Origin of the sequence: Gemella sanguinis ATCC 700632 (assembly GCF_000701685.1) — a bacterium.
GTDB classification, from domain to species: Bacteria; Bacillota; Bacilli; order Staphylococcales; family Gemellaceae; genus Gemella; species Gemella sanguinis.
In genome coordinates, this window is the sequence record NZ_JNJO01000003.1 from 1 (window position 1) to 115,343 (window position 115,343).

Sequence of the window (115,343 nt, forward strand, 5' to 3'; positions counted from 1 at the left end):
CAGGACCAGCTACTCTGAAGAGATTAACCCAGTTACAAATAAGTGATGGATTATTTATACCTTCTTGTAAAGCAATGTCATTGTACGAGAGTTCACTTGTTAAGTATAATTCTACAACAAATATCTTTTTTTCGAAAGAATATTCTTTATTTTTTCTTGAGCGAAGTAAGGCTTCATCTCCATATTTCTTATATTTAGATACCCAAACTTTAATATTAGCCTCTGATTTAATACCATACTTTTTCGCTAATGGTATGTATCCAATACCTCCATTTAGGTACTCTAATACTACTTTCTTTTTTAATTCAAATGTATATTTTGACATAAAAATACCGACCTCCAAAAAGTTAGATTTTTGGTCTAACTTTTTGGGGTCGGTACATTTTTTGGGTTGGTTATTTTCCTATTATTTAGTATAAACTGAAACTCGTTCTTTAATATTAGAGTTTGCTTCGATAATGTCTAATAGTGCACTAGCATAATCTGCATAACTAACATAACTAACGCCTTCTTCGTTAGTAGTGAAGATTTCACCAGCTATACCATAGTTATTAGTTTTAGGGCCATCTTCAACAAAGTCAGCTGCTGGACTGACAAATGTCCAATTAATATTTTCTTTTGTACGAAGTAAATCAAGTTCATCTGCTTGAGCTTTTGCTAAAGGTTTAAATACCTCAGGAAATTCTGGTGATTCAAATAGTTTAGTAGCTTTTGAACTATCTAAGTATAAACTACCAGCCCCACCAACGATAAGTAAGTGAGTGTTTGTTCCATCTAATATTTCTGAGAAGTGCTCGACTGTTTTAGAATGTAAAGATAATGTATCTGGATTAAATGTCCCAAATGCACTAACTACTACGTCAAAACCTGTTAAATCTGCTTTAGTTAACTCAAATAGATCTTTGTTAATTACTTTAGATGCTTCTGATTTATTTTCTGAACGTACTACTGCTGTTACATCATGATTTCTTTCAATTGCTTCTTTAACTATTAATTTACCTGCTTTTCCATTTGCTCCAATTACTGCTATTTTCATTTTTAATTCCTCCAAAATTGTTTGTTGTTATACTAATATAATAGCATGTATAAAAAATAAGAAAAGTACGCACTTTTTTGTATCATAGTTACTTTAAAGTAACATTTGTATCATATAGCGTAATTTTTAAAGAAAAAAATAAAAGAAATGTATAACTTGAAAATAAGATACATTTCTTTAATGATTAATATTTAACTATCTCTGTTTAGTACTTTTTTTATTTTTACGAAGTTGTCTTACTAGAAAACCAATACCTTGCCCACACAAACTAAAGAAAATATATAATAAACCATAAATTAGAATATCAAAATTTAATATAATTAGACAAGATAATAGATAAAAGGCTCCTACGAGAATAGAAAATAAGTAGCTAAAATCCTCTTTATTATATGCATATAGAAAAGATATAATGAAATTGACAATTGGATATAAGAAAAGAAGTAACCATATTATCATTCCTGATCTATTTGATATAAAATAAGAACACAGAGGAAGTATTATAAATAAAAAGAAAGAAAAAATTAAATAGGGTACTTTTTCTAAAAACTTCTTCATTGTCTGCCTCCTAATATAGTGTTATTCTATCATATATCTTTTTAAAAAACAAATTGTGTGCCGCTTTAAAATAGGTTTCTAGATTTCTAAAAATAGGTAAAGGATATCTTGAAAAATAGTGAAGTTATATGAGCTAGTTAATTGACTAAAATGAACTTGTAGTATAAAGTGTTATTATTAAAAAATGGAGGTATGACTATGTCATTTGAAGATAAAATTAATCAAGCTAAAGATTCAATAAAAGAAGGTTTAGAAAAAATTACTGGAGATGAGAATATCGAATTAGAAAATGTAGTATCAAAAGTAAAAGAAGTAGCTGAAGATTCAAAAGGTAATGTTGAAGGTGCTATTGATACCGTAAAAAACTTATTTAAAAAAGATTAATTTTTAAAATTATAAAAAAGCTCTATATTTTTTGTGGTTGTTAAATAACTATAAAGATTATAGAGCTTTTTATTGTTGAATGTATAAGAAATAAATAGTTATATATGATAAGTGAAATCAATTAACGTTGAAAGTTTTAGAAAAAAAAATTTAAGTTTATTATTAAATTTAATATATTCTATAAATTAGATGTATTTTTTATTATTTGAATATACAAATATATATTTATTTTATAAAGGTTTATTAATTAGCAAGAAGAAGCTATAAGTAAATTAAAAAATAATAATATTTAATTGAAATTATTTCTATAACTATTTTAGGAAATTTCAAGGATTATAAGATAATATAAGGATATAGAATATTATCACATCAATATTGCGAGCGTTTTCGTTGATTAATACCGTTTATTCATATATAGTAATAATTAGATAGATATTTGTATGATATTTAAAAATTGGGACAAACAAAGTAAATATCTAAATAATTATAGGGAGGTGTTATTATGACATTAGAAGGTGGAGTTAGTGTACCGGCAGAAGAAAAGATAAATGTATCTAAAGCTGTAGAAGAAGTTGAAGATAAAAAAACAAATGAAGAGATTAATAAAATCGCCGATGAGACTAAGGAAGTATTAAAAGAGATTGGTGAAAATAAAGAAAATAATTTATTACAATAACCAAGAATAATTTAATTAAATTAGGAGGTAAAATTATGTCATTAGAAGAAAAATTAGAACAAGTAAAAGGTTCAGTTAAAGAAGGTCTTGGAAAATTAACTGGAGATGAAAAAACAGAAAAAGAAGGAGCTGCAGAAAAAGTAGTTTCTAAAGTAAAAGAAGTAGCAAAAGATGCGAAAGATGCTGTAGAAGGTGCAGTTGATGGTGTAAAAAAAGCTATAAAAAAAGATGAAGAGTAAAATTACTAAAATAAATAATTGATTTTCCTTTCATTTAATTAAGCTCTATCAATCTTTTAACAAGTAAAGCTGTTATAAAGATTATAGGGCTTTTTTATTGTTTTGAATTAGTTTGCAATGAGAATAAGTTCACAAAATACGTAAATTTCTAATGTGTGGGTAAATATGGGACAAAGCGCAAAATAAAAAGCCTTAAACGTAGATACTTTAAGGCTTTTCTAACTTTATTATTAATTATCTTGCACATATCAAAGGGATTAAGGTAATTTATTAATTAAGATATTAATAAGATAGAGTTATATACTAGTTTTTTTACGTTTTTTAAAAATTCTGTATTATATATGCTGTTATATTGACGATTTTTTTATCTATAGAAAGTAAAAAAGTTTCTTGAAGTATTCTTTTAAGTTAAATGTATTTACTATAAATTAGTGAGTAACTAGGATTAAATTCATTTTTTTCTAAATCTTCATCTTTTTTCTTTTGTTCAATTAAATATAGAATGCAGTTGAGGTCGTGTCTTATAAAAATTGGAAATGGAATTTTATTAGGTACTGTATATTCAAAGTCGTTAAACTCATTCTTTTCCACCTTCACATTGACATTTAATATAACCTTCTCATTGACATTTAATTTATCATTATTATTTAACTGTTTGGTCGCCTCCAAGTTTATTTTAACATATTTTTTTGATAGTTTTATTACTTTTAAAGTATAGACTATCTTTGCTTTCCAACGTTGATCTGTATAAGTAAATATTTCATCAGGATAACTTCTTAGTAATTCTTCTTTAGTTATACACACTAAACATACATCTCCTTTTTTTAGTAGTTATTGTTTATATTTTTTACTGACTAACAACACAATGCACTTCATATAGTTATGATGAAGGGTTATTGTATTTTCATTATCAGTACATTTAATTCATTGTCACCACGATAATTTTCTATTAAATTAAATCCAAACTCTTTATAAAAATCCAAAAGTTTTTCACTATCTTCACACTCTACCCATACATATTTCACATTTACAACCTTAACAATATCTACTAGCATTTTATATGCTATTGCTAATAATTTATTTCCTGTTACTTCTTGTTTTATGCTATCATCTAAATTATAATTTTTTCCAAGCTGTCCAATTAGATAACTATTAATCTCTACGAAATTTTCCTCTCTCCTACCATATTTCAATAATTTTTTCTTTTGAGTATTTGATAATTTCTCAAAATTCTTTTTAGTCATCTTTAATGGTCTATTTGCAAAAGAAAAATAACCAACAAGTACTGGTTTTTCTAACTCTACAAATGCCAAGTGCGTGGTTGCCCAAGCCATATTTTCAAAGTTAATAGCTTTATTATGTAAAAAGCACTCCACATCATTTTGTTCGTTTGTTTCATGATTTGGAATGCTTTTAAATTCTTTTAATATATTTTGTACATCCTCTTCAGAGAATGTATTTAATAAATCTTGAAGTCCGACTACATTAATCTCCATTAATTTTCCTTTCTAGTAGCTGGTTTTTTAAAAAGATTCACTATATCTTGACTACTTCTTACTATTTTAATATTAGAAATATCCTCTAAGTTTGGTTTTTTAATATTTTCAAGAGCATTCAAAAGGCTATCAGTAGATTTTCTATTGAATTTTAGAGTAGTATCAAAACTTTTTGTTGCCATCAGAACGCACCTCCTCTTTCTCTTTTTCTTTCTATTATTATTATACCTGTTTATCTTGTTATGAGTCAATATAAAAATATGTCCCAAGGCAAATTCATTTCCCGGAAATAACCCGATAAAAGGAGTGTTTTTTTATGAAATATAAAGTTGTTATTGTAATCACTTTGTATATGATATTATTCCTACATTTTCCAACATTTATATGGAGAATTTGACAAGTGCTGACAAATTGTTAAAGCTATTTTAAGCTTTGAATTTTACTCATAAGGTAATTAGCCTAACACTATATAGAATGCGCTCAGAATTGAAAATACAAGCTAATTCTGGTATAATAGATATAGCTTTCTTATAAGAAAAACAAGCCGTGTTTTGTGGTACATGGCTTGTTTTTAATTTTATTAATTATATTTACAGAATGTTCTAACTAATTCCTGACATGCTGTTTCTAGTTGCTTCTGAGCATAAGTAAAAGCATAAGGAGAGTAGGGGGCGCATTCACTTTCTATTAGTGGGATACTTTCAATTTCTCCAAGGTAAGAATTTACTTTCGCTTTAAGTGGCTCGATAGTCTGAGTTTTTTCTTTACCATCTTTCTGAAGTTCAGTTAGCTTCTTGTTTGCATACTTAACTGCATGATTAATAACTTCATCCAGGAGTGAAGATTTTCTAGAGAGAAACTCATTTTCTTCTTTTGTAAAGAACTCTCTTAATTTAGACAATTCCATTATTAATTTTTTCTTTTGATCATTAAATTCTTTTTGGATATCCTCCTTTGTTGCTCTTAAGGTATTAATCTTAGTTATAGCTTCGGTCTCTTTAGTCTTTAGATCGACCTTATCACTAATTGAAAGAGTAGCGCTATTTTTACTTTGAATAGTTTCTAATTCTTTAGCGGCATTATCTATTCTGTTATCTATCTCCTTAATCAATTCATCATTGTTAGCTTCTAGCTGTTCTAGTTCTGTAATTTTATTTTGAATTCTTTCCATAATATAAACCTCCTATTTATTTCTAATGTTGTAACTATTTGCTATGTCAGTAATACTTTCAGACTTGTTGCTTTGATGTAATGAAGCAATATCATTTCTTAACTCTCTGATTTCTTCTAGAGCAATATCTTTGCTTTTAGAAGAAAAGTCCTCGTCTTTAAATTCAGAAAGTGTAGCTATTATCTTATCATCTTCAATTCCAACGTCTAGCATCCTTCTTATTAATTTATCTAATATACATTATTTTTATTTAGTTATTATATTAATATGATTTTCTTCAACAGTTTTAATTTATTATTATATGCTATGTGTACAGTTAAATTAGTTTATAAAAAATACTTAATACTATTTCAAAATTAATTTAATAAATATTGTTTTATAATATGGTTTGTGATATCATTTATTATATAAGGAGAGGAGATTTCATGAGTAATATAAATAATTTCGGAAGAAATTTATACAAATAAAGAAAACTAAAAAACTTAAGTAAGATGGATCTAGGTATAGAGTTAGGTTTATATGGTTCTGATATAATCATGTATGAAACAAACCAGCGATAACCTAAAAAAGATTGTATAGAAGAGATTGCTCTTTTTCAATGTATCAACAGATGTTTTGTTAAAAATAGAAATTTTGAATAATTGTAAAATTAGAGAATTAAATAATTCTAATAATAATATATTAGAGGAAGAGTTCGCTCTTAATAATAAAGGGGATCATGGAATATTAGATGGTAATATTGGTAATTTATTAGATGATGATAAGCATACTGCATTTAAAATAGTTGTAAGTTTACTTGGGAAGCCTTACGCTAATATCACGAAATATAGATGAATTACAAGAAAAAATTACATTTTATCAAAATAAAGAAAAATTAATACAAAAAATTGATAAAATATAAGAAAAGTATAGTTTATCTAATATCGATTCAGATGAATTAAAATATGATTTAGATAGATTACAAACATTAATATTAAATAATAACTACATTATTAAAAAATATTTACTAGAGAATTGGGAAATGTAAGTTAATATACAAACCACATAATATAGCCCCTGTAACAAAGTACGGTAATGTTTATTTTGAATTTAATGAGGGGAGTGGATTATATAGTCACAAAAAAATAATAAATATTTGGAAGTTAATCCAAATACGAGATTTCCAGATTATTTAAAAAATAAAAATCCAATTAATTTTATTACAGAATAGGGAATTTTATATTGAGAGGAAAAATGAAATGGAGAATTTAACGGGGAATGATGTACTAATACTTCATTATATAGCAAAACGTAGTAAAGCTTCAGAATTATATCAAACATTTTGGAAAAATGACTACTTTAATGATAATGAAAAATCACTTAATAATTTATTAGATAATGGCTATATAGAAATGAGGTATGATGAAAGAATATCATTAAATAAACTTAAAGTTGAAGAATTAAAGGAAATATTAGTTAAAGGTGAATTAAAAGTAACAGGTAAAAAGAATGATTTGATAGAGAGAATTATTGAGGAATGTGATAAGAAATATTATCAAAGGTATCTCGAATTAGAAAGATATATAACTGATAAAGGAGAAAGTCTTCTATCTAGAACAAAATTTGTTTTAGTTGCTCACAGCAACAATATTGCTTATCCTGTGGATATTTACAACTTTTATCTTAGTAATCAAAACTCAGATGAATTAGATCTTATATGTGACTTTATTGAATGTAAAGTGAGGTTTGATAAAGAGACTAAAGAAATAAGTGATAATTCTTATTTGTATCACCAATTAAGTCAAGTATCTAATATTTATAATAATCAAGATAAGCAACTGTATTATTTATTAAAATCATGTTATGAGTTCTTATCCACGGATACTCCATATCTTCGTTTAATAAACATAAAGGAATTTAAAAACTATGTAAATAGATTAAGTTTCCACACAAAAGATATAAGTCTTTTATTACAATCAAATCAAGACTTAAAAGAAAATATGGAATCATATATAAACAGTTTAGAAAAAACTTATTATAATAATTACTTTAATAATGATGAAATAAAAAACCTGATTATTGCGTTTTGCTTAAAAAATTCCTATGAAGTTGATAGAATTATAGTGAATATTTATAAAAGAAATCAAGCTGAAGGTAAATTTAATGGTAGTATAAGTGAGGAAATACAACAAGAGAATGTTAGAATTGAGTTTGAAGAAGATAAAAAAGAAAAAATAGGTTTTATGGATAAGATAAAATCATGGTTTAATGGCTAATAAAATTATACAATAAAGGAGTGATTAAATGGAAAGATTATATAATGTGATTTTAGAAATTATATCTGATCTAATGATGGTTATATTTGTTTTGGTTAGTATGCTTGTAGTATTACTAGTCGTTAAAAATTTTGTTATAAGAGTATTCGAAAAAATTAAACAATTTAAAAATAAAAATGTGATTATTATATTTGTGATAGCTAATATAGTTTTACTTATGCTTTTGTATAGTAAAAAAATATTGAAATTTCTAGGAATGGAAACAGAAAGTTCTATGAAGGAGATTGCAGAATTTTTGAATTTTCCGTACTTAGAGCAAGTATCATATTTAATTTTTTATTTTATTGAAATAATTTGTATTATTATATATTTTATATTTTGTAAAGTAATTGCAGAAATAATATTTAAGAGAATAAATCTTAAATATAAAATATCTGAAAGCAAATCTAGACACTATGTTTTAATCTTTTTTATAGTCTTTTTTATAATCTTTTTTATAATCTTGGTTAAAATCTTAGGTATGCTACTAACCAATTACGTTTATAAAAAACTTGCATGGTTATGGTTAATTTTTCTATTTAGGTTTTTATTTATTGTTTTATTTAATTTTATATTTTTGTTAATATGTTTATTAGTTACTACTGCAAAAAAAACAAAAAATTATAAAAAAGATGACAAATCATTGTCTGAAATCAAGAATAAATTTTCAAAAATAATAACTGATGGAGCTAATGGGGCAAGTATCGATAAATTGTGTATTGATCTTGAAAGTATTTCTGATAAAGATATATATAAAGTTTTAAAAAGTTTTAATACTCCGTCATTATTAGGTTTAAAATATATTTTGCAACAAGATAAAGAAAGAATAAAATTTAAGATATGGGAAAAAATGAAATCTATAGTTAAAGTTACAGCAATTGCTCCAGTTCTTAAACTTTTAAAAGATTCAAAGATATTTAATTCTAATGAGTTTATTAATTTTATTGAATCCCAAAAAAATAATATTAAAATAATGGTTGCTGTGACAATTATATTAATATGTATGTTGTTAATAGATAATTATATAAGTAAAAATAAAGTACGAAGAATTATATCGCCTAATTATTTATTATTGTTGATAGACGACATTCTCGAGTTGAAAAAAAGAGAGAAAAAATTGAAGAAATATATTTAATAAAAATTATTGAAAAAATAGGTAAGAGAGAAAAATGACAAGTAAGGGATAGGTGGAAAATAAAAAAGCACCAGTAAAAAATACTAGTACTGAAAAATGATAAACAAGTTTGATATTATAGTAACTCTATTATATCATATAAATGGTGTAATAACAAGGTTTGTAAGCTTACTTAAAATCGATACCCATTTAAACGGTGTATAAGCACGCTGTTTATCTTGGGGTAATTATATTAAAAATTATTTTAGACGTCTTCACGTTTGAAATACGAGGTGTTTTATAGAATAAATTTATTAATTTCTTTGATATGCGCTAGATAGAAAGGAAATGATAAAAATGATAAAAATGATAAAACAATATACTAAAAAATCTAATGGAAAAAACTATTATATGGTATATATTTATCTTGGAAAAGATGAGGTTACTAGAAAAGATAGGTATACTACTAGACGTGGCTTTAAAACTAGAAAAGAAGCTTTACTATGTGAAGCAAAAATTAAAACTGAAATAGCTAATAATGGCTTACTGAATACTGATGTTACAACATTTAAAGAAATATATGAGTTATGGTATGAAGGATATCAACATACTATAAAAGAAAGTACATTACTTGTTAATCAACATATATTTAATTTATTACTTGATAAAATGGGAAATATGCAATTGAAAAAGATAACTCTACCTTATTGCCAAAAAGTGATAAATGTGTACAGTAAAACTTTTTCTCTGGCTGTTCTCAAAAAAATAAAGATCTATGGAAGCATGATTTTAGACTATGCTGTAAAAATGAAGGTTATTTATACTAACCCTATGAAAGATGTCTTATTACCTAAGAAAAATGATGATATAACTTCAGATGATAAGGATACATACTATTCTAAAGAAGAATTAAGAGAATTCCTTACATTAGTTGAGAATGAGCAGGATATAAAGCTAACTGCAATGTTTAGGGTGTTGGCTTATACTGGTATTCGTAAGGGTGAATTACAGGCTCTAGAATGGTCTGATATTGATTTTACCAACAATATAATTACTGTTAACAAGACTTTAGCATTGAATACAGATAAAAAAGTAGTAGTGCAAACTCCTAAGAGTAAAAGCAGTATTAGAAATATTAGTATAGATGAACAAACTGCTAATATTCTGAAACGTTGGAAAATTAAGCAAAAAGAGAAATTCATAATGGTAGGCACACGGGTAAAGAAGTATCAACCTTGTTTTACTGAAGAGGTATCAAATTCATATTTATATCTTAACTTCATGAATACCAATTCGAAGCGCATATGTAAGAAGAATGATTTTAAACAAATTAAAGTTCATGGTTTCAGACACACACATTGTAGCTTACTGTTTGAAAGTGGGTTTACCATTCAAGAAGTTCAAGATAGGTTAGGTCATTCTGACTTAAAAACAACAATGAGTATTTATGCTCACGCAACTGAAAAACAAAGAGATAATATGGCTGATAAGTTTGCTAAATTTATGGCTTTGTAACAGTTACATTGTCAAAACATTGTCAAACGGCAAAACAAAAAGCCTTAAACGTAGATACTTTAAGGCTTTTCTAATTTTATTATTTAGTTTCTCTGTGTAAAGTCACTTTTTTTAATCTTGGACAGTATTTTTTAAGTTCAATACGGTCTGGATTATTTCTTTTGTTCTTTTTAGTAATGTAGTTTCTATCACCACATTCAGTACAAGCTAATGTTACATTTACGCGCATTAATATAACCTCCTATAAAATTTAATCTTAACAACTTTTTCATACAACAAAATATATTATACCACTAGTCAATAGATATTTCCAGTGAAAAGTTAAAGTTTTTTTACTTTTTTTAATGGTTATTAATAATAGTTTATTTTATAATCAGCAACAATATTTGTAATATATAAGTTAGTAAATAACATAATAACAGTTATATAGTTATTTTTAATGTTATGATATGATGTAACTATAGAAGAATATAATAGATATGAAGTAATGTTGCCTATAGAGAAGAAGATAGTAAAAAAATAATATAGTTAAAAATATGATAAATGAAAACTTTAATTAAATTATGAGAAATTAGATTGATGTGATATAATGAAGATAGGTGATTATAATGAAGAATCAAAATAAAAAAATAATAAAAGAAAGAGAGTTAGATAAATTATTTAGAAAAATTTTTGATAATAAAATAATGAAAAATATAAAAGATGATATAACATTTATATTATTATCTTTGGGAGTAGGTAGTATAAGTTATTTTTATTTAATAAATTATCTACAAAAAAATATAGTTAATAAGGTTAAAGATTTTATGGATAATATTGATACTGTTAGTGCTGTATCCTATAATAATACTGGCTATTTAATAGCAGGATTTATGATTATAATATTATCGATATTATTTTTAAATAAATCAAGAAGAACAAGATATTTAATTTTATTTTTTATAGCTTCCATATTTTTTGGGGGGATAAGTATATTTGCTATATTAATATTAGGAGAAAAATTATTTTTTTCAATACTTTGTTTATTATCAATTAGTTTATTAATATATGTATTAATAAACGCTTTAAAAAACATATATGGGTGGTTGAAGATTGATAAAAGTAAAGATAATCAAATAGATGTAGCCAAACTTACTTTCATATGGGGAGTTATAATTTTTCTTTATAATTTATTAAAATAAGAAAATGATAAGAAAAGGATATCAAATAGTAGAAATAATATTAGTGATAATATCCCTAGTGTTTCTATTTAAATTATATAATTACAAACAATATTTAACTGAAAAAATAATAGAGAAAAAATTTGGATTAATAAAAGAGGCGATTTTAATCGTAAAAGAGCCATATTATTTTCATTATTTAATATGTGGAATAGGAATATTAATAATGCTGATGGGTTTTATTTATTATTGTATAAGATATGAACAAGATAGTGGATTAAGTCTAGTCATTATAGTTATATTTAATATAATATTAACAATAATAGTGTTGTGGGTTTTTTGGAGTCCTATATTGACTACATTGTGTATAATTGGTGTAATAGGGTTACTGGCAATAAAAGGTATATGATAATTCTTGAGAATATGATAAAAATAAATATAACTATATTATAAATAGATTAGTAATGTTTTTAATGGCGAATTCCCAGTGATATTAGCTAATATATTGTTTTGTGTTAGATTAATAAGATAATCCAATGAAAATAAAAAATTTATAGTGCTATGAATAAAATATTAAATGAGAAAATTAAGAGTTAATAATAATTAGGGTATGAGTATTATATAGTTAACACTATTGTATATCTATATTCAAATGATGTAGCAGAATCAACAATAAAAATTATTTGTAGTGCTGTAATGATGCTTAAAATCTTAGAATAAGTGTATTTATTATAAGTAGTTTTAGTGAAGAGATAATGAAAAGAGACAAGAGGCTATTAGAGTATGGCGACAGAGTAATTAAAATAAAATATTAAATTAAACCTGTTAATATAGTAAAGATAAAAAAATTTCTATATTGATAGGTTTTATTTATCATTAGGGATTGAAAAAAACAAAAACAAGAAAAAACTCATAAAAAATTGATTTAGGCTAATAAAATCAATAATTTATGAGTAAAAATATTTTAATTATTACATAAATATTTGTTTATGGAGAATTAATATAAATAAAAGATTATTCTCCGAAAACTTTATAGTAGTCTTGTTTAAATTTTTCAATACCAATATCAGTAAGTGGATGTTTAATCATTTGTTTAATAACGCTGTAAGGAACTGTAGCTATGTCACATCCCATTTTAGCACATTCAACAACATGAATTGGATTTCTAACACTAGCTGCGATGATTTCTGTATCAAAATCGTTGTTAGCAAAAATTTCCACGATTTCTTCAATAAGGATTAATCCGTTATGAGAAATATCATCTAGTCTACCTAAGAATGGAGATACATAAGTAGCTCCTGCACGAGCAGCCAGTAAAGCTTGGTTAGGGCTGAAAATTAATGTAACATTTGTTTTTATGCCTTCTTTTTTAAGGACTTTAACAGCACGTAATCCATCTTCTGTCATAGGAATTTTTACAACCATATTAGGGTGGATTTTAGCAATTTCACGAGCTTCAGAAACCATATCTTCCCAATTAGTAGTAGTAGCTTTAACCTCTCCACTAATAGGTCCATCAACTATTTCTGTGATTTCTTTAATTACCTCTTTAAAGTCTCTCCCTTCTTTTGCGATTAGTGAAGGATTTGTAGTAACCCCACAAATAACTCCTAAATCATTAGCAAGGCGAATGTCATCAACATTTGCAGTATCTATAAAAAATTTCATTTTTTAACTCCTTTCATTTCTCTCTATAATAGATAATAGCATATAATGAAAACAATTTCAATTATGTATATATCCTAATAAATATGAGTAAGTAATAATTGTATTTTAAATAGAATTTTTATCAAATATTGTACTAAAAAGGTAAAATTAGAATAAAATCTTTAATCTATTAGAACTTGTAAAAAATAAGGATTTATTACAACAAAAATAAATATTATAGGATGGAAAAATTTTCTTAAATATGATAAAATAAAGTATTAAGAAATCAACGAATAAAATTTCTCATGAAAGAGATTGAAGGAGATTGTATGATAAATAAACTAGGATGGAAAATAGGTGGAGAACAAGGTGAAGGACTTGAAAGTACAGCTGAGATTTTCTCTACAGTTATTAATAAATTAGGATACCATATGTATTCTACTCGTGATTTTGCAAGTAGAATTAAGGGTGGGCATAGTAATAGTAAAATATGTATATCTGAAGAAAAAATTAATGTTATTGATTATAAAACAGATATACTTATCGCATTTGATCAATCAACACTAGATAATTATATTAATGAACTAGATGAAAATAGTATAATTATTGCAGATGAAAAAATTAAACCGGTAATATCTGAAGAAATAAAAGGACTTGTTGCAGTTTTTCCAATAACTGAGTTAGCTAAAGAAATCTCAACACCTATTATTAAGAACATAATTACATTAGGTATATGTTCTGCTTTACTAGATATAGATGGAAAGATTTTCTATGAAATGATTGAATCTAAGTTTTCTAGTAAAGGTGAAGAAATAGTAAATATGAATATTCAGGCATTTGATAAAGGTCATGAAATAATGACTGATTTTATGAATGAACATAATATTGGTAACAAATATTACTTGAAAAAATTAGAACCAAAAGAAAAATCGAATATGTGGTTGGTAGGTAACCATGCTGCAGGTCTAGGTGCACTAGTTGCAGGATGTAGACTATATGCAGGGTACCCAATAACACCAGCCACTGAGATTATGGAATATTTATTTGATAAATTACCAACAGTAAAAGGTGCGTATATACAAACTGAAGATGAGATTGCTGCATTAGGTGTAGCTATAGGAGCGAACTTTGCTGGAGTTAGAGCGATGACTGCTACTTCAGGGCCTGGTATTTCACTTATGACTGAATTTTTAGGTATGGGTGTTATGGCGGAGCAACCAGTTGTTATAGTTGATGTTCAACGTGGTGGACCATCATCAGGACTTCCTACAAAAACAGAACAATCTGATATTTTCCATGCAGTTTATGGAGGAACAGGGGATGCTACGCGTGTAGTGCTAGCACCTATATCTGTAGAAGATTGTTTCTACACTATGATTGATGCATTTAATATGGCAGAAAAATATCAGACACCTGTAATTGTATTAATGGATTTACAATTAGGGATGAATAAGGAAACTGTTCCTAACTTTGATTTCAGTAAAGTGCAAATAGATCGTGGTCGTTTATTAAAACAAGAAGAAATAACAGAAAGTGATATTATTTATTTCAAACGTTATACGACTGGTGTATTAGTTTCTGAAAGAACGATACCTGGACAAAAAGGTGGAATTCATAATGCGAACAGTTATGAGCACTCTGTAGTTGGATTACCATCAGAGGTTAGACGAAATACAGCACGCCAAAAAGAAAAACGTGCTAATAAGATTGAGAGTGCTTTAGTTGATAGACCGTTTGTATTACATGAATATAATGACGAGAAAGATATATTACTTGTTGGTGTTAATTCAACATATGGAGTACTAAATAAAGCAGCTAAACAATTAAAAGAGCAAGGTATGAAAATTGATACAATGCAAATACGTCAAATATACCCAGTAGCTCAAGAAATTCGTGATACATTTGACAAGTATAGAAAAGTATATATTGTTGAGCACAATCACAATAAACAATTACGTACGGTTATTGCGAGTAAGTACCATAATTCAGATAAATTAGGAAGCTTACTGAAATATGATGGTGATATTTATTATACTCATCAACTTGTAGCTCAATTATTAGAGGAGGAGAAGTAATTTGAAAGTCACATTAAAAGATTATAGAAATGATGTAAAACCTGATTGGTGTGCTGGTTGCGGAGACTTCTCTGTATTGGCAGGAATAAATAGAGCAGTAGTAAATTTAGGACTTAAGCCGGAAAACGTAGTAATTTCTGCAGGGATTGGATGTTCTGGTAAAATTAGTGGTTATACTAAAGCGTATGGTGTACAAGGATTACACGGTCGTTCATTACCTGTAGCTCAAGGAATTAAACTTGCAAATCAAGATTTAACAGTTTTTGCAATGGGTGGAGATGGTGATGGATATGCCATTGGTATAGGTCATGCAGTTCACGCTATGAAACGTAATGTAAATATGACTTATGTAGTAATGGATAACCAACTTTATGCCTTAACAAAAGGTCAAATGTCTCCTAAATCAGATGAAGGTTTAGTAACTACTACAACTTTAGATGGAGTAATGGAACAACCTTTATCAGCTATGAAAATTGCACTATCTTGTGAAGTAACATTTTTAGCTCAAGTATTCACAGGTGATATGAAAGAAATGATGCAAGTTTTTGAAGAAGCTGTTCAACATGATGGCTTTGCACTTGTTAATGTATTTAGTCCATGTAAAACATATAACTACAAAAATACACCGGCATGGTACAAAGAAAACTTAACTAAATTATCAGATATTGAAGGTTATGATAATACAAATAAACTTGAAGCATACCGTATTTTAGAAGAGTACAATGATTTAGTTACAGGAGTAATTTATAAAAATACTAATAAAAAGCATTATGAAGACACGTTAAAAAATTATAAACGTGATGAACCTATTGCTCACCAAGACCTAACTTTTGATGAGGAAATGTTTAATTCATTATGTGATGAATTCAGATAAGAGGTGAACATATGAAAATCAAAAAAATAGTAGCGCCTTTGGCTGCGGCGGGAATTGGATATTATCTTTTTAAAAAATCGGAAGAACAAGAATTAGATAATGATCACATCGATAGATGTCGTAATAAAATTATTGCTGAAGGATATAACGTAAAGGATAGTTACACACTAAACCTAATAGAAAATCCATATTTAATGTTCTATTTCGAAGATGAAGGCGTTGAGTATGAAGTTAAATATATAAAAGAAACTGAAACAATACAATATATAAAAGAGGTATAAGAATATGAGCAAATCAGTAGAAAGATTTAAAGAATTAACTATGTTAGATGGTACATCAGGATTTGAAGGAGAAATTTCTAGCTATTTAGAAAAAAATCTATCTCCATATGCTGATGAGATTAAGTATGATAATCTTGGTGGGATTTATGCAATAAAAAAATCTAAAAATCCAAATGCTAAAACAGTAATGATAGCGGCACATATGGATGAAGTAGGTTTTGTAGTAACTAAAATTTTACCAAATGGATTTTTAAAATTTGAAACATTAGGTGGATTCAGAGAAGATGTTCTATTGGCTCAAACTTACACTATTACATCTTATGAAGGTAAAAAATTTACTGGAGTAATTGGTTCAATACCAAAACACTTTACTGCAGGAGTAGCTCAAAATGTAAAAATTAGTGATATGACTATAGATTTAGGTGCGTCTTCTAGAGAAGAAGTTCTAGCTATGGGAATTCGTGAAGGTGCATTTGTAACACCTAAAACATCATTTGAACAACTTACTGAACATAGATTTATGACTAAGGCTGTGGATAACAGATATGGTTGTGTTATTATTACAGAAATCTTTGAACAATTTGCAAATGTAGATTTAGATATTAACTTAGTAGTTTGTGCTACAGTTCAAGAAGAAGTGGGACTAAGAGGAGCAAGTGCAGCAGCAAATATGATTAAACCAGATGTATGCTTTGTTGTAGACTGCAGTCCTGCAAATGATATGGATGGATCAAAAACAAGTAACGGACGTTTAGGAGAAGGGTTCTTAGTAAGACTAGTTGATAGAACTATGGTATTACGTCCAAATATGAGAGAAAAACTTGTTAACCTTGCTGAAGAAAATGAAATAAAATATCAATATTATACTTCACCAGGAGGAACTGATGCAGGTAATATTCACCAAGCGGTAAATGGTGTACCAACAGCTGTTATAGGTATTAGTGGTCGTTATATCCACACTCATAATGCTATTTTTGATATTCGCGATTATTATGCAGCTAAAGCTATTTTAGGAAAATTAATTGAAACTATTGATGAAAAATTCATAGAAGACGTTAGAAAATAATAAAGATAAGCGAGGACAGATAGTCTGATCCTCGCTCTTAATTAATTATTGAATTTTTTTATCGATAATTGTTTTTACGTTTACTGCGGCGATATCTATTTGGATTATCGTCGTAATTATCATTATAATCATAATTTTCACTATAATCGTTAAATTGATTATCATAATTATTATAGTCGTTATTATCGTATTCATAATATTCATCTTCAAGGTATTCTTCATGGATAGTAGCATTTATTTTTATAATAATACCTAGTAATATACTGTTAGCCATAAGTGAGCTACCACCGTAACTTATAAATGGCATACTAATACCGATTACTGGGATTATGCTAAGAGTAGAAAAAATATTGATGAAGAAAGAGAAACAAAAACTACAAATAGCAAGTAGTATAAAGTAATAACTATAATTACCTTGTTCACATTTTTTAACAATATTAAATAATCTTAGTATAAAAATAAAGAATAGTATCAAGAAGAAAAATGCTCCGATAAATCCAAAGTTTTTAGCAACTATTGAGAAGATGAAGTCATTAAACTGCTCATCGATATAAGTTTTATTTTTAACAAATGTTCCAGTTAAACCACCAGTTTTTATTTCGCTTAAAACTTGAGTAATTTGATAAGAATAATCTAACGAATAAGCTTCGGGATTTAACCAAGATAAGATACGTTTTAATTGATATCCCTTTAATCCGACTAGTGAAAGTAGACTAGGGAAATATAATGCTCCTAAAATGATAGTAGCTAGTACGACTAGTACTACGGAATAAATATTAAGTAAAGTTTTTTTATGAGTACTAACAAGAAATACTAAACCTAAGAATAAATATATAAAGAATAATCCATTTCCTAAGTCATTTTCTTTTAATACTAAAATGAACGGAATTGAAACTATAAGTAATATTTTTAAAAGTTTTACAGGATCACTATTATCTCTAAAGCTTTGTTCTTTAATTAATAAACTAATCATAGCAATTGTTGCTACTTTAGCAAACTCTGATGGTTGGATTGTGAATAATCCAAAGTTATACCAACTGCGTGCTCCATTAACAATAGGAGCCATGCTATTAGGAACTAAAAATATTCCAACTAGTAAAACTAGAGAAAATAAATATATACCTATGGTGAATCTTTCTATAAGATCAACCGGTATTTTTTGTAGTATATATATTATTCCCAAACCAATTAGGTAAAAAATAAATTGCTTTAAGAATAAAGTTGGCGTAATACCATTGTTATATTCTGCTAATGCAATAAGAACAAGGCTTGAAAAAGCAAACATAAAATAAAAAATTAGTATTGATAAATTAACTTTGTTTTTTATAAAATTTAACATAATTCAACTCCTTTGCTGTAATTATACAATAACAAATAAAGTTTAGCAAATCTAAATATTGTTAAAGATAATTTTATATAATATTTAAATTTCTAATAAAATATTAATACTTAAAGATAAAATTTAATTAAAATAAGAAAGGTTAAAAGATATGAAATATACTCCAATGATAGAACAGTATTTGAAAATTAAAAAAGAATATCAAGATATGTTTTTATTTTATCGTTTAGGCGATTTTTATGAAATGTTTTTCGAAGATGCTGTTCGAGCATCAAAAATTTTAGAAATTACATTAACTGCTCGTGATGGTGGGGCAGAAAAGATTCCAATGTGTGGAGTACCATTTCATTCATCAGCAGGTTATATAGATACATTAGTTAATAATGGATATAAAGTTGCAATATGTGAACAAGTATCTGAACCGGGACAAGGAAAGATTGTTGAACGAAAAGTAGTTCAAGTTATAACGCCTGGAACATATATGAACTATAAAAACTATGATGAAAATAACTTTCTAGGTAGTGCATATTTAAAAGATAATAATATCTACTTTGCTTTTTGTGATATTATGACAGGAGATAGCCGTTGTACAATTTTAAAAACAATGGAAGATCTTCAAGATGAAGTATTAAAAAATAATATAAAAGAAGTTATTAGTATAGAAGGTCAGAAGTTAGATATAAGTGCATATATAACTGAAGTACAAGAAAGTGATAATCTTTCAAAAGATAAAACTAATAACTTAAAAGATAAAAATTTAAAATTATGTGCAGATATACTACTAGATTATATTGAGAAAACACAAAACAAAGATATCTCTAGCTTAAAAGATTTTGAGGTATACTTTAAAGATAAATTTGTGTATATGACTAACTATTCTATTCGTAATCTTGAAGTGACGCAAAATATGGCTAATGGTAGCAAAAAGGGTTCTTTACTAAGCATAGTGGATAAAACTTCTACAGCAGCGGGTTCTAGAAAATTAAAAAATTGGTTAGAAAATCCATTACTTGATATTAATGAAATAAAAAAACGTCAAGAAATAGTAGGAGATTTTGTTAAACATTATTTTGAAAAATCAGATGTTAAAACTAGTTTAAAAGAAGTGTATGACCTAGAAAGAATTTCAACTAAGGTGTCATATAATATTGTAAGTCCTAAAGAACTTCTTAATTTAAAGAAAACATTGAAGCAAATACCGCAAATTAAGAATATTCTAAAAGGCTTTGATTCAGAAAAATTAGTAGATATCGCTAATAATATTGATGAATTAGAAGATCTTCATGATTTCCTTGAAAAAACTATTCATGAAGAAGCTGGTCAAACAGTAAAAGATGGAAATGTTATAAAATTAGGATTCAACGAGGAATTAGATAGTTATAAGAATGCTAGTAAAAATGGAAATAAGGTACTATTAGAAATAGAAGAACGTGAAAAAAATAGAACTGGTATTAAAAACTTAAAAGTAGGTTACAATAAGATTTTCGGTTACTTTATCGAGATTTCTAAAGTTGGACTTAAGAGTGTAGACCCAACTGAACTAGGGTATCACCGAAAACAAACACTTTCTAATTGTGAGAGATTTATATCTGAAGAATTAAAACAGGTTGAAGAACATATAGTTAACTCAAAAACAAAGATAGAAGAATTAGAGTTACAACTTTTCCAAGAGGTTAAAATTAAAATTCATGAATATATACCACGTCTGCAAAGAGTTGCAAATACTTTAAGTGATATTGATGTTTTTGTTTCATTATCTGATGTGGCAGAAGAATACGGTTATGTTAAACCTGAATTTAACGATAATAATGTAATAGATATTGTGGATGGTAGACATCCAATAGTAGAACGTAATGTAAGCGCAGATAGCTATATTAGTAATGATTGTAAGGTTGAAAAAGATGAGAATATTCTTTTAATAACAGGACCAAATATGTCTGGGAAGTCTACATATATGAGACAGCTTGCACTAATAGTTATTCTGGCTCAAATAGGATCGTTTGTTCCTGCTTCGTCAGCTAATCTACCAATCTTTGATAAGATTTTCACACGTATTGGTGCTAGTGATGATTTAGCTGGTGGAAAATCAACCTTTATGGTTGAAATGATTGAAGCAAAAAATGCCTTAGTAGAATCAACAGCTAATTCATTATTAATATTTGATGAAATAGGTCGAGGAACATCTACATATGATGGTATTGCCTTAGCACAATCAATATTAGAATATATAAACAATACTATTAAATGTAAAACATTATTCTCTACTCACTATCATGAACTTACAAAACTTGAAAATATTACCGAGGGAATAAAGAATATTCATGTATCAGCTAAAGAAGATCACGGTAAACTAATATTCTTATACAAGATAAATGAAGGCCCAATAGAGAAAAGTTATGGTATTCATGTAGCACAGTTAGCTCACTTACCAAATGATGTAATAAATGGAGCTAATAAAATTCTTAAAGAGTTAGAAAATGGTAATAAAGGTAGTGAAGATTTAGTAAATAGTGAAAGCTATAATAATGTTCTTACAAATACAAAAGAACTAGAAGAGAAAATACGAAGAGAAGTACAAGTAGAATTAGAAGAAAAGCTTAAAAAACAAAAGAAAAAAGAAGTAAAAGAAGAAAAAGCAAAACATTATGCAAAACAACAATTGGACTTTGATGGTAACAATGAGAAGTTTGATTATATCAAAGAACAAATAGGTAGTGTTAACTTCCTTGAAACGACACCTATGCAGGCATTTAATCTTCTTTATGAGATTCAGCAAAAACTAAACGAGGATGTGAAATAAATTAAATGGGAAAAATAAATATATTATCTGCAGAATTATCTAATAAAATTGCAGCTGGAGAAGTAGTAGAGAGACCTTCATCTGTTGTAAAAGAGTTAGTTGAGAATTCAATCGATGCAGGTAGTACAAATATCAAGATAATAATTCAAGAATTTGGAATTAAACAAATAAGAATAATAGATAATGGTAGTGGTATTTCAAATGATGATTTAGAAAGAGCATTTCTTAGACATGCTACTAGTAAAATAAGTGCAGATTATGATTTATTCCATATAGAAACACTAGGGTTTAGAGGAGAGGCTCTAGCAAGTATTTCATCAGTGAGTAAAGTTACAATCAAAAGTTGTTCAGGCGAAGCCCAAGGGAAAATGTTAATTTTAGAAGGTGGCAAGGTAGTACAATCAGAATTTTATGCTCCTATTAAAGGAACAGATCTTAGTGTAGAGAACTTATTCTATAATACTCCTGCAAGATTAAAATATTTACGAAATCCACATACAGAACAAGCAAATATAACGAATGTAATTCATAAGTTTGCCTTATCTTATCCAAATATCTCATTTGAACTGCATGTTGATGGTAAAATAACCTTTAAAACATATGGAGATGGGGATGTTCATAAAATATTATCAAAAATCTATAATATGGGTGTAGCAAAGAATATGATAGATTTTAGTGGTAGTAATGATGACTATAAAGTTTATGGATTTATTTCTGTTCCTGAGGAAACTAGAGCAAGTAAAAATTACATTCATATATTTATTAATGGACGTTATATAAAGAACTATGTTATACAAAACTCTATTATAGATGCTTATGGAACACTGCTTATGAAAAATAGATATCCACTATGTGTTATAAACATAGAAATGGATCCAATCTTACTGGATGTCAATGTTCATCCAACAAAACAAGAAGTAAGATTATCAAAAGAAGCTGAACTAATAAGGCTTATTAAAGAAATAATAGCTGAAAGACTTAGTAATTATACATATATTCCACAAGGTATGAATAATGTTCTTACTAAAAAAGAAAAATCGCGTATAGAAAAACTAGACTTCTTATCTGAATTAGATACTAAATTTGGTATAGAAGAGGATGTGGACATTTCTAAAAAACAATTAGAAGATAAAATAATAAATGAAGAAAATTTTATTTTCGGTGAAGACAATTTATCTTCAGAAAAAAATATTTCTGTTAATGATAAAAATGAAAATAATGATAATAGTTATTCTCGTAAGACAAATCGAGTTAAAAGTGACTTACCCAATTTAAGTTATAGTCCACATCCAAAGGATAATCGAAATAGATTTGGAGAGAAACCAACTAAAAAAGAAATAGAGAATTTTATGAATTTCTCTAAACGAGATGAAATTGAATATACTGAGGACAAAGTAATTTTAGGCTCTGATTCTGAATTAGCTAATAGTCATTTCGATGAAATAAAAAATGCTAAAATAGTTCAAGATGATGAAACTAAGGTAAGAACATTACCAGACTTAAAAGTTCTTGCTCAAATATTTAAAACATACATCCTCTCAGAAGCGGATAATAAACTATATCTTATTGATCAACATGCTGCAGCTGAACGTTATAACTATGAAAAGTTACAACGTGAATTTAGCGAAAGGAAAAATTACAAAAAACAAATGTTAATTCCACTTATGTTTGATTTTTCTGTAGAAGAAGCGGCAGAAGTTCGAAATAATTTAGAAAAATTTAAAGAGCTAGGTATAGTTTTTGAAGAGTTTGGAGATAATTCTTACGTTGTTCGTGAATTTCCTGGTTGGATAGAAGAAGACGAAGAAGAGATGATAAAAATCATTGTAGAAAAAGTTTTGAAAAACAATAATATTACATTTAATGAATTAAGAAATGATGCAATAGCTATGGCTAGTTGTAAAATGTCTATAAAAGCAAATCAAATACTCAATGAAGTTGAAATGAACAAAGTAATAAGTGATCTTTATGAGTGTAAGAATCCATTTACGTGTCCACATGGAAGACCTATTATTACAAAAATGGAGAAAAAAGACTTAGAAAAAATGTTTAAGCGAATAGTTTAGGAGACAATATGGAAAAAATACCTTTAATTGCAATAGTAGGTCCTACGGCTGTTGGTAAGACAGCCTTAAGTATTGAACTAGCTAAAAAATTCAATTGTGAGATTATTTCTATAGATAGTGTTCAAATATATAAAAGATTTGATATAGGTTCTGCAAAAGTAACAACTGAAGAAATGAATGGGGTAGTTCATCATTTAATAGATGAACTTGAACCAAATGCTACGTGTTCCGTTTATGATTTTCAAAAATTAGCTCGTGATAAAATTGATGATATTCATAGTAGAGGGAAAATGCCGTTGTTAATTGGTGGAACAGGTTTTTATATGAATGCAGTATTAAATAATTATGAGTTCACAAATCTAGAAGAAAAAACTTATGATATAAATGTTGAGAAAGCTAAACAATATTTAAAAGATAACTATGTTGATACATATAATAATATTGACTTAGATAATCATCGACGTGTAATTAATGCTTATAATTATGTAATGAACGAACAGAAATCTGTAACGACAAATAATAATGGAGATACTATTTTAGAAAAATACAATCCTTATTTAATTGTTTTAAATACTGAAAGAGAAGTACTTTATAATCGAATTAATAAGCGAGTTGAACTTATGTTTGAGCAAGGGCTTGAAGATGAAGTAAAGGGTATTATTAATGATTATGGAACTGAATTACAAGCTTTGGGAGCGATAGGTTATAAAGAAATGTTACCTTATTTAAAGGGTGATGTATCAAAAGAAGAAACTATTTCAGCAATTTCTCAAAATTCACGTCGTTATGCTAAACGTCAATTAACATGGTTTAGAAATAAAATGAATGGGGTTTGGTATGATACTAGAAGTGAGTCATTATTAAATGATGTAATAGAAGATATTAAAAATAAATTTAAGTAAAGTTTAGTTATAATTTTAATTTTATGTAAAGTAAAAGGTATATAATAATAACTATAAAACTTAATAATATTTTTTTTCATAATATATGGCTCATCACTTGATGAGTCTTTCTCCTTTTAAAAGAGAATAAAAATGTTACTAAATAATAATAAAAAAGTAAAAATTTAAGTAAATATTAAGTAAAATTTTAACTTCATATAAAGTAAGAAGTGTATAATTACTAATATAATATTTAATAATATTTTTTTCATAATATACGGCTCATCACTTGATGAGCTTTTCTCCTTTTTTTAAAATACAAATAGATACTTAATAATATAACAGAATTTAAAGAGTACATACTATGTGCTCTTTTTTTGTATTTTTAAATTTATTTATATATAGTTTTTATTATAACTAGAGTTTTTATTATATATATGCTAAAATATTAATACTGTTATATAAGAGAAATTTAGGAGGAAGAGATGAGCTCGTTTAAATATATTAAACCAAAGTTTTTTAGTGTAATGAAAAATTATACGAGTGCACAATTTATGAAAGACATTGTTGCTGGATTAATTGTAGCTATAATAGCATTACCACTATCAATAGCTTTAGCGATTGCGTCAGGGGTTAATCCAGAGCAAGGACTTTATACTGCGATTATTGCAGGTTTTTTTATTTCATTTTTAGGAGGGAGTAGGGTACAAATTGGAGGCCCTACGGCCGCTTTTGTTGTCATTATTTATGGAATTATTGCTGAACATGGATTAGCAGGTCTAATTATTGCTACTTTGATGGCTGGTGTAATGTTAATTGTAATGGGATTATTACACTTTGGAGATTTAATTAAATTTATTCCTAAAACTATTACTATAGGTTTTACATTGGGTATTGCTATTGGAATAATAGTAGGACAGATAAAAGATTTTCTAGGCCTTAATATGGGACCTGTACCTGCTGAATTTTTAGAAAAAATGATTGCCTATGGTCATAATATAGGCAGTATAAGTTATATAACTTTAGGGATAGGAGCACTAGCGATACTTATTCAAATTTTTTGGCAAAAAATCTCAAAAAAAATACCTGGATCATTGGTTGCAATTTTAGTTACAACACTTTTAGTGGCTTACTGTAAATTACCAGTAAAAACAATTGGAGATTTATATACTATTAAATCTGGACTTCCAAGTTTTTCAATGCCATCATTATCATTTTCTTTAGTTCGTGAGATGATGTTACCAGCTTTTACAATTGCTATACTAGCAGCTATTGAATCTCTACTTTCTGCAGTAGTTTCTGATGGTATGATAGGAAGTAAACACAAATCAAATGCTGAATTAATTGGGCAAGGTATTGGAAATATTATGTCTGCTCTTTTTGGTGGAATACCTGCAACAGGAGCAATAGCACGAACTGCTGCCAATGTAAAAAATGGAGGTAGAACACCAGTAGCTGGAATGGTACATGCATTAACACTATTATTAATTTTATTATTTCTAATGCCATATGCCTCTTATATTCCAATGAGTTGTCTAGCAGGTATTTTAATAATTGTAGGGTATAATATGAGTGGTTGGAGAACCTTTGTTCGAATGGTTAAAACGGCACCTAAAAGTGATATAGTTGTTTTAATTATTACATTCTTACTAACATTGTTCTTTGATTTAGTTATAGCTATAGAGTTTGGTATGGTATTAGCAGCATTTCTATTCTTGAAACGAATGTCTGATATTGCAGAAGTACGTCAATGGACATATAGAGATCCAATGGAAGAAGAAAAATTATCAGAAGAAGTCGATTTGAAATTTGTTCCTAAAAATACTATAGTCTATGAAATTTTTGGAGCACTTTTCTTTGGGGCAGCAAATGTCTTTACTAAAATAGACCATGGAGAAGGAAAAAATGTTTTAATAATAAGAATGCGTAATGTTCCAGTAATGGATATTTCAGGTTTAGAAGCATTAGAGGAAATATTAGAAACTTGTAAAAAACGTGATTTAACATTAATTTTATCTCATGTTAACGAGCAACCATATCATGTTATGGAAAAAGCAGGATTTATTGAAAAAATCGGGGTTGAAAATATTTGTGAAAATATAGATGCTTCACTAGCCAGAGCAGAGAAGTTGGCCCCATATGATAAATAAAAAATAATATTAAAGATTCTCAAACGAAAGATTTGAGAATCTTTTTTAAATAAGTTTATTTTTCTACCATTATTTGATAAAATTATAGGGATGATTTTGTTTAATAGAAATGTTTGAAAAGAGGAGAGAACATGCAAGTTACTAATATTACAAAATTAAAAGTAAAGTACAAAATAGAACTAGATAATGGTAAACATTTTTATGTATCAGAAGATACTATTATTAAATATGGTTTAATTAAAAAAATAGAACTAACAAAAGAACAACTTAAAGAAATTATAGCTCATGAAAGTGTAGAAAGTGCCTATAGTAAAGCAGTTCACTATCTTCAATATGGATTAAGAACTAAACAAGAAATAAAGGATTATTTAACTAAAAAGGAAATAGCACCAAAAGTTATTGACGAAGTAATAGAAAAGTTATTAGAAATAGGCTATTTAAATGATGAACACTATGTAGAAGCTGCGGTTACAGATTATTTCAACTTAAACCTAAAAGGGCCCTATTGGATTAAGAGAAAATTACAAGAAAAAGACCTAGATAAAGATGCTATAGATAAGTATATAGCAAAAATTTGTACTGAAGAAGCAATGATAGAAATGTTGTATAAAATTATTGAACGAGAGTTTAAAGTAAGACGAGAAGCAAAAAATAAAAAAATTCAAAAAATTACGCAAAAACTTTATACAAATGGCTTCACATCTGATATAATAAGAAAGGTGTTTGACATATTTTTCGAGGATTACGAAGAAGAAAATGAAGAGGATATACTAGAAGAACATTTTAGACGAGCGTATAGTACATATAGTCGCCGTTATGAAGGATATAACTTAAAACAAAAACTTATTGAAAAGCTGGTAAGAGATGGATTTTCTTATTACACAGCAAAAGATTATATAGAAAAACAAGATTTGTAAAGGAAGAACAAGATGGATAAAAGAAATGAAAGGCAAAAGAAAATAAGAAACTTTTCTATTATTGCGCATATTGACCACGGGAAATCGACTCTTGCGGATAGAATTTTAGAGAAAACTCGTGCGTTAGAACAACGTGAGATGAAAGCACAACTTCTTGACTCTATGGATATTGAAAGAGAAAGAGGTATAACAATTAAACTTAATGCTGTGCAACTACAATATACAGCCAAAAATGGTGAAGAGTATATTTTTCACTTAATAGACACACCGGGACACGTAGACTTTACTTATGAGGTATCTCGTTCATTAGCTGCGTGTGAAGGAGCAATCTTAGTAGTAGATGCTGCTCAAGGTATAGAAGCTCAAACATTAGCTAACGTATATTTAGCATTAGATAATAATTTAGAAATTATTCCAATAATAAATAAAATAGACTTACCCGCTGCAGATCCTGAGAAGGTAAAAACTGAGATTGAAGATGTAATTGGTCTTCCTACTGATGATATCGTTCTTGCTTCAGCAAAAGCTGGTATCGGTATTGATGAAATACTAGAACAAATAGTTGAATATATTCCAGCACCATCAGGAGATGCGGGAGAACCGCTACAAGCATTAATCTTTGACTCTTTATATGATGCTTATCGTGGAGTTATCGTTTCTGTTCGTATTAAAAATGGTACAGTTAAAGCTGGTGATAAAATTAAGATGATGGCAACTGGAGGAGTATTTGAAGTTACTGAAGTAGGTATTCATACTCCAAAAGAAAAGATTGTTGATGAACTTACTGCAGGTGATGTAGGATTTATTTGTGCATCTATTAAAAACGTAAGTGAAACACGAGTTGGGGATACTATTACTCTAGCAAATAACCCAGCAAAAGAAGCATTACCTGGATATAGAAAATTAAATCCAATGGTATTCTGTGGATTATATCCAATCGATTCATCAAAATATAATGATTTACGTGAAGCGTTAGAAAAACTAGAACTTAACGACTCAGCACTTCAATATGAAGCTGAAACTTCTCAAGCTCTTGGATTTGGATTTAGATGTGGATTCTTAGGAATGTTACACATGGAAATAATTCAAGAACGTATCGAACGTGAATTTAATATCGATATTATTGCTACTGCACCATCGGTTATTTATAAAGTTGAAAAAACTGATGGAACTATGGTAGATGTATCTAATCCATCAGAAATGCCAGATCCACAAAAAATAAACAGAATTACAGAACCATTCGTTAAAGCTAGTATTATGGTACCAAATGATTACGTAGGAGCTGTTATGGATCTTTGTCAGAAGAAACGAGGTATTTTCTTAAATATGGAATATATCGATGATACAAGGGTAAATATCACTTATGATATACCTTTATCAGAAATCGTATTTGACTTCTTTGACCAATTGAAATCAAATACAAAAGGTTATGCGTCATTTGACTATGAGCTTACTGGATATAAAGATAGTAACCTAGTTAAGATGGACATACTTCTTAATGGAGAACAAGTCGATGCACTTAGCTTTATCGTTCACCGAGAATTCGCATATCAACGTGGTAAAGTTATTGTTGAAAAACTTAAAAAGCTTATTCCTAAACAACAATTTGAAATTCCTATCCAAGCGGCAATTGGAAACAAAATTATCTCTCGTGAAACTATTAAAGCAATGCGTAAAAACGTACTTGCAAAATGTTACGGTGGGGATATTAGTAGGAAACGTAAACTATTAGAGAAACAGAAAAAAGGTAAAGAGAGAATGAAAGCTGTTGGTAGCGTAGAAGTTCCTCAGGATGCCTTTATGGCTGTTTTAAAAATGGATGAAGAATAATGAAGAATACACCACGCGGAGTATATATTCATATTCCATTTTGTAAGTATATCTGTTCATATTGTGACTTTAATAAATTTTTTATACAAAGACAACCAGTAGATAAATATATAGATTGTTTAATTAAAGAAATAGAAACAATAGAACAAGTATCAGATATAGAAACTATTTATATTGGTGGTGGAACACCTAGTGCCTTAAATGATGAGCAACTACATCGTCTTTTAACTGCACTTAGAAAAAAAATTCCAGGACAACTTCGTGAATTTACATTTGAAGCCAACCCTGAGGATCTTGTTGATTCTAGGGTTGCTTTAGTGAAAGAGTATGGGGTTGATAGAATTAGCATGGGAGTGCAAACTTTCAACAATGAATTATTAAAAATTCTAGGACGAGGACATGTTGCAAATGATGTTGATATGGCAATCAATAATTGTAAAAAACATGGAATTGAAAATATTAATGTAGACCTTATGTTCTCACTTCCAAAGCAAACGATGGAAGATTTATACGATAGTATGAAAAGAGTGGTCTCTTATGATATTAGCCATGTTTCATGTTATTCACTAATATTAGAACAAAAAACTAAGTTATATAACCAAGTTCGAGATAAAAAGGTAGTATTACCATCAAATGAAACTGAAGAACAGATGTATAATGAAGTTATTAATTTTCTAACTGAAAATGGTTATGAACAATATGAAATAAGTAATTTTGCCTGTCCAGGACACGAGAGTATCCATAATAGTAGCTATTGGAGAAATATTGAGTATTATGGACTTGGAGCAGGTGCTCATGGTTATATAGATGGGATACGTTATGCGAACCAAGGAGCGTTGAAGTTTTATATAGATAGCATGGAAGAAAAAGGTCATGCTAGACGTGGAGAAAATAAAGTAACGTTGAATGAACAAATAGAAGAAGAAATGTTTTTAGGACTACGCTTATTAGAAGGAGTAGACTTAGTGGCTTTCGAAGAAAAATATGGTAAGAAAGTTCAGGAAATATTTAAAGATGTTGTTGAAAGAAATATTAGCGATGGTTATCTAGAAATTGTAGGTAATAAATTACGTTTAACTCGTAAAGGGTTATTTTACGGTAATGATGTATTTTCGGAATTCCTACTGAATTAAAAATTAGGGTGCTCGGAGTAACTAATGCTCCGGGCTTTCCTAGCAAATATATAAGAAAGGAGAATAGATTATGGAGAAAAGATATATTGAAGATTTACTTAATAAACTAAATAAAGATTATAATTTTAACCTAAAATATAGTAATAATTTCAGAATGGCATTTTCTCATTCATCATATACTAATGAAAAACGAATTGCTAAACATTTGAATTATGAGCGTTTAGAGTTTTTAGGTGATGCTGTTGTTGAATTAACAACAAGTGAATTTTTATTTAAAAAGTTTCCTAACTTAGCGGAAGGTGAACTAACAAAATTAAGAGCATCGATTGTATGTGAAAAAACATTAGTAAAATATGCATTACAATTAAATCTTGATAAGTGTATTTTCTTAGGTAAAGGTGAGGAAAAAATGGGTGGTAGAAGTAGAGCCGCTCTTCTTGCAGATATTTTTGAATCATTCACTGGAGCAATGTATTTAGAAGCAGGACTAGAGACTGTAAAAACATTTTTGAGTAATACTTTATTTACTGAAGTTGATAGTTTTGAGTACTTAAGTTTTGTAGATTATAAAACTATATTACAAGAGTATGTTTCAAAAATAAAATTAGGTGTAATAGAATATAAAGTTCTTGATTCTAGTGGGCCGTCACACCTTAAAACTTTTACTAGTGCTGTGATTATTGATGGAAAACAATATGGTAGTGGAACTGCTAAAACGAAAAAAGAATCAGAACAACTTTCGGCTAAAGCTGCTTTAGAAAAGTTAGATTATAAAGAAATATAGAAAAGGAATTTGTTATAGAATTAAGAAAGGAGAGCATGATGAAATTATCAAAAGTAGAAATAACAGGCTTTAAGTCTTTTCAGAAAAAAACAACTTTTGAATTTAAAAATAATTTAATCGGTGTTGTAGGGCCAAATGGTTCAGGAAAAAGTAATATAATTGATGCTATTCGCTGGGTTCTAGGTGAACAATCAGCCAAAAACCTTCGTGGTAGTAGCATGAAAGATGTTATCTTTTCGGGTACTGAAGATGTAAAGAGAAAAAACTTTGCAGAAGTAGCCGTTACTTTTAGTAATGCCGAAAAATCGTGTGAAATAAAAAGGCGTCTTTATAGAAATGGAGATAGTGAATATTTCTTAGATGATAAGCGTGCAAAATTAAAAGATATAACTAATGTTTATCTTGATTTAGGTATTAACAAGGAAAGTTATAGTATTATTACTCAAGGTAAAGTCGAAGACATTATATCTTCAAAGCCTGTTGATCGTCGTGCTATTATTGAAGAAGCATCTGGTGTTTTAAAATATAAAAACAAAAAGAAAGAAACAAATGCTAAGTTAGAAAAAACTAATGATAATTTAATGAGACTTAATGATATTTTCTCTGAAATTAGTTCTCGTTATGAAATATTAGAAGAGCAAAAAAATAAAACTCAAAAATATTTAGATTATTCTCGAGAATTAGAAGAAAAAGATATACTAATAAATATCTATAATATATCAGAATATCAAAATAAACTAGCTCTATTATTAGATGAGAAGAAAGTAATACAAGCTGAGAAGGAAGCTTTAGAAGCTAAACAAGAAGAATTAATTAAAGATCTTGAAAATGTTAAAAATAGCTTAGTGTCACTAGATAAAACATATATTAAATACCATGATGAAGAGTTAGAACTTGTTCAGAAAAAAGAGAGTCTTCAATCTGAACTTAATGTTATAGAAGAGAGAAAAAATAATAGAAATCTTCGTAGTGAAAAACTTGATGAGGACATATCATATCAACTTGAAAGATTAGGGAATCTTCAAGATAGATTAAAACAACGAGAACAAATAAAAGATGAAAATAAAAAGAAAATTAAAGAGCTAAATAAAGAAATAATAGATTTAGAAAATGGTGGAGAGTATAATCTTGAAACTATAGAAAATATAATTGAAGAGCTGAAAGATACATATTATAACCTGATTAATGAAGAAACAAGACTGGAAAATAGTATTGAATATGCACGTAAAAATCTAGAAAGTGCTGACGAAAATTACAAGGAATTGTATCAAAATATAGAAAGACAAAAAGAAGAATATAGTAGTAAGGTAAGTGAGTTAGAAACAGCAACTAATAAACAGAGTTCTTTAAAAGAAGAATTATCAAAAGTTGAATCAGACTTAGCAAAACTAACAGAAAAAAATATATTAATTTCTTCAACACAAAAAAATATAGATGAACAGTTAAATAAAGGATATAATTTTAAAAATAATCTTGAAAATCGTAAGAAGTTTTTAGAAGATCAAATTAATAATTTAAGCTTTTATAATATCGGTGTAAAAGAAGTATTGTCAAATAAAGATAATATTGGTGGAGTACATAATAGTGTTGCTAATATTATTAGTTTTGATAATGAGTATGCTACAGCACTAGATATAGCGTTAGGTCAAGCTCAACAAAATATAGTAGTTGAAAATGAAAATACGGCTAAAAAGTGCATAGAGCATTTAAAAAAATCAAATAAAGGTCGAGTTACATTTTTACCACTAAATAATATTAAAGCTAAAGTAATTTCGTCAGATGTATATAGCACATTACTGAAAGAAGAAGGCTTTATTAATATAGCGGAAAACTTGGTTAGTGTTGAATCAAACTATAAAAACATAGTATCACACCTATTGGGATTAGTAATTATTGTTAATAATATGGATAATGCTAACCGCATAGCTAGAAAGATTAACTTTAGAAATAGAATAATAACACTAGATGGACAAGTAATTAATAGCGGTGGTTCTATCACAGGTGGAGCTATAAATAAAAATAATAATTCATCAATTAAACATAAGGCGGAATTAGATGAATTAAGTAGTAATTTGGAAAAAATTGATAATAAAATAGCTATGTTAAATGATGAAAAGAACCAAGTTACTTCTCAGCAAAAAGAGTTAATTGAGATTATCACAAAAAATAAAGATATAAAAGAAGAATTAACTTTTAAAGTTAAAGAATTAGAGTTAGAAATAAACCATAAAAATTCAGAAATAAGAACTCTAACTACTAATATAAAACTAAATGAAAATAAATTATCAGACTATAAAAAAGATGATAATAGTTTTGAAAGTATTGAAAAATTAACTAAAGATCTAGAGGGAATTAGAAAAGAACTAGTAGTTTTAGATAAAAAAATTAAAGAAGAAAATAATAAAAAACAAAATGCCCAAAGTGCAGAAGAACTATATTTAGAAAAAATAGCAGAACTAAAAATAGAGAAGTCTAAGCTAGAAGAAAATAATAAACATATCCAAGAAACTATAGAGAATTTAACTATAGATATAAAAGATACACAAGAGCAATTAAATAGACTAGAAGCATCTAAAAATGCCGATTCACTAAGTGAAGAGGATGAAAAAGCAATATTAGAAAATAATTCTAAGTTGATAAGTAAATATAGTGAAAGACTAATAACTCTAAAAACATTGTTATCTGACTTAGATATGGAAAAAACAGGATTGTTTAAACGTGAAAAAGAGATAACATCATCTCAACAACGTAATAATGAATCTTTACGTGAGAAAATCGCAGAATTTGAAAAACTGACAGTTGCTCAAACAAAAATAGAAGTGAAAACAGATGAGTATTTAGAAAATCTAATTGAAAACTATAGTGTGACATATGAAAGTGTAGCGCATAGGTTAACCGAAGAAAATATATCTGAAATACCTTCTTATAAATCAAGAGTAATGAGTTTGCGTCGTGAAATTGCTGATCTAGGAAATGTAAACTTGAATGCTATTGAAGAGTTTGAGGAAACTAAAGAGCGCTATGACTTCTATAATGAACAAATTACCGACTTGGTAGAGGCTAAAGAAAAATTAGAAGAAACAATAGCAGAGATTGATAAAGAAGTTAAAGAACGTTTCTTAGAAACATTTGTTCAAGTAGCTGAGAACTTTAATACTATCTTTAAAGAATTATTCAAGGGCGGTTATGCTGATATAACATTAGAAACACCGAATGATATTTTGAATACAGGTATAGTTATTGAAGCATCACCACCAGGGAAGAAACTTCAAAACTTGTCACTTCTTTCAGGTGGGGAAAAATCACTAACAGCGATAAGCCTACTATTCGCAATATTAAAAGTGAAGAATCCTCCTTTTGTAGTACTTGACGAGGTGGAAGCGGCACTTGATGAAGAGAATGTAAATAGATTTGCTAAATTCCTTAAGGTATATTCTGTAGATAACCAATTCTTAGTAATAACTCACCGTCGAGGAACTATGGAAGCAATGGATACATTATATGGTGTAACAATGCAAGAAAAAGGTATTAGTTATATTTTAGAATTAGAGTTAAAAGATGTAATAGAAAACTTTGAGGAGAATATAAAGTAATTTAAAGTAAATAATTTAATATAAAAAGAACTAGATATTGAGTAAATCTGAGTATCTAGTTCTTTTATACTTAATTTGTTTCAATTGAATCTTTGATAAAACCATACCAAACATATACTACGATAATAACAGCTAATAATTCACTAAGATAAATAAGTATAGTTAAAAATGACAGGGTTCCTAATTGATAGTATAATCCAGTCTTTTGAAAAGCTATTGCGCATATAACCAATGGGAAAGTAAATGCAGAAAAGCTAGGATAAAATTTTCTATTTAATAAAAATGGTAGTTGAAGAAGTACAAAAATAAAAAATAATATAGTAAGTGGAATAAGAACACTTAAAATAAATGTACTTTTATTTGTGATACCAATCATATAACTAGCTAATAACAGTCCACCAGGAGCTGAAAAAACCGTGATAGTAGGGAAATCCCCTTCACTATAATGTTTATAAATATATACTCTATATAATACAAATGGTATTAGTATAAGGTAATTTATAAAAGAGAAGTAAAAGAAAATCTTCCCTAAAAATTCAACATTATAATTAATCGCTGTAACTGTTACTACTGCGGGTCCAACAAAAGTTATAAACCAAGTTGGATAAATATTTTTAATATGTCTTTCTTTAATAATAAAATTGTAAATAGCATAACAAACAACACAAACATCGAGACAAATTCCAATAATCCAAGTAGGTAAACTATATAATCCTATATATTTTTTAAAAAATGAACTTAAAAGCATTATACTCATTGGATATGTTGCTAAAACTGTGGCTATAACAGGCTTTTTGATTTCTTCGGTTAAACTCTTAAAATTATCAATAAATTTAATCGTTAAAAGTACAATTATTATTAAAGATAAAATACTAAAAATAAGTTGAAGAGTAGGGCTGTAAGCTTGTAATAGATTGCCAAGAGCAACTGAACCAAGAGCAAGTCCTGCGATAGGTGTAGGTAAATTTCTAATTATATTCATAAATAACTCCTAAATTTTATTTCACTTTATATTGTATACGATTTCACATAATAATTCAATAATTTTCCTGTTGACATTATATATATAATAATTTATAATAAGAAACAAGTGTTACCTATTGATGGAGGTTTTAATATGGCACCAAAATTTAAATTTACAAAAGAAGAGGTCCTGGCTGTAACTATAGACTTTATAAGAGAAAATGGAATAGAAGCATTAACTGCAAGAGAGTTGGCAAAAAAATTGGACTCATCTACTAAAGTAATATTTAGTTTGTTTTCTAATATGAAAAATTTAGAAGATGAAGCAAAGTTTGCTGCAGAAAATATTTTTTCAGAAAAAGTTAATTTAGCATTAAAAGATGATAGTCCATTTAAACGATTAGGAGTAGAGTATATATTATTCTCAAAAAATGAACCTAAATTATTTCAATGGCTATTTATGAAAAAAGGTATAGAAGTAGAAAGTTTTAAAGATTTTCTTCCAATGCGAGACTACGAATATAAATCAGTAATTGAGTCTATAGATGAAGAGTATAAAATTTCAATAGAAAATGCAAAAAAACTTTACGAGCACTTATTTATATATAGTCATGGTATTGCAACATTAACAGTTACGGGAATACATAATTTTACAGCAACTGAAATTATTGAATATATGACTGAAGTAACTAAAAGTTTAATAATACAATATTTAAAGGAGATTGATTAAATGATTATAGCAAAGGATATTAAGAAAAAATATAATGATCAAGAAGTTTTAAGGGGAATAGATTTAAAAATTGATAAAAATGAATTTGTTGTTATACTTGGAGCTTCAGGTTCAGGGAAATCTACACTATTAAACATTTTATCTGGTTTAGAAAAGTCTGACTCAGGAGAAGTTGTATATGATAATGAGTCTATAAGTGATTACTCAGAAAAACAATTAACAAAGTTTCGTAAAGACAAAATAGGATTTGTTTTCCAACAATATTATTTATTAAATAATTTAACAGTAGAGCAAAATGTTAAAGTAGGAGCTAATTTAGCAAATAATAAAGAGTATGTTGATATTATAAAGGAATTAGGTTTAGAAGATAGATTAAGTAAATATCCTAATGAGTTATCTGGAGGAGAGCAACAGCGTGTTTCAATTGCGAGAGCATTAGCTAAGAAGCCAACTGTACTATTTTTAGATGAACCAACAGGAGCTTTAGATGAGGAAACTGGAAGAAAAATATTAGAGTACTTATTAAAACTAAAAGTTAAATCATACTTTACAATGATAATGGTAACTCATAATGAGAATATTGCTGAACTTGCAAATAAGATAATTCATGTAGGTAGTGGTAGAGTAACTTCGATTGAAGAAAACCGCACACCTAAATCTGTAGAAGAGATAGGGTGGTAATTATATGATAGTTCAGTTAAAAGATTTAAGAAAAGCAATTGCAGTAGTGATAGTAAGTTTTTGTGCGGTATTTATAACTACACTTTTTTCTAACTTATATTTGGATTTGAAAGGCCTAGATATTACGGGATTTAATATAATGCAGAAGAAGTTTTATGATGCTCAGCTTATTGTTTCTAAATTTGTAGTAATTATAACAGGGACAGTCTTATCAATAAGTGCAGCGGTAATGTTAATATTCTATATAAAACAATTTATTGATGATTCTAAACATAAAATTGGAATATTAAAAGCTCAAGGTTATAGCAATAACTTTATAGCATCTAAGTTTTCTATTTTTGGATTCTTAGTATTTTTAGGTTCATTATTAGGTTATGGTAGTTCGCATTTGTTTATGACGAAATTTTATGAGAGTAGAAATATAGATAATATATTATCTGAACTTACAATGAACTTTCATCCCCAACTTTTATTAATAATGGTCATATTACCATCACTATTGTTTTTAGTAATATCAATTGTTTATGTACTGTTTAATTTAAATGTACCAACGATTAACTTACTTAAACAAATAAATTCAACAAATAAAAAAATTAGAAAAAGAAGATTTAGACAATATAAAAACTTCCTTAAAGAATTAAGAGCAACAGTATTATTTAGTAATAAAACCCTATTATTCTTTGTTATTTTTGCTGCATTATCATTTTCTTCAATGATTCAAATGGCATTTGGTATGAGAGATTTTGTCGATGGAACAATAAGAATTATGATGATGGTAATAGGTGTGATATTATCGCTATCTATATTATTAATTTCATTAGAAGTAATTGCTAACAGTAATATAAAAAATATATCTATTTTAAATATTATGGGATTTTCGAAAAGTGAATGTTCAAAAATAGTATTATCAGGTTATAGAGTAGTAGCATACATAGGTTTTGTTTTAGGAACAGTTTATCAGTATTTTTTAATAAGAACATTACTAAAAGTTTTATCTGAAAAATTAGATAGCGAAACAACATATAACTTTGATTTAATCTCAGTAATTGGTAGTCTTATAGCATTTGTATTAATATATGAAATTTTTATTTTATACTATAGTAATAAGATAAAAGATTTAAATGTTAAAAAAATTATGTTGGAATAAAAATAACAACTCCTTGTATACATTTATACAGGGAGTTGTTTGTAGGAGTAATTATTTAGCTAATCCTTCAGCAATTTTATCTAAATTCCATTTCATCATATTGTAATAGCTATCGCCATTTTGACCTGGTTCTGAAATAGAGTCAGTAAAGATTTTAGCGAAGATAGGGATACCAGTATCTTTTGATACAGTTTGCATTGGACGTTCATCAACACTACTTTCTACAAATAGAGAAGGTGTTTTTGTTTTACGAAGTTTTTCAACTAATGTTTTGATTTGATCAGGTGTTCCTTCTTCTTCAGTATTGATTTCCCAAATATAAGCTGATGGTACATTGTAAGCTTTAGAGAAGTACTTGAAGCAACCTTCACTTGTTACAATCATTTTTTTATCTGTAGGTATATTGTTAAATTTTTCTTTAGCTTCTTTATCTAGTTGAGATAATTTTTCTAAATATGATTTAAGATTTGCCTCATAAAATTCTTTATTTTTTGGATCTTTTTCACTAAGTTGTTTAGCTATATTTTTAGCATAAATCATACCATTTTCAAGATTTAACCATGCATGAGGATCTTCTTTACCTTTTTCATTCTCTCCTTCAAGATAAATCACATCAACACCTTTGCTAACTGCATAGTAGTCTTTATTTTCTTCTTTTTTAGCATTTTGAACTAACTTAGTAAACCATGCATTACCTCCAGTTTCAAGGTTAATACCATTGTAGAAGATAAGATCAGCTTCTGAAGTTTTCTTAACATCATCTGGTAGTGGTTCATATTCATGTGGATCTTGACCAACTGGAACAATACTATGTAATTCTATTTTATCTCCAGCAATATTTTTTGTAATATCGGCAATAATAGAGTTAGTAGTAACAACTTTAAGTTTGCTATTTTCGCTTGAATTTGAGTTTTGTTTAGCATTAGAACAAGCGAATAATCCTATAGCTAACATAAATATTAAAGATATAAAACCTAATTTTTTCATATTGAAGGTCTCCTTTATTTATTTTTTTAATTTTTTCATATAAAATACTAAATAAATATAGTTAGATAATAGTAATTATTATCAATTAATATTTTAATATAAAATCTTTAAGAAAAGATTTTCGGGAGTAAATATGAGCAACTTCTTAAAGAGATTATATAATATTTATATTTATTTAGTATTTTATGTTTATGAAACATAAGTTATTTTTGTTTGTGCCTAATAAAGCGTTGTTTAGGTGCAATGAAAAAGCTAATCACAAAAACAGCAGCTAAAGTTAAGACAATACTAGATCCCGCGGCTATATTGAATGAATAACCGATAAATAATCCTAATACAGAACATACAGCTCCGATTGTAGAAGATAAGAATATCATAGTTTTTAGACTATTTGCATAAAGATATGCAGTAGCAGCAGGAGTAATAAGCATAGCAACTATAAGGATAGTTCCGACACTTTGCATTGCTGTAACTGAGACTAGAGTTAATAATATCATTAGTAAATAATGATAGAAGTTAACTTTCATGCCCATTGCTTTTGCTAAAAGTTCATCAAATGATGTTAGAAGCAACTCTTTGAAGAATAATCTTATAACTAAAAGAACAAATATTCCAACACCTATAGTAATGTACATATCTATATCTTGAACTGCAAGAATATTACCAAAAAGAATATGGAATAGGTCAGTAGAACTTTTTGCAACACCTATAAGAATAACTCCAAGAGCTAAGAATGAGCTAAATGTAATACCAATAGCGGTATCACTTTTTATAATGGAATTACCTTTAATAAATGTAATAATAACCGATGCAAGAATACCAAATGCAATAGCTCCAATAAAGAAATCAATACCTAGAATATATGAAATTGCAACTCCTGGAAGGACTGCATGAGAAATAGCATCTCCCATTAGGCTCATTCCTCTAAGAACTATAAAACAACCTACAGCACCCGCAACAATACCAATAACTATCGCTGTGATAAGTGCATTTTGTAAAAAGTGAAAACTATAAAGTCCATCAATAAATTCCTTAATCATTAGAACCACCTCCCATAAAGAATAAATCTGTACCATAGGCATGAGTTAGATTTTCTCTAGTAAATGTTTCTTTTGTATTGCCATAAGAAATAAGCTTTTTATTAAGTAATAAGACTTCATCGAAGTAAGCATGAACTTTTCTTAAGTCATGATGAACTATCAATATAGTATGACCATTATCTCTTAATTTTCTAAGTGTATTCATTATGATTTCTTCGCTGACAGAGTCGATTCCTACAAATGGTTCATCTAAGAAAATGTATTTTGCTTCTTGCACTAAACATCTAGCGATCAAAACTCTTTGGAACTGACCACCTGAAAGCTCACTTATTTGGCGATTAGAAAATTCTTCTAATCCAACTAATTTTAGTGCCTCGTCAACTTTTTGCCAGTCAGATTTATTTAAATTTTTAAATAAACCAATTTTGGGATAAATCCCCAAAGAAACACATTCTCTAACTTTAATAGGGAAGTTATAGTCTATATTAATTTTTTGTTCTACATAAGCAACTCTATCTAATTGATCTTTAGAAAGTTTATTATCAATTTTTATAATCCCTTTAGAGGGTATTATATTTAAAACTGCTTTAATTAGAGTGGATTTTCCTGCTCCGTTCGGGCCTACTATCCCAATAATTTTAGATTTTGATAAAGTAACATTAATATTATCAAGAGCAGGTGTGTCTTTATATGTAACTGTTAAATTTTTTATCTCTATCATATTGTACACCCTTTCGTTCTCTCACTACACAAAAGTTTACCTTAGGAAACAAGAAATGTCAAGTGAAAAGTTGGAAAAGGTGAAGAAAATGAGTGAAATCGAAATTATGTAAACATAAATTAATATCTTATAAGAAAGTTAGAATGTGGTGAAAAAATTAATTATTCTATAAATTTTGTAGATTTAGATATAAAAAAACCTACCTTACAAAAAATATTGTAAGGTAGAAATAAGGGAGTAAATATGAAAAGTCTTTATTATAAGCTAGGGAGACTTATAATAAAAGAACATATGAAGTAATATATAATTACTTCACTTATGATTATATCAGAAGTATATACAAAAAACAAGAGAAAAATAAAAAAAAACTAAAAAAAAATTAATTATTTTTTTGAAAAATATTAATATGGTAATAAATTACATAAAAAGGCAAATATTTTGTGAATAACTCATCTTTTATTTGTAGTATAAATGTAAAATAAGGCTTTATTTCAGTAAGTTATAAAAAAGTGATTATTACAATAAATATATAAAGAAATTTCTTATTATCAATTTTTTATGAAAAAAGTAAGAAGTAATTAAAAAAATATTAAGAAAATATTAAGGTTAATAATATATAAAATAATGTATAGAATATATAAAGATTTTGGTTGAAATATTATAGTAATAAATACAGTAAAAAATACACTTTTTAGAGTATTATATTATTAGTGTTGCAGGAGATAAAATATAGAAAAAATAAAAAAACTAAAGTTATATAAAATCACAATATTATTTATAATGTTGATTATTATAGTCTTTAGTCTTTTTATATTTTTTAATATTTTTTATTATAGTAAAGTATAATTATTTTACTTCATATTTTTCACGAACAATTTTTGCAACTTGTTCGCAGTATTTATCTGTTAATTCATTGCTACTTGCTTCTACCATAACTCGAATTAAGTTTTCTGTTCCTGATGCACGAAGTAAGATACGTCCGTTTCCTTCAAGTTCTTTTTCAACTTTTTCACATTCTTCAAGAATTTCTTTATCTTCCATAGCGATTTTTTTATCAGTAACTTTGATGTTTACTAATTTTTGAGGATAAATACTAACTTCATCTGCTAATTCTTTAAGTGATTTTCCAGTTGTTTTGATAATATCAGCTAGTTTTACTGCTGTTAAAATTCCATCACCGGTAGTTGCATAGTTCATAAGTATTATATGACCTGATTGTTCACCACCAAGAGAGTAGTTATTATTTCTCATCTCTTCAACTACATATCTATCACCAACAGAAGTTTTAACTGATTGCATACCATGTTCTTCAACTGCTTTATAGAACCCTATATTACTCATTACAGTAGAAACGACCATGTTATCTTTTAGTTCACCTTGTTCTTTAAGGTGTTTAGCAAGAATAAACATAATTTTATCTCCGTCAACAACATTACCTTCTGAATCCACTGCAAGAACTCTATCACCATCACCATCAAATGCAAATCCTAAATCTACATTGTGAACTTTAACAAATTCTGCGATAGTATTGATTTTTGTTGATCCTACATTATCGTTAATATTAGTTCCACTTGGAGCACATCCAATAGTTTCTATATCTGCTTCTAAGTCTCCAAATAAGAATGGGGCAACGCCAGTTGTAGCACCATGTGCACAGTCAAGTGCAATTTTAATACCTGATAAATCATCAGAAATAGATTGTTTTATATGTTGAATATATTTTTGAGAAAGCTCGCTACCACTATATAAATTTCCAATATGTTCATAGCTAGCTGCTTTAATTTGTTCAACGTTATCTATTAAGTGTTCAATTTCTAATTCTTGTTCATCTGTTAATTTAAATCCATCTGGACCGAAAATTTTAATTCCGTTATCTTGATATGGATTGTGTGAAGCAGAAATCATGATTCCACTATCAGTTTCTATTGTTTTTGTTAGATAGGCAATTGCTGGAGTAGGAATAACGCCCACAGTCATAACATCGACACCAACACTAGTTAAACCAGCAGTAAGTGAATATTCAATCATATCACATGAAATTCTAGTGTCTCTTCCTATTATTACTTTAGGACGATCTTTTTTATCAGTAAGTAATTTACCTAATGCTTTACCTACTTTAAAACTTAAATCAGCGGTAAGTGTTTCGCCAGCGACTCCACGTATACCATCTGTTCCAAAATATTTTCTCATGAAAATAACTCCTTAAATTAATTTAAATTATTTTATAATCTAATATGAATATTACTATATAAAGTGAAATAAGTCAAGGTTTAGAGAGGTTTTGTATCGAATTTGTTAAGAAGTTGAGTAAGAAAAGTCAATAATTATTAAAACTAACAAAAAAATGTGTTATAAGCTATATTGGAAAATATAATTTATAACACATTAGTATATATTAATTTAATTTTTCGATGTCATCTAACACCTTTTTAGCTTCATCTTTATTGTTTTTTGAATATACTTTTTTATTATATATAATTGCACTTATTGAAATCATATGGGCAGATACTGGTGCAACTAAAAACAAGAATACGATAGCTAAAAGAAGCTTGAATTCAAAAACGTGTAAGTATCTATAAAAATAGATAAAACCAGTTATTAGAATTAATTCTACTGCAAATGAACCTGTAACCCCTGCTGCATGAATTTTTGTTAATTCATCAGGTAGTCTTACAAATCCAATTACGGTTGCTGCCATAGCAACGATAGAGATAAGAATAAGAAGTATTATTATTATATCTAAAATATTATTTAGAATCATCGCTGAATACCTCCTTCTTAGCTAAGAATCTTGCTGTAACAACTGTACCAACTAGACATATAATTGCGATTATTAGAATAAGTGAAATATATGAAAAAGTTTTATAGTACATACTTACTAAAACTATTAAGCATATAAGTGGCATAGCAAGTAAATCACTCGCTATTAATTTATCGAAAATACTAGGTTTTTTAACGATATAAACTAGTAAGTAGAGTATCATTAATATACTAGCAAAAATTCCTAAAACTATTGTGAAGTTCATAATTTTATCCATCTAAATCAACCTCCAATATCGCTTTTTCAAAACTATTTTTAATTCCTTCAATTTCTCCTTCGATATCATCAGTATCAAGGCAATGAATAAATAGAGTTGTATTATCATGACCTACATTAACTGTAAGTGTTCCTGGAGTTAGTGTAATCATATTAGCTAATAATGTGATTTGCCAGTTTTTCTTTACTTGTAAAGGATATTCGAAAATAACTGGATTAACATCAAGGTCTTTTCTAAACATCATTTTAAGAACATTGATATCTGCCTTTAATAATTCAATTAAGAACATAATTACAAGTTTTATCCATTTATAGATATAAACGTAGTAAAGTTGATCGCCTAAAAAACTTTTGGCGAAAGTTTTTCTTAAGATAAATAGGATAATCATTCCCCAGAAAAATCCTACGGCAAAGTATTCAGAATTAAAAGTTCCAGAATAGAACATCCATATAACTCCGACAAAAATATTAATTAAAAATTGTAATGCCATATGTTATGCCCCCTTTCCAAGAACTATCTCAATATATTTTTTCGGATCTAATATCATTTGGACACCGTTATTAAATAATCCGTCCAATTGATTAGAAAATATACCAATTAAAAATGCAACTGCAACAATAGAAACAAGGGGTACTAAGATTCCTTTTGGAAGTGGTCTTAGTTGTAAAGTTTTATTAATATTATCATAGAAAATATTAAGGAATATTCTTACTAGAGAGTAGAATACAATTAATCCAGAAGCTGCAACAAGTGTAGCTATATATATGTGATTATCTAATACAAGACCTCTAATAATAAGTGCTTTACCATAAAAACCACTGAAAGGAGGTACACCAGCAAGTGATAATACAATTATGAAGTAAGTCCAAGCTAGTAATGGATACTTATTAATTAACCCACATTTTTGAAGGAACTTAACTCCACTTGTGTAAATAACTAATCCAACTACAATAAATAATGCAGCTTTTAGAAGGATATCATTTACAGCATAGAATAATGCACCTTTGACACCATATGTATTAAGAGTAGCAGTTCCACATACCATTACACCAAGTGAAATTACAATATTAAAGATTACAATTTGTTTTAAATTACTTTGATATATTGCTCCAATACATCCAGCAATAATAGAAATTGCACCTAGAACTAGTAGGTATGATTTAATAAAACTAGATTCATAGTAGAATAACCCATATGTTCTAATAATTGAGTATAAACCTACTTTTGTTAATAAAGCACCAAAGATAATTGATACTGATATAGGAGGTGCGGCATATGATCTATTCATCCAAGTGAATAGTGGGAATAGAGCCCCTTTCATACAGAAGACGAATATCATAACTGCTCCAACTAAGTAAACTCCACGTCTATCTGACATGTTAGAAATAGTTTGTGAGATATATGCCATATTTAAACTACCAACAATAGTATATAAATATCCAACACTTATAACAAATAAACTACCTGCAAAAACATTCATTAATACATAACTGATAGATGATTTTAATTGTTCTTTGTTGATACCTACTAAAAGAAGTAAGTAAGATGCCATTAATAATATTTCATAGAATACAAACAGGTTAAAAATATCGCCTGTTGTGAACGCTCCATTTATTCCAACCATTATTAATAAGAAACCAGGGTAGAAAAAGCTCAATTCACGAATTTTATCAATAGTTTTATATGAATAGAATAGGGTAGCTAAGAATACTATTCCTGAAGTTGTTACAAGTATACTATTTAAGCCATCTAATGTAAGGGTAATACCAAATGGTGAAGCCCAATTCCCCATTTCTAAAATTAAAACTTTATGTTTCGCTACTTTAAATAAATTGTAGATTGAAAATCCTAATGTAAGAGTAGTAGCAAGGAAAGTTAATAATCTTTGCATACCAACTCTTCGTCTAAATAATATTGTTATTGCAGCGAATAAAAGAGGTATAAAGATCGGTATAACCGGTAAATTACTATGCATTTATCTTTTCCTCCTTCATATGTTCTACATCCTCAAGTTCAATTACATTGTCACTACGTTTAAGTTTATAGTTAGCAATATAAATTGAAATTAATAGACAAGTTACTGCAAATCCAATTACGATTGCAGTAAGTATTAATGCAGCAGGTATAGGATCAATGTAATTTTTTCCAAGTTCTGAGATTATCGGAATATCTCCATCATATAATCCACCTGCAATAAGGATAATTAAGTTAGCGGCGTGACTAAATAGTCCAACACCAATAATTATACGCATCATACTTTTAGAAAGCATAAGGTAAACTCCGAATCCAACGAGTATACCTGATAATATAATCATATAAAATTCCATTATTTACCATCCTTTCCAAAAGCTAAAATTACGGTCATTAAAACGCCGACAACAATTAGGTAAACACCTAAGTCAAAAATGGCTGCTGTGTGTAGTTCCATTTCACCCATTATAGGAACATGAACATGAGTGAAGTGGTGTTTAAAGAAGTTTTTACCAGCAACAACACCACTGAAGGCTGTACCGATAGAAAATAATAGTCCAATAGCAGTCACGTAAACATAGTTTATAGGAATTAATTTCATAACTCTATCAATTCCATATGTAAACATTGCTAAAGCTAAAGCCATTGTACATAATAGGCCACCAACGAAGCCACCACCAGGAAGGAAGTGACCTCCAAAATACAAACTAAGAGAGAGTAAGAATATGCAACCTGAAATAATTGCAGACAGTGATTTTAAAATAACATCATTAGTCTTCATCTTTAGATCCTCCTCTTTTTAAAATTCTAAACATAGCATAAATAATTAATGCTACCATTGTCATTACAGTTACTTCGAATAGGGTATCAAATCCCCTGAAATCAACGATAATAACATTTACTATGTTACCGCCACCAGAAGCAACTACGTTATCAAAGTAGAATTGGCTGATTTCTGATGGGTTTTTATATGCATAAGTTACTAAACCGATAAGTGTAAAACTTATACCAGTAATAGTAGCAATAATTGCATTTGTAAGTTTGAATGGTTGTTTTTCAATATGTTTTGTTCTATTTGTTAAAAGAATGAATGCAACTAAGAAAATAATAGTTGATATTGATTCAATAACAAATTGTGTCATAGCAAGGTCTGGTGCTCTAAATGTAACATATAGAGCAGTCATCATAAATCCTATTCCAGAAGATAGAATAATAAGTACAAGTCTATTGTAAGTATATGCTAGAGCAACACAGCAAATTACTATACAAATTCCAAGTAGTACGTTCATATAATGTACTGTAGAGAACTTATTAATAACAACTGGTCTACCAATAGCAAAGTATCCACCAATAATTGTTAGTGATAAAGTACAGAAAATGTAGCTCATATTTCTTCTAAGTTCATTTGTAATAAATGTATTGTGTAATATTCCACTACCTTTATGTAATTGTTCCCCTAAACTATTGTATAAACCGTGAACTGAAATAATGCTTGGATTATATTTGTAAATAACATTTCTACTTGCATAAAGTTTATAGATAACAGCTGAAATAATTATTACGATAATTGATGTAATTAATTCGCTTGAAATAAAGCTGTGTTCTACATGGGTAATAGCTTCATTTTTAGTTATATTACTTGCTAAAGCTGCTTGTTGGGCAGGTACTACGATGTAATCTTTAATAAAAGTATTTATTATAACAAAAAATACTAAAATAGCAGGTGAAATAAAAATTCCAATACTAGGCAGACGTAATTTTCTATTTCCAAGGATATTCTTATCAAATTTTCCTAAGAAAGGTTTAAATGAAAGAATTAATGAGTAAACTGCAGTACCAATTGCTCCTATTACAACTAATAGAGCTATTAAAATATAGAATAAGCTTGAGCTTGTTAAACTATATACAGATGTTAGGAAATACTCTTTTGAATAAAATCCACTAAGTGGTGGAATTCCTGCCATTGAGAATCCTGCAATAATACTAAGAATATAACTTATAGGCATAATATTTTTAATACCACGAAGTTTATCTATATCTCGAGTATGGAATGTGTGATCGATAATACCAGTAATCATAAATAAACTTGCTTTAAACGCAGCATGGTTAATTATGTGGAAACAAACTGCATAAAATGCAAATGTATAAATGTAATGATTGTTATTATTTAATCCTAAATTAGCAATACCTATCATAAGAGTCATCATACCAAGTTGACTTATAGTAGAATATGCTAATATTCCTTTTAAGTCTTTTAAGAATACTGCTGAAATAGAACCAATAAGCATAGTTATTGTTCCGAAAATAATAAGCGTATTACCGAAAATTGGTGTGAATGAAAATACAATACCAATTCTAAGTAGTAAATATATACCAGCTTTAACCATAGTTGCTGAGTGAAGATAACTACTTATAGGAGTAGGGGCAGCCATTGCATCAGGTAACCAAATATGGAATGGGAACTGTGCAGATTTAGTAAATGCTCCGAAAAGTATAAGAACCATAGCAATGGAATATTTTGAATTATATCCGCTGTTACGGCTAAAGTTAATTATTTCACTAATGTTAAAACTTCCAGTAATATTGTTAAGAACGAAAATACCTCCAAGCATAAGGACACCACCAAATACAGTAATAATTAGTGATTTAAGTGCGCCTCTTCTTGAAGCATCATTTTCATGCCAATAACTAATAAGTAAGAATGAAGAAACAGAAGTTAACTCCCAAAACATATACATACTTAGTAAATTATCGGAAAGAACAATCCCTAACATGGCAGACATAAAAATAAGTAAAAATATGTAAAACTTATGTAGTTTTTCATCATTGATACTCATATAATAACATGAATATAAAATAACTAATGTTCCAATTCCAGTAATTAGAAGAGCAAACAGAAGTGATAAGCCATCTAGTTTTAGGTTTATATCAAGTCCGATATTAGATGCAAATGCTAGAGTTTTATAAATTATTCCACCAGAATAAATATATTTTAAATTAGATAAAAAATATAGAAATAAAATTAATGGAACAATTATAACAAATTTACCAGTATGTATTTTTTTGAAACTTTTTCTCAAGAAAGGTACAAAAAACATGGCAATTACTGGTAAAAATACAGCTAATTGTAACATAAAAAAACCTCTTTCTTAAATTTTATTATAACTTCCATTATATAATAAAATGGCTTGAAATACCATAATAATATTGATTTAGTGTAAAAAAAAGTCGATGAAATAGAGAGTTTAAGAGTATTTATAAATCAAAATAGTAAAGTATTTGAATTATAAATATTGTAATAAAAAATATATTAACAAACTATATATATGTGAATTAACTAACAGCAAATAGACAATATAAAAAGCGAATTCAATAATATCTACACATAATTAAAATATAGATAATTATTTTTTTAGATATCCCTTGTTTAAGGATAAAAAAAAAGGTATAATAGTGTTATCAAAAATAATTACAGGGGGACTAACTGATGTCACAAAAACAAACACCACATATTAAACCGAATGGGGTAGAAATAGCTGAAACAATTTTACTTCCAGGAGATCCACTTAGAGCTAAATTTATAGCTGAAACATTTTTAGAGGATGCGGTTTGTTTTAATGAAGTGCGTGGAATGCTTGGGTATACAGGAACTTATAAAGGTAAAAAGATATCTGTAATGGGAACTGGTATGGGGCCAGCTAGTATCGGTATTTATTCTTATGAATTAATTCACACTTTTGGAGTTAAAAATTTAATTAGAATTGGAACTTGTGGAGCACTACAACCTCAAGTTAAATTATATGATGTAATTTTAGGATTAGGTTCTTCAACTAACTCAAATTACATGCACCAATATAACATTCCAGGTAACTTCAGTTTAACAGCTTCATTTGATTTACTTTTAAAAGCTTACAACAAAGCTAAAGAAATGGGGCAACCAGTGCACGTTGGGAACATTTTATGTAGTGAAATTTTCTATAATGCAGATGAAAAAGCTATGGAAAACTGGATTAAAATGGGTGTATTAGCTGTTGAAATGGAAAGTACAGCACTTTACGCTAACGCAGCAGCAGCTGGAGTAAATGCTTTAACAATTTTAACAGTAAGTGATTCACTAGTTACTGGTGAAGAAACTACTCCAGAAGAAAGACAAACAGCATTTACAAAAATGATGGAAATAGCTTTAGACTTAGCATAAAATAAAAAATAAAATATAAAGAGGTGTAAGATATGAGCAATTATAAAGAATTGTATAATAAATGGCTTAATAGCCCTGCATTAACAGAAGAGGAAAAACTTCAATTAAAAAGCGTAGAAAATGATGAAGTAGAGAAAGAAGATAGATTTTATAAAGAATTAGAATTTGGAACTGCTGGTTTACGTGGAAAAGTAGGGATGGGTTCTAACAGAATGAACCGTTTCATTATTGCGCGTGCAACTAAAGCATTAGCTCAAACAATAATTGATAATGGATTACAAGAAAAAGGTATTGCTATTGCGCATGACCCACGTCTATTCTCTAAAGAATTTGCAAAATTAGCTGCCTTAGTAATGGCAAGTAATGGAGTAAAAGCATACTTATTTGAAGATTTAAGACCAACTCCAGAATTATCATTTGCAGTGCGTTACTTAGGAACTGCTAGTGGTATTAATATTACAGCTAGTCATAATCCAAAAGAGTACAACGGATACAAAGTATATTGGCAAGAAGGATCACAAATCAAATCGGATATAAGTGATAAAGTTCTTGAATATATTAATTCAATGGATATCTTCGATGACTATGTAACATTAACAGAAGAAGAAGCATTAGAAAAAGGTCTATTAGAATACATCGGTGAAGAAGTAGATGAGAAATTCTATGCAGAATCATTAAACTGTGCAATCAATGATGAAAATATTGATAAAGATATTTCAGTAGTTTATACACCTCTTAACGGAGCTGGATACAAAGCTGTAACTACAGTATTAGCACGTCGTGGATTTAACAATGTTCATGTTGTAGAGGAACAAAAAGATCCAGATGGAACTTTCCCAACAATTGAATATCCAAACCCAGAAGATACAGCAGCTTTCGAATATGGAGAAAGATTAGCTAAAGAAGTTAATGCTGATGTAATTATAGCAACTGATCCTGACTGTGACCGTCTAGCAGTTGAAGTTATTCATAATGGAGAAGTTGTATCTCTAAATGGTAACCAAGCTGGTGCAGTATTAGTTCAATATGTTATTGAAAATCTTGCTAAACAAAATAAATTACCTGAAAATCCAGTTTTAGTTAAATCTATCGTTACTTCTAAAATGGTAGAGCCACTATGTAAAGAATACGGAGTAGAAGTAATTGACGTACTTACAGGATTTAAAAACATCTGTGCATTACCTAATGAGTGGGATAATACGGGTGAGAAAAACTATGTTATGGGATATGAAGAAAGTATTGGATATAATGTAGGAACATTCTTACGTGATAAAGATGGTGTAACTATTGCTATGTTATTAGTAGAAGCAGCAGCATTCTATAAAAAACAAGGTAAAACATTAGTAGATGTATTAGATGCATTCTATGAAAAATATGGATATTACTTAGATAAAACTATTTCAATCGTACTAGAAGGAGCAGCAGGAGCTCAAAGAATTAAACGTATGATGGAGAAATATCGTGAAATCTTTGCTCGTGAAATAGCAGGTAGTGAAGTAGTAGCTATCACTGATTATCTAGTACAAAAAGAAAAAAATGTAGCTACTGGTGAAGAAAAAGCAATTGATATCGAAAAAACGGATGCGGTTAAATTCAGTTATTCTGATGAATCATGGTATACATTACGTCCAAGTGGAACAGAACCAAAAGTAAAACTTTATATCTATGTTAAAGATGCTGATAAAAAAGTTGCAGAAGAAAAATTAGTTAAATTCGAAGAAAAAGTATTAGAATTACTTTATTCAATCGACTAATAAATATTAAAAGGAGTGAGTTATCGACTCACTCCTTTTTTATAATAAAATTATTTATTATAGTATTTTAAATACTCTTTACAAAATTCTCTAGCTGTTAACTTACCGCTTTGTCTATCGGCATAGCTACTACTTACAAATTTTGAAATTTCATCAGTATATTCTACTTTTGGTAGAGGTTTTTCTAATATAGTCTCTCTATTGATGGCAAAAGTTGAGAAACAAATACCTACTAATCTAGTTTGTCTAGTTTCATGATTAAATGCACTTAATTCAGCAAAGATTTCAACGCTTCGTGTACCAACTCTTGAAATGTAACTATCAATTATAAGAGCTTCGTGACGATGAACTACATCTAAAAATTGGTAAGTATCAATACTTGCAGTAAAGAATGGTAGGTGAGTGTATCTACGGATAACTAGTCCTTGTACATCATCAAGCCAATACAATGTTTGGCCACCAAATAGTGTATCGTGTCTGTTCATGTGGTTAGGGTAAATAGTGTGATAGTTTTCAACCCTAGTATCTTTATAATTCATAACTTCTTGCATTAAATATTTTCTCCTTAATGGTTTTGTTTACTAATATCTAAAAATTTAGAGTACATAGCCCATTGTAACATAAATTAATAGAAAATAATATATTTAAACTAAATATTATTAAAATAGGCTTCAATAATAAATTAAGGATTTAACTTTTTTCTATCTTAAAGTTAAATTCTTTATAAAAATTACATTATTAAATGTAATAATGATTACTATATATTAGTCATTATTTGAATTTGCTGCTTTTTGAGCATTTTAGCAGTCTCTTCAGCGCTCTTTTGAGCGTTTTTAGCCATTTCTTCTCCTGTTTTGGCAGCTTCTTCACCAGCTTTTTGAACATTTTTAGTAGCTTCATCTGCTACTTTTTGACCACTTTCAGCTGCTTCTTTAGCTTGTTTACTAGCTTCTTCAGTAGTTTTTTTAGTTTCATCAACTTGTTTTTTAGCCTCTTCAACTCTGTACGTATTAATAGTATAACAAAAAATTAATTAGAAATATATAATATATTTGTAATACTACTCTAAAAAATTAATTTATTATAAAAATTTATATACCCCCTTACATTTGTTATAAAAGTGTATTATAATTAATATAAAGTAATTAAATGAGGTGAATAATAATGAAATATGAAACTATGCTAGAGCGTTTTTTAGGATATGTTAATTTTAAATCTAGATCAGATGCTAGTAGTACAACAATTCCTTCGACTCCAGAACAAAAAGATTTTCTTCGTATGTTAAAAGGACAATTAGAAGAATTGAATCTTAAAGATATTGTTCTTAACGAAGAAAATTGGTTTTTAACTGCAACTTTGCCTGCAAATACAGATAAACCATATGATAAAATAGGTTTCATTTCGCATGTTGATACAGCTGATTTCAATGTAGAAGGAATTAGCCCACGTGTAATTGAAAACTATGATGGTAAAGATATTGTTTTAAATAAAGAACAAAATATAGTGATGACTACTGAAGAGTTTCCTAATCTACACAACTATAAAGGTTTAACTCTTATTACAACTGACGGGACAACATTACTAGGAGCGGATGATAAAGCTGGTATTACAGAAATAGTTGAAGCTGCAAAATATTTAAGTGAGCATCCTGAAATTGAACATGGAGAAATTAGAATAGCGTTTGGTCCAGATGAAGAAATTGGACGTGGAGCAGACCACTTTGATGCAAAAGGTTTTGCAACTGACTATGCGTACACTATGGATGGTGGTGTATTAGGAGAACTTCAATATGAAAGTTTTAATGCTGCTCAAATTACATATAAAATTACAGGTGTTAGTGTTCACCCAGGTACTGCAAAAGGTAAAATGAAAAATGCTAATATGATTGCAGCAGAATTAGCATCATTATTCCCAGAAAAAGAAGTTCCTGAGCACACAGAAGGATATGAAGGATTCTATTTATTACATAATATGCAAGCTAGAATTGAAGAAGCTGAAATGGTATATATTATCCGTGATCACGACAAAGAAAAATTCCTTGCTCGTAAAAAATTTGCTGAAGAAGTTGCAGCAAAAATTAATGAAAAATATGGTAATGTTGTAGAGTATGAACTATTTGACCAATATTACAATATGGGCGATGTTATTAAAGAAGATAAACGCTGTGTTGACGTAGCAGAACAAGCTATTAAAAATGCAGGTGTAACTCCTATTATTATTCCTATTCGTGGTGGAACAGATGGTTCTAAAATCTCATATATGGGTATTCCAACTCCAAATATCTTTGTTGGAGGAGAAAACTTCCATGGGCAATATGAATTTAGTTGTTTAGAACATATGACAAAAGCTGCTGATACAATTGTGGAGATAGCTAAATTAGCAAAAAAGTAGAAAAAATCACACCTTGGTGTGAAAGATAAAGAAATACAATGACTAGACTAGATTATTTTCTGAAATTAAGTTTTGAGTTTTCAGATGTATATCTAGTCTAGTTTTAATTTGTACTTTAAATTTCTTAAAAATATTAAAAAATATAGAGAAAAACGGTGCAACAAAGCGAAATATATGGTAAAATAGTTACTGTATAAATAATGAATAAATATAGAGAGGGGTATGTGAAATGACTAAGAAAACATTTTACGTAACAACACCGATTTATTATCCAAGTGGTAATTTACATATCGGTCATGCCTACACAACAGTAGCATGTGATGCACTAACTAGATATAAAAAATTAAGTGGATATGATACATTTTTCCTAACTGGAACAGATGAACATGGACAAAAAATTCAACAAAAAGCTCAAGAAAAAGGGATTAGTGAACAAGCTTATGTTGATGATATGATTAAAGACATTAAAAAATTATGGGAAGCTATGGATATAGATTATAACAAATTTATCAGAACAACTGATGATTATCATGAAAGAGCAGTTGCTGAGATTTTTGAACGCCTTGTAGAAAAAGGTGATATCTATTTAGGTGAATATCAAGGTTGGTATTCTATAAGTGATGAAGAGTACTTTACAGAAACTCAATTACAAGAAGTTTTTCGTGATGAAGAAGGAAATATGATTGGTGGTATTGCGCCAAGTGGTAATGAAGTTAAACTTGTAAGTGAAGAATGTTACTTCTTCAAAATGAGTAAATATGCAGACCGTCTAGTTAAATACTATGATGAACACCCAGAATTTATTCTTCCTGAAAGCAGAAAGAATGAAATGTTAAATAACTTTATTAAACCAGGTCTAGAAGATCTTGCTGTAACACGTACAACATTTGATTGGGGTGTAAAAGTAAAATCTAATCCTAAACATGTTGTTTACGTATGGATTGATGCATTAGTAAACTACATCACAGCCCTAGGATATGCTACTGGAGAAAGTGAAGAACTATTCAACAAATATTGGCCTGCTGATGTTCAAGTAGTAGGTAAAGAAATCGTTCGTTTCCACGTTATTTACTGGCCAATTTTATTAATGGCTTTAGACTTACCACTTCCTAAAAAAGTATTCGCACATGGTTGGTTATTAATGAAAGATGGTAAAATGAGTAAATCTAAAGGAAATGTAGTAGATCCTTATATGCTAATAGAACGCTATGGATTAGATGCTGCTCGTTATTACTTACTACGTGAAGTTCCTTTTGGACAAGATGGAATCTTCACTCCAGAAAGCTTTATCGACAGAATTAACTCAGATCTTTCAAATGATTTAGGAAACTTACTAAACAGAACAATCTCTATGATTAATAAATATTGTGGTGGAGTAATACCTAAATTTGTAGAACCAACAACTGAATTTGACAAAGAATTAATAGATTTATCTAAAGAAGTTATAGCAGAATATGAAGAATATATGGAAAATATGCAGTTTTCTAAAGCTTTAGAATCTGTTTGGAAATTTATTTCTAGAACTAATAAATATATAGACCAAACAACTCCATGGATTCTAGCAAAAGATGAAGCTAATCAACCAGAGTTAGATAAAGTAATGAACTATTTAGCAGAAAGTTTACGTATAGCTACAATTTTAATTTCACCAGCATTAACAAATGCCCCTAAAGAAATAGCTAAACAGTTAGGAATTAACGAAGAGTTATTAACATTTGAAACAGCAAAAACATTCGGTGTATTCGATGGAACTGTAAAAGTTGTAGAAAAACCAACTCCAATTTTCCCAAGATTTGATAAAGATGTTGAAGTAGAATATATTAAAGAGCAAATGTCTCCAAAAGCATTAGCAAATCTTGAAACTGAATCAAAAGAAGAAAAAGATGACTCATATGTAGAATTAGCAGAAGAGATTTCAATTGATAAATTCTTTGAAACATCACTAAGAGTTGCTGAAGTTTTAGAATGTGAAAAAGTTAAGAAAAGTTCAAAACTTCTTAAATTCAAATTAGATTTAGGTAATCACCAAAGACAAATAGTTTCTGGTATTGCTAAATATTATGATCCAGCTGAGTTAATAGGGAAAAAAGTAGCAGTAGTAGCTAACTTAAAACCTGTTAAACTTTGTGGAGAACTAAGTGAAGGTATGATTTTATCGGCAGAAAAAGATGGTATTTTACGTGTTATAGAAGTTAATGCAGACATACCAAATGGAGCTGAGATTAGATAATAATTAATAAGAAATTCCTAGAGAATCACTCTAGGAATTTTTTTGATATCTATTATAAGATTTTACTGCTTAGGTGTAGAGATAAAACAAAGTATAAGTATACTGAAAAAGACCTTTCTGTTATGAAAGGTCTTTTTATCTAATTATTTTTTTTCTGAGTAGTATTTTGAGTTGTACTATTTTTTTGGTTATTTGAACTACTATTGTTTTCTTTATTTATATCTTTAGAGTTCGCAGATTCACGGTTTACTTCTGTTATACGTATAGGATTAACTGGTACATATGATCCATCAGAAATAAAGTAAATTAATCTATTGTTTTTAGAGATACCATAACCGTTAATATTTAATACTGCTCCATTACTCATAGTAACACGTACTTTACTTAATTCTTCATCTGAATAGATATTTTGTGAAGCTAGCAGTTTAATAGCTACAGGTCTAGAAATTGGGTTAGAAAGTTGATCTTCTTTTTTATCAACTCTAACAAACTTCTCATTTGCAGTTATATACTTACCAGAATGTTCTCCCGATGAGATACGGTACATCATATAACCTGCAGGAGAAACTAATTTGTCAACTTTCAGTTTAGTTCCTGCTTCTATAACATCTCCAGTATCAGACCAGTTAGCTGATTTAAATGAATGTATTTTCTTATTAACTGTAACTTCGCGATTAACATCAAATGAATATGAAACGAAAGTACCAGCAAGTTTGGCTGTGATTTCTTCATCTTGGGCTTCTGAATCAATACGAGCTGCGTTTGCTTTTTCTTGTGCCTCTAGTATTTTTGCTTTTTCTTCAGCTTCTTTTTGTTTTTTCATTTCTTCCGTTGAATCTACTTGAGTAGTTTGAAGATCATCAAAACTAACATAATGTTCTTGAGCAGAAGAAACAAATTTTAGTGTAATTAAGAAGAAAATAGAAAGCAGAGTAGCTAGTATTAGAGAAGTAGCAATTTTTACTTTTATATTACTTCCTGTTTTCTTAATATTATCATAGTTTTCAACATCTTTTTTGAAGACTTTTTTCCAAATAGTTGCTTTAATACCAGTAAAAGCAGCAACGAAAATATTTTGCAGTTTGTTGTTAGAATCTTTAACTTTAAATATAGTCTCATCTTCATTTACAACTTCTTTTTTAATACTATTAATTTCTTTTCTGAAACCAGCTAATTTTTGTTCTAAATCAAGTTGTTTTTGAATTTTTTCAATTTGTTTTTTCTCTGCAGAAATATCTTTATTAAGTTGTTGTTTTTCAGCTATAAGAGAGTTTAATTTCTCTTTTACCGGTTGTATTTTTTCTTGTTCTTCATTTCTACGTTTTAGGCGATGAAGTAACATTTTTTGATCTTCTATTTTATCTTCTGTAATTAGTAATGAATTTTGAAGGTGTAAGAGATTATTTTCGTGTTCTCTTTTTTGATTTTCTTTTTCAAGTAATTCAATTTTCTTTTTCTCATCAGCTAATTTTTGCGCTTTTTCTCTCTCTTCGAACTCTCTTCTTCTTTTTTCAGCTTGTTCACGTTCAATGCGTTCTTGCTCTAATTTTTTCTCATGGGCAATACGTTCACGTTCAAGACGTTCTTGTTCACGTTTTTCAGCTTTTTCTTTTTCAATACGTTGGCGTTCAAGTTCTTTTTCACGAGCAATACGCTCACGTTCTAGACGCTCTTGTTCACGTTTTTCAGCTTTTTCTTTTTCAATACGTTGGCGTTCAAGTTCTTTTTCGCGAGCAATACGTTCACGTTCAAGACGCTCTTGTTCAAGTTTTTCAGCCTTTTCTTTTTCAATACGTTGACGTTCAAGACGCTCTTCTTCTTCTCTTTCAGCAGCACGACGTTTTTGCTTTTCAGCAATTTTTTGTTGTGTAAGTTCAAATTGTTTTCTTTCTTCTTCTAGTTGAATAGCACGTTGTTTAGCTTCTTTTTGTTTTTGAATAAGCTCTTCATCTTCTATCTGAACATCATCTTCTTTGTATACTTCTTTTATTTCGGGTTCATGATTAGTAACTTGTTTATTATTATCAATTTGTTTATCTTCAATTGACTGTTTACCTATATTGATTTCCTTATTATCAGTTATATGTTTATTTTCAATAACTTCTTTTTTGTCAGTTGTTTTTTTGACTTCATTATTTAATTCTTCTTCATCTTCATGATTAGCGTCATCATCTTCAAATTCTTCAAAAGCCAATTTTTCGACTTTAGTTTTTAAATTACTTACTTGAGTTTTTAAACGCCCAAAAAAAGAAGATTTATTCTCTTTTTCTAAGTCAGAGTTAGATGATTGCTCTTCATTGAACTTTTCTTTTTCTTCGGTTGTCATGTTAATAATCCTTTCACTCACTAGTAGGATATATTATATCATAAAATGATGTTAATACTACATTAAAAGGAATTAAAAACCTAATAAAAAATAAAGAAAAAACTTTGCTACTCTAATTGAAATATGTTATCATTAAGTATATGTATTTTTATGGAAGGATAATGATTATTTAAATCATAAGGTAATTAATAATGAAAAAAACAATTAGCTTTAAAGGCACTAATATTACAATAGAAGATAAAGTAAATGTAGGTGATGTTTTTCCTAATTTCAAGGCAACAAATAAAGATTTATCAGACTTTAATCTTGAAGATTATAGAGGAAAAGTTTTAGTAATTAATGCATTTCCATCAGTAGATACTGGTGTTTGTGCTGTTCAGACTACTAGATTTAACCAAGAAATCAAGAATTATGATAATGCAGTAGTTATAACTGTTTCTAAAGATTTACCTTTTGCACTTGGACGTTTTTGTGCAGATAAAGGTGTAGATAATGCAGTTACTGTGTCAGACTACAAATATCGTGATTTTGAAAATCAAGCAGGTCTTTTAATTGAAGAATTAGGATTATTAGCACGTGCAGTATTTGTAGTTGATACTGAAGGTGTAGTTCGTTACAAAGAATTATGCGAAGAAGTAGGAAATGAACCTGATTTTGAGAAAGCATTAGAAGAAGTAAAAAATCTAAGTGCGAGGTAGTAAATGACGGAATTAAAATATATTAATAAAGAAGAAAACAAAAATTTGCAAATTAATGACCTTATCACTTTAGGCCTTTACACTATACTTTTAATTATAGTAATGGGAGCTGGAGTAGGTATAGGAACTCTTTTAACTTCTGTAATTTTTGGTGGTAAAGTATATTTTGCTACATATACTTCAGTAGTAGTTGCTCTAGTGTGTGGTGGAGTATATAGTTTAATCTTTAATAAAATTAATAAAAACATGGCGATATTTATTATGACTGCTATAATTGCCTTATTTATGGCACTTTCTGGACATGCGTTTATTGGTTCTATAGCTTTATTTATAGCCGCTATATGCGCAGAGTTTTTCTTTAGAAAAAATAATGAGTATTTATCATATCTGTTTTTTAATCTTGGAAATATAGGAATAATTTTACCAATGTTTTTTATGAAAGATAACTATATTAAACATCTACAAGGAAGAAACTTTCCTCAAGAAAAAATAGATTTGGTTATGCAAAGTTCAGATATGAAAACTTTTATTTTTATAGTAGTATTTACTATTATTTTTTCACTAGTAGGTACGTATATCGGAAGAAAAATTTATTTCAAAAACTTTAAAAAAGCAGGATTATAATATGTTGAAGTTAGATATAAGAGTGAAAATTTTAGTTCTTATTCTTGCTAATATCTTAATGTTTAAAATGATGACCTTAAATTTACATCTAGTTATTGCTGTATTATTTACACTATATCTAGGTGTAAATTCTAATTTTAGAAGAATGATGAACTTATTTTTAATATATATGTTTTTTACGGTTTATGAGATGTATTTTTCTCATACAGTAACACTAAAAGTTATTGATAGTTTTTTATTACTAACATCGTTAATGTATAAAACACTATATTTTCCTTTGTGCGCGGGAATAGCATTAGTTAGTAGTTCTAAAGTATCAGAATTAATATGCTTTTTAAGACAAATAAGGTTACCTAAAAAAGTGATTATAGTTTTAGCTGTTTTATTCAGATTTTTCCCAGTTCTTTTGACAGACTACAAACTTATAAGAAACTCATTAAAAATCAAAGGTATAGGAGTTAATAGAGGATATTATTTACTACATCCAATTAAATTTTTTGAATATGTATTTGTACCATATGTAATAATTAGTACGAATATAGCAAATGAATTGTCGGTATCGTGCTTATGTAGAGGGTTAGATAATGAGAATGAGCCTACATCATTTGTGGAATTAAAATTCAAAATACAAGATTACATTTTCTCTATTTTGGTAATTATTGGATTTGTTTATATTATGTTTATGAGGTGATAAATTGATAGAGTTTAAAAATTTTAATTATAAATACATAGGATCTGAAAAATTGAATATTGAAAATTTGTCACTAAATATAAAAAAGGGAGAATGTGTTCTTTTTACTGGAAGAAGTGGATGTGGTAAAACAACGATTCTTCGTGTGTTAAATGGTTTAGCTCCAGAGTTTTTTAACGGAGGTTTTAGTGGAGAATTAAAAGTAGCCCATCTTAAGATAGGGGATAGATTAAAGGAATTCTCTAAGGTTGTAGGTAGTGTTTTCCAAAATCCGAAAAATCAATTTTTTAATTTAGACTCAACTAGTGAATTAGCTTTTAGTATGGAAAATTATGGTTATTCCAAGGATGAAATAGCCCAAAGAATGAATAAAATTGTTAAAGATTTTTCAGCGGAACATCTACTAGACAGGAACATACTGGAGTTAAGTGGTGGAGAAAAGCAGCGCTTAGCATTTATGGCAAGTATGATGCTAGATGCAGATGTCTATGTACTAGATGAAATAACAAGTAATTTAGATTTGAAGGCTATTGAGCTAATTGCATCTATAATGCAAACACTAAAAGATCAAGGTAAAACAATTATAGTAGCAGAACATAGAATTTATTATTTAAGAGACCTTATTGATAGAATGTATATAATAAGGGAAGGTCAGATAATTCAGGAAGTAACAAAAGATCAATTACAACATTTCGATGGTAGTCATTGTAAAACTCGTCAAATAGACTTAACGAAAGTTCAACTTAGAGAAAGATCTAAGAGGGAATATAAACAAAATTATCTCCAAATCGATAATTTAGAGTATAAAGTTAATAAAAACATATTGAAAATAAAAAACGAAAGTTTTGATTCATCTAAGATTTATACAATAATCGGAGATAATGGTTGTGGAAAAACTACATTTGCTAATGCATTAAGTGGTTTAATTAAATCAAAAAATTCAGTATTATTAAATAATATTCCATTAAAAAATAAAGATTTAATAAAAAATACGTTCCAGGTAATGCAAGATGTGAACTATCAATTATTTACAAATCAGGTAGAAAAAGAAATTAAACTTGGTAGCAATAATCTTGAAAGATTTGATGAAGTAATAGATAAGCTAAGTATTAGACCATTTTTAAAGAGACATCCTAATACTCTATCTGGTGGGGAAAAACAAAGGGTAGCAATAGCATCAGCATTATTATCAAATAAGAATATTTTAATCTTTGATGAACCTACTAGTGGTTTAGACTATGTTAATATGATAGAATTAAGTAGTCTGATTGAAGAAATAGCCGAAGAAGATGTAGTAATATTTATTATTACTCATGACTATGAATTTCTATGTACGATTTCGGATGAAGTACTTTACTTTGATGAAAATGGTATTAAAGAAAGAATAGAAGTCAACGAAGAAAATAAAGAAAAAATCTTAAATATAATGAGCTAATATGATTAACATATTAGCTTTTTTTAGTCTGAAAAACATAAAGTAGTACCTATCAAAAAACTTGTCTAAATAGGTGTATCATGATAAAATAAATAGGTTATATTATTAAGATAGGAGGGGTAAAATTGTCTTACGCTTCGGATATGAAAAAGGAATTAACCTTAATAGAAATTACGAAAGATAGAGAATTTCTCTCGGAATTATCAGCGTTAATAAAGATGAATGGTATTTTGACAATAGCAAATGGTAGGTTAAGTCTTAGCTTTCAAACAGAAAATGCTTCAATAGCTAGAAGGATGTATTCTCTTATAAAATATTTTTATAAGGTACATATCAATATTTCTGTTAGAAAAAAATTGAAATTAAAAAAGAATAATGTATATATATGTCGTTTAGATCAAGATGTTAAAGCAATATTAACAGATTTATATATATTAAATGATGATTACACTATGAGATTAGATATTGCAGAAGAACTAATTGATACAGAAGAGAAGAAAAAAGCTTATTTAAGAGGAGCTTTTTTAGCTGGTGGTTCAATTAATAATCCACGAACTTCAAGTTATCATATGGAGATTTTCTCTTACTATGAAGAACATAATAAAGAATTAATGGAACTTTTAAATTCATTTAATTTAAATGCAAGAAGTTTAGAAAGAAAAAAAGGTTTTATAGTATATATAAAAGAATCGGAAAAAATTGCAGAATTTATAAACTTAGTTGGAGCATATCAAGCATTGTTCCAATTTGAGGATGAACGTATTGTACGTGATATAAACAACTCTGTAAATAGAATGCAAAACTGCGATATGGCAAATATGAATAAAACAGTTAATGCATCTGCAAAGCAGGTTGAGGATATAAATATAATCGAAGAACGATTAGGGTTAGATAACCTTGATGATAAACTTAGAGTAGTTGCAGAAGCTAGATTAAAGTATCCTGAATATCCTCTAAAAGAAATTGCAGAAATGATAGAAGATGGAAAATTATCTAAATCAGGATTAAATCATAGATTTAGAAAAATAGCTAAAATAGCTAAAGAATTAAAAGAAGGAACTTATCAACCAAAATAAAAGGAGAAGAACAATGAGTAAATGGGATGAACAAATTTTAGTAGTAAATAGAAAAGATCTTTTTAACAATGAAGAAAATCATTTTTATGGATTTTTACCTAGAGAAGATGAAAAAGTAAAAAAAATAGTTGATACATTCACTTCGTATGAAGTAAAACGTCGTGGTGATATGGAGGAAGATAACAGTTATAAACAACTTATAGGTTATGCTGTTATTAAAGATCGTAATACAAAAGAAATATTAGTTTATAAACGTCTAGTTGGTGGAGGTGAAGCAAGACTTCACGGGAAAGCATCTGTCGGAATCGGTGGACATATGAATGAAGTAGAAGGGAAAACTATTTATGAAATGCTAAAAATTAATGCAGCTCGTGAGTTGTTTGAAGAAGTAGGTGTTTCTGAAGAATATGCATTAGAAAATCTTCATTTCATAGGTTTAATTAATGATGACAAAACAGAAGTAGGACAAGTTCACATCGGTGTTGTCTATGAATGTGAAGTTGATAAATCTAATGTAGTAGTTAGAGAAGACGATACTTTAGAAATCAAATGGACTACAGGAGATGATGCACGAAAAGAAGAAAATTACGAAAGTTGGTCAGACTTTTTAAAACCAATTATGTAATTTAGTATATTAGACTGGATTTTGTAAATTAATATATAAAGTCCAGTCTATTTAATTTGACAAGTGTTAAAAAATCTAACATAATATTGTAATAAAATTCATTACAATGTAAGATAGATATATAGTATTTAAAAGCTCGGCTCGAGTATAGGTTCGATCTAGAGTTTTTGTTTTTTTTTATATGTATAAAATAAAATATAGAAAGGATGATTGCATGTTCAATATCAAGATGGATATGATTCAAACAGTAGGTTTAGCTGTTATTATTTTGATAGTAGGACGAATTTTAAGAACAAAGGTTAGAATTTTTGAAAAATATTGTATCCCATCACCAGTAATTGGGGGATTTTTATTCGCAATAATAAACTTAATTTTAAGACAAACTAATTTTATAATTTTTGAATTTGATAATACTTTACAAAGTTTCTTTATGACAGTATTTTTTACAAGTATTGGATTTAATGCTAGTTGGAGACTTTTAAAAGTAGGTGGAAAAAAAGTAGTATTATTTTTACTATGTGCAATAGGGCTAGTAATATTACAAAATGTAGTAGCACTAGGAATAGGTTTAGTAACAGGTGTAGATCCATTAGTTGCGCTTTTAACAGGTTCGACAGCAATGACTGGAGGACATGGTACAGCAGCAGCTATGGCACCAATAGTTGAAGATTTAGGTCATACAGGAGCAAAAAGTGTAGCTATAGCGGCAGCTACTTTTGGTCTTATAGCTGGTTCTAGTATGGGGGGGCCAATAGCAAATAGGCTTATAAGAAAGAAAAACTTAAAAGTTAAACCTCAAAAAATTGAAGATAAACAAAAGAATGATGAATTTTTATTTGATAATGATGTAAAAAAATTAGATGGTGAAAATTTTGCAAAAGCATTTTTCTTAATTTTACTATCAATGTTTATAGGTAGTTATGTATCAAGTTATTTAAATCACTATTTAAATTTCCCAAGTTATATTGGACCTATGTTAGTTGCTGCGGTTTTAAGAAATATTTCAGATTCAACAACAAAGTTCGACCTTCATTATGAAGAGGTTCATATATTAGAAGATGTTTCGTTGAATTTATTCTTAGGAATGGCAATGATAAGTTTAAAACTATGGGAATTAGGTAGTGTAGCAGGTCAATTAGCTTTATTATTAATTGGTCAAGTAGTACTTGCTTATCTATTTATATACTTTATTACATTTAAAGTTATGGGAAGCAACTATGATGCCGCAGTTTTATCATCAGGACACGCAGGATTTTCTTTAGGAGCAACACCTAATGGAATTGCTAATATGCAAAGTGTCTGCGATAAATACAAGTATTCGTATATAGCATTCTTCGTTATGCCAATAGTTGGTGCACTATTTATAGACTTCTTTAACGTTGCTATAATAAGTGGATTCTTCTCATTCTTAGCAAGATAATAAATAAAAAACATGTCAAGAAAGTACTTAACTACTTCTTGACATGTTTTTTATATTAAAGAAAGTTTACAATTATTATTTTATTAAACTAATCTCTTTCAATTTTTTCAAGTCCACGCATGTATGGGCGTAGTACTTCTGGAACTGTGATAGAACCATCTTCGTTTTGATAGTTTTCAATGATTGCAGATAAGCAACGTCCTACAGCAAGACCTGATCCGTTTAATGTATGAATAAATTCTACTTTTCCAGTATCTTCACGTTTGAATCTCATATTAGCACGTCTAGCTTGGAAGTCAGTACAGTTTGAACATGAACTGATCTCTTTATATGCATTATAACTTGGTAACCAAACTTCAATATCATAAGTTTTTGCACTAGAGAATCCAGTGTCCCCAGAACATAGTGTAATTACACGATAAGGAAGGTTTAATTTTTTAAGAATATTCTCTGCATGACTAGTCATAATTTCTAATTGTTCATAAGAATTTTCTGGTTTAGAGAAACGAACCATTTCTACTTTATTGAATTGGTGAAGACGAATTAATCCACGAGTATCACGTCCAGCACTTCCTGCTTCAGATCTAAAACAAACACTAAACGCTGTTACACCTTTTGGTAACATATCTTCACTTAAGATTTCATCATTGTAGTAGTTTGTTAATGGTACTTCTGCAGTAGGGATAAGTGTTAATCCTTCTGATTCAACAGTATAAACATCTTCAACAAATTTAGGGAATTGTCCAGTACCGAATAATGCAGTTCTATTAACTAATTGAGGTACCATAAATTCTTCATAACCATGTTCAGTAACATGAATATCAAGCATAAAGTTAATAAGAGCACGCTCAAGTAAAGCCCCAGCTTTTTTGTAGAATACGAATCTACTTCCAGAAATTTTTGCAGCACGTTCGAAGTCAGCAATATCTAATTCTTCAACTAAATCCCAATGAGCTTTAGGTTCAAAACCAAATTCGCGAACTTGTCCAATACGACGAACTTCAATATTTTCATCTTCAGTCTCTCCGTATGGAGTTTCATCAGAGATTAGGTTAGGGATACGAATAATTTTTTCATTAATTTCTTCAGAAATTTGTTTAACTTCAATATCACGTGCAGTAATATCATCAGAAACTTTTTTCATTTCATTAATTACATCTGTAGCATCTTCACGTTTACGTTTTAATACAGCTATTTCTTCACTACGTTTATTACGAAGTGCTTTTAAGTCCTCAACTTCAACTAGTAAAGAACGGCGTTTTTTATCAAGGTCTAAAAGAACATCAACAACCTCAGTATCTAAATTTCTAGCTGATAATTTTGCTTTTACCATTTCAGGATTTGCTCTAAATAATTTAATATCTAACATATACATTGCTCCTTTATTTTTTATTTATTGAAAATCTTATATTATTAAAAAGGATAAAATAAAAATCCCTTACGTCAAAGACGTAAGGGACGATTCATATACTAACCGCGGTTCCACCCAAATTCAATCTAATAAGATTCTCAAAAGTTTAATTTGATATTGCTATAGTAGAATTTTAAAATAAACAATGAGTGTTTTCAGCTTAGTCACTCTCTCTGAAAAAGTTTTTAGATTAAAACATGTCTATAATCAAATTATATATATCTATTTAAAATCATTTTACTCTATTTCTACTAAATATGTCAAGTATTTACCGAAAATTTAGTAGATTTTTTCTAAGTATAAGTAAGGAATTTGGTTTATCTTAATTTTATACGATTAAAATTATTTGTCGGGTGTACCTGTATTAGCATTTGAATTTGGAGAAGAACCAATATTTGGTTTAACATCTGTAGAAGGATTTGCTGGTTTTTCTACAGAGTTATTAACTGCGTTGTTGTTTTCAACAGCTTTGTTTTCAACAACTTTGTTATTTGTAGGTTTATTATCTGCAACTTTATTTTCAACAGCTTTATCTAGTTTATCATTATTTTCAGCTCGTAAGTTAGGAAGTGGTTTAGATAAATCAATAGCGCTAGCAAGTATTACATGAGTTTTCCCATTAAGTGTAAATACTAATGCTTTCCCATTTGGAGTATCAATTACTGAGATTGAAGATGGACTAATACCTAATGCTTGTGCAAGATAATTAACTTTTGCTTGTATATTAGCATCATCATTATTGCTATTACTATTTTTATCTACTGAATTATCTTTGTTATCTTCAGCTTTTTTATTTTCAACAGGAGCTTTCTCATCTTTAATTATATATTTTGCTTTTGAAAACTCTAATGCAGGTAAAAAGTCGCTAAGCTCATCTACAAATTGTTTTGCAGATTTAAATATAGTTTCACCAGATTCATCAATTTCTTGAAGTTTTTTATAGTTAGCTCCGTGCTCAACTTTTGTAATTGTTGGATTTTCTAATGAGTAGTGAAGTAGATTTTTAGCATTAATTAAACGCTCAACCAATGTATGCATTGGGATAACTGAAATTTTAGCTTCACTTTCATATGTATCTTTTATTAGAGAAGCCATCTCTTCGCGTAAGTTATTGTTTACTTTATCACTTTCTAAATTCTCAATGAAATATTTAATATAACTTAAACCAGTAGCTCCAGTTTGATTATCAAATTTTTTGATTTCACTCAATAGGTGAGATACTTGCGCAAATGCATTACTATCTTTTTCAGAGACAGCTTTGTTTAGTCTATCAGTTAAACTAGCTTTAGTAATACTATAATATTCAACATTACTTTCTTTTACTTTATCAAGTAATTCATTATAAGTTTTAGTTAATTGATCAGTTATAGTGTCTGTAGCTGGAGTAGTATTATTTTCATCTTTAACACCGATGTATTTATCATCAAAATTATTCAACATTTTTAAATATCCAGCTGTTGAATTACTAGGTAGTTCGTTAATTTCACTTATTAATTGATTTAATGCTCTGTTTATTCTATGAGCTTTTTTAGTATCAGTGCTATATATTATATTTGAGTTATTTTTTAATTTTTCAATTTCTCTTAAAACTTTACTCTTATCTAATTCACCCGGAATATAAGTTCCTGTAATATTTGGAAGTTTATTTTTATAGTATAAGTTAGCTCCTTTAGAAATTATTTTAACGTAATGATCGTGATCACCATGAGGAATTACAAATTTATTTCCTTCAACGGTAATTTTATCTACTGGAATACCTGTACGTTTAGATAATGAAAGTAATTCATTTTCAAAATCTAACTCATCATCTCCAGTAATTTTAGGAATTTCTAATTTACTTCTAGGTATAATATAAGGGTGAATATGAGTCGGATCATAAGCATGTGCTGGTTCATTAAATACGAAGAAATCTTTCGTTACTTTTATAGCTTCTTTAGGAACACCATATACATCTGCAATATAATCTATTTGTTTCTTAATTTCATCTGTTAATTCAACTTCAGTTTCGTCTACATGAATAGCGTTAAGTAATACAGTATGACTATGATCTCCGTGTGGATATGATAATGCCTGACCATTTTCTGTTTCTACTAATTTAATTAAACTAGGATCAATATTTAATATTTTTGCTAGGTGGTTTATTTTTTTCGCCACCTCAGCAGAATAAGTTGGTTTATCTTCAACTTTATTATTGTCAGTATTATTAATATCTTTTAGTAGCGTAGTATTACCTTCGTATGATAATGCATCTCCATTAGACGTAGCTACATATTTAAATTTAGTTTTATCAATTTTATTTTTCTCAGAAAGATAATTGATTTTTTCATTTACTTCTTTTTCTAGTGAATTATATTCTTCTTTTGCTTTATCTAAATATTTCTCAGGAATTAATTTTTCCCATTTAGAATTAACTAGTTGTTTGTAGAAAATAAAGTGTTCATGGCCATCATGTGAAGCAAGTAGCCCTGTTGAAGTTGGGGTAGTTTTACTATTATCTGATAGGATAAACCCATCACTAGTTTTAAACTGTATTCCAGCAAATGATAAAATACTAGGCTTTATTGAGTTATTATTTTTATCACTGTTATTATCTACTGTAGGAACTGCAGGTTTTGGTGTGCTTGGAAGTGGAGTAGTAATCGAACCATTATTTGGTTTAGGGATATAGTGATAATGGTCATTATGTCTTACTGTATATCCATATTTATCTTCACTTACAATATCTTTTGGATCAAATTTATAATTATCATTGTTATTTGGACTAGTTTGAGTTGTTGCATGTGAAGTACTATGATTATTTAGTAAATATTCCCATTTTGTACCACGTAGTTGTGAATATGGGATAATGTGTTGATGACTCCCATGTTGAACGATAAAACCAAAACTATTGCTACCTATAATATCTTGAGCTCCTCTAAATATATATCCATCACTAGTTGGAGAAGAAATTCCAGCTGTTGAATGAGATAATGAATAATTTACTCCAGATTGTTTCGCCTGTGATAGTTGCGAAGAAGATAGAGAACTTTTTTTGATGTAATGGTAGTGATCGCCATGACGAACAACATATCCATCAGCAGTTTCACTAACGATATCACTAGGGTTAAAAGTATAGTTATCTTCATGTGAGCTACTTGAATTTGAATTTGAAGATGAAGAATGTGCATGATGATGTGCATTAGCAGTTATTTCTTTTGCAGTTTTTTCATCAACTATATTTGATTGTGTTACTCCTTTTTTAGGATAATAATAGAATTTTCCATCTATTTTTATTATGTACCCTTGAGCTACTTCATATTGTATATCTTCATCTTTTAAAGTATAATTATCATTTTTATAAACTAATGAATCTATAAATTTTGCATTATATGGTACTAAACCTTTTTCAAAATGACTATGGTCTCCGTGAAGAGTAGCGTAGCCGTCTTCAGTGATTGCAGTAACCACTATAGTACTTTCTTTTTCAGCATAAGCTATTTTTTTTACTTCTTTTACATTCTGTACTAAGCTGTTTGATGAATTGTTATCTTTTTTAGAATATTCATAACCACCATAACATACAGCTGAAAGAACTAGTAGTGTGGATGGTATAACAAGTAAATTTTTTTTCTTTTTATCCATAATATATACTCCTATATTTTCTATTTCAAAATCATTTCGATTTATTATAACATGTATTTTATGGTGTGTAAATAGTATTCTTTACGATTAAATAGAAAATATAATATTTTTATTTAATTCTAATGTGTATTATTACACCTGAATATACAAGTTCACTTATATTAAAAGATAAAATAATACTTTTTTAAATAATATATGATATAATAATTAGTATATTAATTATTCGTGAAAGGAGTATTTTATGACACAATTTAATTTTAAACAATTAGTTGATGCAGAATACTTATTATCTAATAGAGAAAACGACAACCTTGTAGTAATTGATGCTCGTGGGGGTATGTTAGAAGAAGGAGCTTTAATGTATGATAAAGCTACGGTTGTTGATTGGACTGATATAAGTTTACTAGGGGAATTTGGAGGAGAAGAATTAGGGAAATTACTTTCTAAAGAAAACTATCAACAAATTTTTTCTAAGTTAGGGGTTAAAGAAGATTCAGAAGTATTAGTCTATGGATTTACTATGCCAGATCAAGGATTTGGGGATGAAGGACGTATTCTTTATACATTTAATTACGCAGGCTTTGATAATGTTAAAATTATTGATGGTGGTTTTAAACAAGTTGAATCATTAGGATTTAATAAAAAATATAATCCATCAGAAGATAGAATTGATGTTAGTGATGTAGTTAGAGTTGAAGGAGAAAATAACAGTAATGCTATTTTCACTGATGAATTATTAACATTAGTAGGTAATGAGAATGTACAAATTATTGATACGAGACTAGAAGTTGAATATAACGGCCGTGTTATTTATGGAGAAAACAAAGCTGGACATATTCCTACTGCAATATCTATTCCATTTAACTCATTAGTTGATAAAGATGGTTTTATTAAATCTAGAGAAGAGTTGGAAAAATACTTTGAAGATAAAGGTCTAGATAAGAATAAATTACAAATTACATATTGTACAACTGGAGTTCGTGCATCTTATGTAGCTGTTATATTAACAGAATTAGGGTACAAAGTAAGAAATTATGAACCATCATTCGCAAGATATGCTAATGTTGCTGAGGTAGAATAAGAGATAATATTTATTTGTTGACACATTTATTAAGATAAATAGACTGATATTATAATTGATGGGAAAACTATAGAAACTTGTTATAGTAATAAAAATAAAAGTTCAACTATAATGGAGGAAACATGCTAAGAAAAGCAACTAAAGATGATAAAAAAGTATTAGAAGGCTTAGGAGAATTTGTAGAGTCCTTAGAATTGGATATACTAAATGAAGTATCGAAAGAAATATTCTATGATATATTAACGTATATATTTGAGTCGGAAGAAGATAGATTTAGTCATAAATACTGTACAGTTTACGAAGAAAATGGAGAGATTCTAGGTTTTTCATTTAGCTATCATTATGATAATTTAGATGAAATGAAAGATTTCTGGTTTAATAATGTTAGAAGCAAATTTGGGCTAAGTGACAATAGTATTATATTTGATTATGATGAGATGTTAGAGGGAGAGTATTATTTAGATACACTATATGTATTTTCTGAAAGTAGAGAAAAAGGTGTAGGTAATAAATTATTGGAAGACTTTACTAAGAGCAGTTATCCATTATTAAGTTTAAATGTAGCTCAATCAAATTATAGAGCGCGAAAACTGTATAAAAGTTTTAATTTTAAAAAAGAATGTGAAGTTTTTATAGGTCATGAAAACTATGATCATATGGTAATAAGAAAATAAATTAAATCTAAAAAAGAATGAGGTGAATAAGCACTTCATTCTTTTTTAGTCAGGAAACATTATATTTTCAGAAAATTTATTGATATTTTCAATAAAATTACATATGAAATTATGTGAACGTGTGATATAATTGTATGTAAAGATTAATTTTTTGTAAAAAAAAGGAGAAATTACATGGCAGAATTACTAAGAAAAGACCAAAAAGTTGAAAATACATGGGATATAGAATCTATTTTTCCAACAGAAGAAGATTTTTGGAAACAATTTAAAGAAGTAGAGGGATTTCTTCCAGAAATTAAAAATTACAAAGGAAAGGTAACTAAAGGAGCAAAAGAACTTCTAGAAGTTTTTAAAGTTAGTGAAAAATGGGGAATTAAATTAGAAGAATTATATATTTATGCCTTCTTTAGAAATGACCAAGATAGTACCGACAGTAAAAACAAAGAAATTTATGCTAAAACTGGAAGCCTAGCTTCTAAATTTGGAGCCGAATGGTCATTTTTAGTACCGGAACTTTTATCAGTCGATGAAGAAGTATTAAATGGATATATAGAAGAACTTGATGAATTAAAAGTTTATAAATTTGATATTGAAAAAATTAATAAAAAACGTCCGCATACATTAGATCCAGAGCAGGAGAAATTAATTGCTATGGCTAGTGAAGCATTAAGCGCAAGTGATGAAACATTCGCAGCATTAAATAACACAGATGTTGATTTTGATGATGTTGAAGATAAAGATGGTAATAAACATGTTTTAACTCATGGAACATATGGAACATTTATGGAGAGTCCAGATAGAGAATTAAGAAAAAATACTTTCTTCTCACTTTATAAATACTTTGAAAAACATATTAATACTTTAGCTTCTACATTAGGTGGAAATTTAAAAACTAAAAAATACTATGCAGATACTCATAACTATTCTTCTACTAGAAATCATGCATTATCAAGTAACTTAATCCCTGAAGAAGTTTATGATAATTTAGTTGATACTGTAAATAGTAAAATTCCAGCATTACACAAATACTATGAATTACATAAAAAAGTAAAAGGATTCGATGATTTCAGATTATATGATAGATCAGTATCTATGATTGATGGAGAACCTATTAAATTTACTTTTGAAGAAGCAAGAGATATCGTATTAGAAGCGGTTAAACCAATGGGTGAAGACTATGTAAATAATATGAGAAAAGCATTTACTGAACGTTGGATTGATATTTATCCAAATAAAGGTAAACGTTCTGGTGCATATTCATGGGGAGGATATACTACAAAACCATTTATCTTATTAAACTTTGATGGAACACTTAATGACGTGTATACATTAATCCATGAATTAGGTCACTCAATGCATTCATTCTACACTAGAAAAAATCAACCATATGTATATGGAGATTATTCAATCTTTGTGGCTGAAGTAGCATCAACTTGTAATGAAGCATTATTAACAGAATATCTATACAGCAAATTTGAAAAAGAAGGAAATAAAGAAGGAATGTTAAGAGTTCTTAATGAAGCACTTCACGGATTTGTTGGTACAGTATACCGTCAAACACAATTTGCTGAATTTGAACATATTATTAACCAACACTTACAAAATGGTGGGGCAATCACTTCTGATTTCTTAAATACTGAGTACTTCAATTTAGTTAAAAAATATTACGGTGATGTATTTACTTATGATGAAGAAATTAAATATGAATGGTCAAGAGTACCTCACTTCTACTATAACTACTATGTATATCAATATGCAACTGGATATTCAGCAGCTCAAGCACTATCTAGATTAATATTAGAAGATAGTAAAAATGCACAAGTTTATATTGACGAATTTTTATCAAAAGGAAATTCAGACTATCCAATTAATGTATTAAAAAATGCTGGTGTAGATATGTCTAAACCAGAAGCTATTGAATTAGCATTAAAAGGATTCGAAGAAAAAATCGAAAAATTCGAGAAATTGTACTTTGCGTAAGCCGTTAAGTTGTTAAGCATCGAAGATGCGCAAAGAACTTTACGGATTACGTATGCAACAAGAACTTGAATTTAGAGGACAAAAGGACGAATAAATTCTTAGTTCTAACAGTGAATATCAACCAAGGCTAACGTCAAACTTTCCTAAGCCTTGGGATATTCTTGCATACGTTACTCAATAAGATTTCTTTTCATCTTTTAGATTTAAGAAATCTAATGATTAACGCAACTGCGGGGTAAGAGAAGAGTTAAGTCGTTTAAGCATCGAAGATGCGCAAAATTAATTAAAAGATAACCAAAAAGAAGACTAGAGATTTTTCTCTAATCTTCTTTTTTTAATGTAACTAAAATTAATTCTCTTAAATTATTTATTCTAAGTGGGAAAGAACTATTTCCTAGTCCCTGAGAGATTACTAAGGTAGTATTATCTTTCTTATGAATGCCTTTATAAAATTCAGGAAAGAAACCTTGAGTTGGAGAAAAGATACCACCAATAAATGGTATTTGCCATTGACCACCGTGCGCATGTCCAGAAAATACTAAATCATATTTTTCTTCAACATAAAGATTAAATTTTTCAGGGCGATGTGATAATAAAATATTAAACTTATTATTTGAGAACAATTCATTAAGCATATTTTTAAAGTTTTCTCTATGATATAAATTATCCTTAAACTTAAAATAATTATAATCTTCAACTCCAACTAGATTAATTTCAGAATCTCCAATACTTAATGTAATGTTATTATTACTTAGATATGTAATATTTAGTTTTTCTAGCATTAACTTTAATTCTTCTCTCTCTTTATCTAAACGTAGTTCGTGATTTCCTGTAACAAAGTAACAAGTAGCAATAGAACTAAGTTGACATAGAGCATTATAGGCAACATCCATATTGTTTTTATAACTATCTAAAATATCGCCTGTTATAACAATTATATCTGGGTTGAATTTTCTTAATTTATTTAAAAACGATAAATCACTATAACCAACTTTATCACAGTGAATATCACTGACATGGGCAATTTTATAATTATTAAAGTCGATAGGCAAGCTTTTAAATGGTAAAGTGTGTTTTGTAACTTTAATTTTTTTATTTTGTCTTAGTAAAGCTCCTGCCATAGCTATCGGAGCTAGTGCCAAATATTTATATTTCATGTTTTCACCTTTAGTAAAATTTTATTAAATCTTCATTAATTATATAGGGGTTATTTTAGTAAGTCAATAAATTTTAATAAACTTAGATTTCAAACATAAATATTTAGTTTTATTATGATAAGAGTAAGAGTGAATTAAAGTAGTAAAGTATATACGTTAGTACCTAATATATGTTAAAATAGTAAGTGATAATTTTTAATTAAGAGGATAAATTTATGATTAAAATTGAAAAAATTGATAGCTTTGCTAAAAATAGAGAATATCCCCCAACACCACCTCAATGGCAGGCTATTTCAATAACTGGTGCTGACATCTTAGTAGCTGCAGCAGCTGGAAGTGGTAAAACAGAAGTCTTATCAGAAAGAATAGCAAGAAAAGTCGCATGTGATAGATGGGATATAGATAAAATGTTAGTACTGACATTTACAACAGCTGCTGCAAAAAATATGTTAGTACGTATAGAAAATAAAATTACTGAAAGATTATTAGCAACTGAGTTAGAAGAAGACAGACTATTTTTAAGAAAACAGAGAATGCTAATGAATAATGCTTTGGTAACTACTATTGATAGTTTCTGTTTAAGTGTCTTAAAGAAATTTTATTATTTAGTTGAGGAAAAGATTGATGGGGAATATAAATACTTATCTCCTAATTTCAGTGTCTTACCAAATAGTAAAAATCTTTTAGTAGATGCAATTAATGAAGTACTTGAGCAATATGCAAAAGAAGATAAAAATATTACTGACTCGCTATTTACAATACTAGGGGATAAAAATAACATTGTGTCATCTATAATTGATGTATATTATAAACTTCTAACTATACCTAATTTTGAAGAATATTTAGAAACAGATTTCCTAGGAAATCTAGATAGTACATTACAGCAATTTAATTTAGTAGATTATGAATTAATAGAACAATATGAGAAATTAGAATCATTAACTTCTAAAGAAGAAATTACTCTTGCTGTAAACTATGCTAAAAATATTAGAAGTTTTATAGATAGTTATAAAGAATATAATATTGATAAACTTATTTCTAACAGTATACTTTCAGATACAAAGAAAGAAAAAATAAGTAAAGAAATTTCTAAGGATGAGAAACAAAGTCTTTTAGGTAGTAAACTTGAAAAAATTGAAGAAATTGATGAATTAATTAGAATTTTGGAAAGAGAGTTAGATGCAGAGGGGAATGTTTTTAATGCAGAAGCTCTAAATAATGCTTTTATCACACTTAACAACTATCTATCTATTTTTCAAATAGCAAAACATACTTATGATTTCTCTAATAATTTTAGAACTGTTTTAATAAGCGTACATGAACAATTTATTAAGAAAAAAAGAGCTAATAACTTTTTAGACTTCTCAGACTTAAACCACCTTGCAATTAAAGCCTTAGTCCATAAAAATGAAGGAAAATTAGAACATACCGAAGCGGCAAATTACTATAGAGATTATTTCCTTGAAATATACGTTGATGAATATCAAGATAATAATAATTTACAAGAGTATATTCTTAATATAATAAAAGGTGATAATGTAAACTTCTTTAGAGTTGGAGACGTAAAGCAAGCTATTTATGGTTTTAGAGGATCTAATCCAGATCTTTTTGAAGAAAAATATAATAGTTATAAAAAACTATTTATTGATAACTATGATATAAATAAAGACTATAGTTTAGAATATAAAGGTGTTGGTATCTGTATTCTACTAAAAGAAAACTTTAGGAGTCATGAAAATATTTTAAAGAGTAGTAACTATGTCTTTAATAGATTAATGGCAGATAAAAACGCTGGTATAAGTTATGATGAAGAGAGTGCTCTATATTATCCTGCAGTTAAGATAAAAAATAATAATGTAATACCTACAAGATTAATTAATGGGAAGGTTAGTTATTTTACTGGGGTGGAGCAAGATGATAAAAAACTTTATAGAGTACAATCAATAGAAAATATAGCTAGTGAAATTCTAAAAGGTATTGAAGAAGGAAATAAATATAGTGATTATGCAGTTTTAGTAAGAAACAGCACTAAAATGATAGAGTATAAAAATATTTTCTCAAAATATAATATACCACTATTCTTTAAAGAAAAAGTAGGATTTACTACATCGATATGTTTTAATTTACTTTTCAACTTATTTAGCTTTTTAGATAATACTAATAGAGAAGCTAGTTTGATAGCATTATTACACAGTGAAATTTTTGATTATAGTAATGATGAATTGTTAGAACTATCTCTTAAAGATGGAAAAAATTTATTTGAAAAAATAAAAAATAGTGCTACCGAAAAAGACAAAAAAACATTAAACATCTTTAATAAATGGTTGAATTTTAGTCTAAATAATTCATTGATAGATTTATTAGAAAAAATCTCTAAAGACATAGATTTTATTAATTATCTAGTTACAATAAGTGTAAGTGATGAAGAAGTAGATTATTATGAGAACTTTAGAGATTTAGTTATAGATTATCAAAATCTAGATAATAAACTAAGTGGTTTTGTTAATCATTTGAAAAATATTAAAGATGAAGAAGTATTTGAAACTAAGAAAAAAGTACCTAATAATAGTGTAACTCTATCTACAATCCATATTTCTAAAGGATTAGAGTATAAATACGTCTTTGTTTCTGATTTGGATACTTCATTTAGTAAAAGGGGATATAGTGGCGAAGTACTGTTTACTGAGGAATTTGGATTAAGTATCGATATAGATAATTTATGTAAAAAGTATAATATTTCAACTATCGAAAATAGTTATTTTAACAATTTATATAAATTAAATAGTAATTTAATTCGTATTAAAGAAAGAGAAGAAGAAGTCCGTAATCTATATGTTGCCCTAACTCGTGCGGAAAAAGTTCTTTATTTAGTCAGTCCTGAAGGTATCGAATTAAACAAAGAAGAAGCTATGGGGAATAATGTTTCAAAAGCATTGTTTGAAGAAGGTGATTTTGAAAAAATTCTTAATGTAGTATTAAATGATTATAGTGAAGATAATTACCAATATACAAGCGAGCATGGAGCAAGTTTCGAACAATATATTCCAGAAGTTAGTGGAGAAATCGTAGAATCAGGTGATGAAAATAACTATGAAGATTATTTAAAAGAGTTTTATAGTGAATTTAGTAATAAAGCTTTAAAAGGGGAACAAATTATTGAAGGAGCTAAATCCAAAAATAAATTCTTCCCTGCTAAAACATCATATAGTGCTTTGAAAAAAATAAATAAACAAGATGAATTTATAAAAAATAAAGAGGATAAAAAAGGATATTTGGAATTATCTAATCTAGCTAAATCAACATCTACTAGTAAGGCAATCTTACGAGGAAATGTTGTTCATAAGTTGTTTGAAAGAATAATAAACGACATTAGAAAAAATAAAGAAATAAATGATATAGATAACTACTTGGAGAGTTTAGTAAAAAAAGATAGTATTTTAATTAATATAAAAGAACAAAGAATACTAACTGAAGAAGAATATAACTTAATAAATAATTCAGATGATAAATTAAAAATTTATAATTTTATAAATAATGAATTAATAGAGACAGTAAGAACAGCAAAGAATTGTGAAACAGAGGTTGCTTTTACTATTTCTAAACAAGCACAACAGCTATATAAAGAAAGTATTAGCGAAAAAGAAGTAATTTTGCAAGGGGTAGTAGATCTATTAGTTATTCTTAATGAAAAAGAATATATGATAATCGACTATAAAACAGATAATGTATCAGTAGGTGCTGGTGAAAGTATTTTGATTGAAAGACATAAAGAACAGCTACGAATATATAAAGAAGCGGTAGAACAATATTATTGTGTAGAAAATGTTCAAACTTATATATATTCGTATACACTATCTAAGTTAATTAAAGTAGAGTGCTAATGGTAGTTGTTAAAGGTGGTTAACGTTGTTAGCAACTGCTAAATGTGATATAATATATAAAAATGTAAGAAGTTTGCTCGGAGGTGAAAGAGTGAAATATATAGTGTGTAATAGTGAAACAGCTGTACTAAATAGAATGTATGATGAATTTGAGAAAAATCTAGAGGATGGTGCAGTGATATCTTTACCAGAACATATAATAAATACTCAGTTTACAAATAGAATGATAGATGATTGTAAGATGGGGAAATATCGTTATAAACATGTAACAGTATTAGGTCAAAGAGAATTTGCTGATATCGATATTGAAGAGAACTTTGGTTTATACCGATTTACTCGTCGTGAACTACTAAAAAAATTAGATATAGATTTAAAAAATGTTTATTATCCGGAATGCAAAGATAGTGATAAATGGGTAGACGAACTTCAAGAGTATAAAGAAGTGCTAGAAGATAATCCTATTGATGTTGCAATAGTAGTTTTAGGATCAGATGGTGGAATATTAGACTATCGTTATGTAGATGAAGATAATAAAAATGTCCACCTTGTAGAATTTTCGGATGATGAAAAGAACCAACTTCAAAGTTCAGGTATGGAAATAAATAGTAATAAACTAGTAAGTATAGGGTATGAAAATCTAATGTCTGCAAGAAACCTATTTGTTGTAGCTGTGGGTTCAGATAAGAGAAAGTATATTGCAGAACTTTTTGAAAACGATAATGAAGAAAATAAAACTATTTTATCAGTCTTAAATCAACATAAAAATTTAATTATTTTCACTGATAAAGAAGCAAGTTATAAATCAGAAGAGGAAGTAAATAGATTAATTAAACAAAGACAAAAACAACTTGAAGCAAAACTTCGTTTAGAAAAGGAAAGAGAAGAAGCATTAAATAACACAAATAATCAGGCAGAGGAGTAGATTGTTATGAATGATTATCAGAGGATTATAGATTATAATTTCAGTGATATAGTTCTTGATGACAAACTTGTAGTAAAATTCAAGGTAAAGAAAACTTTTAATGAATCACAATTTATAAGTCTATTTTCTTCTAAAAGGGGAGAAAGATTTATAATAAGGACACCTGATACAAAGCATGCTATTATTGGTATTGGGTACGAATCAACTTGGTTGCTTGATTCAAATGATTTTCTAACTAGTTTTGATAATAGTAGTGTTCTTTCTGGTTTTGAGGAATTAAAAACGCAAGTTACATTTCTTGATATAGATGAGCATGATGAAGAATATTTTGGTATCTATGGTGGTGTATCAGATGGTAAAAATAAGAGTAGTCAAGAATGGGTAGATTTTAGTGATACAACTTTTGTGATACCCGGGATACTAGCTGTATTTAAGGAAGAAGAAGTTTACTTTACTTTATTCTTCAATATGAAAGAAGAAAAAGATTTTACTTCTTTGTGGCATGAGAGAATTCAATTCTTAGAAGAACTTGAAAATTATAAAGAAAAACTAAACGAACCACATATTTCTGTTGTAAGAGATATTTATCCAGAGCTTTGGCAAGAAGATATTAGATCAGCGTTGTTACAAATAGAAAAAGATGAATTGAAGAGAATAGTATTATCAAGAAAGAACTTGGTATTATTAGAAAATAATACATCCCTAGCAGCTTTAACTAGATATTTATTTATAAAAAATAGGTATTTTATTGCGTTTGAATCTAAGAAGAGTTTGTTCTTAAGTACTAATCCACTAATCTCATTAGATTATCAAGAAGAAAATTTAAATGCGTATTTATATTTAAAACAGGAGAATTTATTTGATGATGATTTCTCGATTATGTGCGATGAGGAAGAAATAATTAACGAGTATAAAGATAACTTTGAAAAACACTATGATACTAGTTTCAAAGTTAGTGAAGACACTGTTTTAATGGGTAAAAAATTAGATCTTTACTCGGTATTACAATCAAAAATAGAAAATAAAGAACAAGCGATAAAAGCTTTAAGCCTATTATATCCAATTCCATTAATTAAGGGTTATCCAGAAGATGTTGCGCATGATTTCTTTGAGGATAAGAATGATATAGGATATGGATTCTGGTACTCGCCATTCGGGTACATAAATAATGATTTAAATGCGAAGTTCTACACATGTGGTAATATGATGATTTCACAAAATAATATGATTACATTATTTACGAGTATTCTTTTATCTAAAGATCAGACATACAATAAAGTAGTAGAAAGATCAGATGAAATAGTAAAATCTAGATTAAGATTATTCGATCATTTAGAGGAAGAATAGTATGAAGTTATCTACAGTGCAAAAGGGGGCCTTACTCACTATTTCAGGTGCAACATGCTGGGGAATATCAGGTGTATTAGGTGAATATCTACTAAATGTTTCAAAAATTAATTCAATGTGGGTAATATCTACAAGGATGTTTTATGCAGGATTAATTTTAATAACATTGCTATTTTTTAAAGATAAAACAGATTTATTTAGAGTTTTTAAAAATAAAAAAGATATAATAAGACTTATTAATTTTTCGTTTTTTGGTTTATTAATATGTCAGGAAACGTATTTTTTGGCAATAAAATATACTAATGCTGGTATGGCAACGGTAATTCAATTTACTGGTCCAGTAATGATAATGGCATTTTATTGTATAGTTAATAGAAGAGCACCACTACCTAGAGAAGTAATTGCTATTACTGCAGCACTATTTGGTGTTGTACTGATGGCAACGCACTTAGATTTTAGTAAATTAAATATTTCTTCAGTAGGATTGTTTTGGGGAATCCTTTCTGCGATAGGTTTAGCAAGTTATAATATATCTTCTCTTCACCTAACCGCAAAATATGGAGTTATGCCAACTATTGCCTGGGGGCTATTAATCTCGGGTATTGTAATATATTTTGGAACAGGTAGCTATTATGTACCACAAGGATTTAGTTATATTGACTTTTTATGTATTAGTGGAATAATACTAATAGGAACTATCGCTTCATTTAGCTTATACCTTGAAGGAGTAAGATTAATTGGGGCAGTTAAAGGAAGTATTATCGGTTGTCTTGAGCCTATTGCTGCAATAGTGTTTTCATTTTTACTATTAGGATCAACATTTGGTATTTTTGATATATTGGGTGCAGCATTTATATTACTAGCAGTTATAGTTTTAAGTAAAAGATAAATAATTATAAGATAGGGGTGAATTTAGATAATTTACCCCTAGTATAATGTAAGAAAGAGGAAATTTAATGAGTAATCAAAATTTTGAAGAGATGTATAAAAGTAAAACTACTAAGGAACTGACTATCCTTGCAAAAGAATTAGGAGTACCTCGTTATTATACTTTAAACAAAAAAGAATTAGTTTTAGCTATTTTAGAGAAACAATCAAAAAGTGAAGATCACTATTACGCAACTGGCATACTAGACGATATTCACCCAGAGAATGGATTTGGTTTTTTAAGAACGGTTGACTATAAAAAAGGTGAGACTGATATTTACATTTCTGCTTCTCAAATTCGTCGTTTTGAACTAAAAAAAGGTGACGAAGTAAGTGGAAAAGTTAGAAAACCTAGAGAAGGGGAACGTTATGCAGGGATACTTCAGGTTGATTTAGTTAATGGAGTAGATGCAGAAGTAGCAAAAGGAAGATCACATTTTCAGGCGTTAACTCCAATATATCCAGATAAAAAAATAGTATTAGAAACTATTAAAGAAAATTTATCAGGAAGATTTGTTGATTTAGTAGCACCAATAGGATTTGGGCAACGTGGATTAATTGTGGCACCTCCTAAAGTTGGTAAGACTACGCTATTAAAAGATATAGCAAATTCAATTAGAAAAAACTATCCAGATAAAAAATTAATTATCTTATTGATTGATGAGAGACCAGAAGAAGTTACAGATATGGAAAGATCTGTAAAAGGTGCAGATGTAGTAAGTTCTACTTTTGATGAAACTTCTGAGAACCATATTAAAGTAGCGGAGTTAGTTATTGAACATGCAAAACGTCGTGTAGAATTAGGACAAGATGTTATAATTCTAATGGATAGTATAACTCGTCTTGCACGTGCATATAATATTGTAGAACCTAGTAGTGGTAAGGTGCTAAGTGGTGGAGTAGATCCTTCAAGTCTTCATAAACCAAAGGCATTTTTTGGTGCAGCACGTAACGTTGAAGGTGGAGGAAGTCTAACTATTATTGCAACAGCATTAATAAACACTGGTTCAAGAATGGATGATTTAATTTTTGAAGAATTCAAAGGAACTGGGAATATGGAAATAGTTCTTTCACCAGAATTAGCTTCTAGAAGAGTGTTTCCAGCCATTGACTTCCTAAAAAGCTCTACAAGAAAAGAGGATTTACTATTATCACCAGATGAAGTTAAAATACTATGGCAGACTAGACGTAAATTGGAAGATGTTAGCGAGCCAACAATAGGAGTTTTAAATCATCTTAGAAAACATAATAGTAATAAAGAATATATTGCAGAAATGAAAAAATTTATTAAAGAATAATAAAAATATGATATTATATTAGAATTAATAGACAAGGTATATAAGCTATGTTATAATCTAAATTACATTTAATATCAGGAGGGAAATTTTGGAGACAGTAAAATTTTTAATTGATTTTGTATTGCACATAGATAAACATCTAGGCGAACTGATGATTCAACATGGTCCGTGGTGGATGTATGGAATAATATTTTTAATTATCTTTATAGAAACAGGTGTGGTATTTATGCCATTCCTACCAGGTGATTCACTATTATTTGCTAGTGGAGCATTATGGGCAGCAACAGGCAATAATATATTTGCACTATTATTATTATGTATAGCTGCAGCTGTTATTGGTGATAACTGTAACTACTTTATCGGTAGAAACTTTTCAGAATATCTAAAGAGTAAACCATGGTTTAAAAAACTTGTTTCAGATGAAAATATTCAAGATGCAGAGAACTTTGTTGCTAAACATGGTGGGAAATCTATTTTCTTAGCTAGATTCTTCCCGATCATCCGTACTATTGTTCCATTTATAGTTGGAGCAGGAAAAATGGAGTACAGAAAGTTTAGAACTATTGACTTCTTCGGAGGACTTTGTTGGTGTACACTTTTTGTTTCTGTTGGATACTTCTTTGGAAACATAGAATTTGTTAAAAATAACTTCTCAGTAGTAGTAATAGCTATTATCTTAATTAGTTTAATTCCTATTTTAGTTGGAGTTGTTAAATCAAGAAAAAAAGCAAAATAATAAATGAGTAAAACGAGGTTCATGATGAATCTCGTTTTTATATTGGAAATTTGATAATTGCTAATTATCAATATATAATTAAAGTAGTTTTAAAAGTAAAGGAGTGAAATTAATGAACTTAGGTATAGTTGGCGCAGGAATGATTGTCAAAGATTTCTTATCTTTTTCACATGAGCTCCCAGAAATAAAATTAGAAGCAATAGTTGCGAGAAATATAGAGAATTTAAAGAACTTACAAAGTACGTATAATATAAAAGAAATATTTACAGACCTAGATGAATGTTTAAGTAGTCCTAGTATAGATACGATTTACGTAGCTGTTCCTAATAACTTACATTATTCAGTTGCTAAAAAAGCACTAGAAGTTGGGAAAAACGTAATTTGTGAAAAACCATTTACATTGGATTATAATGAAACTGTTGAATTATTTCAATTAGCAGAGAGTAAAAATCTTATTCTAATAGAGGCTATAACTAACCAATATCTTCCTAATTACTTAGAAATAAAAGAAAATCTTTCTCAAATAGGAAATATTAGATTAGTAGAATGTAATTTTTCGCAATTATCTTCACGATATGAAGCTTTTAAAAAAGGTATTATTGCACCAGTCTTTGATAAAAACCAAGGTGGAGGTGTATTAGGAGACCTTAATATTTATAATATTCACTTTGCAGTAGGATTATTTGGAGCTCCGAAAAATAGTAAGTATTATCCAAATATAGTTAGAGAAGTAGATACTTCAGGAATTTTAATATTAGAATATGATGAATTTAAAGTAGTATGTATTGCAGCTAAAGATACCTATAATAATAGTTACGCTAATATTCAAGGTGATAAAGGTCTTATAAAAGTAATAGGTCCTCTAAATGAAGTACCAAACTATATTATTAAAAATAAAGAAGTAGAAATGAAAGTTAATAAAAATATACATAAACATAGAATGTATTCGGAGTTTAAGAAATTTATTGATGTAATTGATAATAAAGATTTTGATTTCATGCAAAAACAAAAGGCACATAGTTTAGCGGTTATGGAAATTTTTGATAAATCTAGAAAACAAATTAACTAAGGAGAAAGCGACATGACTTATTTTAATAAACCATTTAACACAGAGGAACAACCAATTGAAAAAGATAGATATAGATTATTATGGGCAGCACTTTGTCCATATGCTCACCGTGCAGTAATCGCTAGAAAATTATTAGGATTAGATAATGTAATTAGTCTAGGTACATTAGATTATCGTAGAGGTGAAGATGGTTGGCAATTTTCACTAGATTCAGATGGTGTTGATCCAGTATTAAAAAAACCAACAATAAAATCAGTTTACAATTATAGTGAACCTAATTATGAAGGGCCATATTCTGTACCTGCATTAGTAGACTTGAAAACTGAAAAAATAGTACGAAAAGAATCAGCTGAAATACTTCATGAATTTGCTACTATATTTAAGCCGCTTCATAAAGAAGGTGCAATAGATTTATATCCAGAATCTTTAGCAAAACAAATAGATGAATGGAATGAGAAATTAGCTGTTGCAGTTAATGATGGAGTTTATGGAATGGGATTTGCTAAAACTCAAGATGAGTATGATTTAGCATTTAATAGATTTTTTGATGCATTAGATGAAGTAGAAGAACGCTTATCAAATCAACGATATATTAATGGAAATTCTATTACAGAAACTGATATTAGATTTTATACGACTATGATACGCTTTGATGTCGTATACTATGGAATGTATGGTGCTAATAAAAAAAGAATAGAAGATTACCCAAATATATTTAATTACTTAAAAGATTTATATCAAACTCCTGGTTTTGGTGATACAACTGATTTTGAAGCAATAAAAGTTGGTTACTATTTATCTGGTGGTAAAGAAATAGTTCCTGGTGGTCCAAGTGTAGATAAATGGCAAGAGCCACATGATAGATTAAGATTCTAATAAAATGAAAATACTAAATGTAGAAAAGTATAGTCTTACTGAAGAACAATTAACTAAATTTGGCTTTTTGAGAGATAGTGTAGGACTGTATCTAAATAAAGATATATTAAATAATGAGTTTAGAGTTGAAATTAGAGTTTTAGATAAAGCTTTTGAAATTGAAGTCTATGATAATAATTTTAATGAAATATATCCATTATTTAGTGTAGATAGTGCAGTAGGAGAGCTAGTTTCAAATGTTCGTGATGAAGTAGAAATAATAATAAAAGAGATTTTAGAGTTAACTGATAATAAAAATGCTATTTATAATGAAATTAAAAAATATATAAACAAAAAGTATAGTGGCACTATGGTTAAACATTTTAAAAGTAATCCGAATATAAAAGCCTTTGTGACAGATAAAAATAAATGGTATGCTCTAATACTTGATGTAGAGTATAATAAATTAAATAAAGAAAGTCCAATAGAATCAAAAGTTAAAATTATTAATCTAAAACATAATACTGACCATATTCCTATGATTATTAATGAAAGAAATATATTTCCTTCATACCATATGAGTAAAAAACATTGGATTAGTGTTGTGATTGATAATAATATAGATTTAGATTATTTAAAACAGTTAATTGATATAAGTTTCAAACTTGTAAATAAATAAAAGGAATGGAAAAAATACCATTCCTTTTATTTATTATTTCGATAATAATGATAATGCTAGTACTGCTGTAGAAACTAATGGAACAATAGAAAGGTAAGGAATATCTCCTATAGCTCCAAAAAGTACTGAAGTTATAAAATATAATAAACTCGAGAATATAGTTATAATAATACCAGTTTCATAAGATAAGGGTTTGTTTATATAAATATTTACAACAACTGTAAGTGCAAGTATCATTACAAATATCGCTAAAAACCATGGGAATAACTTAAATAAAAATAAGGCAACAACAATATTAACGATAACTTTAAATATTAGATTATTACCATTTTTCTGGATAACTAAAGCATTTAGAAGTATGGCAATTATTAAACCAATAAAATAAAATGGGTTGTAATAAAAATTTTCGTTTAGTGATAACAAACTAGTTATTATTAAATATAAAGCCCAAAGAACACTAATTATTAAAGAAACTTTAGCTAGATTATTATTTTTAATAAATTTTCTACTTTGAGGTACTTCTTTATTATCAGAGTCTATTATGTTATCTGAACTTATACTACTATTTAGATTATTAGTATTATTGAAATTAGTGATATTAGTATTTTTATATGTATTTCTTTTATATGTTATACAAGATATTAATAACAAAACTATTTGAATAATAACTGTTACTAAAGTATAAGGGATAAAAACAGCCCCCAAAAATCCAGTTACAGCATATAAAATTAATGTAGTAATTACTAATGCAAAGGTATGCCTTTTTTCGAATGAAATAATTATATTGAGTATTGTTGTAATTACTAATGCAATTAAATGAGGTAGTAAAAATCCAAACACCATACCAAATCCAATTTGCAGATCTCGTTCTCCATGATCTACTCTATAAGTTGTTGAAATAATTAGATATAAAATAAAGAATACATAAATTGATGTTATTGCGAGTGATATTCTGGATAGTATTAGAGATACATTATTATTTTTCATATTAAAACACCTCCTATAAATTAATTATTTGATATGTAGTTCTATTTGAATTTATAGATACTAATACTTAATAAAACAACTTGCACAGAAACCGCTAGAACCATAATAGTTCCAAGTAAGCCAGCTATAATATATAAAATAAGTGTTATACCTGTTAATATTTGATTAATGCTTCCTTCTAATGAAATAATGATATTAAATATAGCTGCAATTGCTAGTGCGATTAGATGTGGAAATAGAATTGCTAATAACATACCTCCACCAGCTCCTGCACTTGGATCTGAACTAGATGGTGAAGATAAGATAAATAGAAAACCAAAATATAGCAAAGTTATCGCAAGAGATATTCTATTTAAGACTAGTGAAAAATCATTGTTGTTCATTTAACAACCTCCAGTATATTATTTTTTTAATTATCTTTATTTTTAAATGTTGCCAAAGCAAATACTAACAGTATTACTTGGATAATAGATATTATTACAGTAGATGGGAAAAAAAGTTCTCCTAGCATTCCAGAAATTACGTATATACTTATTGTTGTCATTATCATAGATTCATTAATAGTTTGTTTTAGTGAAATGAAAATATTAAATACAGTAGCTGTTACAACAGCTGCTAGATGAAAAGGTAGATATTCAATAATCATATCCATCCAATTTTCTACACTTGAATATAAACTAGATGATTCAAATATAGTAACTAGCCAACCTATATATGGCAAAGTTATTACTAGTGATATTCTTGTTAAAAATAGAGGTAAAGTGTTATTTTTCAACTTAAAATTACTCTCATTAATTCTTTTTAATATATTAGCCATTTTATTATATTTTTTTAAGGCTAAACAAGCAAGTATTAAAAAGATAGTTTGTGGAACAAAAAAAACACATAGTATACGAATATAATAATAATCAGGGAATAAAGAAATCAACATTGCTCCAAAACTAATATATAAAAAAAGTGTTATTAATATCAGGGGTAAGGGATTGTTATCTTCATAGTGTTTTTTATAGGAAATCTTAATATTTAATATAGTAGGTATTAAGAATAAAATAAATAAAAATATTAGGTAGTATAAAAAAACAAGTCCAACTGTTAAAAATACAAACCAAATGAATAAAGTTATTGCAAGTGCTATTCTAGAAAACATTAGTGGTAGTTTATTATTTTCCATGTTAGAATCCTCCTGAATATTATTTCTTTAATCATCTTTATTTTTAAATGTTGACAAAGAAAATACTAATAGTATTACTTGGATAATAGCTATTATTACTGTAGATGTGAAAAAAAGTGCTCCTAGCATTCCGGCAAATACGTATATAATTATTGTTATAATTATCAAGGGTTCATTAATACTTTCTTTAAATGAAATAATAATATTAAATAGAGCGGCTATTACTACAGCAGTTAGATATGGATATAAGAAGAACATTATAATACCCACTCCACCTCCTGCGCTTGAATAGGAGCTAGATGATTCAAATAAATTAAATAGCCAACCTATATATAGTAATGTTATTCCTAGTGTTATTCTAGTAAGGACTAAAGCTGTTGTATTTTTTTCCATTTTAAAAACTCCTTTCATTCTTTTTTGTAACTATATTAATTATTTTATTCTGTCTTTGTTAAATGTTAAATAAGCAAGTATTAAAAAGATAGTTTGTGGAATAAAGAATATAGCAAATATATAGAATAGAAAAGGTGCTATAAAAGTTATTATTAGACCAAAAATAATATAAGAAAGTAGTGTGATAAGTATCATTCCAAAGAAATCATCTTGTTCATATCGTTTTTCATAAGAAATAATAATATTTAATATAGTTGGGATTAAGTATATTAAGAATATTGGAAATAGGAAGTAAGTATAAGCCAAGAAGATTGTTAAGGCTAGAAACCAAATAAATAAAGTTATTGTAAGAGCTGTTCTAGATAATTGAAGAGATTGTTTATTCTTTTCCATGTTAAATTCCTCCTGAATATTATTTTTACGAAATAATGTATTTTTTTCTTTTATAAAATAAGACACTATTTAAAGGTTATACAAGCAATTAATAATAAGATAACTTGAATCGTAATTGCTGGGATAGTCAAACTACTAAAAAAAGGAACGAAAAAAGCACCTAGTAATCCTGATGCAATATAAACAATAAGTGTTATAACTATTAGTGGTTGGTTTATAATGCGTTCAAATGAAATAATAATATTTAATATAGTAGAAATTGCTAATGTAACTAGATGTGGAAATAAGAATACCAACATCATACCTATTCCATCTCCTACACTACGATCTGAACTAGATGGTGTGGATAAAACAAATAGTGCACCTATATATAGTAAAGTTATACCTAGTGATATTCTTGTTAAAACTAGAGGTAAAGTGTTGTTTTTCATTATAAAACTCCTCTCATTTATTTTTTTAATTATACTAACTGTTTTTTTCTATTTTTTAAATATTAAACAAGAAAGTATTAAAAAGGTAGTTTGCGGAATAAATAATATATAAATTATATCGGCTAGATACGAAGGATACATAGAAATTGATATCACCCCAAAACCAATATATGAAAAAAGTGTTGCCAAAATCCCTGCTAAGGAATTACTTTTTTTATGATTCTTTTCATAAGCAATGATAATATTAAATATAGTTGGGACTATGTATAAAAAAAAGATAGGCAGTAGAAATAATGTATAACCACAGTAGATAGTTAAAGCGAGAAACCAAATTAATAAAGTTATTGTAAGGGCTGTTCTAGATAGCTGTAGAGATAGTTTATTCTTTTCCATTTTATATCCAGCCTTCTTCAGTTGCCTTTTTTACAGCTTCTGTTCTATTTTTACAATTAAGTTTTGTTAGTATATTAGAAATATAATTTCTTATTGTCCCTTCAGATAAATATAGTTCTGAAGAGATTTCTTTATTAGACAAACCTTCTTTAACTTTTACTAATAATATTTTTTCTTGATTTGATAGGGGATTATGATTAGTAAAAATATTTTCCATAAGTTCTGGTGAATATTCCTTATTCCCTGCTAAAACATTATTTATTGTTTTCATTAATTCATCGATAGAGCGATCTTTAAGAACATATGCATCAACATTATTTTTAATGGCACGTTCAAAGTAACCAGATCTTTTGAATGTTGTAACTATAATTACTTTACAGCTTATACCTTTATTACGGATAAATTCTAGTACATCTAAACCTGTAGCTTCAGGCATTTCTATATCTAGTATAGCTACATCAATACTAGAGTCCACCAATATATCCATTGCTTCTTTTCCATTTTTAGCTTGTAATACCTCATCGATTGAATCTTCCATAAGAAGTAGTGTAGCCATAGCATCACGTAGCATACTTTGATCTTCTGCAATTAATAATCTCATAAATACCTCCATTAGTTGTCTTTACTAATTGTTACTCTAATAATAGTAGGTTCTTTTTTAGAAAGTATTTCTATTTTTCCTTCTACTACCTTTATTCTTTCCCTAATTGAAGCTAATTCACTTCCTGTTATTACCTCAAATCCACAACCATTATCTTTAGCAGTAATAGTGTAGTTATTATTACTCTCATCTAATATTATATCACATTTATTAGCTTTACTGTGTTTAATAATATTATTTGTTAATTCCTTTAAAATCATCGTAATAGTCCACTCTTGAAGCCCAGTTGGTTTAGTAGCAAAATTGTTATTAAGATTTAGTTGAATATCACTCATTATCATAATATCTTGGATAATTTTAATTTCTTCTTTAATGGTACGGTGTTTAAGTTTATTAACTATTGCACGTGTATTATCCATTGATTCTTTACTAATTTTACTAATTTCACTAAGTTCTTTTTTTGCTGCTTCTATATTATTTTTTTGTAAATATTTCTCTGCAAGCTCAGCCTTAAGTTTTAACATAACAAAAGTATGTCCAATACTATCATGGAGATCTTGACCAATTCTATTACGCTCATTTTCAGCTAGTAGGATATTAATATGCTCGTTATATTTAATACGTTCATTTTTTAGCTTGTTTCTTTCGTAACCACGTTTTTGTAGAAAGTACGTAATGAGACATAGGAAGTAGAAACAAAACATAATTACTTTATCACCTAAAAATAGTGATGTTAGCGCAATATGAATCATAATTGAATTAATTACTATAAAGAAACTTATTGATCTATATGTAGTGTAATCATCATGAAATCTCCAAACCAATAGATTACTTAGATAAAAAGAAAATAACATATTCGTTGGATTAATATATAGTGCCATAAATGCAATATAGAAAGCTAAATAAAACCATTCTATAAAAATAATATACTTATTTTCAGTAAATAGAATAGAAATATATGAAACAATCGCCATTATAGTCAGAGGCAATATATAAATTGGATAACTACCATTAACTATATATACTAGTGGAAAAACAAAAAATACTAGTGATATAAAAAACATATAGTTAGATTTAATTTTATTTATTAATACTTTATTCATGTTCGTCTCCTTTATTTAAAGGTATATTTTATATGATATCACAAAACTAAAGGTGTGTGAATAATGTAATCACACACCCTTAGCTTATTTAGTTTCTGTTTTACGTTTAATTACTAAAGTAAGGATAATAAATCCAAAACTATAAGCAAGTAAAACTCCAAATGAAGAGAAAGAGAAAACTCCATCTTTAAGATATTTATTTACAAATTCTAATAGGTTATATGTTGGAGTTACTTTAGAAATATTTTGTAACCATTCTGGGAATAGGTAAGTTGGCCACCATAATCCACCTAACATAGCTAATCCTAAATATAAAATATTTGCTAATAAACTTAATTTTTCTACTGATTGAATTAGACTTAATAATAGTCCCATTCCTAAGAAAGTAATACTACCAAGAACCATTAATACTCCTGCCATAATCCATTCACGTGCACTCATATTAACATCTCTTAGAAAATGTCCAACGATGAATACTACAACAACAGATACTATAAAAGTGAAAATAATACGAATAAAACGTGCTATATAGTATTCAGATAACTTAATAGGTGAATTGTTAATTAAGTGTAGATAGTTATTATTTTCATCTTCTCTAATAGAAACAGGTAGAGAGAAGAATGCAAAGCTTATGCTACTGAATGCAGTCATTGAAATTAGCATATCTTTAATAACTTTAGTTTGAACAGCAGGATCATCAAATTGTTGCATTCCTGAAAATAATACAAAGAAGATTACTGGGAAACCTAATCCCATAATAAAGTTTGATAAATTTCTTTTAGTAAAAATAAATTCCATTTTTAAAAGTGTGCCTATATTGCTCATTGCCTTGTCTCCTTATTGTTCTTTAGTAGTATTAAATATACTATCAAGTAGTGTTCTGTTTTGAATTTCTAAATCATTTAAAGTACATCCTGATTTTTGTAAAGTATTCCAAATTAAATCAGTTTTTTTAGTTAAGAAGTTGAAACTATCTCGTTTTATTTCTAAGTTGTAAATTTCTGGATTGTTTTCAATAACTTCTAAGTATTTAATAGGTAAAGTGAAGAATTTCTCTACTTCTTCAGCTCTCATAGCGTGTGGAGTAGTATCACGAATTAGTTCCCCTTTATTAAGAACTAATATTCTATCTGCAGTATGTTCTACTTCTTCAATATAGTGAGAAGAGTAGATAATAGTTAAGCCGTCATTTTTTAATGTATTTACTATTTCCCAAAATCTAATACGTGTTGAAGTGTCCATTCCAGCAGTTGGTTCATCTAAAAATAGAATACTTGGTTTTCCTATTAATGAAAGTACGAAAGAAAGAAGTCTTCTTTGACCTCCTGAAAGTTTAGAGGCAAAAGTTTCTTTTAGTTTGCTATCAAATCTTAATAAGTTGTCAATTTCTTCATCAGATAAATGATCTTTATATAGTTTTTTCACAAAATCAATTAATTCTTTAACTTTAAGTTTTTGAGGAACAACATTTTCTTGTGGAAGAACATTAACTGATTTTTTTAATTTATTATTTGTTGGTTGTAAATTATTTATTTTAATACTTCCTGAATCTATAAATTTATTACCTAAAAGGCAATTCATTAATGTTGTTTTACCAGCTCCATTTGGTCCTATAAGAGCTACGCAATCCCCTTCGAAAATATCGAATGAAATGTTATTTAAAATTCTTTTTTTATTTATTTGTTTATTAATATTTTTAATTTCTATAACTTTTTTTGTTTCCATTTTTGTCACCTCTTGTTTGATGATTTAATTATAGCAAAGTAAAAAATATAATTTCAGTAGAACTTGTCATTACACAATATGACAAATGTCACATTGTCATAAAATAAAAAAACTCCAAGGTATGCTTGGAGTTTAAAACTATTATTTAATTTCTTCTATATCTAAATATTTAACGGTAGGATTATTTGTAATGGTATTAATAACATTAGTTACGACTTTACTTACTGGAAGTGGGTAAACATTTTTAAAGAAGCTAATTCCTAATGTAGCGAATAGTTTAATTGGTATTACATTAAAGTAAGATGATAACCTGTTTGTTCCATACATAAGTCCAGGACGAACTATTAAGTAATCTATATTAGATTGCTCGATTATTTGTTCAGCGTTCTTTTTACTATTATAATAATCAGCAAAACCACCTTTTGCGGAGAAGTATACTAGTTTTTTTATATTATACTTAGAACATAGTTGTAAAGATTTAGCTACACTTTCTGTATTAAGCTTTTTGTAAAGTTGTTTATTCTTTATTGTTCCAACTAAATGAATCGCGACATCGAATTTTTCTTCTATATATATGTCATCTATTGAAAAAATATCTCCTTGTATCCAAGAAATACTTTTGAACTCTGCTTCGTTAATTTTATTTCTAGAAAGATAACTAATATTTATATTTCTATTAACGGCTAGTCTAATAAATTCTTTCCCAACAAAGCCATTACCACCAATTAGTAAGATATTCATACACACCTCAAAAATTTAATTATATTTGAACTTTATTTGTTAAAATATACTATCATGCTTATTTATAAAAGTAAAATTATTTATTCTTAAAATAAAAAGTGATATAATAAAAACAATTTATAATGGTAGGAGGAATTTTATGAGAGTAGGATTAGTTTTAGAAGGTGGAGCGATGAGAGGGATGTTCACCGCCGGGGTACTAGATGTATTTATGGAAAATAATATTAAAGTTACGGACATAGTTGGTGTCTCAGCAGGAACTCTTTTTGGGATTAACTATGTTTCAAAACAACCTAAGCGTGCTCTTCGATATAACTTAAGATATATTAATGACAATAGATATATGAGTATAAAAAGTTTAATGAGAACAGGAAACCTTATAAATAAAGATTTTACTTATTATAAACTTCCATTTCAGTTAGATGTATTTGATAATAAGACTTTTAAACAATCAGATATAAACTTTTTTGCGACAGTTACTAATATAGAAACAGGGGAAGCAGAGTATATCAAAATAGAAGATGCTTTTAAACAAATGGAAACATTAAGAGCGACATCGGCGCTGCCATTTATATCTGAAATAATCGAAATTAATGGTAAAAAGTATCTAGATGGTGGTATAGCAAACAGTATACCAGTAGATTATTTTGAAAAACAAAATTATGATAAAATTATAGTAATTTTGACAAGACCTATAGATTATAGAAAGAAAAAAACAACAGGTGTTCAATTTAAAGTAGCCTATGGTAAATATCCAAAGCTTATTGAAAAGTTAGAGAACAGATATCAAGATTATAATGATACTGTTGAAAGAATAGTGGAATTGGAAAAACAAGGTAAGGTTCTAGTAATTAGACCAGATGAAGAAATAACAATAAAACGACTAGAAAAAGATACTGACAAATTACAACATGTTTATGATTTAGGTATAAAGAATGGTAAAGAGTCGATAGAAAGAGTTAAAAATTATTTAGCAGAGTAATAAGGAGAATAAGTTATGGATTCTAATAAAATTAATAAAGACTTATATAAAAGAAAAGATGTTGAAACATTAAAGAAAGAATTATCTCCAATAGAATATGCTGTAACAATGGAAGATGTGACAGAAAGTCCATATACTGGAAAATACTGGAATAGTTTTGAAGAAGGTATATATGTAGATATTACTTCTGGAGAACCTTTATTTTCTTCGAAAGATAAGTTTAATTCTAGTTGTGGTTGGCCAAGTTTTTCTAAGCCAATAGAAAAAGATGTAACAAAATATTATAAAGATACTTCTCATCTTATGGAAAGAATTGAAGTAAGAAGTAGAGTGGGTGACGCTCACCTTGGTCATGTCTTTGAAGATGGCCCATTAGAATTAGGTGGTTTAAGATACTGTATAAATAGTGCAGCCTTAAAATTTATTAAAAAAGAAGATCTAGAAAAAGAAGGATATGGATATTTATTAAGTATTTTTGAATAAATAATAAAAACGGTTTCTAAATGAAAAGCATTATCAATTAGAACCGTTTTTTTTCTTTTTTTGGTAATAAAAATCTCTAAAAATAAGAGTGATTTTTCATGTGTTGTAGTAACAGTATAATAACAGTTTCTAAAAAACAATTAAAACACCTTTAAAAAACAAAAGTCCAAAGAAGACGTTTTCTTTAGAGTTTCATTAAGATTTCATCAGAATTTCAAAGATTATTATTAATATTTTACTATATTTAAGTGGAAAATTTCAAAAAATAATGAGCTGTACTAGTACTTGAGTTCACAAAATGTACACATTTAGAACCGAAATCATATTGTCTTATAAAAGAGCTTATTGTAAACTAAAGGTGTAACAAATAGTTTAATTATTAAATTTATTTATCACAATATAATTATAAATTTTAAGGAGTGACATATATATGACAACAGTTGCAGAAAAAAAAGCATTCGTTGGTGGTAAATGGCAAACAGAAGTAGATTTAGTAGATTTTATCAAATCTAACTATACAGAATATAGAGGAGATTCTTCATTCTTAGAAGGTCCTACAGAAGCTACTAAAATTTTAGTAGAAAAATTCAATGATTTAATGCGTCAAGAACGTTTAGCTGGTGGAACACTAGACATGGATACTAGCATCCCATCTACTATTCTTTCACACGGACCAGGATACATTGAAAAAGATTTAGAACAAGTTGTAGGTTTACAAACTGATAAACCTCTTAAACGTGCTTTAATGACTTTCGGTGGAATTAACATGGCTGTAAACAGCTGTAAAGCATACGGATATGAAGTAGATGAAGAAGTTATTAAAATCTTCACTGACTACCGTAAAACTCACAACCAAGGTGTATTCGATGCATATACTCCAGAAATGCGTTTAGTAAGAAAATCTGGTGTTATCACTGGACTTCCAGATGCATACGGACGTGGACGTATCATTGGTGACTACCGTCGTGTAGCATTATACGGGGTAGACCAACTTATCGCTTGGAAAAAAGAAGATTTAGCTAAAATCGGAGCTGACGGAGTTATGACTGAACACGTTATTCGTGACCGTGAAGAAGTTAACGAACAAATCCGTGCTTTAGGTGAATTAAAAGAATTAGCTAAAATCTATGGATTCGATATTTCTGAACCAGCTACTAACGCTAAAGAAGCAGTTCAATGGTTATACTTTGGATACTTAGCAGCTATCAAACAACAAAACGGTGCTGCGATGTCTATCGGTAACATTGCTACATTCTTAGATATTTATATCGAAAGAGATTTACAAGATGGAACAATTAATGAATCTCAAGCTCAAGAATTAATTGACCACTTAGTATTAAAATTACGTTGCGTTAAATTCGCTCGTACTCCAGAATACAACCAATTATTCTCAGGAGACCCAATTTGGGCTACATTAATCGTTGGTGAAATGTTAGATGCAGAAAGATCATTAGTTACAAAAACTGACTTCCGTTTCATCCACACATTAGACAACATGGGTAACTCTCCAGAGCCAAACTTAACAATCCTTTGGTCTTCTAAATTACCAACTGGATTCAAAGAATTCTGTGCTGAGTCTTCAATCAACCACAGTGCTATCCAATACGAAAGTGATGAATTATTAGCAGACTTCTTAGGAACTTGTGACAAATCTATCGCTTGTTGTGTAAGTGGTATGACTACTGGTAAAGATATGCAATTCTTCGGAGCTCGTGCTAACTTAGCTAAAGCTTTACTATACACAATCAACGGTGGACGCGATGAATTATCAGGTGTTCAAGTTGGACCAAAAACTGAGCCAATCCGTGGCGTATTAAACTACGATGAAGTATGGGCTAAATTCGATGTATTCATGGAATGGTTATGTAAACTATACATCAATACATTAAACGTAATCCACTACATGCACGATAAATACTCTTACGAAAGCTTAGAAATGGCATTACATGACACTAAAGTAAGAAGATTCATGGCAACAGGTATCGCTGGATTCTCAGTAGCAGTAGACAGTTTATCAGCTATTAAATATGCTAAAGTTACACCAATCGAAGACGAAACTGGATTAGCAGTTGACTACAAAATTGAAGGTGAATTCCCAACATTTGGTAACAACGATGACCGCGCAGACGAAATCGCTGTTGAGTTATTAAAAGTGTTCATGACTAAACTTAAAAAACATGAAACTTACCGTGCAGATGAAACTACAACTTCTATCTTAACTATTACTTCTAACGTAGTATACGGTAAGAAAACTGGTAACACTCCAGACGGACGTCGTGCAGGAGAACCATTCTCTCCAGGTGCTAACCCAATGAACGGACGTGACCAAAGCGGAGCATTAGCTTGCTTAAGCTCAGTAGCTAAATTACCATACGAATACAGCCGTGATGGAATCAGCTTAACTGCAGCATTCACACCAAGCTCATTAGGTAAAACTAAACAAGACCAAATCAAAAACTTAACAGCAATGATGGATGGATACTTCAAACAAGGTGGATACCACTTAAATACTAACGTATTTAACAAAGAAACTTTACTTAAAGTTATCGAATCTCCAGAAGATTATCCAAACTTCACAATTCGTGTATCAGGATACGCAGTACGTCTAATCAGTTTAACTCCAGAACAACAACGTGACGTATTAAGCCGTACAATGCACCAATTCATGTAATATAATAATTAAACAAAAAAAAAAGGAGGGGGCTCTTAGCCCCCACTTTTTTATTGTAATATGTTGTAAAAGTATTTACACAAAGTTGTAGAATACGTTATAATAAGTATATAGAAAACAGTAAAGGAGGGGGCAAATTATGAAACTATCTAATTTAGCACCTGTTGAGGATACAAATGAACTAACTGCAAATGTTCACTCTGTAGAATCATTTGGTAACGTAGATGGACCAGGAATAAGATATGTAGTTTTCTTTCAAGGGTGTATGTTAAGATGCAAATATTGTCACAATCCTGATACTTGGAAGATGCACAATCCGGATGCAAAAGTCGTTACAGTAAGTCAATTAACTAAAGAAATAGTTAAATATAGAAATTTCTTCGAAGCCAGTGAAGGCGGAGGAGTTACAGTAAGTGGAGGGGAATCTCTTCTACAACTGGATTTTGTTCTTGAATTATTTAGACAATTAAAAGCACTAGATATTAATACTTGTGTTGATACGTGTGGAGGATTTTATGTTAATACTCCTACTATGAACGAAAAAATATTAGAACTAATTTCATTAACAGATTTATTCTTAATGGATTTAAAACATATTGATGATGAACAACATATAAGACTTACAAAAAGAACAAATAAAAATATCTTACAATTTGCAAGATTTTTAAGCGATAATGGAGCAAAAATGTGGATAAGACACGTACTAGTTCCTAAGTGGACAGATGATGATTATTATTTACAAAAGCTTCGTGATTTTATTGATACTTTAAATGGTGTAGAAAGAGTGGAAGTATTACCATATCATGATATGGCTAAATTCAAATATAAAGAATTAGGCTATGAGTATGAGTTAAATGACATAAATCCACCAACTAAAGATAGAGTAAAAAATGCGATAAAAATTTTACGTGCAAGAGACGATACTAATTAAAAAGGAAGAAGATTTTTTGTCTTCTTCTTTTTTTTATATACAAAAAAATACCACTCCAATTTGGAATGGTATTCTTAATAAGCTATTAGTTTGAAGAAGATCCTTCAAGCATAGATTTAATGTACGCTTCTACATCACTATTATCAGATTTAACATTATATTCTTCAAATAGTTTTTTAAGTGCTTTACTTACTATTGTTTTATCACTTTTTACAGCTTGCTCAGCAGCTCTTTCTTCAAGAGAAGTTTTTAATTCATCGTATGAAGAATCTTTAGTATCTAATACTTTAATAATGTGGTAACCAAATGGAGTTTTAACAACATCTGATACTTGATCTTTATTTAATGAGTAAGCTGCATTACTAAATTCAGATACAAATTTAGTATTTTCTTTAGAAGACCATCCTAAATCTCCACCACTAGAAGCATTTTCTGTATCGTTAGAGTATTCTTTAGCTAAACTAGCAAAATCACCGCCGTCTTTAACTTTTTTAAGAACTTCTTCAGCTTTTTTCTTAGCTTCTTCATCACTTAATCCATTAGGATTAGAATTGCTTTTCACGCTGATTAATATGTGAGCAAGGTGATATTGATGTTTATTCTTTTCATAACTTTCTTTTATTTTATCTTCAGTAATTCCAGCATATTCATTAATCATAAGTGTTTGCGCTGCTTTTACTTTAAGTCCATCTTTATATTTATCTAGTGTAAATCCTTGTTGTTTTAATATTTGTTCGAATTTATCTTTTCCACCGTATTGTTCTTGGGCTTTTTTAAGTTGTTCATCAATAACCTTTTCATCGATTTTATTTTTATATTTATCTAAAAGAACTTTTTGAATCATCATACTTGTTGCTGCTTTAGAAAGTTGATTAGCACCAATACTTTCTACGATGTCTTTTTCAGTTACATCTCCAGCTTTACTAGAAATATATTTAGTTCCTCCAGATGAACATCCTGCTAAACCTATAACTGAAATACTAAGTGCTACAGGTAAAATAGCTTTTTTAAACTTTTTCATTGTGAGAATTCCTCCTAATTTTAACTATGTATAAATATAACATATTTTTTAATATAAAACAACTATAGAATAGGTGATATCAGGCGTGCGAATGCTTCTTTTATTTTAATTAATAAGCTTCGTTCTTTATACTTAGAATATGAAACTAAAGTAGATTTTTCTATATCTTTTAAGAAAATCTGTCTGAACTCTGTAGTTGTCTTTGTATCATAAACAAAAGCATTTAATTCAAAATTCAGCTTAAAACTTCTATAATCAAAGTTGGCACTACCTAGACTAGTTACTTCATCATCTATAATAATCATTTTTGTATGAATAAATCCATTATCATAAATATAGGTTTTAGCACCATATTGAGCAAGTTCACCAATAAATGAATATGTTGCCCAATATACAAATATATGGTCAGGTTTATTTGGAACCATAATACGAACATCAATACCAGATAGAATAGCCATCTTTAATGCATCCATCACACTTTCATCAGGTATGAAGTAAGGAGATTGGATATAAATATATTTTTTTGCACGTGATATCATGTGCAAATAACCATATTTAATCTTTTGAAGTTTACTATCAGGTCCGCTAGCTACCATTTGAATAGGTAAGTAATTATCCACCGGAGTAGATACATGTTCAGATTTTAGTTTTAATTGTTCAGTTTTTTTAGATGACTGTGAATTCCAATCATCAATAAAACGATATTCTAAAGATCCTACAGCTTCACCTTCAATACGAAGATGAGTATCTCTCCAATAACCAAATTTCTTATCTAAACCTAGGTATTCATCTCCAACATTAAAACCACCAGTATAACCTATATCTCCATCTATAATAACTAATTTTCTATGATTTCTATAATTCATACGGAAGTTAATTAATGGGAATCTAGATTTGAAGAAACTTTTTATTTTTGCATTGTTATTAGTTAAGTTTTTAAGTGAAGATATACTAAGCTTTCTTGAACCTATATCATCATAAAGAATGTAAACTTGTACGCCTTCTTTTAATTTTTCTTCGAGTAGGCTGAATAACTGTTTACCAATACCATCTTTTTTTAATATGTAGTATTGAATATGAATATATTGTTTAGCGTTTTTTATATCTTCGAATAAAAGCTTAAATTTTTCTTTTCCATCAGTAATAATTCTAATTTTATTCTTTTTTGAAAGAAAAGCTTGGTCAGTTTCATAGTTTAATTCTATCAGATTTCTATATTTATATATGGTATGTTCTTCTTTTGAGATTTCGTATGGAGTCTTACGCTTAAGTAAGCTCTGTTGATACTCTATTTTTTCCTTTTTTGAAAGTGGGAAGATCTTTTCCCTATATATTGGTCTTCCAAACATTAGGTAAAGAACAAAACCTAGATAAGGAATTAAAAATAAAACTAAAATCCAGGCCCAAGATGAATGTGTAGTTTGATATTCTAAAAATACTATAGAAAAAGCTAATAATGTATTAATTATTAGACATATAGTAAGGAGTATATCGATATCCACACGTATATTACTAAAAATGTTGGGTATATAATTAAAAATATTTGATAAATATACATTTGTATTTAAATTTATATAAGACATAATATATCACTCCTAGCTTAATGGTACCTTAAAAGAATAAAAAAGTCTATTGATAATATTTACATAAAATTTTTATAAAATACAATAAACAAATTAAAATTCATACTTAAAAAAAGGTTAAGAACTTAAAAAAAATTAAAGAAATTATCATTATGAGTTGAATTTTTATAGATTTATATTATAATGGAATAGAGAACAAAAAAGGAGAATACTAAATGCCTAATAATATTTTAGATGAATTAAAAACTAAATTTGAGGATTTTGCGAGCGAATTAGAAAATATCGAACCAGAAAAAGTGGATATTACTCAAATTGATAGATTGATCGCATTAGTAGAAGAATTAGATAACGAAATTAAAACAATAAAATAAGAGATGGATGAGCTGAAGTGGGGGCAATATGCTTTTACTCAGCTTATCTTTATGAATGAGGATAAAATGAAAAAGAAAAACGGTGGAAAAAAACTAAATGTATTACTTACCATTAAAAAAATAGGAATTAATGGTGAGGGAATAGGATATTATAAAAAGAAAATTACTTTTGTAAAAGGTGCATTACCTGATGAGGTAATAGTATGTGAAATTGTTGAAGAGACTCCAAAATATATTATTGGGAAATTGGTTAAAGTTAAAGAACCTAGTCCACATAGAGTTGAAATCAAAAAAGAATTTAGTGAAAGTGGAGCATATGGTTTAGCTCATGTAAGTTATGAGAAGCAGTTAGAGTATAAACGTAATATACTATTAGATGCATTTGATAAATATTATAGAATACCTAAACCAGATAAATTAGTTTTAAAAACTTTAGCAAGTCCAACAACAGAACATTATCGTAATAAAAACCAATTTCCACTTGCTGTGAGAAATGGTAGAGTTATTGCAGGTTTATATAAAGAAGGAACTAATGAATTAGTTGAAATTAATGAAGATATAGCTCTACACGAAAATGGTAATAAAATCACTGCATTAGCTAAAAAATGCTTAGGTAAATATAAGGTTGCTATTTCAACTAATAAAAAGAATTATGGGGTAAAATATATTGCTACACGTACATCTTTTTACAATGGTGATGTACAGTTAACTTTTGTAGCTAATACTGATAAAATCAAAAACCTAGACAAAGTTGTTAATGAGATTAAACGTGAACGAATAGTTAAGAGTATTATTTTAAATGTTACAAATGATAATGATCATTTAGTAATGGGAAGTGAGAATATTACTCTATACGGAGCCGATTATATTGTTGAGAAAATTGGTGATATTAAATATGAGTTATCAGCTAAATCATTCTTCCAACTAAATCCATTAGCTACGAAAAAATTATATGATAAAGTAGTAGAGTTTGCTAATTTAAAAGAAACAGATGTTGTTCTTGATGCGTTTTGTGGGGTAGGAACTATTGGGCAATATGTAAGCTCTAAATGTAAAGAAGTTTATGGTGTAGATATTGTTGCAGATGCTATTAAGGATGCTAATGATAATGTTAAATTGAATAATCTAACTAACTGTACATATGTAGCAGGAGACGCTAATAAAATTGTACCTCGTTGGAAGAAAAAAGGAATCAATTTTGATGTTGCTATAGTTGATCCACCACGTGTTGGATTGGGGCACTTAGCGAAAAACTTATTAAATGTTGATGCTAAGAAAATTGTTTATGTGAGCTGTAATCCATCTACTTTAGCACGTGATTTAAAAGTTCTTACTAGAAAATATAAAATTAGACGTATCCAACCAGTTGATATGTTTCCAGGAACAGCAGCTGTAGAAGCGGTAGTTGAGTTAATTAGAAAGTAAGATAGGTAACTTTAGGTTGTCTTAGGGAGAATAAATATGAAAAAAATGTCTATATTAGGAATTGGTCCAGTGTATGTAATTGGCTGTTTAATAATAACAATACTATCAATATATATATCTGAAAAAGGCTTTTTAAACTCTGGAAAAGTATATGAGATAAAAGGGTTTATGGTATTAATAGGAGTTATAAGTATTGCTTTAGGTATAGCTTTATGGCTAAATGCAGTAGTATCACAGAAAATGGTGAAAGCAATAAAAAATAATAAGCTTTTAAAGACTGGCGTCTATTCTATAGTAAGAAATCCTATATATTCAGCTTTTTATTTTGTTTTAACAGGATCATTACTAATAGAAGCAAATCTATGGTTACTAATACTTCCAATTATATTTTGGATATATATGAGCGTTTTATTGAAACTAACTGAGGAAAAGTGGTTATTAGATGCCTTTGGAGAAGAATATATTAAATATTGTAGTAGAGTAAATAGAGTTTTTCCTTGGTTTCCTAAGAAGTGATTCAATTAACAAATAGGAGTGATTAATTTGGATAAAAAATTAGAACTATTAAAAAAAGAGATAATGTCAGATAATGACAATAAAAAATATACAGATGAAGGTATAGAACCTCTTTTCTCAGCACCGAGTACAGCAAAAATATTAATCATTGGTCAAGCACCTGGAATAAAAGCTCAGGAAAGTAGGATATTTTTTAATGATAAAAGCGGTGTTAAGCTAAGAGAGTGGATGGGGATTGATGATGATATTTTTTATAAATCAGGTTTAATAGGTGTAGTTCCTATGGATTTCTATTATCCTGGAAAAGGTAAAAGTGGTGATTTACCTCCAAGAAAAAATTTCGCTCCAAAATGGCATGAAAAAGTACTAGAGTTAATGCCAAATATCGAACTAATTATTTTAGTAGGGAAATATGCTCAGGATTATTATTTACACAAAAATAAAAAATCTAATCTAACTGAAACAGTACTTCATTACGAAGAATATGGTCCACTATATTTTCCAATAGTTCATCCATCACCATTAAATTTTAGATGGCAAAATAAAAATCCGTGGTTTTTAGAAAATGTAGTACCAAAATTAAAAATAAGAGTTTCAGAAATTTTGAATAAATAAGTAAGATGAAAATAGGAACAAGTGAAAATATACACTTGTTCTTTTTATTTTTTATCTTATAAGTAAGTTGAAGTTAATGCTACAAATGTTGATATATGAGTTATGGAATTTATTTGTAATAATATTTGTTATTTTTGGTATTGTTTCGGTTTTTGCTTGATAATCAATTTTTATTTTTGTACAATAGTTATAGGAATTAATAAGGAGTGAATCTTATGGATAATAATAGAGATTTTGACCGTGAGATAGAGAGAATAAGAGCTATAGAAAATACGAAAGAGTATCAAGATAGGTTAAACTTATTGCGTAATCAGATGAGTAATAATTTATTTTGGAAGAGAGCATTTCCTATAGTAGCATTTTTTGCAATTTTTATTATTGTACAATTTAAAGTATATGGAGCTATAGCTGTAGCTTTACTCTATTTTTTTGTTTATCTCCCTCAATCAAAAAAAAGAAAGCAATTATTTAATGGAAAACAACGTACTAATGAAGAAATCTTTACAGAAGATTTTTTAGATCCTGTACTTAAGGAAATTTTTCCAAATGCATCTTTAAATTATCATGGTGGATATCCGATAGATATACTAAAATTTTCTACACCTAATTCAAAAATTTATAATCAATTTTGCTTATTAGCTTTTAATGATGCTAGTGATTTAACAGTATGTAATTTACATTCTTATCACCAAGAAACTAGAACAAGAACAGTAGGGTCTTCGACTGAAACATATACGGTAGATGTTACTGACTTTGATGGACAAGTCTTCTCGTTACGTGTAGCAAGCAATCTAAATGGTTATATAAGAGTAGTACCTACTAAAAAATCTTTCTTCTTAAAAAGAGAGGTACAACATAATTATCCAAATTTATTGCAGGGTGAAGTGAAAATAGATACTGAAGATATAAATCATAATGAGAATTATAATATCTATTGTACAGATGAACTATCAGCGAGAAAATTCTTAAGTCCTAGGGTTTTAGAATGGTTTGATAATAATATATCACAAAATGCCGTAAGTATGTTTGTTAATAATGATAGGCTTTATATTTCTCTAAATACTAAGTATTTTCTATTTATGCCACCTACATCATTTGATCAGATAAAACAATTATCTATGGTAGAAGAGTACAAAAAACTTAGAATGGCTGTAGATTATATAAGAAACTTCACAAAAATATTTCAAATACAAGAATAATCAATAAAGGAGAAAGAAAATGACAATTGGAATTATAGTAATAGTTATAGTAGTATTAATAGCTCTTTGGTTTATTAACCAAAGTAACCAGTTAAATAGATATCAAGTCTCAATAGAGGAATCTAAAAAGAATATTGATATTATTTTAGTAAAAAGATATGATACAATCTCTGAAATGTTAAAAGTAGCTAAATCATATGCTAAACATGAGGAAAAAGTATTTACAGAGCTTGTTGCATTACGTCAAGGTGGTTCAATTCAAGAAACAAACCAAGTTTTAGCTAACCAAAACGATGTATTAACACAAATTAAAGCAGTTGGAGAAAGTTATCCAGAACTATTTTCTTCTAAACAATTTGAAAACTTACAAAGAGAAATCGCTGAAGAAAATGAAGATTTAGCAGCATCAAAACGTATAGTTAATAGTAACGTTAGAATAATAAATCAAGCAATAGTATCATTCCCAACTTCATTAGTAGCTTCAATAAAAGGATTAAGACAATTTGAATTTTTAAATGAAGATACTACAGGAAAAAGAGATTTAAAAGATTTAGATTATAATGTTAATTAATAAACCTAAAAAGATAAACTTAGAAAATAATATTTCTGAGTTTATTTTTATGTTATAATAAGAAATAAAAAATGGAGGTTGTATTATTATATGAATCAAAAAGAAAGAATGATAGCAGGGTTACCATATAAATCAAGTCCTGAATTAAGAGATGCACTATTAAAAGGAAGAGATTTTTGTTTTAAATATAATAATATTTCTCCTTTAGAACGTGAAGAAAGAATGAATATGATAAAAGGCTTCTTTGCTAAGACTGGTGAAAAACTATCTATTCAATCACCATTTTATTGTGACTATGGCTTTAATATAAGTATAGGTGAATATTTTTTCTCAAATTATAATTTAGTAATATTAGATGTTGCTCCTGTAAAAATAGGTGATAATGTTATGTTTGGTCCAAATGTAAGTTTATATACAGCAGGTCACCCAATCCATCCAGTTAGTAGAAATTCTGGATATGAATATGGATTACCAATTACAATAGGTGACAATGTTTGGTTAGGTGGAAATGTAGTAGTTACCCCAGGTGTAACAATAGGAGAGAATTCAGTGATAGGAGCTGGTAGTGTAGTCGTTAAAGATATTCCCGCTAACGTTGTAGCTGCGGGTAATCCATGTAAAGTAGTTCGTGAAATTAGAGAAGAAGAAATAGATTATATTTACAAGGATAAATTGTTTGATGTAGATGACTATAAATAAAGAGTAAACGAGGTAAAATAATAATTACCTCGTTTGTTTTTTTATAATTCTTCAATTTTATAACTAGTACTTTCTCCATAATACATTAAAAGAGAGGAAGCTAGTTTGTTTACTACTTTAACATCATCTGTTTTTAGAACTATCTCAGCTTTACCAGAAATAACATTAAATGCATCTCCACTACTTACTGAAATTATTTCTATATTTTTATATTTTAATGATTTTCTAACAAACTCACTAGCTATAATAGTAGAGTCAATAGCCATATGAGGTTCAGCGCCGTGACCACCTTTACCGAAAATTAATAGCTTATATTGTTTCATATTATTGAGCCTCCTTTAAGTTAGCGATAACTTTATTAGAGTTAAAAGCTAGTGATAAAAATATAGAAGCTGTATGTTTCATCACTTCTTCTTCAAAATCAAAATTAGGGTGATGGTGAGGATATTTCGCAAAAGTATCATTTCCGGCACCAATTAAGAAGAAAGCTCCAGGTACATTTTCTAAATAATATGCGAAATCTTCACCAATCATTAGTGGTTCAACTTCTTTTAAGTTTAATTGCGGAAGTATTTTTGGTACATAAGTCAATAACTCTTCTGTTCCTTTTTTATGATTAATTAGAGGAGGGTAACCACCATAGTAAATAAAATCAATTTTTGTTTCTGTGTTTTCATCTTCTAAAGATAAGCATAATTTCTGTATTTTATCTAAAACAAGCTTATGAAGTTCCTTATTGAAATGTCTTATTGTACCCGTAATACTAGCTTCATTACATGTACTCTCTAATTTTCCTAAAGTTATAACAAGTGTTTCTCTAGGTTTAGAAAAACGAGAAACTATTTGTTGAGTCATACTAACGAATTCAGCAGCAATTATATTTGCATTATCTTTTGATGATATTTTTACTTCGAATCTATCCGCAGCAGCACAAAGTTCTCTGTAGCTATAACCTAAAGTTCCAAGTGGTAGTGGAGTCCAAAGGTGAGCTCCAAATATTGCATCGACGTTATCCAAACATCCAGCATCTATCATAGGTTTAGCACCACCAGGAGCTTGTTCTTCACCGTATTGAAAAATAGCAACAACATCATGAGGTAGTTTATCTAGGTTGTCCATTAAAACTTTACATGTTGCAAGTAAAGATGTAGTATGACCATCGTGACCACAGGCATGCATAACATTAGGTACTGTTGATTTATATTCTGTATCTTTCATATCATTAATTGACAATGCATCAAAATCAGCTCTAAAAGCAATTGTTTTAGATGAATCTTGTCCTTTAATTCTTGCAACAATACCATGTAAACCAACGTTTGTTTTTATATCTTTAATACCAATCTCTAATAAGTAATTTTTTATAAATTCAGATGTGTTCTTTTCATTAAATGAAACTTCGGGATGCATATGCATATAACGACGAAGTTTTATCATTTCCGGATAATAAGCTTTTAATTCATTTTTTACCAATTCTTCTATCATGGTTCCTCCATATTTATGAGTACAATTAATAAACTATATTATATCATAAAAAATATAATTAATAGTGAATTGTTAAAGAAATTGCTTTCAAATATTTTAATTTTTGATATAATATGACTAAATAGATACTGGTAACACTCTGTATGGAGGAGGGAGAGTGGATACATTAGATTAATAGATAGAATTTATTAACAAAGGAGTTAATGTATGCATATATTAAATATAGAGAATATAGAATTTGAAAAACAAGGGAAGACATTATTTAAAATAGAGAAATTAAGTATAAATACTGGTGATATTATTGGATTAATAGGAAAACATGGTTCAGGCAAGACAACTCTGTTAAAATATATAAGCAATTTAATTAAAGATGAAAATAATATTTCATCAGAGTTTTTAGAATTTGGAGAAAACTCTCATCATAGAAAAAGTGGTGGAGAAATTGTTGTAAATAAGATTAGGGAGAGTTTATTGTCAAATGTTGAGTTGTACTTACTAGATGAACCTTCGACGTATTTAGATTATAATAATGCAAGTAAAATAGCTAATCTTATAAAAAGAACTCCAGCAACCTTTTGTATAGCTAGTCACGATAGAAATTTTTTAAATAGTGTTTGTACTAAGTTATGGATAATTGAAAACAATAGAGTAAGAGAGTTTAATGGGAATTATCATGAGTATAAATTTCAAGAAGAAATTGAGATGACTAAATATGAATCAGAATTGCAAAAGTACAAAAAAGAAACAAAGAAAATAAAGAAAAGTATCCAAGAAATGAAAGAAGAACAGGGGAGAAAATCTGGTAAACCAAAGAATATGAGTGAATCAGATTATAGGATTATAGGTGTAAAAACAAAAATTTCCCAAAACAAAAAGAAGTTACAGAAGAAAATATCAAAACAAGAAGATAGGCTACAAAATAATTTAAAACCAAAGCCGTTAAAAGAAAAATATGATATTAAGTTTCTAGAAATTTTCAAGGAGAGTCATAAAAAGAGTTTTTGCATAGATGAGAAGAAATGTGAAATTGGCGGAAAATTTCTTTGGTCAACACCTAGGTTAACATTTAGTAGTGGTGATAAAGTTTTAATTAAGGGAAAAAATGGTTCAGGAAAAACTACTTTTCTAAATTATGTGAAAGAGTCTATTCCTAGTTATTTACAAGTAGCATATTTTGAACAAAATAGATTTGATATTTTTGAAGAAGAGAAAACCTTGTTTGAATTTGTAAAAGAATCCACTGTACTAGATGATATAGAACTGAGAAATATTTTAGCTTTACTAAATTTTAGAGCTGATGATATTAATAAAAAAATAGAAGTTTTAAGCAAAGGGGAAAAAGTTAAACTCTATTTAGTAAGTTTACTTTTCAGAAAAACGGATGTATTGTTATTAGATGAAATAACTAATTTTTTAGATGTTGTTGCGATAGAAGCAGTAGAGAAGATATTAAAAAAATATCCTGGTATATTAATCATGGTAAGTCACGATATGGATTTTATTGATAATATTGCAACTAAGGTAATAAATATTACAAATAAAGATTTACTAAAATTTGAGTAAATAGTAGTTGGATTATTGGTGAAATAAATTATCGCCAATAATCCGTTTAACATTTGACAAATATAACTATATAGTATATACTATTAATAATTTAAGTGACATATCTTTAATGTGATCCAGAGAGGTCAGCGAAGATTAATTTGTTGTAATGAATATACCAAGTTTAAACATGCTGTCCTGCTCAATAGAGTAGGTTATTTTTTTTGAGGTGAAGTATGAAAAAACGAGTTCTTTTTGATGAAGTTATGATTTCTAGAATGATAACAAGAATAGCTAATGAAATTATCGAACAAAATAAATTAGAAGAGATAGTTTTAGTTGGTGTTAAAACTAGAGGTATACACATAGCTAAAAGACTAAAGAAAAAAATTGGTGAATTAGAAAATATTAATATACCTGTTGAGGTATTAGATATTAAATTTTATCGTGATGATTTAGAAAAAAGAAGCGATGAACCTGAAATTAATACATCTAAGTTTAAACTTGACTTAACAAATAAAGTTGTCATTATAGTTGATGACGTATTGTACACTGGAAGAACTGTACGTGCTGCGATTGATGCGATTATGGATGTTAGTCGTCCAAAAGCTATTAGATTAGCGATATTGATTGATCGTGGGCATAGAGAATTACCAATACGTGCAGATCATATTGGGAAAAATATACCTACTTCACGTAGTGAAAATGTAAAAGTTTATCTAAAAGAAGTAGATGAAAATGATGAGATATTACTAATTTAAATATAAATCTTTTTAAGCTAGTCCAGAGAGGCTAACAAGGGATTAAATTTAGAGTATATACTTTATGAGTATAGCTGCGCTTTGTTGTAGCTATTTTCAAAAATATAATAATTTAGATTTAATAATTGATGATAAGTCATACCTTGTAGCCTTGCTGCAAGGTATTTTTTTATAAAATTATGGAGGAATAACTATGAAAAACATAGTAAAAATGTCTGATTTAACGAATGAGGAAGTTTTTAGTTTAATAAAACGTGGTTTAGAATTAAAAAATGGTAAACAAGTATCTCCACGAGAAGACTTATACGTATCAAACTTATTTTTTGAAAATTCAACTAGAACAAAACATAGTTTTGAAGTAGCTGAACATAAACATAGATTAAATGTGATAAATTTTGATGCATCTACATCTTCTGTAAATAAAGGTGAAACACTTTATGATACTTGTAAAACTTTAGAAATGATAGGTTGTAATATACTAGTTATTCGCCATAGTCAAGATGCCTATTACAATGAATTAACAAACCTAAATATACCAATAATTAGTGGAGGAGATGGTAGCGGAGAACACCCTAGCCAATGCTTATTAGATTTAATGACGATGTATGAACAATTTGGTACATTTGAAAATCTGAATATTATAATCGCAGGTGATATAAAAAATTCACGAGTTGCGAGAAGTAACTACAATATGCTTACAAGATTAGGTGCTAAAGTCAGATTTGTCTGTCCAGATATCTTTAAAGATGAAACTTTAGGAGAGGTGGTTAACTTTGACGAAGTTATCGGAGAAGTAGATGTTTGTATGTTGCTACGTGTTCAACATGAAAGACACGATTCCAAAATGGGCTTATCTAAAGAAGAGTATCACAAAAACTTCGGATTAACGCAAGAAAGATATGATAAATTAAAAGAAAAAGCTATAGTGATGCACCCAGCTCCAGTAAACAGAGATATGGAGATTGCTTCTCATTTAGTAGAAGCACCAAAATCTGTAATTTTTGAACAGATGAAAAATGGAATGTTTATGAGACAAGCAATGATAGAAAAAATAATAAAAGATAATAATTTATAATCAAAGGAGAACAAAATGTTACTTTTAAAAAATGGAAAAATTTTAGAAAATGGTGTTTTAGTAAATAAAGATATTTTAGTAAAAGATGAAAAAATAGTAAAAATTGCCGAGGAAATAGAAAATTCAGAAGCAAAAGTACTAGATTTAGAAGGGAAATTTGTTTCTCCTGGATTTATAGATGTTCACGTTCACTGGAGAGAACCAGGATTTGAGTATAAAGAAAATATTTATCATGCTTCTAGAGCAGCAGCACGTGGTGGATTTACAACTGCAATGCCAATGCCTAACTTAGATCCAGTACCAGATAACTATGAGAACTTAAAATTACAATTAGATATAATCGAAAAAGATTCAGTAATTCGTGCAATTCCTTTTGGAGCAATCACAAAAGGAGAACTTGGAAAAGATTATGCTGAGTTTGAAGAATTAGCTGACCATGTATTTGCTTTTAGTGATGATGGTCGTGGAGTACAAGATGCAAATATGATGTATGAGTCAATGATGGTAGCTGCAAAACTAAATAAAGCGATTGTTGCACACTGTGAAGATAACTCACTAATACGTGGAGGATGTATGCACTGTGGTCGCAGAAGTCGTGAACTAGACTTACCAGGTATTCCATCGGTTTGTGAATCAGTACAAATCGCTAGAGATGTACTATTAGCTAAAGCAGCTGGATGTCATTACCATGTTTGTCACGTATCTACTAAAGAATCAGTACGTGTAGTAAGAGAAGCTAAAGCAGCAGGAATCAAGGTTACTTGTGAAGTTTGTCCACATCACTTAATAAGTGATGAAATGGATATTCCTGAAGATAATGGAATGTGGAAAATGAATCCGCCTCTACGTGCAAGAGAAGATAGAAATGCTTTAATCGCAGGATTACTTGATGGAACAATCGATGTTATCGCAACAGACCACGCTCCACACGCAACTCATGAAAAAGATTTATCAATGAGGAAAGCAGCTTTTGGTATTGTTGGTAGTGAAACAGCATTTAGTCAACTTTATACAAAATTTGTAAAAACTGGAGTGTTCTCATTAGACTTACTAGTAAAACTAATGACTGAAAAAGTTGCGGATACATTTGACCTTCCTTATGGTAGATTAGAAGAAAATGGATATGCAGATTTAGTAGTAATAGATTTAGAAAAATCACTAAAAATTAATCCAGAAAAATTCTTATCAAAAGGTAGAAATACTCCTTATGTAGGAGAAGAAATCTATGGTATACCAGTTTTAACATTAAGTGAAGGTAAAGTAGCTTATAAAGATTCAGAAGTATTTGATATATAAGAAAAAAATTTTAATATAATAAACAAAGAAAGTGAGAGAAGCTATGTACAGTTATGATAGACAGCTAATTTTAGAAGACGGAACGGTTTATAAAGGTTATGGTTTTGGAGCTAATACACCAATGACAGGAGAAGTAGTTTTCAATACTGGTATGACAGGATATCAAGAAACATTGTCAGATCCATCATATAATGGTCAAATAGTTACATTTACTTATCCATTAATAGGGAATTACGGAATCAATAGAGATGACTTTGAAACAATCAATCCAAGTATTAAAGGATTAGTAGTAAGAGAAGTATGTCACAAACCATCAAACTTTAGAACTGAGTATAGTTTAGATGAAGTGCTAAAAGAACTAAATATCCCTGGTATCTCAGGTATAGATACTCGTAGTCTAACTAGAAAAATTAGAGAACACGGTACAGTAAAAGGGATAATAACAGATCTTTGTATGGATCCAGAAGAAGAGTTAGAAAAATTAAGAAATACAACATTACCAACTAACCAAATAGAACAAGTTTCTACACAAAAAGCTTTCTTATCATCAGGAAGCGGATATAGAGTAGTTCTAGTAGATTTAGGTATGAAATCAGGAATATTAAGAGAATTAAATGAAAGAAACTGTGATATCGTAGTAGTTCCACATAATGTAACAGCGGCAGAAATCTTCCGATTAAATCCAGATGGAATTATGTTAAGTAATGGACCAGGGGACCCAG

General features: G+C 28.3%; 105 protein-coding genes (1 of these 105 running past the window's edge). 63 read left to right on the top strand and 42 right to left on the bottom strand.

Translation table 11 applies throughout. The annotated features are described in order from the left end of the window. Both T369_RS09395 and T369_RS0102145 read right to left on the bottom strand, forming a co-directional pair. The coding region (locus T369_RS09395) for a helix-turn-helix domain-containing protein (protein ID WP_031551134.1) at nucleotides 1–325 on the bottom strand (325 nt) is incomplete at its 3' end. Between the two features lie 81 nt (nucleotides 326–406). Continuing rightward, a complete protein-coding gene (locus T369_RS0102145) occupies nucleotides 407–1,036 on the bottom strand; it encodes an NAD(P)-dependent oxidoreductase (protein ID WP_031551138.1) in 630 nt (209 codons plus the stop codon). Between the two features lie 753 nt (nucleotides 1,037–1,789). Between T369_RS0102145 and T369_RS0102155 the strand changes: the two genes are divergently transcribed. The 3 genes from T369_RS0102155 to T369_RS0102165 all read left to right on the top strand — a co-directional run bounded on the left by T369_RS0102155 (nucleotide 1,790) and on the right by T369_RS0102165 (nucleotide 2,890). Next, nucleotides 1,790–1,975 (top strand): hypothetical protein, encoded by a 186-nt coding sequence (locus T369_RS0102155; RefSeq protein ID WP_031551145.1) that lies wholly within the window; start codon nucleotides 1,790–1,792, stop codon nucleotides 1,973–1,975. A 502-nt stretch (nucleotides 1,976–2,477) separates the two neighbouring features. Beyond that, the gene (locus T369_RS09260) at nucleotides 2,478–2,651 is read left to right on the top strand and encodes a hypothetical protein (protein WP_155835426.1); all 174 of its coding nucleotides are present in this window, start codon (nucleotides 2,478–2,480) and stop codon (nucleotides 2,649–2,651) included. A 35-nt stretch (nucleotides 2,652–2,686) separates the two neighbouring features. Further along, nucleotides 2,687–2,890 carry a CsbD family protein gene (locus T369_RS0102165; protein WP_031551148.1) on the top strand — a complete coding sequence of 68 codons (204 nt, stop codon included), beginning with the start codon at nucleotides 2,687–2,689 and terminating at the stop codon, nucleotides 2,888–2,890. Nucleotides 2,891–3,298: 408 nt separating this feature from the next. Here the strand turns inward: T369_RS0102165 and T369_RS0102170 are convergent, their stop codons facing one another. From T369_RS0102170 to T369_RS0102190, 5 genes are all read right to left on the bottom strand, one after another. Further along, nucleotides 3,299–3,694 carry a hypothetical protein gene (locus T369_RS0102170; protein ID WP_031551152.1) on the bottom strand — a complete coding sequence of 132 codons (396 nt, stop codon included), beginning with the start codon at nucleotides 3,692–3,694 and terminating at the stop codon, nucleotides 3,299–3,301. Between the two features lie 89 nt (nucleotides 3,695–3,783). After that, nucleotides 3,784–4,386, bottom strand: a complete 603-nt coding sequence (locus T369_RS0102175; RefSeq protein ID WP_031551155.1) for a hypothetical protein — start codon at nucleotides 4,384–4,386, stop codon at nucleotides 3,784–3,786. After that, nucleotides 4,386–4,568, bottom strand: coding sequence for a hypothetical protein (locus T369_RS0102180; protein WP_031551158.1), 183 nt, complete (start codon nucleotides 4,566–4,568; stop codon nucleotides 4,386–4,388). The genes T369_RS0102175 and T369_RS0102180 overlap by 1 nt, the downstream gene beginning before the upstream one ends. Nucleotides 4,569–4,966: 398 nt before the next feature. Beyond that, a complete protein-coding gene (locus tag T369_RS0102185) occupies nucleotides 4,967–5,557 on the bottom strand; it encodes a hypothetical protein (RefSeq protein WP_031551162.1) in 591 nt (196 codons plus the stop codon). 12 nt (nucleotides 5,558–5,569) lie between these two features. Further along, nucleotides 5,570–5,770 (bottom strand): hypothetical protein, encoded by a 201-nt coding sequence (locus T369_RS0102190; RefSeq protein ID WP_031551165.1) that lies wholly within the window; start codon nucleotides 5,768–5,770, stop codon nucleotides 5,570–5,572. 420 nt (nucleotides 5,771–6,190) lie between these two features. Between T369_RS0102190 and T369_RS0102195 the strand changes: the two genes are divergently transcribed. The 4 genes from T369_RS0102195 to T369_RS0102210 all read left to right on the top strand — a co-directional run bounded on the left by T369_RS0102195 (nucleotide 6,191) and on the right by T369_RS0102210 (nucleotide 10,480). Further along, complete coding sequence (locus tag T369_RS0102195; protein ID WP_162164960.1) at nucleotides 6,191–6,391, top strand: hypothetical protein; 201 nt, start codon at nucleotides 6,191–6,193, stop codon at nucleotides 6,389–6,391. A gap of 404 nt (nucleotides 6,392–6,795) precedes the next feature. Further along, the gene (locus T369_RS0102200) at nucleotides 6,796–7,812 is read left to right on the top strand and encodes an SAP domain-containing protein (protein ID WP_031551171.1); all 1,017 of its coding nucleotides are present in this window, start codon (nucleotides 6,796–6,798) and stop codon (nucleotides 7,810–7,812) included. A gap of 682 nt (nucleotides 7,813–8,494) precedes the next feature. Further along, nucleotides 8,495–8,986, top strand: a complete 492-nt coding sequence (locus T369_RS09315) for a hypothetical protein (RefSeq protein ID WP_162164961.1) — start codon at nucleotides 8,495–8,497, stop codon at nucleotides 8,984–8,986. 336 nt (nucleotides 8,987–9,322) lie between these two features. Beyond that, complete coding sequence (locus tag T369_RS0102210; RefSeq protein WP_233417871.1) at nucleotides 9,323–10,480, top strand: site-specific integrase; 1,158 nt, start codon at nucleotides 9,323–9,325, stop codon at nucleotides 10,478–10,480. Between the two features lie 79 nt (nucleotides 10,481–10,559). Here the strand turns inward: T369_RS0102210 and rpmG are convergent, their stop codons facing one another. Next, a complete protein-coding gene (gene rpmG / locus T369_RS0102215) occupies nucleotides 10,560–10,709 on the bottom strand; it encodes a 50S ribosomal protein L33 (RefSeq protein ID WP_003145675.1) in 150 nt (49 codons plus the stop codon). A 379-nt stretch (nucleotides 10,710–11,088) separates the two neighbouring features. On the opposite strand from rpmG, the gene T369_RS0102220 reads away from it, so the two are divergent. Continuing rightward, nucleotides 11,089–11,661 carry a hypothetical protein gene (locus T369_RS0102220; RefSeq protein WP_031551177.1) on the top strand — a complete coding sequence of 191 codons (573 nt, stop codon included), beginning with the start codon at nucleotides 11,089–11,091 and terminating at the stop codon, nucleotides 11,659–11,661. Nucleotides 11,662–12,654: 993 nt separating this feature from the next. Here the strand turns inward: T369_RS0102220 and fsa are convergent. Then, nucleotides 12,655–13,308, bottom strand: coding sequence for a fructose-6-phosphate aldolase (gene fsa / locus T369_RS0102230; protein WP_031551184.1), 654 nt, complete (start codon nucleotides 13,306–13,308; stop codon nucleotides 12,655–12,657). 308 nt (nucleotides 13,309–13,616) lie between these two features. Between fsa and T369_RS0102235 the strand changes: the two genes are divergently transcribed. From T369_RS0102235 to T369_RS0102250, 4 genes are read left to right on the top strand one after another with little or no spacing between them, the layout of a single operon-like run. Beyond that, a complete protein-coding gene (locus T369_RS0102235) occupies nucleotides 13,617–15,362 on the top strand; it encodes a 2-oxoacid:acceptor oxidoreductase subunit alpha (RefSeq protein ID WP_031551187.1) in 1,746 nt (581 codons plus the stop codon). Nucleotide 15,363: 1 nt separating this feature from the next. After that, nucleotides 15,364–16,236: a 2-oxoacid:ferredoxin oxidoreductase subunit beta gene (locus tag T369_RS0102240; RefSeq protein WP_031551190.1), complete on the top strand. Its 873-nt coding sequence runs from the start codon at nucleotides 15,364–15,366 to the stop codon at nucleotides 16,234–16,236. Nucleotides 16,237–16,247: 11 nt separating this feature from the next. Then, nucleotides 16,248–16,517, top strand: a complete 270-nt coding sequence (locus T369_RS0102245) for a hypothetical protein (protein ID WP_031551193.1) — start codon at nucleotides 16,248–16,250, stop codon at nucleotides 16,515–16,517. Nucleotides 16,518–16,521: 4 nt separating this feature from the next. Continuing rightward, complete coding sequence (locus T369_RS0102250) at nucleotides 16,522–17,583, top strand: M42 family metallopeptidase (RefSeq protein WP_006364779.1); 1,062 nt, start codon at nucleotides 16,522–16,524, stop codon at nucleotides 17,581–17,583. Nucleotides 17,584–17,641: 58 nt separating this feature from the next. Here T369_RS0102250 and T369_RS0102255 read toward each other — a convergent pair whose 3' ends face one another. Next, nucleotides 17,642–18,922: an FtsW/RodA/SpoVE family cell cycle protein gene (locus T369_RS0102255; RefSeq protein WP_031551198.1), complete on the bottom strand. Its 1,281-nt coding sequence runs from the start codon at nucleotides 18,920–18,922 to the stop codon at nucleotides 17,642–17,644. 151 nt (nucleotides 18,923–19,073) lie between these two features. Here T369_RS0102255 and mutS point away from each other — a divergent pair, with 151 nt between their 5' ends. The 9 genes from mutS to smc all read left to right on the top strand — a co-directional run bounded on the left by mutS (nucleotide 19,074) and on the right by smc (nucleotide 35,076). Then, complete coding sequence (gene mutS, locus T369_RS0102260) at nucleotides 19,074–21,722, top strand: DNA mismatch repair protein MutS (protein WP_031551201.1); 2,649 nt, start codon at nucleotides 19,074–19,076, stop codon at nucleotides 21,720–21,722. Between the two features lie 5 nt (nucleotides 21,723–21,727). Beyond that, the gene (mutL, locus tag T369_RS0102265) at nucleotides 21,728–23,788 is read left to right on the top strand and encodes a DNA mismatch repair endonuclease MutL (protein WP_031551206.1); all 2,061 of its coding nucleotides are present in this window, start codon (nucleotides 21,728–21,730) and stop codon (nucleotides 23,786–23,788) included. An 8-nt stretch (nucleotides 23,789–23,796) separates the two neighbouring features. After that, on the top strand, nucleotides 23,797–24,690 hold the full coding sequence (gene miaA / locus T369_RS0102270; RefSeq protein WP_031551208.1) for a tRNA (adenosine(37)-N6)-dimethylallyltransferase MiaA: 894 nt from the start codon (nucleotides 23,797–23,799) through the stop codon (nucleotides 24,688–24,690). Between the two features lie 464 nt (nucleotides 24,691–25,154). Further along, nucleotides 25,155–26,819: a SulP family inorganic anion transporter gene (locus T369_RS0102275; RefSeq protein WP_031551210.1), complete on the top strand. Its 1,665-nt coding sequence runs from the start codon at nucleotides 25,155–25,157 to the stop codon at nucleotides 26,817–26,819. A 131-nt stretch (nucleotides 26,820–26,950) separates the two neighbouring features. Further along, a complete protein-coding gene (locus tag T369_RS0102280) occupies nucleotides 26,951–27,736 on the top strand; it encodes a RecX family transcriptional regulator (protein WP_031551212.1) in 786 nt (261 codons plus the stop codon). A 12-nt stretch (nucleotides 27,737–27,748) separates the two neighbouring features. Next, complete coding sequence (gene lepA, locus T369_RS0102285) at nucleotides 27,749–29,566, top strand: translation elongation factor 4 (protein WP_006364772.1); 1,818 nt, start codon at nucleotides 27,749–27,751, stop codon at nucleotides 29,564–29,566. Next, nucleotides 29,566–30,699, top strand: coding sequence for a radical SAM family heme chaperone HemW (gene hemW, locus T369_RS0102290; RefSeq protein ID WP_031551214.1), 1,134 nt, complete (start codon nucleotides 29,566–29,568; stop codon nucleotides 30,697–30,699). Before lepA ends, hemW begins: the two co-directional genes overlap by 1 nt. A gap of 70 nt (nucleotides 30,700–30,769) precedes the next feature. Next, a complete protein-coding gene (gene rnc, locus T369_RS0102295; RefSeq protein WP_031551217.1) occupies nucleotides 30,770–31,483 on the top strand; it encodes a ribonuclease III in 714 nt (237 codons plus the stop codon). Between the two features lie 38 nt (nucleotides 31,484–31,521). Further along, a complete protein-coding gene (gene smc, locus T369_RS0102300) occupies nucleotides 31,522–35,076 on the top strand; it encodes a chromosome segregation protein SMC (protein ID WP_031551220.1) in 3,555 nt (1,184 codons plus the stop codon). Between the two features lie 70 nt (nucleotides 35,077–35,146). Here smc and T369_RS0102305 read toward each other — a convergent pair whose 3' ends face one another. Next, nucleotides 35,147–36,058 (bottom strand): TDT family transporter, encoded by a 912-nt coding sequence (locus T369_RS0102305; protein WP_031551223.1) that lies wholly within the window; start codon nucleotides 36,056–36,058, stop codon nucleotides 35,147–35,149. A gap of 135 nt (nucleotides 36,059–36,193) precedes the next feature. On the opposite strand from T369_RS0102305, the gene T369_RS0102310 reads away from it, so the two are divergent. The 3 genes from T369_RS0102310 to T369_RS0102320 are packed head-to-tail and all read left to right on the top strand — an operon-like array spanning nucleotide 36,194 to nucleotide 38,597. Next, nucleotides 36,194–36,769, top strand: coding sequence for a TetR/AcrR family transcriptional regulator (locus T369_RS0102310; protein WP_031551226.1), 576 nt, complete (start codon nucleotides 36,194–36,196; stop codon nucleotides 36,767–36,769). Continuing rightward, a complete protein-coding gene (locus tag T369_RS0102315) occupies nucleotides 36,770–37,450 on the top strand; it encodes an ABC transporter ATP-binding protein (RefSeq protein WP_031551229.1) in 681 nt (226 codons plus the stop codon). A 4-nt stretch (nucleotides 37,451–37,454) separates the two neighbouring features. Continuing rightward, complete coding sequence (locus T369_RS0102320) at nucleotides 37,455–38,597, top strand: FtsX-like permease family protein (RefSeq protein WP_031551232.1); 1,143 nt, start codon at nucleotides 37,455–37,457, stop codon at nucleotides 38,595–38,597. Nucleotides 38,598–38,648: 51 nt separating this feature from the next. Here T369_RS0102320 and T369_RS0102325 read toward each other — a convergent pair whose 3' ends face one another. The 11 genes from T369_RS0102325 to mbhE form a co-directional block, all read right to left on the bottom strand. Beyond that, the gene (locus tag T369_RS0102325) at nucleotides 38,649–39,584 is read right to left on the bottom strand and encodes a metal ABC transporter substrate-binding protein (RefSeq protein ID WP_031551235.1); all 936 of its coding nucleotides are present in this window, start codon (nucleotides 39,582–39,584) and stop codon (nucleotides 38,649–38,651) included. A 203-nt stretch (nucleotides 39,585–39,787) separates the two neighbouring features. Beyond that, a complete protein-coding gene (locus T369_RS0102330) occupies nucleotides 39,788–40,624 on the bottom strand; it encodes a metal ABC transporter permease subunit (RefSeq protein WP_006364761.1) in 837 nt (278 codons plus the stop codon). After that, nucleotides 40,617–41,345: a metal ABC transporter ATP-binding protein gene (locus T369_RS0102335; protein ID WP_031551238.1), complete on the bottom strand. Its 729-nt coding sequence runs from the start codon at nucleotides 41,343–41,345 to the stop codon at nucleotides 40,617–40,619. The genes T369_RS0102330 and T369_RS0102335 overlap by 8 nt, the downstream gene beginning before the upstream one ends. 846 nt (nucleotides 41,346–42,191) lie before the next feature. Further along, the gene (gene glmM / locus T369_RS0102340) at nucleotides 42,192–43,535 is read right to left on the bottom strand and encodes a phosphoglucosamine mutase (RefSeq protein WP_031551241.1); all 1,344 of its coding nucleotides are present in this window, start codon (nucleotides 43,533–43,535) and stop codon (nucleotides 42,192–42,194) included. Nucleotides 43,536–43,740: 205 nt separating this feature from the next. Further along, nucleotides 43,741–44,106 (bottom strand): cation:proton antiporter, encoded by a 366-nt coding sequence (locus T369_RS0102345; RefSeq protein ID WP_031551243.1) that lies wholly within the window; start codon nucleotides 44,104–44,106, stop codon nucleotides 43,741–43,743. Continuing rightward, the gene (locus tag T369_RS0102350; protein WP_006364757.1) at nucleotides 44,093–44,383 is read right to left on the bottom strand and encodes a monovalent cation/H+ antiporter complex subunit F; all 291 of its coding nucleotides are present in this window, start codon (nucleotides 44,381–44,383) and stop codon (nucleotides 44,093–44,095) included. Before T369_RS0102350 ends, T369_RS0102345 begins: the two co-directional genes overlap by 14 nt. Beyond that, entirely contained in the window at nucleotides 44,376–44,873 is a 498-nt protein-coding gene (locus T369_RS0102355; RefSeq protein WP_031551245.1) for a Na+/H+ antiporter subunit E, read from the bottom strand. Before T369_RS0102355 ends, T369_RS0102350 begins: the two co-directional genes overlap by 8 nt. A gap of 3 nt (nucleotides 44,874–44,876) precedes the next feature. Next, on the bottom strand, nucleotides 44,877–46,358 hold the full coding sequence (locus T369_RS0102360; RefSeq protein ID WP_031551247.1) for a proton-conducting transporter transmembrane domain-containing protein: 1,482 nt from the start codon (nucleotides 46,356–46,358) through the stop codon (nucleotides 44,877–44,879). Continuing rightward, nucleotides 46,351–46,710, bottom strand: coding sequence for a sodium:proton antiporter (locus tag T369_RS0102365; RefSeq protein WP_031551249.1), 360 nt, complete (start codon nucleotides 46,708–46,710; stop codon nucleotides 46,351–46,353). The genes T369_RS0102360 and T369_RS0102365 overlap by 8 nt, the downstream gene beginning before the upstream one ends. Beyond that, nucleotides 46,710–47,135, bottom strand: a complete 426-nt coding sequence (locus T369_RS0102370; protein WP_006364753.1) for a Na(+)/H(+) antiporter subunit B — start codon at nucleotides 47,133–47,135, stop codon at nucleotides 46,710–46,712. Before T369_RS0102370 ends, T369_RS0102365 begins: the two co-directional genes overlap by 1 nt. Next, nucleotides 47,125–49,488, bottom strand: coding sequence for a hydrogen gas-evolving membrane-bound hydrogenase subunit E (gene mbhE, locus T369_RS0102375; RefSeq protein ID WP_031551251.1), 2,364 nt, complete (start codon nucleotides 49,486–49,488; stop codon nucleotides 47,125–47,127). Before mbhE ends, T369_RS0102370 begins: the two co-directional genes overlap by 11 nt. A gap of 353 nt (nucleotides 49,489–49,841) precedes the next feature. Between mbhE and deoD the strand changes: the two genes are divergently transcribed. Then, on the top strand, nucleotides 49,842–50,552 hold the full coding sequence (deoD, locus tag T369_RS0102380; protein WP_031551253.1) for a purine-nucleoside phosphorylase: 711 nt from the start codon (nucleotides 49,842–49,844) through the stop codon (nucleotides 50,550–50,552). Between the two features lie 32 nt (nucleotides 50,553–50,584). After that, nucleotides 50,585–52,306, top strand: coding sequence for a phospho-sugar mutase (locus T369_RS0102385; RefSeq protein WP_031551255.1), 1,722 nt, complete (start codon nucleotides 50,585–50,587; stop codon nucleotides 52,304–52,306). A 50-nt stretch (nucleotides 52,307–52,356) separates the two neighbouring features. Here T369_RS0102385 and T369_RS0102390 read toward each other — a convergent pair whose 3' ends face one another. After that, the gene (locus T369_RS0102390; RefSeq protein ID WP_031551257.1) at nucleotides 52,357–52,857 is read right to left on the bottom strand and encodes an acyl-CoA thioesterase; all 501 of its coding nucleotides are present in this window, start codon (nucleotides 52,855–52,857) and stop codon (nucleotides 52,357–52,359) included. A gap of 613 nt (nucleotides 52,858–53,470) precedes the next feature. Here T369_RS0102390 and pepT point away from each other — a divergent pair. Together pepT and metG are read left to right on the top strand one after the other, a co-directional pair. Then, nucleotides 53,471–54,697, top strand: coding sequence for a peptidase T (pepT, locus tag T369_RS0102405; protein WP_031551260.1), 1,227 nt, complete (start codon nucleotides 53,471–53,473; stop codon nucleotides 54,695–54,697). Nucleotides 54,698–54,926: 229 nt separating this feature from the next. Further along, a complete protein-coding gene (gene metG, locus T369_RS0102410) occupies nucleotides 54,927–56,927 on the top strand; it encodes a methionine--tRNA ligase (RefSeq protein WP_031551263.1) in 2,001 nt (666 codons plus the stop codon). 139 nt (nucleotides 56,928–57,066) lie between these two features. Here the strand turns inward: metG and T369_RS0102415 are convergent, their stop codons facing one another. After that, nucleotides 57,067–59,253 carry a DUF5776 domain-containing protein gene (locus T369_RS0102415; RefSeq protein ID WP_233417872.1) on the bottom strand — a complete coding sequence of 729 codons (2,187 nt, stop codon included), beginning with the start codon at nucleotides 59,251–59,253 and terminating at the stop codon, nucleotides 57,067–57,069. A gap of 191 nt (nucleotides 59,254–59,444) precedes the next feature. On the opposite strand from T369_RS0102415, the gene tpx reads away from it, so the two are divergent. The 7 genes from tpx (at nucleotide 59,445) to gltS (ending at nucleotide 65,822) form a co-directional block, all read left to right on the top strand. After that, entirely contained in the window at nucleotides 59,445–59,951 is a 507-nt protein-coding gene (gene tpx, locus T369_RS0102420) for a thiol peroxidase (RefSeq protein ID WP_006364741.1), read from the top strand. A 3-nt stretch (nucleotides 59,952–59,954) separates the two neighbouring features. Next, nucleotides 59,955–60,575 (top strand): MptD family putative ECF transporter S component, encoded by a 621-nt coding sequence (locus tag T369_RS0102425; protein ID WP_006364740.1) that lies wholly within the window; start codon nucleotides 59,955–59,957, stop codon nucleotides 60,573–60,575. A 1-nt stretch (nucleotide 60,576) separates the two neighbouring features. After that, entirely contained in the window at nucleotides 60,577–61,266 is a 690-nt protein-coding gene (locus T369_RS0102430) for an energy-coupling factor transporter transmembrane component T (RefSeq protein WP_006364739.1), read from the top strand. Nucleotides 61,267–61,270: 4 nt separating this feature from the next. After that, on the top strand, nucleotides 61,271–62,701 hold the full coding sequence (locus T369_RS0102435) for an ABC transporter ATP-binding protein (protein WP_006364738.1): 1,431 nt from the start codon (nucleotides 61,271–61,273) through the stop codon (nucleotides 62,699–62,701). Between the two features lie 125 nt (nucleotides 62,702–62,826). Continuing rightward, nucleotides 62,827–63,777, top strand: coding sequence for a DNA-binding protein WhiA (whiA, locus tag T369_RS0102440; RefSeq protein ID WP_016359583.1), 951 nt, complete (start codon nucleotides 62,827–62,829; stop codon nucleotides 63,775–63,777). A gap of 13 nt (nucleotides 63,778–63,790) precedes the next feature. After that, the gene (locus T369_RS0102445; protein ID WP_006364735.1) at nucleotides 63,791–64,402 is read left to right on the top strand and encodes an NUDIX domain-containing protein; all 612 of its coding nucleotides are present in this window, start codon (nucleotides 63,791–63,793) and stop codon (nucleotides 64,400–64,402) included. 214 nt (nucleotides 64,403–64,616) lie between these two features. Continuing rightward, the gene (gltS, locus tag T369_RS0102450) at nucleotides 64,617–65,822 is read left to right on the top strand and encodes a sodium/glutamate symporter (protein ID WP_031551270.1); all 1,206 of its coding nucleotides are present in this window, start codon (nucleotides 64,617–64,619) and stop codon (nucleotides 65,820–65,822) included. Nucleotides 65,823–65,910: 88 nt separating this feature from the next. Here the strand turns inward: gltS and serS are convergent, their stop codons facing one another. Then, entirely contained in the window at nucleotides 65,911–67,191 is a 1,281-nt protein-coding gene (serS, locus tag T369_RS0102455) for a serine--tRNA ligase (protein WP_031551273.1), read from the bottom strand. A 384-nt stretch (nucleotides 67,192–67,575) separates the two neighbouring features. After that, nucleotides 67,576–70,854, bottom strand: coding sequence for a pneumococcal-type histidine triad protein (locus T369_RS0102460; RefSeq protein ID WP_031551277.1), 3,279 nt, complete (start codon nucleotides 70,852–70,854; stop codon nucleotides 67,576–67,578). Nucleotides 70,855–71,095: 241 nt separating this feature from the next. Between T369_RS0102460 and T369_RS0102465 the strand changes: the two genes are divergently transcribed. The 3 genes from T369_RS0102465 (at nucleotide 71,096) to pepF (ending at nucleotide 74,589) form a co-directional block, all read left to right on the top strand. Beyond that, the gene (locus T369_RS0102465; protein ID WP_031551279.1) at nucleotides 71,096–71,935 is read left to right on the top strand and encodes a sulfurtransferase; all 840 of its coding nucleotides are present in this window, start codon (nucleotides 71,096–71,098) and stop codon (nucleotides 71,933–71,935) included. Nucleotides 71,936–72,057: 122 nt separating this feature from the next. After that, nucleotides 72,058–72,609 (top strand): GNAT family N-acetyltransferase, encoded by a 552-nt coding sequence (locus T369_RS0102470; RefSeq protein ID WP_031551281.1) that lies wholly within the window; start codon nucleotides 72,058–72,060, stop codon nucleotides 72,607–72,609. A 174-nt stretch (nucleotides 72,610–72,783) separates the two neighbouring features. Continuing rightward, nucleotides 72,784–74,589, top strand: coding sequence for an oligoendopeptidase F (gene pepF / locus T369_RS0102475; protein ID WP_031551290.1), 1,806 nt, complete (start codon nucleotides 72,784–72,786; stop codon nucleotides 74,587–74,589). A gap of 320 nt (nucleotides 74,590–74,909) precedes the next feature. Here pepF and T369_RS0102480 read toward each other — a convergent pair whose 3' ends face one another. Then, on the bottom strand, nucleotides 74,910–75,746 hold the full coding sequence (locus tag T369_RS0102480; RefSeq protein ID WP_031551293.1) for a metallophosphoesterase: 837 nt from the start codon (nucleotides 75,744–75,746) through the stop codon (nucleotides 74,910–74,912). Between the two features lie 215 nt (nucleotides 75,747–75,961). Here T369_RS0102480 and T369_RS0102485 point away from each other — a divergent pair, with 215 nt between their 5' ends. From T369_RS0102485 to T369_RS0102525, 9 genes are all read left to right on the top strand, one after another. After that, a complete protein-coding gene (locus T369_RS0102485; RefSeq protein WP_031551296.1) occupies nucleotides 75,962–79,627 on the top strand; it encodes a UvrD-helicase domain-containing protein in 3,666 nt (1,221 codons plus the stop codon). A gap of 91 nt (nucleotides 79,628–79,718) precedes the next feature. Next, nucleotides 79,719–80,549 (top strand): 6-phosphogluconolactonase, encoded by an 831-nt coding sequence (locus tag T369_RS0102490; RefSeq protein ID WP_031551299.1) that lies wholly within the window; start codon nucleotides 79,719–79,721, stop codon nucleotides 80,547–80,549. A 6-nt stretch (nucleotides 80,550–80,555) separates the two neighbouring features. Continuing rightward, entirely contained in the window at nucleotides 80,556–81,896 is a 1,341-nt protein-coding gene (locus tag T369_RS0102495) for a hypothetical protein (RefSeq protein ID WP_031551302.1), read from the top strand. Nucleotide 81,897: 1 nt separating this feature from the next. Then, the gene (locus tag T369_RS0102500) at nucleotides 81,898–82,785 is read left to right on the top strand and encodes a DMT family transporter (RefSeq protein ID WP_031551304.1); all 888 of its coding nucleotides are present in this window, start codon (nucleotides 81,898–81,900) and stop codon (nucleotides 82,783–82,785) included. A 67-nt stretch (nucleotides 82,786–82,852) separates the two neighbouring features. Further along, nucleotides 82,853–84,121 (top strand): transcription termination factor Rho, encoded by a 1,269-nt coding sequence (gene rho / locus T369_RS0102505; RefSeq protein ID WP_006364723.1) that lies wholly within the window; start codon nucleotides 82,853–82,855, stop codon nucleotides 84,119–84,121. Nucleotides 84,122–84,209: 88 nt separating this feature from the next. After that, nucleotides 84,210–84,857: a VTT domain-containing protein gene (locus T369_RS0102510; protein ID WP_031551307.1), complete on the top strand. Its 648-nt coding sequence runs from the start codon at nucleotides 84,210–84,212 to the stop codon at nucleotides 84,855–84,857. A gap of 112 nt (nucleotides 84,858–84,969) precedes the next feature. Further along, nucleotides 84,970–85,926 (top strand): Gfo/Idh/MocA family protein, encoded by a 957-nt coding sequence (locus T369_RS0102515; protein WP_031551310.1) that lies wholly within the window; start codon nucleotides 84,970–84,972, stop codon nucleotides 85,924–85,926. Between the two features lie 12 nt (nucleotides 85,927–85,938). Beyond that, nucleotides 85,939–86,802 (top strand): glutathione S-transferase C-terminal domain-containing protein, encoded by an 864-nt coding sequence (locus tag T369_RS0102520; protein ID WP_031551313.1) that lies wholly within the window; start codon nucleotides 85,939–85,941, stop codon nucleotides 86,800–86,802. A 4-nt stretch (nucleotides 86,803–86,806) separates the two neighbouring features. After that, nucleotides 86,807–87,460: an MmcQ/YjbR family DNA-binding protein gene (locus T369_RS0102525; protein ID WP_031551316.1), complete on the top strand. Its 654-nt coding sequence runs from the start codon at nucleotides 86,807–86,809 to the stop codon at nucleotides 87,458–87,460. Between the two features lie 33 nt (nucleotides 87,461–87,493). On the opposite strand, the gene T369_RS0102530 is transcribed toward T369_RS0102525, so the two are convergent. The 11 genes from T369_RS0102530 to T369_RS0102585 all read right to left on the bottom strand — a co-directional run bounded on the left by T369_RS0102530 (nucleotide 87,494) and on the right by T369_RS0102585 (nucleotide 95,398). Next, nucleotides 87,494–88,447, bottom strand: coding sequence for a hypothetical protein (locus tag T369_RS0102530; protein WP_031551319.1), 954 nt, complete (start codon nucleotides 88,445–88,447; stop codon nucleotides 87,494–87,496). Between the two features lie 41 nt (nucleotides 88,448–88,488). After that, a complete protein-coding gene (locus T369_RS0102535) occupies nucleotides 88,489–88,830 on the bottom strand; it encodes a hypothetical protein (RefSeq protein ID WP_031551322.1) in 342 nt (113 codons plus the stop codon). Nucleotides 88,831–88,856: 26 nt separating this feature from the next. After that, nucleotides 88,857–89,618, bottom strand: a complete 762-nt coding sequence (locus T369_RS0102540; RefSeq protein WP_031551327.1) for a hypothetical protein — start codon at nucleotides 89,616–89,618, stop codon at nucleotides 88,857–88,859. 27 nt (nucleotides 89,619–89,645) lie between these two features. Continuing rightward, entirely contained in the window at nucleotides 89,646–90,011 is a 366-nt protein-coding gene (locus T369_RS0102545; protein ID WP_031551330.1) for a hypothetical protein, read from the bottom strand. A gap of 39 nt (nucleotides 90,012–90,050) precedes the next feature. Then, nucleotides 90,051–90,404, bottom strand: coding sequence for a hypothetical protein (locus tag T369_RS0102550; protein ID WP_031551333.1), 354 nt, complete (start codon nucleotides 90,402–90,404; stop codon nucleotides 90,051–90,053). A gap of 65 nt (nucleotides 90,405–90,469) precedes the next feature. Continuing rightward, nucleotides 90,470–90,835 (bottom strand): hypothetical protein, encoded by a 366-nt coding sequence (locus T369_RS0102555; protein WP_031551336.1) that lies wholly within the window; start codon nucleotides 90,833–90,835, stop codon nucleotides 90,470–90,472. A gap of 394 nt (nucleotides 90,836–91,229) precedes the next feature. Further along, nucleotides 91,230–91,829 carry a response regulator transcription factor gene (locus T369_RS0102565; RefSeq protein ID WP_031551342.1) on the bottom strand — a complete coding sequence of 200 codons (600 nt, stop codon included), beginning with the start codon at nucleotides 91,827–91,829 and terminating at the stop codon, nucleotides 91,230–91,232. A gap of 11 nt (nucleotides 91,830–91,840) precedes the next feature. Continuing rightward, on the bottom strand, nucleotides 91,841–92,932 hold the full coding sequence (locus T369_RS0102570) for a sensor histidine kinase (RefSeq protein ID WP_031551345.1): 1,092 nt from the start codon (nucleotides 92,930–92,932) through the stop codon (nucleotides 91,841–91,843). Between the two features lie 84 nt (nucleotides 92,933–93,016). Continuing rightward, entirely contained in the window at nucleotides 93,017–93,757 is a 741-nt protein-coding gene (locus T369_RS0102575; RefSeq protein WP_031551348.1) for an ABC transporter permease, read from the bottom strand. Between the two features lie 12 nt (nucleotides 93,758–93,769). Further along, nucleotides 93,770–94,657 (bottom strand): ABC transporter ATP-binding protein, encoded by an 888-nt coding sequence (locus tag T369_RS0102580; protein ID WP_031551351.1) that lies wholly within the window; start codon nucleotides 94,655–94,657, stop codon nucleotides 93,770–93,772. Nucleotides 94,658–94,798: 141 nt separating this feature from the next. After that, nucleotides 94,799–95,398, bottom strand: coding sequence for an NAD(P)H-binding protein (locus tag T369_RS0102585; RefSeq protein ID WP_031551353.1), 600 nt, complete (start codon nucleotides 95,396–95,398; stop codon nucleotides 94,799–94,801). A 139-nt stretch (nucleotides 95,399–95,537) separates the two neighbouring features. Here T369_RS0102585 and T369_RS0102590 point away from each other — a divergent pair, with 139 nt between their 5' ends. From T369_RS0102590 to pflA, 4 genes are all read left to right on the top strand, one after another. After that, a complete protein-coding gene (locus T369_RS0102590) occupies nucleotides 95,538–96,380 on the top strand; it encodes a patatin-like phospholipase family protein (RefSeq protein WP_031551355.1) in 843 nt (280 codons plus the stop codon). Nucleotides 96,381–96,395: 15 nt separating this feature from the next. Continuing rightward, nucleotides 96,396–96,863 (top strand): peptide-methionine (R)-S-oxide reductase MsrB, encoded by a 468-nt coding sequence (gene msrB, locus T369_RS0102595; RefSeq protein ID WP_031551358.1) that lies wholly within the window; start codon nucleotides 96,396–96,398, stop codon nucleotides 96,861–96,863. A 430-nt stretch (nucleotides 96,864–97,293) separates the two neighbouring features. Then, on the top strand, nucleotides 97,294–99,534 hold the full coding sequence (pflB, locus tag T369_RS0102600; RefSeq protein ID WP_031551360.1) for a formate C-acetyltransferase: 2,241 nt from the start codon (nucleotides 97,294–97,296) through the stop codon (nucleotides 99,532–99,534). Nucleotides 99,535–99,673: 139 nt separating this feature from the next. Beyond that, nucleotides 99,674–100,465 (top strand): pyruvate formate-lyase-activating protein, encoded by a 792-nt coding sequence (gene pflA, locus T369_RS0102605; RefSeq protein WP_031551363.1) that lies wholly within the window; start codon nucleotides 99,674–99,676, stop codon nucleotides 100,463–100,465. An 85-nt stretch (nucleotides 100,466–100,550) separates the two neighbouring features. Here pflA and T369_RS0102610 read toward each other — a convergent pair whose 3' ends face one another. Together T369_RS0102610 and cls are read right to left on the bottom strand one after the other, a co-directional pair. Beyond that, complete coding sequence (locus T369_RS0102610) at nucleotides 100,551–101,486, bottom strand: peptidylprolyl isomerase (RefSeq protein ID WP_031551365.1); 936 nt, start codon at nucleotides 101,484–101,486, stop codon at nucleotides 100,551–100,553. 62 nt (nucleotides 101,487–101,548) lie between these two features. Beyond that, nucleotides 101,549–103,069, bottom strand: coding sequence for a cardiolipin synthase (gene cls / locus T369_RS0102615; RefSeq protein WP_031551368.1), 1,521 nt, complete (start codon nucleotides 103,067–103,069; stop codon nucleotides 101,549–101,551). 215 nt (nucleotides 103,070–103,284) lie between these two features. Between cls and T369_RS09370 the strand changes: the two genes are divergently transcribed. The 7 genes from T369_RS09370 to T369_RS0102650 all read left to right on the top strand — a co-directional run bounded on the left by T369_RS09370 (nucleotide 103,285) and on the right by T369_RS0102650 (nucleotide 108,465). Beyond that, a complete protein-coding gene (locus T369_RS09370; protein ID WP_006364542.1) occupies nucleotides 103,285–103,440 on the top strand; it encodes an SE1561 family protein in 156 nt (51 codons plus the stop codon). Between the two features lie 66 nt (nucleotides 103,441–103,506). Continuing rightward, complete coding sequence (gene rlmD / locus T369_RS0102625) at nucleotides 103,507–104,865, top strand: 23S rRNA (uracil(1939)-C(5))-methyltransferase RlmD (protein WP_031551372.1); 1,359 nt, start codon at nucleotides 103,507–103,509, stop codon at nucleotides 104,863–104,865. 36 nt (nucleotides 104,866–104,901) lie between these two features. Then, the gene (locus T369_RS0102630) at nucleotides 104,902–105,381 is read left to right on the top strand and encodes a methyltransferase family protein (RefSeq protein WP_031551377.1); all 480 of its coding nucleotides are present in this window, start codon (nucleotides 104,902–104,904) and stop codon (nucleotides 105,379–105,381) included. A gap of 18 nt (nucleotides 105,382–105,399) precedes the next feature. Next, nucleotides 105,400–105,996: a uracil-DNA glycosylase family protein gene (locus tag T369_RS0102635; RefSeq protein ID WP_324603271.1), complete on the top strand. Its 597-nt coding sequence runs from the start codon at nucleotides 105,400–105,402 to the stop codon at nucleotides 105,994–105,996. A 215-nt stretch (nucleotides 105,997–106,211) separates the two neighbouring features. Further along, entirely contained in the window at nucleotides 106,212–107,195 is a 984-nt protein-coding gene (locus T369_RS0102640) for a DUF3137 domain-containing protein (protein WP_031551382.1), read from the top strand. Between the two features lie 19 nt (nucleotides 107,196–107,214). Then, nucleotides 107,215–107,766 (top strand): LemA family protein, encoded by a 552-nt coding sequence (locus T369_RS0102645; RefSeq protein WP_006364537.1) that lies wholly within the window; start codon nucleotides 107,215–107,217, stop codon nucleotides 107,764–107,766. Between the two features lie 90 nt (nucleotides 107,767–107,856). Continuing rightward, entirely contained in the window at nucleotides 107,857–108,465 is a 609-nt protein-coding gene (locus tag T369_RS0102650; protein ID WP_031551385.1) for a sugar O-acetyltransferase, read from the top strand. Between the two features lie 41 nt (nucleotides 108,466–108,506). On the opposite strand, the gene T369_RS0102655 is transcribed toward T369_RS0102650, so the two are convergent. Both T369_RS0102655 and T369_RS0102660 read right to left on the bottom strand, forming a co-directional pair. Further along, nucleotides 108,507–108,788, bottom strand: coding sequence for a peptidase dimerization domain-containing protein (locus tag T369_RS0102655; protein WP_031551388.1), 282 nt, complete (start codon nucleotides 108,786–108,788; stop codon nucleotides 108,507–108,509). Between the two features lies 1 nt (nucleotide 108,789). After that, nucleotides 108,790–109,947, bottom strand: a complete 1,158-nt coding sequence (locus T369_RS0102660) for a M20 metallopeptidase family protein (RefSeq protein WP_031551391.1) — start codon at nucleotides 109,945–109,947, stop codon at nucleotides 108,790–108,792. Nucleotides 109,948–110,154: 207 nt separating this feature from the next. On the opposite strand from T369_RS0102660, the gene T369_RS0102665 reads away from it, so the two are divergent. From T369_RS0102665 to carA, 5 genes are all read left to right on the top strand, one after another. Continuing rightward, the gene (locus T369_RS0102665) at nucleotides 110,155–111,510 is read left to right on the top strand and encodes an ATP-binding cassette domain-containing protein (RefSeq protein WP_031551394.1); all 1,356 of its coding nucleotides are present in this window, start codon (nucleotides 110,155–110,157) and stop codon (nucleotides 111,508–111,510) included. 215 nt (nucleotides 111,511–111,725) lie between these two features. Then, nucleotides 111,726–112,250: a bifunctional pyr operon transcriptional regulator/uracil phosphoribosyltransferase PyrR gene (gene pyrR, locus T369_RS0102670; RefSeq protein WP_031551397.1), complete on the top strand. Its 525-nt coding sequence runs from the start codon at nucleotides 111,726–111,728 to the stop codon at nucleotides 112,248–112,250. A gap of 193 nt (nucleotides 112,251–112,443) precedes the next feature. Next, a complete protein-coding gene (locus tag T369_RS0102675) occupies nucleotides 112,444–113,325 on the top strand; it encodes an aspartate carbamoyltransferase catalytic subunit (protein ID WP_031551401.1) in 882 nt (293 codons plus the stop codon). A gap of 15 nt (nucleotides 113,326–113,340) precedes the next feature. Continuing rightward, nucleotides 113,341–114,621, top strand: coding sequence for a dihydroorotase (locus T369_RS0102680; protein ID WP_031551405.1), 1,281 nt, complete (start codon nucleotides 113,341–113,343; stop codon nucleotides 114,619–114,621). Nucleotides 114,622–114,664: 43 nt separating this feature from the next. Next, nucleotides 114,665–115,343, top strand: partial view of a glutamine-hydrolyzing carbamoyl-phosphate synthase small subunit gene (carA, locus tag T369_RS0102685; protein ID WP_031551410.1) — the 5' portion only. 416 nt of this gene lie beyond the right edge of the window; 679 of the gene's 1,095 nt are visible here — the first part of the coding sequence; its start codon is at nucleotides 114,665–114,667; its stop codon lies off the right edge, out of view.

Coding starts and splice junctions, on each gene's coding strand:
- T369_RS0102145 (WP_031551138.1), bottom strand. CDS start 1,036: ATGAAAATAGCAGTAATTGGAGCAAATGGAAAAGCAGGTAAATTAATA.
- T369_RS0102155 (WP_031551145.1), top strand. CDS start 1,790: ATGTCATTTGAAGATAAAATTAATCAAGCTAAAGATTCAATAAAAGAA.
- T369_RS09260 (WP_155835426.1), top strand. CDS start 2,478: ATGACATTAGAAGGTGGAGTTAGTGTACCGGCAGAAGAAAAGATAAAT.
- T369_RS0102165 (WP_031551148.1), top strand. CDS start 2,687: ATGTCATTAGAAGAAAAATTAGAACAAGTAAAAGGTTCAGTTAAAGAA.
- T369_RS0102175 (WP_031551155.1), bottom strand. CDS start 4,386: ATGGAGATTAATGTAGTCGGACTTCAAGATTTATTAAATACATTCTCT.
- T369_RS0102180 (WP_031551158.1), bottom strand. CDS start 4,568: ATGGCAACAAAAAGTTTTGATACTACTCTAAAATTCAATAGAAAATCT.
- T369_RS0102185 (WP_031551162.1), bottom strand. CDS start 5,557: ATGGAAAGAATTCAAAATAAAATTACAGAACTAGAACAGCTAGAAGCT.
- T369_RS0102190 (WP_031551165.1), bottom strand. CDS start 5,770: ATGCTAGACGTTGGAATTGAAGATGATAAGATAATAGCTACACTTTCT.
- T369_RS0102200 (WP_031551171.1), top strand. CDS start 6,796: ATGGAGAATTTAACGGGGAATGATGTACTAATACTTCATTATATAGCA.
- T369_RS0102210 (WP_233417871.1), top strand. CDS start 9,323: ATGATAAAAATGATAAAACAATATACTAAAAAATCTAATGGAAAAAAC.
- rpmG (WP_003145675.1), bottom strand. CDS start 10,709: ATGCGCGTAAATGTAACATTAGCTTGTACTGAATGTGGTGATAGAAAC.
- T369_RS0102220 (WP_031551177.1), top strand. CDS start 11,089: ATGAAGAATCAAAATAAAAAAATAATAAAAGAAAGAGAGTTAGATAAA.
- fsa (WP_031551184.1), bottom strand. CDS start 13,308: ATGAAATTTTTTATAGATACTGCAAATGTTGATGACATTCGCCTTGCT.
- T369_RS0102235 (WP_031551187.1), top strand. CDS start 13,617: ATGATAAATAAACTAGGATGGAAAATAGGTGGAGAACAAGGTGAAGGA.
- T369_RS0102245 (WP_031551193.1), top strand. CDS start 16,248: ATGAAAATCAAAAAAATAGTAGCGCCTTTGGCTGCGGCGGGAATTGGA.
- T369_RS0102250 (WP_006364779.1), top strand. CDS start 16,522: ATGAGCAAATCAGTAGAAAGATTTAAAGAATTAACTATGTTAGATGGT.
- T369_RS0102255 (WP_031551198.1), bottom strand. CDS start 18,922: ATGTTAAATTTTATAAAAAACAAAGTTAATTTATCAATACTAATTTTT.
- mutS (WP_031551201.1), top strand. CDS start 19,074: ATGAAATATACTCCAATGATAGAACAGTATTTGAAAATTAAAAAAGAA.
- mutL (WP_031551206.1), top strand. CDS start 21,728: ATGGGAAAAATAAATATATTATCTGCAGAATTATCTAATAAAATTGCA.
- miaA (WP_031551208.1), top strand. CDS start 23,797: ATGGAAAAAATACCTTTAATTGCAATAGTAGGTCCTACGGCTGTTGGT.
- T369_RS0102275 (WP_031551210.1), top strand. CDS start 25,155: ATGAGCTCGTTTAAATATATTAAACCAAAGTTTTTTAGTGTAATGAAA.
- T369_RS0102280 (WP_031551212.1), top strand. CDS start 26,951: ATGCAAGTTACTAATATTACAAAATTAAAAGTAAAGTACAAAATAGAA.
- lepA (WP_006364772.1), top strand. CDS start 27,749: ATGGATAAAAGAAATGAAAGGCAAAAGAAAATAAGAAACTTTTCTATT.
- hemW (WP_031551214.1), top strand. CDS start 29,566: ATGAAGAATACACCACGCGGAGTATATATTCATATTCCATTTTGTAAG.
- rnc (WP_031551217.1), top strand. CDS start 30,770: ATGGAGAAAAGATATATTGAAGATTTACTTAATAAACTAAATAAAGAT.
- smc (WP_031551220.1), top strand. CDS start 31,522: ATGAAATTATCAAAAGTAGAAATAACAGGCTTTAAGTCTTTTCAGAAA.
- T369_RS0102305 (WP_031551223.1), bottom strand. CDS start 36,058: ATGAATATAATTAGAAATTTACCTACACCTATCGCAGGACTTGCTCTT.
- T369_RS0102310 (WP_031551226.1), top strand. CDS start 36,194: ATGGCACCAAAATTTAAATTTACAAAAGAAGAGGTCCTGGCTGTAACT.
- T369_RS0102315 (WP_031551229.1), top strand. CDS start 36,770: ATGATTATAGCAAAGGATATTAAGAAAAAATATAATGATCAAGAAGTT.
- T369_RS0102320 (WP_031551232.1), top strand. CDS start 37,455: ATGATAGTTCAGTTAAAAGATTTAAGAAAAGCAATTGCAGTAGTGATA.
- T369_RS0102325 (WP_031551235.1), bottom strand. CDS start 39,584: ATGAAAAAATTAGGTTTTATATCTTTAATATTTATGTTAGCTATAGGA.
- T369_RS0102330 (WP_006364761.1), bottom strand. CDS start 40,624: ATGATTAAGGAATTTATTGATGGACTTTATAGTTTTCACTTTTTACAA.
- T369_RS0102335 (WP_031551238.1), bottom strand. CDS start 41,345: ATGATAGAGATAAAAAATTTAACAGTTACATATAAAGACACACCTGCT.
- glmM (WP_031551241.1), bottom strand. CDS start 43,535: ATGAGAAAATATTTTGGAACAGATGGTATACGTGGAGTCGCTGGCGAA.
- T369_RS0102345 (WP_031551243.1), bottom strand. CDS start 44,106: ATGATTCTAAATAATATTTTAGATATAATAATAATACTTCTTATTCTT.
- T369_RS0102350 (WP_006364757.1), bottom strand. CDS start 44,383: ATGGATAAAATTATGAACTTCACAATAGTTTTAGGAATTTTTGCTAGT.
- T369_RS0102355 (WP_031551245.1), bottom strand. CDS start 44,873: ATGGCATTACAATTTTTAATTAATATTTTTGTCGGAGTTATATGGATG.
- T369_RS0102360 (WP_031551247.1), bottom strand. CDS start 46,358: ATGCATAGTAATTTACCGGTTATACCGATCTTTATACCTCTTTTATTC.
- T369_RS0102365 (WP_031551249.1), bottom strand. CDS start 46,710: ATGGAATTTTATATGATTATATTATCAGGTATACTCGTTGGATTCGGA.
- T369_RS0102370 (WP_006364753.1), bottom strand. CDS start 47,135: ATGAAGACTAATGATGTTATTTTAAAATCACTGTCTGCAATTATTTCA.
- mbhE (WP_031551251.1), bottom strand. CDS start 49,488: ATGTTACAATTAGCTGTATTTTTACCAGTAATTGCCATGTTTTTTGTA.
- deoD (WP_031551253.1), top strand. CDS start 49,842: ATGTCACAAAAACAAACACCACATATTAAACCGAATGGGGTAGAAATA.
- T369_RS0102385 (WP_031551255.1), top strand. CDS start 50,585: ATGAGCAATTATAAAGAATTGTATAATAAATGGCTTAATAGCCCTGCA.
- T369_RS0102390 (WP_031551257.1), bottom strand. CDS start 52,857: ATGCAAGAAGTTATGAATTATAAAGATACTAGGGTTGAAAACTATCAC.
- pepT (WP_031551260.1), top strand. CDS start 53,471: ATGAAATATGAAACTATGCTAGAGCGTTTTTTAGGATATGTTAATTTT.
- metG (WP_031551263.1), top strand. CDS start 54,927: ATGACTAAGAAAACATTTTACGTAACAACACCGATTTATTATCCAAGT.
- T369_RS0102415 (WP_233417872.1), bottom strand. CDS start 59,253: ATGACAACCGAAGAAAAAGAAAAGTTCAATGAAGAGCAATCATCTAAC.
- tpx (WP_006364741.1), top strand. CDS start 59,445: ATGAAAAAAACAATTAGCTTTAAAGGCACTAATATTACAATAGAAGAT.
- T369_RS0102425 (WP_006364740.1), top strand. CDS start 59,955: ATGACGGAATTAAAATATATTAATAAAGAAGAAAACAAAAATTTGCAA.
- T369_RS0102430 (WP_006364739.1), top strand. CDS start 60,577: ATGTTGAAGTTAGATATAAGAGTGAAAATTTTAGTTCTTATTCTTGCT.
- T369_RS0102445 (WP_006364735.1), top strand. CDS start 63,791: ATGAGTAAATGGGATGAACAAATTTTAGTAGTAAATAGAAAAGATCTT.
- gltS (WP_031551270.1), top strand. CDS start 64,617: ATGTTCAATATCAAGATGGATATGATTCAAACAGTAGGTTTAGCTGTT.
- serS (WP_031551273.1), bottom strand. CDS start 67,191: ATGTTAGATATTAAATTATTTAGAGCAAATCCTGAAATGGTAAAAGCA.
- T369_RS0102460 (WP_031551277.1), bottom strand. CDS start 70,854: ATGGATAAAAAGAAAAAAAATTTACTTGTTATACCATCCACACTACTA.
- T369_RS0102465 (WP_031551279.1), top strand. CDS start 71,096: ATGACACAATTTAATTTTAAACAATTAGTTGATGCAGAATACTTATTA.
- T369_RS0102470 (WP_031551281.1), top strand. CDS start 72,058: ATGCTAAGAAAAGCAACTAAAGATGATAAAAAAGTATTAGAAGGCTTA.
- pepF (WP_031551290.1), top strand. CDS start 72,784: ATGGCAGAATTACTAAGAAAAGACCAAAAAGTTGAAAATACATGGGAT.
- T369_RS0102480 (WP_031551293.1), bottom strand. CDS start 75,746: ATGAAATATAAATATTTGGCACTAGCTCCGATAGCTATGGCAGGAGCT.
- T369_RS0102485 (WP_031551296.1), top strand. CDS start 75,962: ATGATTAAAATTGAAAAAATTGATAGCTTTGCTAAAAATAGAGAATAT.
- T369_RS0102495 (WP_031551302.1), top strand. CDS start 80,556: ATGAATGATTATCAGAGGATTATAGATTATAATTTCAGTGATATAGTT.
- T369_RS0102500 (WP_031551304.1), top strand. CDS start 81,898: ATGAAGTTATCTACAGTGCAAAAGGGGGCCTTACTCACTATTTCAGGT.
- rho (WP_006364723.1), top strand. CDS start 82,853: ATGAGTAATCAAAATTTTGAAGAGATGTATAAAAGTAAAACTACTAAG.
- T369_RS0102515 (WP_031551310.1), top strand. CDS start 84,970: ATGAACTTAGGTATAGTTGGCGCAGGAATGATTGTCAAAGATTTCTTA.
- T369_RS0102520 (WP_031551313.1), top strand. CDS start 85,939: ATGACTTATTTTAATAAACCATTTAACACAGAGGAACAACCAATTGAA.
- T369_RS0102525 (WP_031551316.1), top strand. CDS start 86,807: ATGAAAATACTAAATGTAGAAAAGTATAGTCTTACTGAAGAACAATTA.
- T369_RS0102530 (WP_031551319.1), bottom strand. CDS start 88,447: ATGAAAAATAATAATGTATCTCTAATACTATCCAGAATATCACTCGCA.
- T369_RS0102535 (WP_031551322.1), bottom strand. CDS start 88,830: ATGAACAACAATGATTTTTCACTAGTCTTAAATAGAATATCTCTTGCG.
- T369_RS0102540 (WP_031551327.1), bottom strand. CDS start 89,618: ATGGAAAATAATAAACTACCACTAATGTTTTCTAGAATAGCACTTGCA.
- T369_RS0102545 (WP_031551330.1), bottom strand. CDS start 90,011: ATGGAAAAAAATACAACAGCTTTAGTCCTTACTAGAATAACACTAGGA.
- T369_RS0102550 (WP_031551333.1), bottom strand. CDS start 90,404: ATGGAAAAGAATAAACAATCTCTTCAATTATCTAGAACAGCTCTTACA.
- T369_RS0102555 (WP_031551336.1), bottom strand. CDS start 90,835: ATGAAAAACAACACTTTACCTCTAGTTTTAACAAGAATATCACTAGGT.
- T369_RS0102565 (WP_031551342.1), bottom strand. CDS start 91,829: ATGAGATTATTAATTGCAGAAGATCAAAGTATGCTACGTGATGCTATG.
- T369_RS0102570 (WP_031551345.1), bottom strand. CDS start 92,932: ATGAATAAAGTATTAATAAATAAAATTAAATCTAACTATATGTTTTTT.
- T369_RS0102575 (WP_031551348.1), bottom strand. CDS start 93,757: ATGAGCAATATAGGCACACTTTTAAAAATGGAATTTATTTTTACTAAA.
- T369_RS0102580 (WP_031551351.1), bottom strand. CDS start 94,657: ATGGAAACAAAAAAAGTTATAGAAATTAAAAATATTAATAAACAAATA.
- T369_RS0102585 (WP_031551353.1), bottom strand. CDS start 95,398: ATGAATATCTTACTAATTGGTGGTAATGGCTTTGTTGGGAAAGAATTT.
- T369_RS0102590 (WP_031551355.1), top strand. CDS start 95,538: ATGAGAGTAGGATTAGTTTTAGAAGGTGGAGCGATGAGAGGGATGTTC.
- msrB (WP_031551358.1), top strand. CDS start 96,396: ATGGATTCTAATAAAATTAATAAAGACTTATATAAAAGAAAAGATGTT.
- pflB (WP_031551360.1), top strand. CDS start 97,294: ATGACAACAGTTGCAGAAAAAAAAGCATTCGTTGGTGGTAAATGGCAA.
- pflA (WP_031551363.1), top strand. CDS start 99,674: ATGAAACTATCTAATTTAGCACCTGTTGAGGATACAAATGAACTAACT.
- T369_RS0102610 (WP_031551365.1), bottom strand. CDS start 101,486: ATGAAAAAGTTTAAAAAAGCTATTTTACCTGTAGCACTTAGTATTTCA.
- cls (WP_031551368.1), bottom strand. CDS start 103,069: ATGTCTTATATAAATTTAAATACAAATGTATATTTATCAAATATTTTT.
- T369_RS09370 (WP_006364542.1), top strand. CDS start 103,285: ATGCCTAATAATATTTTAGATGAATTAAAAACTAAATTTGAGGATTTT.
- rlmD (WP_031551372.1), top strand. CDS start 103,507: ATGAAAAAGAAAAACGGTGGAAAAAAACTAAATGTATTACTTACCATT.
- T369_RS0102630 (WP_031551377.1), top strand. CDS start 104,902: ATGAAAAAAATGTCTATATTAGGAATTGGTCCAGTGTATGTAATTGGC.
- T369_RS0102640 (WP_031551382.1), top strand. CDS start 106,212: ATGGATAATAATAGAGATTTTGACCGTGAGATAGAGAGAATAAGAGCT.
- T369_RS0102645 (WP_006364537.1), top strand. CDS start 107,215: ATGACAATTGGAATTATAGTAATAGTTATAGTAGTATTAATAGCTCTT.
- T369_RS0102650 (WP_031551385.1), top strand. CDS start 107,857: ATGAATCAAAAAGAAAGAATGATAGCAGGGTTACCATATAAATCAAGT.
- T369_RS0102655 (WP_031551388.1), bottom strand. CDS start 108,788: ATGAAACAATATAAGCTATTAATTTTCGGTAAAGGTGGTCACGGCGCT.
- T369_RS0102660 (WP_031551391.1), bottom strand. CDS start 109,947: ATGATAGAAGAATTGGTAAAAAATGAATTAAAAGCTTATTATCCGGAA.
- T369_RS0102665 (WP_031551394.1), top strand. CDS start 110,155: ATGCATATATTAAATATAGAGAATATAGAATTTGAAAAACAAGGGAAG.
- pyrR (WP_031551397.1), top strand. CDS start 111,726: ATGAAAAAACGAGTTCTTTTTGATGAAGTTATGATTTCTAGAATGATA.
- T369_RS0102675 (WP_031551401.1), top strand. CDS start 112,444: ATGAAAAACATAGTAAAAATGTCTGATTTAACGAATGAGGAAGTTTTT.
- T369_RS0102680 (WP_031551405.1), top strand. CDS start 113,341: ATGTTACTTTTAAAAAATGGAAAAATTTTAGAAAATGGTGTTTTAGTA.